Below are 115,343 nucleotides of genomic sequence, written 5' to 3' on the forward strand. Positions count from 1 at the left end.
CTCGGGAGTGTAGTTTCGTGTTTTCATTGTCGTATTCTCTCAGATTGTTGAGTCTCCGACAATACCGGGGCGGTTCAATATGATGGAGAGATCAATGCGCTTGATTTTAAAAACAACACCGCAGCCGCTCGTCAATTGATTAATGACAAGATAGCCAGACATACCAATCAGATGATTCCTGAACTGCTATCAAAAGAGAGTATTCAGCCGATTACCTCGGCGATATTGACCAATGCGGTTTATTTTAAAGCGGATTGGAGCAGTCGTTTCTGGGTAAGTGGTGATATGCCTTTTCATTATTTCGATGGTACAAGCAGTGATGTAGATATGATGTTCCAGAATACTGACTTTAGGTATAGTGAAGATGAGCAAGTACAAGTCGTTGAGCTGCCTTATAAAAGTAATGAATTATCAATGCTAGTGGTTTTACCAAAGTCTAAAGAGCCGTCAGCCATGCAGATGCTTATCAAGAACTTGTCAACGACACAAATTACCGATTGGACTAAACGTTTAAAGCAGCAAGATGTTCTTCTGAATCTACCGAAGTTTAAGATAGATGAAGGCTACCCGATGAAGGCAGTACTGACGGATATGGGCATGCCAAGCGTGTTTGGGAATCAAGCTAAGTTTAACGTGTTTGCAGATAGCTCACCCATCGCCATTGACGATATTCATCATCAAGCAGTTATCGATGTTAATGAAATAGGAACAGAGGCGGCAGCAGCGACAGGCGTCGTTGCAGTAGATATGTCTGGTCCTATGCATCCACCAGTCGCGTTTAAAGCCGATCACCCGTTTATGTTTATGATTAAGGACAATAAAACGGATGCGATATTATTTTTAGGTCAGGTGAATAAGCCTTAATCTCAGGTAATTCAATTAGGATACGGGTAGATTTATGCACCAATTAATAGTCCAATCCGACATCTTGTTTACACGTGCAAAGAATCTCAAAATCTTAGGAGCAGCATTGCTAAATCATCTCGTTTTACTCACTGCACTTTTAGCACTCCTATCATTTTCAGGTTGCGCCAATCAGAGCTTAGAGAACCCTAGAGTTTTTCCTGCAGATTACCAGTGATTATAGAAGTTAAGCAGCCGTTACAAATTGCCACTTGGTCTCCCAATAAATATAACGGTCAATTTACAGCTATAGGTTCTGGATATTTGACAGTTGTTAATAACTGTCTTGCTATATCTAGAGATAATGAGGTGACGACCAAAAATAATACTTATTTACTGGTGCTAGCGGACACTTCTTTTTCTTAGGATGCGAATACAGAGACTCTTACCTTTGAAGAAAAACCTTATAAAATTGGAGATGAGCTTTATCTTGGCGGTACTGTATTTTTTTATCCTAACGCTAATATTACCGATAAGATAAAAGTAAACTGGATAGATTGTGGTTTAGATAAAGGGTGGCTTGGTGGCTGAGCTGGATAGACCATTACTTAAACTTTAGAAGCTGATTTTCCAGATAGCTTTAATAGATAAATTATTTAAAAACGGTAATCTAAATAATAAACACGAAAACCTATGTGTAATTATTCAACATTTATATTTAATAAATGTTGAATAATTACACATTTTTAGTGACCAAAATTTGGAATACAGCTTGTATAAAATGTCTTGAATTACGCTAAATGTCATAGCTGCTTATTGATTATACCTCTTGCTATATATAGTATTGCAGGTTAATATACTTTAAGATTTCTTTAAGTAATTTAGTGGTTCTAGCCTGTCACGCCGGGGGTCGCGGGTTCGAGTCCCGTCCGCTGCGCCATATTTAAAACAAGTTTAAGCAAGTTTCGCCTCAAGTATTAGCTTACTTGGGGTTTTTTTGTGCCTGATATTTTCATCTTATTGATTTTAATGAATGTTCTTATAATCCAATTAGAGATACAGCTAAGTTGACTTATGATATTCAAGATTAAAAGCTCTTATCTTTACAACAGAAATTTTTTATCCGTTTGTTAGTGAATAGTATTTCTCATCTTAGACCTTCTTTGATACCCACTAGTCAGCGAGGTGTCACAATGAATCGAATTAGCCAGTGAGGGCGGATTGACATAGCGATATAAGTTGGTTGTAATTTCGTAGTTCTTCTAACCCTGGCAATAAATGTTATGCTGTAATTTATCAATTAAGTGTCAAACACAGTTTATTAACATAGAAAGGAGTAAGGTTATGACTCAAGATAATAATAAGAATCATCAAGAAGTTGCTGAGTCTAATGCTTCCAATAAAGTACTAGATACTAATGATGGTTGGATTGAGAAAATATGGGAATGGGCAGATGAGTTTGATATGCTTGGATATGAAATTCCTCATGATAAAGAGACATTACTGGCAATAAAAAAGCTAGAGATTCCGGAGTTTGATGTAACTGGTCGGGACGAACAGGAGTATATAGATAAATATAGAATAGACTATATACCTGATGAACTAACCTATCTCAAGAATCTCGTAGAAATTAACTTTTATGGTATTAATTCGAGTAATCTTCCACAAAGTATCGGCCGACTCGCTAATCTTACTAAGATTTTTATCAATCATTGTAAGCTTATAAACCTACCTGACAGCATTGGGCAACTCACTAACCTTACTGAGCTTTTTATCAGTCATTGTGAGCTCAGACGTCTACCTGATAGCATTGGACAACTTACTAACCTTACTGAGCTTTTTATTAGCCATTGTGAGCTAAGGGATCTGCCTGACAGCATTGGGCAACTCAGTAGCCTCACTGAACTGGATCTTATTCAGTGTGAGCTTAGAGACCTACCTGACTCTATCGGCCAACTTACTAATCTTACCAAGCTTTTTATTAGTCATTGTAAGCTGAGGAATCTTCCTGAAAGCATTGGTCAACTCACTAACCTTACTGAGCTGGATCTTATACACTGTGAACTTAAAGACCTGCCTGACAGCATTGGGAAACTCACTAACCTAAATAAGCTCTATATTAATCATTGTGAATTTAAAAATCTACCTGAAAGTATTGGGCAACTCACTAATCTAACTGAGCTTTTCATTAGTCATAGCGCGCTCAAAGACTTACCTGACAGCATTGGCCAACTTATTAACCTTACTAAACTTGATCTCATTCACTGTGATTTTAATAGCCTGCCTGACAGCATTGGGCAACTCGCTGACCTAACTGAGCTTAATCTTATTCACTGTGAGCTTAAAGATTTACCTAAGAGCATTGGGCAACTCAAGAACCTAACCAAACTTGATCTTGATCATTGCAAGCTTAAAGACCTACCTGACAGCATTGGGCAACTCACTAATCTAACTGAGCTTTTTATCAGTCATAGCGAGCTTAAAGACTTACCTGACAGCATTGGTCAACTTACCAACCTTACTAAGCTTTATATTAACCATTGCAAGCTTAGAGACCTACCTGACGGCATTGGCGAACTTACTAATCTTACTAAGCTTTATATTAACCATTGCGAGCTTAAAGACCTGCCCGATAGCATTAATCGACTCACTAGCCTAACTAAGCTTGAGCTTATTGACTGTGATCTTAGAGACCTTCCTGACTGTTTTTTGCAGCTAACCAATCTAGACTGTATTAATCTTGAAGGAAACCCACTTGATAAACTTTCACCAAAAGCGATAAAGTATTTACGTGCTATAGAGACAGTGTATGGTTGGAGGAAATAGTCACGCGGCTACTTATAATGAACCACTCACTATATCGAAGGCTGTCTTATTGAGATCAGGCGGATAGACCTGACGTGACTAAACATAAACACGATTAAAATCCCCCAAATTTAATTCTACAGTTTTGTCGGCATACCTCAACTGTTAAGAATGTCGTGGAGCAGCGATTAGGGAATGGTGGAATTTATCACCCCCCCCCCATCCCCTAATCTGCTTATCATTGTGATGGTTGAATATTTAATAACTAATCTTTAATAGTCGTCTCTAATACTTAAAGCTCACTTATTCACTGCAGCCCTTGTACCAGAGACCTAAAAAGTATCAAACCGTTTCACCATGACGCTAGTGATGAGGCGCTACGCTGGGTAATAAATCCATCTGGCGTTTGTCCATTGTCCCCTTGCCAGCGCTGGAATGCCTTACGGGTATTAGTACCGACAATACCGTCAGCGCCTTTAGTATCATAACCTGCATTGGTTAAACGGTTCTGTAAATTGCGTGCTTGAGAAGTTGATAGTGGGCGCTCATAGCGCGGCCATGATTTTTGTAGACCGCCCTGTCCAGCGATGGCTTTACCCAGTAAGCTGACGCCTAATGCATAGTTTGAAGAGTTATTATAGACCTTGATAACGTCAAAGTTTTTACTTAATAACAGTGCAGGACCTTCTTTACCAGCAGGAAGCCATAGCTCAAAAATCGTTCCAGAATCTAGGTAATTACCATTTACGCTACTAACACCCATCGAGCGCCATTGAGAGAATGACTGCTTGGTACTGACAGTAGAGTAGTCAAATGACGAGGGTAAAGTAACCTCATAAAATGGTGCTAGACCGCGCACCCAGCCAGCATTACTCAAATAGTTGGCAGTAGAGGCCAGTGCATCCGCCGTTGACCATGGGTTTTTATGTCCGTTGCCATCGCCATCCACCCCTTCTTTTAGCCAAGTAGCAGGGATAAACTGCGTCTGTCCCATTCCACCTGCCCAAGAGCCTTCCAGCTGCGACCAAGACACATCTCCACGTTGTAGCAGTGTCATTAATGATAATAATTGGCTTTCAGCAAACGCTTGGCGGCGACCCTCATAGGCAAGACTCGCCAGCGCACTCGGCAGATGACTATTACCCGTGACCGCGCCGTAAGACGACTCCATACCCCAAATAGCAGCGACAATCTCGGCGTTAACTCCATATTGTGACTCTAAACCTGATAAATACGAGCGCTGCTCTGCAAATTTGTTTTTACCAGTATTTACCCGCCCAGTCGACACGGCAGAATCTGCATAGTCCCAAGGCATCTTCGAAAACTCTGGCTGACCTGAGTCTAGAGAGATAACCTGTTGGTTCAAGTAAGCTGAGTCCAGCAAGCGTTGAACGTCATAGCTATTGTAACCTGAGGCAATCGCGCGCGTTGAGAAGTCCGACTTCCAGTCTGCAAAAGTGCTATAGCTTGGCTTCGGCGTCGGTTGAGGTTTTACCACCTTATTCGGCTGGACGATGACAGGTGCAGGCTTAATGATGGTTTGACTTTCAGTGATTTGGACATTGCCATGACGAACTGGTTTACTCGGTTGCTTTACAGTCGGCTGGCTAACACAACTGGCTAAAAACAGCACAGTGAATAGCGCAAGATATTGCTTTTTTAACATCATAAAAGTCTCGAATAACAATAATAACTAAAAAAGTAGGTCAAATTTAGAGCAAGTTGAAGAACACAGATGGAATATTTATCGCAAAGCCATTGCGCAATACCTAAAACTGACTTGAACAACAAGAAAGTTACTTTAGCAATAATCAGTAATAAAGTCGATGGTAAGTACGGCGATTATTATTTACCATGGGCAGATAGACAATAAAAACCACGCTAGCAGTAGCTGTTAGCGTGGTTTTTATCTAGAATAATCCAACTTTTTAGGCTGAGATTTTAACATGTAAAACAATAAGCTCTACAGTATATTCACCGCTTTACTTAAGGTAGTTACTAACGGATCAAGATACTTATAACGTCCCTGATGTAGCAGTGTTGAGGTTTCTAAGCTGACCTGTTTCTCACTACCAAGATAAGTAAATAATGCTTGCGCTGCTTGCTTACCAGAAGTCGCCGCCTGCTCCATCGTTGGAATTTTCCAGCGACCGGTCACTGAGACAATCTCACCTGCTACCACCACATTGTCCCACTGAGTGTTGGTCTCAATTAGCGTATCTTCGGCGTTACGCACATAGATTTGTGCCAAGTTCACCCAGCGCTTACCGTTATCTTGCAAGATTCCCATCTCAGCAGTTTCAATATCCGCATACGCCTGCCAGTCCTCGGTATATAGCAAATTAATCGGATCAACAATACCGCCTTTAGCAATAGCTTGGCGCTGCTCGCTATTAATAATACCCAGCTGATATAGAATCTCTTCTTTAGCCTCACTTGGGGTACATTTCATAAAGCGCTTGCCAAATAGGGAACCTTTATTAAATGGTGAGCTACAAGTTGCTGATAAGTTATAGTCAAAGCTATCAGGGAACTCAACATCGTGCCAAAAACCACCCCGATGCTGAATTTGAAAGACAATATTCCAAGGCGCATCAAAGCATAAATTATAAGACTTTCCTAAGAATGGTTCAAAGGCTGCGGGCATTTCTGTCAATGGATACTGAGTACCAAATGACCATTCATCATTAAATGGCTTTTTAACTTGCGGCAATAGCCCTATTTTCCATAATACTTCGTGTGGTAAAGCCATAACTGCTGCATCAAAGTGCTGTTGCAAACAATCATCGATTCGATGGTCTGTAAATCTATCGCTGCGCGCCTATCGATTGCAACGCGCTTGCCTTTTTTTACGCTCGCACCATCTTTATCAGCATCGTCTTTATTTTCATCATTAAAGCTACCGTTACCACTTTGGTAAAACTGATAATCATCAACAGGCGTTAGCATGTGCAGTAGTCCTGCACGGTCAAAGATATTAAATAGCGAGAAGTAAGTAGAACTCAGTGCACGAATAGAATGCTCCTCAAAACGCTGCTCATCTGTATTAAAGTAACCAATCATTTTGCCGCCGCAGCTATCACGTGACTCGACTATGGTGATATCAAGACTGGAATCTTCGGACAACTCAAAGGCAGCAGTAAGTCCTGAAATACCGCCACCGGCGATTAGGATTTTTTTCTTATCATGCTGACATTTAGCGTTCTGCATATTATTTTCAGAGTTAGTTTGTTTTGAAGTAAGGTCTGACATAGTGTTTCCTTATTATTTCAGAGCATACTGAAAATTCTAGTTTTCAAAAAAATTGACTAAAAAATAAGGCAAAGTTATTAAATAACTTTGCCTTATTTTTTATATTTTAATACAACCGCTCAGTATTCTTTTAAGTTTATTTGTTAATCATTAATTACTAGCTGTGACATCCAGACTCATTTTAGGGCCAAATGGTTCATAATGGACGCTATCAACGCCATGCTTTAAAGTCATCAATCCAGCAATAATACTTTCCATAAATGGCATTGAACCACACACATAGACATCTGCGGGTTTCGGTAGAGTAGCAAGATACGCCTCGTCTAGCAGCTGTCCGTCTTCGAAATAAAAGATATGTTTCTGAACATTTTCGGCAGATTCTAAAAGCTTATTAGCTTGTTCATCGAAAGCGTGATGCTCTTTATTCTGACAAGCATAAACCCAGATGATAGGTCGCTGAGGGTTAGCCGTTACTTGCGCCTCTAACATGGCTAAGATAGGCGTTATCCCAACACCGGCACTGAGAAGCACGAGTGGAATCTCATTTTGTTGTATAAGCGTTTTATCTAAAGCAAAGTCGCCCGCTGGAGCGGATAGCAAAACCATCTCGCCGACCTGTAGCTCATCATGTAAATAGTTGGATACGAGGCCACGATATTCGTCACGATTGTCTCTTTTTACGGCGAAATGAATGCCTTTCTCCGTATTTGCGGAATATAAAGAATAATGACGTAATGCTAAATGATTACTATCTTTAGGATCCGTCTTTACGGTTATGTATTGACCGGCGGTTAAGTTAAGTTTATTTAGGTCAATATCCTGCTTATCGTCTACTGGAACGACGGTGAAGGCGGCAATATCTGTCGCTGCTGCTGTTTTTTCAACCACTTTAAAAGTGGCAAAGCCTGGCCACATCTCTTTTTTATACATACCTTTTTCAATTTGAATAAAGACGGAAGCAATTTCATCATAAGCTTCTGTCCAAGCATTCATAATGTCATCATTGGCAGCTTCGCCAAGGACTTGCTTGATTGCACCAAGTAAATACTTACCGACAATAGGATAATGCTCTGGAAGGATTTGTAAGGCGCGATGCTTATGACTTATTCCAGTCACTTCCGGTAGTAAAACTTCTAAATGATCAAGATGCTTAGCCGCTGCTAAAACTGTTGTGGCTAATGCTGTCTGTTGGCGACCCAGTTTTTGGTTGGTTTCATTAAAAATATCTAGAAGTTCAGGATGAGCAGCAAACATATTTTTGTAAAATACTGTTGAGATAGTATTTCCATGTTCTTCCAGTACAGGAACAGTTGCTTGTACAATTTCTATGGTTTTAGCGGTAGCCATTGGGTTCTCTCTTATTGAGTCATTGCATTAATAAATTGAGGTACTACAGTTGGCAATAGCGACTAGACTTTTTGGACAGTGATTAAACTTTCATGAGTCAATTAATCAAAACCTTGCCATAAGATACATTATAAATGAATCTTATCATATTTCTTTCAGGATACCAATGCTGCACCGCCATTTTTATTATTTCTATTGTGACTTTTCTATCTAAAAATCTGATAACCCTCAATCTAATAGCACTGACCACAATACTAAACAAGCGCATGAATGATAGGGTTCAGTCATGTGAACGGAAAAATTATGATTGAGGTAAAATTGATTTATTCCAACCAAAAAAAGCAGCCACTATAGGGTCATAGTGACTGCTGTTATATAATTTAATATTGTGCCAGTACCCATCATTACCAATGATTATAATGAGTGGCATCGATAAGTAACATTAATAATGTGTTTTTAACGTCATAAGCTACCGTGCTAAATGGGCAGTCATATCCTCAACACCATGCAAGGTCATCGGGTACATTTGATTATCAAATAGCTTTTTAATCTCTTCGATGGTCTGAGTATATGACCAATAGTCTGGGTTTTCGGGGTTAAGCCACGCGACTTTATCGAAATGCTCAAGTACCCGCTTTAACCAAACGACACCGGATTCATTGTTCATATATTCCACGCTACCACCGACTGAGAACAGCTCATAAGGTGACATTGACGCGTCACCGACGAATATCACTCGATACTCACGGCCATATTTATTCAGTAGCTCAAAGGTAGGCATAGGAGCGCTATGCCTACGGTCATTATCTTGCCAGACATAATCGTAGAGACAGTTATGGAAATAAAAAAACTCTAACGTCTTAAATTCATTTTTGGCGGCAGAGAACAGTTTTTCTAAGGCCTCAACATGAATATCCATACTACCGCCAACATCAAACAGCATTAGCACCTTGACACGGTTACGGCGCTCAGCCTGCATATGAATATCGAGCACGCCTTTTTTAGCGGTACGTTTGACGGTCTCTTTAATATCCAGCTCATCCGCACTGCCCGTCCGTGCAAACTGGCGTAGGTTACGTAGCGCCATTTGAATTTGACGGGTTCCCAGAAAATTATCATCATCGAGATTACGATATTTACGCTGCTCCCAAACCTTTGCTGCGCTACGTTTTCGTGATTCGCCACCGACGCGCACGCCTTCAGGATGATCGCCATAAGCCCCAAATGGCGAGGTGCCACCCGTGCCCACCCATTTGCTACCGCCGTGATGCCGTTCTTTTTGCTCTTTTAAACGCTCTTCCAAGGCTTTCATTAATTCTTCAAGCGAACCGTACTTTTTGAGTAAACGCCGCTGCTCTTCAGTCAGATTTTTAGGATCTAACTTTAAATCTAACCATTCTTTAGGAATGTCAGTCAGCTTAGCCATCAGCTCATCGGTATCTAGACTATCAACCCCTTCAAAATAATCCGCCATCGCCCGATCAAATTTATCAAAGTGGCGCTCGTCTTTTACCATACACAGCCGAATAAGCCGATACATATCTTCACGACTGGCAAATAAGCGCATGTCGGCATCATCTGGATGCGGCTGCATCATTAGCCCTTGCTCTAGCGCCGCATTCAAATCCAGCAGCTCACGAGTACTGACGGGCACACCATAAGTACGTAAGGTATAAAACAGTTTAATAAACATAAAATACGTATCACTTATTAGCAAATTTAATTATGACTGATAGCGGTTTGTTAAAAACTCACTTAACGGCGCATCATATTAGCAAAACGCTGTAATAAGCTAACATCCGCTTCGTTCTTAAGTAGCGCACCATAGAGTGGCGGAATAGACTTCTCACCTCGTAAGTTTTCTTCCAACTCCGCTTGTGCCATGTCATCCGCCAATAATAACGTCAACCAATCAACCAGCTCTGAAGTCGATGGCAGCTTTTTTAGCCCTTGCACATTACGCAGTTTATAAAAAACATCTAGTGCATCATTGACCAGTTTTTCTTGAATATTAGGAAAATGGACGTCGATAATCTGACGCATGGTCTGCTCTTCTGGGAAGTCGATATAATGGAAAAAACAGCGACGCAAAAAAGCGTCGGGCAGCTCTTTTTCATTATTAGAAGTGATAATTACTACTGGACGCATCTCAGCAGTAATGGTCTCGCCAGTCTCATAGACATAAAACGACATTTTATCGAGCTCATGTAATAAGTCATTTGGGAACTCAATATCGGCTTTATCAATCTCATCAATTAATAACACACTACGCTCAGTACTGGTAAACGCATCCCATAACTTACCGGGCTTGATATAATTGCCAATCTCATAGACCTTATCATCGCCCAGTTGTGAATCGCGCAGGCGTGAGACCGCATCGTACTCATAAAGCCCTTGCTCGGCCTTGGTAGTCGACTTGATATGCCAAGTAATGAGCGGCATTCCCAAGCTGGCAGCGACCTCTTCGGCCAGTAAGGTTTTGCCTGTGCCCGGCTCACCTTTAATTAATAATGGCTTTTGCAGGGTTATCGCCGCATTGACTGCCAGTTGCAGGTCATCGGTGGCAATATAACTTTCAGTGCCAGTAAAACTCGGTTTAGTATGGTTATTAGCAGTGGTCATGGAAGAGTCTCAATTATTGTTATCAATGTGAATATAAAAAAGCTAAAAATCTAGTAAAGGTTAACTTAGATTAGCACAGCCAGCCTTGACGTCAAAATACTCATGGGTTCCCAGTTTTTAGCGTTTGTAACTTATAAATGGTAAGAATCATTAATTAAAAGAACCTCTAATTGATAGCCATAAAAAAAGACACGCTAAGGTGTCTTTTATCGTATTTAAATAGGCTGTTAAAACGTTATATATAATAAAATTCTATGCCTAGCTAATAGTCACGATTACTTCTTATCTTTAGTATCTTTGCTGTCTTTATCAACGACTACCACAGGCTCTTCGGTAACTTTTTTGCTATAAAAGCCTTCAATTTTCTTTCTCTCTACGGGAATTTTTACGTCCCTGTCTTTTTTTAGACTGATATCTTTTGGGCTAATATCTTGCTGTTTTAGATAAATGGGGCGCTTTGTTACTGGTTTATTGTTTGTTTGAATACTATCGTTTTTAGAACTACTTTTTTTAGTGGTATTTACTTTGGTAATATCTATTTTAGTAGTATTTTTTTTATTGTCATTTAGTTTAGTAGTGATTATTTTAGTGGCTTTCAGTTTAGTAGCATTTACTTTAGTGATAACTACTGGAATTTTATCTACTAAAGAATCAATTACTGGAATTCGTGCAGGGAACGGCTTATTAGTTGGCCCTATCACATCAGGCTTCTCTGCCAAATAATTGCCAGTCGCCAGTTGCATATTTGCAGTGCTGTCTTCAGTGGTGCGACGACGTGCTTTCTCCAAACTCGATTCAAAAGCGCCGCGAATCAGCTGCCAAACAAAGCCAATGAATAAGCCCGCTACTAGCATCACTAGTATCGGTAGCGCATTACTGATAGCGGCAGTAGCGTCTTTCATCATGACTGCATAAACAACGCTGATACTCGCAGGCGCAAGGAGGCTGGGATCGCCAAGGGCCGTACCAGGCGCTAATAAGACCGCGAATAATACTATCCAGCTCATACCGCCAAGGGGACGCGGCAACATACGTGCAACCAATATCCACAGCGCCAATACGACAATTACGCCACCAATATAGGCATACGTCGGGAGGTCGGCGGGCGGAACGCCTTTTACCATTTGACTCCACCAAATGACAATCTCACCGAGAATATCACTGATTTTTTCTAATGGTAAGCTTAGTAAGATACTTTTTAACCAGTCCATGCGTGTTTCATTACCTGCGTTAATAAGTCACGCGCTAAGTTAATAATCTATATTGCTTTAAGTGATTGACATTAGCTTTTGACATTCAAATAAAGCAATATAGAGAAATTAACGTGCACGCTTAATAGGCTGCTAGTTTATCACGACTTTATGCCAAAGTGCATACTAGACCCTTTTCGGCAAACTTTTTTATCTACTCATTACTCTAATCGTACCCACTGCTTTAATCATATTTTTTATCTTGAGCATCGCGGGCGCGTTGTTCTGCCTGCCTAAGCATCACGTCTTGCGGTGGCATTTGCACAAAATAACCTTGTGATTTTAGTTTAGCCAACACCTCCTCTTTATCAACACGTGCAAGCGTTGGCGTATCTCCTAAGTCTAAATGCATCACAAATTTACTGACACCCAAACTGGCACGAAAGTCTTTTGGCAAGACCCCTAGCCAGTCTTTGATATCATCAGTGTCGTCGGGATAGCATGGACGCGCAATATAAACATACATATCGTTGTGTTTGGGAAACTTATAAATATCACAATGCATAAAGATGACCTGTCTGAATATAAAATAAACGGAATACACAAAATAACCGCGTATATGAGATATATAGAATTATAAGCAAATAACAGCTCTTCATAAATATACATTAGGTCTAATTATAGCGGCTAGCTTATAATATTCTTATTCCTATCTAGATTAGCATAATTCATCTTAATATCAGTAGTGGCTTTACGTATTAGCCGCGTTATGGTCGTGTATGACTGCATTTACTCTTCAAAAGAATAGATTTTTTAAACTAAATACAAAATATAAATGCTTGAAATACAAAGGTTTCAACGAAAAATACCATGAATTAACTGCTTTTTATCAAATTAATTAACTTTAATCAGTTTGATGGCTTGTAAAAATGCTGTGAACCTTTCATAATAAAAGCGTTTCTCAGGAGAGAGTCTTATGGCAGCACGCAGCGCTTATCATGCCTCGTCTGACTATTTATACAGCCATAAGACCACCGAAGGCGCATCTACCCTGCTAATCGCTCAGGTAAAAGGACTGAAAAACACATGCCAATATTGTTTATTTGTATAGCGCTTATCTGCGTTCTACACTCTCAAACATAAGGTATAACAAATCTGGAGAGCGGTAACGACGGATGACGTCTTACCCACCGAAGGGGAGAAAATACGCTACCAAACGGTTTTAGCGGCTGCAGTTGTCTGTTATAGACCTGCTCTGTGCGCTTGGAGTGTATTGAAAATCTCAGGTCAAAGGACAGATAGGGCTTTTGCTCAAATTGACGTATAGCGTCCGTTTGGCTCACGGCTTTATTTTTTGTATTACCCTTTACCGCAATATTTGCACTGCGCAATTTTGCTCTTCGTAGCGTTACCACGCCTGTTATCTTAGTATTCATCCTTTGGATACTGATGGCGTATACATAAGGATTTGTTATGACCGATACCAACACTCAAAACACTACCACCCAAACCCCACAGCGTACTCCCCTTTACCAGTCTCACGTTGATAGTGAAGGCAAACTGGTGGATTTTTCTGGCTGGGAACTACCTATTCATTACGGCTCACAAATCGAAGAACATGAAGCGGTTCGTACCGATGCCGGTATGTTTGACGTCTCACATATGGTCATTGTCGATGTAAAAGGCGCCGACAGCAAAAGTTGGCTACAGAAATTATTAGCCAATGATGTCGACAAGCTGAAAACCGTTGGTAAAGCCTTATATTCTCCTATGCTTAACGAGCAAGGCGGCATCATCGATGACTTAATCGTCTATTTATCGAATAGCGATGAGACTGAATACCGTATCGTATCGAATGCAGGAACGCGTGATAAAGATATGCCGCACTTCGAAAAAGTCGCTAAAGATTTTGACGTTACGCTAACTGAGCGCACAGATCTTGCAATGCTTGCCATTCAAGGGCCAAAAGCGGTTGAAAAACTGGCACAGGTCAAACCAAGCTGGTCAGATACACTTTCCAGTCTTAAGCCTTTCGTCGGTGCTGACTTGACTGATATCGAAGGTCCAAACTGGTTTGTGGCCCGTACAGGCTATACGGGTGAAGATGGCATTGAAGTCATCATGCATGCCGACGATGCTCCTGCATTTTTTGAGAACTTAAAAGAGAATGGCGTTAAGCCTGCCGGTCTTGGTGCACGTGATACGCTACGTATGGAAGCCGGCATGAACCTATATGGTCACGATATGGATGAGACCATCAGTCCATACGAATCCAACATGGGTTGGACGCTTGCTCTTAAAGATGACCGTGACTTTATTGGTCGCGAAGCGCTTGTTAGTAAGCGTAAACAAGCCAAAGATGACAATACCGCGATGAAACAAGTCGGTCTATTAATGACCAGCCGTGGCGTGTTACGTGAAGGCATGGAAGTGACCATTAACCAAGGCACTGAGAATGAGAAAAAAGGTGTCATCACTAGCGGCACGTTCTCTCCTAGCCTTAAAAACTCTATCGCTATCGCCCGTGTTCCTGCTACTCTAGCAGACGATGATAGTGTGCAGATCGACCTGCGCGGTAAAGGTAAGTTTGTCGATGTCCGTGTCCTTAAGCTACCTTTTGTCCGTAATGGCAAACAGCAATTCGAAGACTAATTAATATTTGAAAGTAGGATTTACAGATGCTATTGAATATTCTCCAGAAGAAACAGTCTTTTTTCGCTTTAGCATCTGCTATTTTCATATCCACCCAAGCACTAGTAGCTATGGGCAGTGGTGCAGATTGGACGCCTTACTTTAAGTCTTGGGAAAAATCCTGTGATTTAAGTGGGCAACAAGCTTTACTTGATAACCTAATTCCTGACTACGAAATTGTATACAACCTAGATAACAGCTATTCAGGTATAGTTCCTTTTAAACCTGGCAAAATAGTCCTATCTAGTAAATATAGTTTATATGTAGACAGTGAACTTGATACAACCTTTGGCTCTTTTTGAAGAAGAGTATCTACCAACAAAGAGTTTGATGTCAGATTCAGGTTATTTTGATGCTAATTTTAAAGTTGTAGGTAAATACTATGGTATACCAATAACTAAGATTGGCTTTGTCGGTGGTATTGCTAATGGTGTTTATTCACCTTACTTTACTTTAGATATGGATATTAATCAGGTACGAAAAAACTTACGCGCAAAGAAAGTTTTTTTTACTTATGAACATTCAGAGTTTCATGATACAGATGAATATGGCAACTCTGATATTGGCATTGGTATATATCCTGATCCTAAAAATCCTAATCAGACAAATATTATTTGTGATATGTCTAATTGACATTAGGTTTTGTTAACGATCTAAATTTTATATATTATTAATTTTTTACAACCCTCAAAGGAGCTCCCCATGAGTAATGTCCCAGCAGAATTAAAATATATCGCCAGCCATGAATGGTTACGCCTTGAAGACGACGGAACCCTCACCGTTGGTGTTACTGACCACGCCCAAGAACTACTTGGTGATGTGGTTTATGCTGAGCTTCCTGAAGTTGGCGACACCATCACTGTTGATGAAGAAATTGCGGTTGTTGAATCTGTAAAAGCGGCATCTGATGTTTATGCGCCTATCACCGGCGAAATCGTTGCTGTCAACGAAGCACTTGACGATGATCCGGAAATCATCAACTCAGACCCATACGGCGAAGGCTGGCTCTATAAAATGAAAGCTGCCGATATGGCAGATTATGAAGCACTCCTGACTGCTGATGAGTACAAAAACGAGCTATAATTTTTTATTATAACTCTCCTGTTAACGGTCACACTTTATAAAATATTAACCTAAAAAATACTATGACATTGCAGATATCAACGCTCAGTTGGTATCTGCACCCACTCAAAAACTCACGTACTAAATTATTAACAACAGGTAACGGATATAAAATATAAGGTAAAAAGATAAAAAAGTAACAGGATTTACTTTGTATCTTTGACTTAATACCTTCGATATTGTGTCTTAACAATCGATGTCACCTAATTAATACCGCTTAACACTATTCGCAATTCACTGCTATTCCCTATTTTTATAATCATCATTTCGCAATCTTGTTCTGGAGTCACGTATGAAACCAGCTGCTACTCACGCCAGTCATACAGATACTAGCGATAAGCAAACCGCCAAGCAACACAGCGATATTGCTAGTAAAAATACTGCTATGGGTAAAGAAACAGTAGATAGCGTAGCGACACCTGAGCACACACCGCAACTGCAAGCGTTTTGCCAAGTGGTGGAGTCACGGCGTTCGGTACGGCGCTTTACTGATACGCCGATTCCTGATGAAGTGCTAGCGGATTGTCTCAGGCTAGCGATGCTAGCACCAAACTCGAGCAATCTGCAGCCTTGGGAATTTTATGTGATTGATAGCCCAGACAAACGTCAGCGCGCGGTCAAAAAATGCATGAACTAAAACGCTGCTAAAACAGCAGCGCGACTGATTGCAATAGTGGCTCGTACTGATAACTGGCATGAGCATGCGCAGCAAATTTTGCGTGAATATCCGGTTAAACCAGTGCCCAAAAAAGTCAAAGACTATTATACCAAGGTAGTGACCATGGACTTTTTACGGGGTCCGGCGAATATGGTATCCGCAGCAAAATGGGGAGCAACCCAAGTTATCAGAAGGATTAAAAGGCCGATTAAATCGCCTTACTATACTTTTGATGAAGTTAAAAACTGGGCGACGAACAATACGGCGCTGGCTGCCGAAAACTTGATGCTGGCACTGCGGGCCCATGGGTTCGATAGCTGTCCCATGGGCGGCTTCGATGAGCCGGCGATGAAGCGGCTGTTAAATTTGGGTGATGATCACCATATAGTCATGATGATTGGTGCTGGGGAACGTGCAGATAATGGCATTTACAACCAGCAGTTTCGCTTTGCTCAGGGTCAATTTGTATATCATGTATAGTTACATGGCGTATAAATACCTAACAAACAAACGATTACAATCATCGGTTCGAGCTGCCCTTTTGCGTGATGTGTTTTTACCTTATCTATCACCTGTCTTATAAACTCTAACAAGGATTATTATGTCTACTTCTGAAAACCCTACCCTTGATACGTTCAAAGGTTTATTTAACGAATCTGAATTCGTCTATCGCCATCTAGGTTCTAACGATACCAAACAAGCCAAGATGCTAAAAGCCATCGGTTATGATGATATGGCCAGCTTTATCAATGATACTGTGCCTGAGCCAGTACGCATGAATAAAGAATTAGACTTACCATTAGCGATGAGTGAGCACGGTGCACTAGCCAGATTGCGCGTGATGGCAGACAAAATTACGGTAAACAAAAGCTATATCGGTCAAGGCTACTCTCCTGTACGTATGCCTGCTGTTATTCAGCGTAACGTACTAGAAAATCCAGGCTGGTATACCGCTTATACGCCTTATCAAGCTGAGATTTCACAAGGTCGCTTAGAAGCATTGCTTAACTTCCAGCAAGTTTGTATCGATCTGACTGGTCTTGAGATGGCTGGTGCCTCATTACTTGACGAAGCAACCGCTGCTGCTGAAGCAATGGCCATGTCTAAGCGTATGAGCAAAAGCAAATCAGACCAGTTCTTCGTTGATGAGCGCATTTACCCACAAACGCTAGACGTTATCCGCACCCGTGCCAAGTACTTTGGTTGGGAAGTGGTCGTTGGTGATTTCGAATTGGCTAAATCTGGTGATTACTTCGGTGCGATTTTCCAGTATGTCGGTCATGAAGGCGATGTTAAAGATTTAACGGACGTCATCAGTACCGTGAAGAAAAACAAAACCTATACTTCAGTCGTTAGTGACATCATGAGCTTGGTATTGTTAAAATCACCCGCTGATATGGGTGCAGACGTAGCCCTTGGTAGCACGCAGCGTTTCGGTATCCCTATGGGCTTTGGTGGTCCACATGCTGCTTACTTTGCATTCTCAGATAAAGCCAAGCGCTCAGCTCCTGGTCGTATCATTGGGGTGTCGATCGACTCAGAAGGCAACACTGCCCTACGTATGGCGCTACAAACTCGTGAGCAGCATATTCGCCGCGAAAAAGCCAACTCGAATATCTGTACCTCACAAGTATTACTTGCCAACCTTGCCGGTATGTATGCCGTCTATCATGGCCCGACTGGTGTTACACGCATTGCTACGCGTATCCATGCGTTTGCGACTGCCTTTGCTAATGTTATCAAAAAGGCTAGCGACGATAATAAATTAAACGTCGTTCATAACCAGTTCTTTGATACCGTAGTCGTTGATTGTGGTTCAGAAAAACTAGCCACTCAAATCTTCGAAAATGCAGATAATGTTGGCTATAACTTATGGCGTCTTGGCGATAGCAAACTGAGTGTTTCCTTCAGTGAAACCAGCGACCAAGAAGACTTTAGTGTTCTAACTCAACTGTTCGTTGGTAAGTCTCATGATTTACCTAAAGATGCTCGCGTATCTTTAGATACCGAACATTTACGTACTGATGCTATCTTGAGCCATCCGGTCTTTAACTCGCATCATACCGAACATGAAATGTTACGTTATTTAAAATCGCTTGAAGATAAAGATTTGGCGATGAACCGCAGTATGATTCCCCTTGGTAGCTGTACGATGAAACTGAATGCGACCAGTGAGATGTTGCCTATCACTTGGCCTGAATTTGCTAACGTGCATCCTTTTGCACCACGTAACCAAGTCACCGGCTATATCGATATGATTGATAGCCTACAAGAGCAGCTAAAAGCCATTACCGGCTTTGATGATGTGTCTATGCAGCCAAACTCTGGCGCCTCAGGTGAATATGCCGGTCTACTGGCTATCCGTCGCTATCATGAGTCACGAGATGAAACCAATCGTGATATCTGCCTAATCCCGCAGTCTGCGCATGGTACTAACCCTGCAACGGCAATCATGATGGGCATGAAAGTGGTTGTGGTCAAAACCGATGACAATGGTAACGTTGATATCGATGACCTGAAGGCTAAATCTGAAGAGCATAGCAAAAATCTAGGTGCTTTGATGATTACCTATCCATCAACGCATGGTGTGTTCGAAGAAGGTATCCGTGTCATTTGTGACCTTATTCATGAACATGGCGGTCAAGTGTATATGGATGGTGCGAACATGAACGCACAGGTTGGCATCATGCAACCAGCTGATGTGGGCGCTGACGTGCTACACATGAACTTGCACAAAACGTTCTGTATTCCACATGGCGGCGGCGGTCCTGGCATGGGTCCTATTGGTATGCAAGCGCATCTAGCACCATTTATGGCCAACCATAGCATCAGCCCCGTACATAATGCGCAAAAAGACTTAACAGCAGTGTCAGCAGCACCTTATGGCTCAGCGAGCATCTTGCCAATCTCATGGATGTATATTGCGATGATGGGCCGTGATGGTATGTTAGAGGCGACCAATCTAGCGCTATTAAATGCCAACTATGTCGCCTCTGAGCTTAAAGATCATTACCCTGTTTTATATACGGGTAAAAATGGTCAAGTCGCGCACGAATGTATCATCGATATTCGTCCGCTAAAAGATGAAACTGGTATTACTGAAAGCGATATTGCTAAACGCTTGATGGATTATGGTTTCCATGCGCCGACTATGAGCTTTCCAGTATCAGGTACTTTGATGATTGAGCCTACTGAGTCTGAGTCTAAAGAAGAGTTGGATCGCTTTATCGATGCGCTAAAATCTATCAGAGCGGAAGCTATGAAAGCCAAGGCTGGCGAAGATGGCTGGACAATCGAAGACAATCCATTGGTGAACGCACCGCATACGGCATCTATGATTACTAATAGTGAATGGTCACATCCATACAGCCGTGATACTGCGGCGTTCCCATTGCCTTATGTGCGTGCCCATAAGTTCTGGCCAAGCGTTGCCCGTGTCGATGATGCTTACGGTGATAAGAACCTAATGTGTTCTTGCCCAGGTATCGAAAACTACATGTAGTTTTGATAACGGACTGCTCAATGAGTTGTCTTATATAAATGTAATAAAAACCTCCAAGTCAGCAGCTGACTTGGAGGTTTTTATTTTGCCTATTCTTCTCTTTATAAGTCAGTTTATTCATTAATTAACACTATCAGTGTTTTAAAGCTATAATAAAAACTTAATATAATAAAAATACTCGTCAATTTATTATGCCAAATAGCTTCTATGGAATCGCATATGCAGCAAAAGAACCGCGCTATTCTTATTCATGGCTTACATCAAACTGCATGGATCATGCGCCCACTGGCTAAGCGCTTACAAGCGCAAGGGCTTGATACGCATCAATATGGTTATCGTAGTATGCGTGATGGTATAAAAATAAATAGCCAGCGCCTAAATGCTTGGCTCGAACAACATCATCATCCTGACTGGCCGATAGACCTTGTCGGTCATAGCTTGGGTGGGCTTATTATTCGTGACTTTGTTTATTACTATCCGCAGTGGCAGATTAGGCATTGCGTGACGCTCGGCACGCCGCATATTGGTAGTATTTGTGCCGATTATATTTGGCGGTTGATGCCTGCTGTTGTCGGACAATCGTATATCGATGCCTTAGATGGTACGGTGGCACCGTTACCTGAGCATATTGCCCTTGGGGTGATTGCTGGAAACCGCCCCAAGGGTTTAGGGCAATTGTTTTTGCAGTATCATAATCGCAAACTACGTAAAGAAAATAATCCACTGCTCGATGAATGTCTTGTGCATGATGGCACAGTATATTTGAAAGAGACCAAACTTGACGCTGCTACTGACCACATAATCATGCCAGTATCCCATACAGGCATGTTAGTTGATAAAGAAGTGGCCAAGCAGACAGCACACTTTTTACAACATGGGCTGTTTCGACGTTAATATAGTCAGATTTCTATTGGAAACTGACTATATAGTATTTTAAACGTTAATCCCCATACCTTGTTGCAGCTCAGTTTTGTGTGCTTCAATCACCGGTATCAATGTTTGGGCGACCCATTCATGACGCCAGCCTTTTAGCCCTTGTGGTAATTCTGCTAGCGTCTTATTAAAGGCAATAACCTCATATAGCTGTCCTAGCCACTTTTTACGCATCAGTACACTTTCTGGCACACCGATTTGCTCAGCACGCGCGGCAACCGCTTCTTGTACGGCTTTGGACAGTACTTTATTTTTCGAACGATAAGGCGGCAGCAGACAAGGCGGATGCTCAACAGGCGCAAGCATTTTTGCATCATTAATCACCTTCATCAACTCATTTCCATACAGACGCAGCATACTTCGATGAATCGTAGTCTTATGGGCAAGCTCGCGCATATTGCTCGGCTTCTCAGTGATAATCTCACGCACCGCTTGTTTTTTAATCACAAAAGTACGGGGTTGATTAGTCGCCCGCGCCCGCTCTTCACGCCAAGTAGCAACCGCCTGTAAAATTGCCATTTGTTGCGAATCATAGCGATAATCGGCCATCGTTAAATACATCGCTTCGTCTTCAACATGTTGCGCAGCATACAGCTCAGAGGCATACAGCTGGCAATCCGCCCACACATAATCGTACAGTCCTTTCGATTTCAACGCATACTCAATACTCAAATATAATGCCGGCAAAAAACGCACATCATCAATGGCATATTGCTCTTGTTCATCTGACAATGGCCGTCTGAGCCAATCAGACTGACTTTGTTCCTTATCGATATGCATATCTAACTGATCATCAAGCGCTTGCTGATAACCCATTTGTAACTGCCCCGTTAAATAGGATAAGGCAATTTGGATATCAAAAATATTGGTCAATGGTGGACAGCCTGATAATAGATAAAAAATGCCCAAGTCTTCGCCACAAGCATGCCAAATAGCGATATCTACTTCGCTCACTGCTTGCCAAAAATGGGCTAATTGCAGCTGCGGGGCATCTAATAAATAAATGTGATCGCCAGTATTGAGCTGTACTAACGCCAAACGTGGATAATAAGTATCACGCTTGATAAACTCAGTATCTAAAGCCACGCGCCCGCAACCTTCTAAGGCGTCGATAACCTCATCTAACCGGTCCTGTTCGCGCACCCAAGTGATAGGCAGATCATCAGCGATATCTAACAGCGCATCAAGATCCGGCTCGGGCGGCAATACTGCTAAATTTGTATCGGTGCTTGCCGACTGATTATTATCGATAACATCGTGAGCAACTTCAGTATTGATGGCAGCGGCAGAAGAATTATTTTGAGAATTTATAGGTAATGAAGGGTCAGACACGGGCAGATACCTGCATAAATTAAAGAGAGAAAAATACTAAAAACAGCCATTATTATTTATAAAATAGCGGTCAGCATTTATAAAAGAGGGGTATAAAATAGATTAGTAAGGTAAGTATAGCAATTTCACTATGAAAAATGGAAAACCAGCGCGCAAAAATTTAGCATTTGCAGCCTTTATTATTATTGATATTCTAAATCTCCATACATTTAGAGAACATGGCATTCAAAGCACTTATCATTTAAAACACTTAATCATCATAAAAAAGAACGATTTTGCATGGCTTGTCCAAGGGTCATACTATCCAAATATTCCAGCTCGCCGCCCATCGGAACTCCTTGTGCCAAACGGGTTACTTTATTAACATGCCGGCCAACTGCCTCACTAATAAAGTGCGCGGTGGTCTGCCCTTCAACGGTGGTACCGGTTGCCAGTATCAACTCCTCAACCGGCTCTTGTTTAAGCCGCCAGACCAGCTGATCGACATTCAAATCATCGGCACTAATACCATCAATCGGTGACAGATGCCCACCCAATACAAAATAGCGTCCGCGATAGCCAGCAGTCTGCTCAATTGCCATTACATCGGCCGCCGTCTCGACCACGCATAATAAAGTGTCATCACGGCGCGGGTCTTGGCATAGGGGACAGATAGTATCGTCACTAAAGCTATGGCAGCGCTGGCATTCAACGATATCACGCATCGCTTCATCAAGTGCTTGCGCCAGAGCCATGCCTTGGGGACGTTTTTTGGTGAGCAAATGTAGCGCCATACGCTGGGCACTTTTTTGACCAACACCCGGTAAAATACGCAGCTGTTTGACCAGCTGATCAAATTTGGGGGTAAGCAAGGTAACTTCCATCCTTTATTTAGGGGCAGTAAAATCTAAAACATTATTCATAAAAATGGGGTCGTATCGTGTCGATAACAACCCCATTTCTAACTTCAATAAGCAGTACTTAACGCAAATTCGGGCTTAAAACATACCTTGCATACCTGGCGGTAAACCCATACCTGAGGTCGCACCAGTCATGGTTTCTTCGTATAATTCATCGGCTTGACGAACCGCGTCATTGATAGCGGCAGCGATTAAGTCTTCGATCATATCCGGCTCGTCTTCTAACAAGCTGGGATCAATAGTTAAGCGCTTAACCACATGCCGACCAGTCATCGTAACTTTTACCAGACCACTGCCCGATTCAGCATGCACTTCTTTATTAGCCAAGTCTTTTTTTGCCGTCTCAACATTGTCTTCTACTTTCTTTTGCATCGTTTGTGCTTGTTGCATTAATGCTTGAATATTCATAATTGCCTCTTATATCCATGGAGAATTTATAAAAATGGAAAATTGTTAATGGTAAAGAATCATACATTATCTTATATAAGCAGTGATTATACCGCTATCGTTACAAACTGTCTAAACCATGTGCCAAATCTTTGATAATGTCTTCCACATCCTCTAGTCCAACTGACAAACGAATCAAACTATCTTTGACTCCCGCTTCAGCGCGAGCTTCGGGACTAAGACGGAAATGAGTGGTCGTCGCAGGATGGGTAATAGTGGTTTTGGCATCGCCTAAATTATTGGTAATAGAAACCATTCGAGTCGCATCAATCACGTGCCAAGCTGCAGATTTCGGGTCAAGCTCAGCAGTTGCTTTAACTTCAAAACCCATAATCGCGCCATAGCCATCTTTCATATGGTGCTGACGTTTGGTTAATTCATGAGAAGGATGGTCGGTCAATCCTGAGAAATGCACGGTACTCACATTGGGATGGTTAACCAAGAATTGCGCGACTTGGTTGGCATTACTACAATGCGCTTGCATCCTTATTTTAAGAGTCTCAAGCCCTTTAGTAAATACCCACGCATTGAACGGGCTCATACTAATACCGCCTGAGCGTACCACAGTAAAGGCCGCTTGCATCAGCTTATCACTGCCGACCAATGCGCCGCCAAGGACTCGACCTTGACCGTCCAAATACTTAGTTGCAGAATGGATGACCACATCCGCACCTAACTCTAATGGACGTTGCAGCGCAGGAGTGGCAAAACAATTGTCCACCACTAATAAAATATCATTGGCTTTTGACAATTGACTTAGAAACCCAATATCACAAATTTGTGCGAGTGGATTACTGGGACTTTCGCAATAGATAACCTTAGTATTGGGCTGTACGGCATTGGCCCACGCTTCATTATCAAAGCAATCGACATAGCTAACTTCAACGCCAAACTTAGCCATGTAATTATCAAACAAACCAATTGATGAGCCAAATAATTGATTGGCAGCCAGTAAGTGGTCACCTGCTTTCAAATAAGCAAGACACATGGTCAAAATTGCGCCCATGCCCGAAGCGGTAGCTACAGCGCGCTCGCCATTCTCTAGAGCAGCAAGGCGGCGCTCAAAGGTACGTACGCTTGGATTGGTATGACGCGAATAGACGTTACCAGTCTTAGTGCCATCAAAGTGGGCAGCAGCATCAGCAGCTGACTTATAAACATACGAGCTGGTGGTAAAGATAGGCTCAGAGTGTTCACCCTCATCGGTACGATGCTGCCCTGCGCGTACAGCGATGGTCTGCATTCCATAATCCAGCCCTAAATCTAAAGCGTCAGAGCGCCAGTTTAGGTCTAAATTGCTGTCTTCATGCGTTTGCGGCTGACTCATAACGATTCCATCTCTATTGAGTATTAAAAATTATTAACTCTTGTGGTTATTGATTATTGATTATTGGTTGTTGATTATAGATCATTAAAGGTTGCAGTGTCTGTCGTGTCTACAAGTTAACGGTCCAAATCGACAATTATAAGGTGGATGTATTATTTGGATGATTAACTCCGATAAATAATGTCTCGCTCCCTTATGTCGGACATCTGCCAAGCATTATTTATGGATGCTATTTAAGGAAATTTAATCATAGATGCAAAATATAGGTGAAGATTTAAACCCTAAGCTTGGCTAAAAAAAGTAACGTATTTTTAATAGTCAGATATCGTCTCACCTGCTAAGCTTAGCGGCTAGTCATTTTGTATCTTTAAAAACTATTATTTTGTTCGGTTCTAATGCCAATGTATATTATAGGTTATTTAAGCATAATGAATGCTTTGAGCATATGAATGGAGGTTTTGGCATGTTAATGTTCAAGCCTTACTCGTTAATACTCAGCATCTACTATACTAAAGGCGACGCCCTCTATCTTATAAAAATACATACTTCAATACTATTGTTTTTCAGTATCATCATATGTCTTTAAGTAGCATCGTTTTTAGTACTTTTATTTAATATTATTACAAGGATTCACCATGACGGATAATCAAAATACCAATTCGGCCGCTAATTTAGCTGCTAACGCGACCTCCGGTAAGCCTACTAGCGTCAGCTTTTTGGGCTTGGGAGCAATGGGCTATCCGATGGCCAGTCATCTGGTTGGACATTTTGATAGCGTCATGGTCTGGAATCGTAGCGCAGATAAAGCACATGCACATGCTAAAGAATTTGGTAGTCATGCCGTTGACTTTGAGCAAGCGCTCAGTGCCAATATTATTATTTCATGTCTGCCGACCAGCCAACAAGTCGCTGAACTTATTGAACGCGCCAAGCTGCATTTGCGTGTAGGTAGCGTTTGGGTTGACTGTACCAGCGGCGTTCCTGACGCCGCTCATAAAGCCGCAGCGACCTTAGAAGAATTGGGCTGCTACTTTATTGACGCACCAGTCTCCGGACAAACCACGGGCGCAATCGCTGGCAGCCTAACCGTCATGGTGGGCGGTGACACCGATGCGCTAGCTTATGCTAAACCTGCCATTAACTGCTTTGCTGGATTGATTGAGCATGTGGGCAGTAGTGGCGGCGGCTTTGCGGTGAAAGCGGTGAATAACACTTTATTTGCAGTCAATAGCTGGGCACTGGGTGAAGGTCTGGGCGTGCTCAAGGCGCATGGCGTCAAACCCTCATCGGCACTAGAATGTATCAACCATTCGAGTGGTCAAAGCTTTGCTTCAAAAGTCACCTTTCCCGACCGTATCGTCAACCGCAGCTTTCCTAAAACTTTTACCTTAGACCTAATGGCAAAAGATTGTGGTATTGCCATTGATTTGCAACAGCAGGCCAAATTACCAGCGCCAGTGATGGCTGCCGTTGCCAGCTTTATGCGCGCGGCAAGCAACCAAGTACCTGCTGGCAGTGCTGACTTTTCAGAATTCATTCACTTTTTAGAAAATTGGACCAACCAGATGATTAGTGATGACCTTGATGAAAATAACGCCAGCAAGTAGCGAGAGTTAACCTGCCAGCTCACATCTTTTATATCATTTTTTAGCAAATCGTTAAGCGCATTAAGGTAAACCCGTTATGTCGATGTTCAATATAGACCCAAGCTACCTATTGCTGGGCTTGACGCTGGGCCTATCCTTGAGTCTAAGTGCGTGTCAGAGCTTACCTAAACAGCCGCATTTGCCTCAAAGCCAACAACTATCGGTAAGAGTCAATACCTTATATCAACAGGACAATAGTAAGATTGTACAACCTGATAGTACAAAAATTGGTGATAAATCTGCTGGACATAAAGCGGACGCGCAGCAGCCGGCACTTATTGATCGTCCTAATACTAATTTGGTCGCGGCTATCACTGAGCAAAATGATATTCACCCCGACTTATCGGGTTATCATCCGATTGTGACGGGTGCGAACGCTTTTGCCTCACGCAGTATCTTGACTGGGATGGCTACCCAAAGTATCGATGTACAATATTATATTTGGCATGATGACCAAGCAGGTCAACTGATGCTCAAGGACTTGTGGCAAGCAGCTGAACGCGGGGTTATCGTACGCTTATTACTGGATGATTTTAATAATAATGCCCAGCTTGATCAGCATTTATTGCGTTTTGCAAGCCATCCCAATATCGCGGTACGGCTTGTCAATCCGCTGATGCACCGCAAGTTTTCAACATTGAACTTTGTGACCGGCCTGCCCCGAATCAATCGGCGCATGCATAATAAAAGTATGACCTTTGATAAGCAAATCACTATTATTGGTGGTCGTAATATTGGCAACGAGTATTTAAGTAATGATCAAAACAGCCAATTTGCTGACTTAGATGTGCTACTTATTGGTAAAGTGGTGGCAGATATTGATAATAGCTTTATCAGCTATTGGTCAGCGCCAATATCGTTCGATATCGAAACCCTAGTGAGCCTTAATAAAGGGGCAACTGGTGACTTCCTAACCTCGTTAGACAAGCTCGATGACGATGAAAAGAATAATACGCGCAGCAGCTTAGCCGTTTATAAAGCGGCCATTGAAGACTCGTCTATTGACACCGATTTGGTGAATAAACGCGTGCCTTTTCGCTGGGCAGATATACAGTTTTTGAGTGACGATGTTGGCAAACTGACCAAAAGTGTGCCTAAAGAAACCAACCTAGTACATCAGTTGCGTACCTTGTTGGGCAGTCCCTCAAAAAAACTTACCATCATCTCTTCATACTTTGTCCCCACCAAAGATGGCGTCAATACACTGGTGCAATTGGCAGATGCCGGTATCGAGATCAAAATTTTGACCAACTCGTTTGATGCGACCGACGTGACCGCTGTACATTCAGGTTATAGTCAATGGCGACCTAAAATGCTGCGCGCCGGTATCAAAATTTATGAGCTAAAATCAACTGCTAGTGAAGAGAAGCGTGAGAATAAGCTTTGGAAAGCGCGTAGCCAATCATCAACCAGCCTGCACGCTAAAACCTTTGCCATTGATGACCATCAAGTGTTTGTCGGCTCCTATAATGTCGATCCACGTTCAGCTAATATCAATACTGAAATGGGCGTCATTATTAATGACGATGAGCTAGCGCGTCAGTTACACGAAGCATTAAGTGATGATTTGCTGAACCAAGCCTATGAAGTCAAACTGACGGATAATGGTAAGTTACAGTGGCATACGCTCGAAAAAGGCGAAAAAGTCATTTACGATTCCGAACCACGCGTCGATACGGTTGATCATATTTGGCTGACGATTATGTCATGGTTGCCTATTGACTGGTTACTCTAGCACCCTAATTTATATGATTTTAATGCCTTAATAAGCCTTTGACTTTGCAAGTAATTGCTTGTTAAGTGATTACTCGGTAAATCATCATGGTAGCGTGCTGATTTACCGCTTTTTATGTTGGATAGTTATCTCATAGTACGCTTTGATGGTGTACTTGTCATGATGACTGCCTCAGCCACCATGTTGATATTTGGATACCTGATCTATTATGCCCTCTCGCTCTCAATATGCACTCATGTCTTCGGCAGACAAAAACATGGTGCTGTTCATCTGCTTTAGTAGCGCCGTGGCATTTTTTGATTTTTTAATCTATCTGTATATGGCAGATATTGTCTCGTCTACTTTTTTCCCAGCTAACCTAGATCCGAATATCTCAAAACTGCAAGGTCTTGGGCTTTTTGCAGTCGGTTATTTGGCGCGGCCACTTGGCGGGTTAATTTTTGGGCGTTATGGTGATATTAAGGGTCGTAAGCCAATACTCTTGCTCAGTATGCTTGTCACTGCTGGTAGTATGCTGGCGATGGCCTGTCTGCCAACCTATGCCCAATGGGGACTGCTAGCACCTGCGTTATTTATTTTATTGCGGCTGATTCAGGGTATGGCATTCGGAGTATATGTGCCGCTGGCGTGGATATTTGTCGCTGAACACGTCCCGCGCCAATATTTATCGCTTGGCTGTAGCTACGTGACGGCAAGTTTTTTTGTGGGTGTACTGTTTTCCAACGCCTTTTTTATATGGCTAAACGAATCTATGACACCTGAGCAGCTCATCACTAATGGTTGGCGATTGCCGTTTATTGTGGCAGCGGTACTGAGTTTTTTACCGCTACTGGCTTGGCGCTTTATCAATGAATCGCCGTTCTTTATCGAATTGCGTGATATAAAGCCGGACAAACACACCAATCAACCTTTTACACTCTTGTTTAAGAATTGTCGGCAGTCGATATTTATTGGGTTGATGTTGACTTTGATTATCGCTAGTATCACTACGGTCATCATATTATTATTACCTGAATTGATTGAGCTGAGTTTTACTTTAAACAATGATTTATTTGATTTTTCCCATAGCCTTGGCATTGTGTTTATGATTTTTGGCTGTATATTTTATGGATTAATATCCAATTATCAGAACTTTGGTAGAATTTTGGTCATTGGTTCCGTGTTATTAATAGGCCAAATGTTCGCTTTCTATTACCATCTGGAAGCAGGTGGCGATTATATTTTAATAATGTATGCGTTGTTAGGATTTTGTGCCGGTATTGTGGGCATGGTACCTGCTATTCTTGTGCAGCTCTTTCCAACCAATGTACGATTAACGGGTGTGGCGCTTTCTTATAATGTGATGTATGGTATTGTGGGCGGTTTGGTACCTTTTGGCCTTGGTTATGCCACGATGTTTATAAGCTTCTCTCCTGCTTTATATATCGCGTTTATTGGTTTCATTGGCGTGATAATGGGACTTTATTTTTATCATCTGCCCGAATTTAGAAAAATAGATACTATTATTTAATGGTAATTATTTTGAAATAGCCATTTGAACACTAACAATCGAAAAAAGGCGGTGAACAATGAGGGTTGATATGACCGATAAGCGCCTATCAGTCGCGCCGATGATAGACTGGACGACCACCGAATATCGCTATTTTGCGCGGCTATTTAACCCGAACGTATATTTATACACTGAGATGATCAGTACGGGTGCGCTACTGCATGGCAATCGCGCACGACATTTGCGCTTTGATAAGGGCGAGCATCCTATTGTCCTGCAGCTGGGCGGAGCCGACGTTAACGAGATGACGCAGTGTGCCGAATTTGCGCAGCAGCATGATTATGACGAAGTTAATATCAATGTTGGCTGCCCATCCGACCGTGTACAGCATAATAAAATCGGTGCCTGCCTGATGGCAGAGCCTCATACCGTTGCTGACTTGGTTAGGCACATGCAAGCCGCTGTCGATATTCCGGTAACGGTTAAGCATCGCATCGGTATTGATGATTTTGACAGTTATGAATTTATGCATCAGTTTGTAGAGACCGTAGCTGCTGGAGGGTGCACACGCTTTATCGTCCATGCGCGTACCGCGTGGCTCCAAGGCCTTAGCCCCAAACAAAATCGTGAGGTTCCACCGCTACGCTACGATGATGTTTACCGATTAAAGCAAGACTTCCCTGAATTAGCTATTGAGATTAATGGCGGTATTGAAACCATAGCAGATATTCAAAACCACCTGCAACATCTTGACGGCGTAATGATTGGGCGCGCATTTTATCATAACCCCTACCTGTTAGCTGAAGCCAACACTCTATGGGATCAACCGGTTCCCAAGCGCTCAGATATTTTAGCGCAACTGTATCCGCATCTACGTCAGCAAGTAGAAAAAGGTGAACCGCTATCCACGATGGCGCGGCATTATTTAGGGTTGTTTCAGGGATTAAGTGGCGCACGAAAATGGCGGCAAGCGTTAAGTGGTAAGCCGCATCTGACAGTTGAAGATATAGAACAGGCAGCGTTTGAAGTATTGCAATTAAATCCCGATGCTTAGTATATGCATGCTAAATAATGATTTATGTCATAAGCCACTATTTAGCGCTGAAAAACTAATTTAGGAAGCTGGTTTAAAGGATTAGCCAACTTGTAATAAATACTGCCACATTGCCACGCCGTTATTGAGCATATGCAGTAGTATAGGCAACAGTAACGAGCCAGACTTGATGCGGGCATAGCAAAATATCAATGCCAATAACACAATCGTACTTATCTCATAGAAACCATATTGCAAGTGAATCGTGGCGAAGATAATACTAGTCGCGATGCTGGCAATGACAGCACCGCGCCGCTCTGACTTCTCATTTACCTGCGTACCTGAAAACTGCCCAGCAATAGCAGACCATAACAACCCTCGAAAGACCAACTCTTCATATATTGGCGCGATAATCACCAGCGCCAACATCAGCAGCCATACCGAGCTGACCGACTGATATAACGGGTCAACGAAAGCAGATGGCATTACATCTAGCCAGTAAGTCAATGCCTGACTGCCCATCATAAATAGTAATAGTATGCCTAGCAGTGCCAGACCAGTGGTTAGCGAAAACGGAGTGAGTGCCAAATATTGCCGCACATCACCGCCTTTTGAGCGAATAATGATTATGCTAAGTAGCGTCAATATGACGCAACTAATAATAATGGATACGCTCACAATTGTGCCGTCATTACTACCCAAAAACAATGTATCACCGACTGTTAGGCTATCAGCTGCTGGCAATAACAGCTTGCCAGCTAAATAAACACCCACTAGCTGACTGGCAAAAAACGCAATAACCATTCCTACAATAAGCGCTAGCGTGCCAAAATGCGAAAATACAGGCAGTTTCTTGGGCTGATTAATGGTTAAGTCATCTGAAGGTGGCGTTTGGTTTAGCATAGCATGGTGGCTCAAAATGGCGGCAAGATACGTTTAACTAATGTTTTCAAAACAACCGTGACTATTCATGATTTAATCTGACAGTTGCCGAGCAATCAAGGTTAATACTCGCGCCGATACCGATTCTGGGTGCTCAAGTGGGAACATATGACCACCGGCATGGGTCTCATAGGGAATTCCTAAACGCGCGTTGATTTGTTGCGGAAAACGTCGCTTTAAAAACACACTATCTTCACCAATGACCAAGGTTATGGGAAGCTTAGGCGCACGGTTCGGCACTAGCCAATACCAAGAAGGATTGGTACGAAACACCGCCACTTCATTCGCCTTAGGGATTGCTAAGGTCACCTTACCATCAGCGCGCTCATGTAAGCCATGCTTGATATAACCTTCAAAACTACGCTCATCAAAATGTTTAAAAAACCCTTTGTGGCGCAACTTATCATAAGCGTCAGCGCGGCTGTCCCAGACATCACGGCGATGTTTAGAGACACCAGCAGGCGACAGCTTATCCATCAAGCGATTATTCATCAGTGGCAGACGATCAGCCGTTTTTGCAAGGTGCCACAGCAAACTGGCCTTACCATAAATCCAAGGTGGATCTAGTAGTACCGCTTGGCTAAAGCGTTCAGGGTTACAATATAGCACCTGTATGGTACACATAGCACCCAATGAATGTCCGACTGCTACTACTTGCGCGACGCCATGTTCCTTGCAGATACGCTCAACACTATCAAGTATTTGCTGCGTTAAACTGCGCCAATGATTATCAACCGGATAATCAGGATTGCCGCCCAACATTGGAATAGTTTCAATGGTAAAAAACTCAGCCAAACCTTCAAAAAACGGCTCATAGACTGCACTTGGCATTCCATTAGCATGGGCAAAATGGATAACCGGTTTTTGCGTTTTTTGGGATACTGGCAGCGACGCAAAAGTCTGCGAATTAATAACACTCATGGCTTATTCTCACTGATTCTAATGGGCTCTTATTAAACCAAATAGTCGGATAGTAAAACAACAAAACTGAGCCGTTATGCATGGCTCAGTCTTTATGATAATCCTATTAAGTAGATGCTAAATTAAAAATTCTAAGATTAACGCATCTGCGCATTACCCTCATCTTTTGGTAATACATCAAGGTTGATACTTGAGCCGATACCTGCGCCCATTTTAACGGCAAAGCGGTCCATAAAGAACTGGAACGGATCCATCGGCGTATAGTTCACTACAGTTTTAAGTTTAAGTTCTCTCTCTAAACTGGCAATACTTCCGGTTTTATCCGCTAAACCTAAGGCGATTGATTGCTCGCCTGTCCAAAATAATCCTGAAAACAGCTTGTTTTCTTCTGGATTTTTTAGACGGTCGCCGCGACCTTCTTTAACCGCATTGATAAAGTGCTTATGGGTATTAGCCAGCACTTTTTCGACATGTTGCTCTTCATAATCCGTAAGCGGGCGCGACAAGCTTAAGATATCCTTATACTCGCCAGCAGTAATAGTACGGTCTTCTACGCCTACTTTATCCATTAAACCTTCGATATTATAGCTTGGCATAATGACACCAATGGAGCCAACCAAGCTTGATGGATTGACATAAATCTCGTCAGCCGCGGACGCAATATAATAAGCACCAGAGGCGCCAATATCACCAATGACAGCATAGAGCTTTTTATTAGGATATTCTTTACGCAAGTCCATCATAGTTTGCCAGATTTCATCCGACTGCACAGGAGAGCCGCCAGGTGAATTAATATCTAGTGCTACCGCTTTTGAATTGCTATTTTCAAAAGCACGCGTCAAGGCTTTACTGACGTCATAAGCATTGGCTTTATCACTATTACTGATAGTACCTTGTAGCTCAACCACTGCCAAATGCGGCTTACTGGTATCGACACTATCAAGCCCAGTCGGAGTGTTACTAGTACAACCGCGACCCAAGGCCAACACGATGAATAAAAGATAACCAAAGGTGAGCAGCTTAAAAAATATACTCCAACGCCGCGCTCGCCGCTGCTCTGCCACGCTGGCTAATAGAGTGTTTTCGATCAGTCGCCACTCTTGTCCACTTGGCTGACTTGGTGGCAGCGGTTGTATTGGTGCTGGCTGGTTTGCCGAATTTTCAGGACGTTTATTAGGGTCTGGTGGCCAGTTGGGCATATAACTTCCTAAGTTAGAAACAATCTAAAACGATAAAAGAGCGGCTATAAAAGCATAAATACAGCTTAAAACATCAAGTCTTTAACTATATTGGCACTCTATTTTAATTAGCTACTAAGTATGGTGCTATTTTGGTCACGGTTCAATAGTAGACACATGAGAAACTATAAAATGTAACGTTATTGTTGCGTTATTTGTGCCTATTCAATTGACTTGAGACTCTGTGCCAAGGGACAATGCAACTTCTAAAGGCTCATTATCATAAGTCATCACCTCGCCTACTCTTTGCGTCGTTAATATCTCAGCAGACACTGGTGAACTACTGTGACTGAGCCACGTTATCGTATGCTCAGAAGCGTTACTAATAGCAAACGGCTTAGCGGTACATAACAATGACCACAATTGCCAAATGCGTGGATGAGTAGCGGCATCAAGAATAAGGCGTGACTGAGAGCGCTTGCTTTGATTTAAATTCTGATCAGCATTCTGCTTATTTTTTACTACTGATTGCTCTAGCGCTTGGCCTAAGTTTTCTTCTAGTGGCGCAGTAGATAACGCTAATTTTTGCGCCGTCAAATTTGGGGACTGCCGTGGATTAACGCCATTATACCGGACAATATTAATGGGCATATCACTATCAATGGCTAGCGTACAATCCCAAACGCTGGCATCGTCTATTTTGTGCCAGCCGGTCATCGCTTGCAATGTTAAATCGCCATTGACCAGCTGCCATATTTTACCTTGCTCACAGCGTTGAGCACTTATCAAAGCTCTAGTTTCAGACGAGCTGTCATTCAGATAAGTTTGCAGCAGTGTTGACCAACGTTCACTACGTCCCGCTTGCCAATAGTGATTGGTTGGCAAACTTTGGATTAATTGGGCAACCGTCATCGGTAGCAGCTCAGGCGACGAAGCAATATTTTTTTCTTTAGGTTTTTTATTTGGCAATATATTGGTTAAAGGGCTGGTTAATGCTGCAACGCTTGTCTGTACCACTATACCTTCTAGATGCTTAATAGCTAAGGTACGCAGTTGCTGCTCTAATGTCTCAGACAGCTTGTCCGCATTCAGTGAGCTTGGCATAGTTCGCATATCATGTGGACGATGGTTGGCTAAAAATAGCCAGCTAACATTACCCGAAACTGACGACTTTTCAAGTTGATTATCTTCATTAAGCTTATCTTTATTAATTTTATTATTGTTAATAGGATACTGTAATACCGCAGCGGTCACATAACGGTCGCCTGTAGGCAAAATATATAACGTTGGCGCCAGGGATAATGCCTGCTGATTGCTGGATACCGTCATCATTAGCAGAGCCAGCGGCGGCAATGCCAACCAGCGACTAATAAGTCCACGCGGTAGCAGCCAAGGCAGCATAATCAACAAAGCCATCAGTAGCATGCCGGTATTAACCGGTGTATATAACCATGCGCCCTTGAGCGCGGGTAACCCCGTCAGCCACGCTATCAGTTCGTGTAAATTAGCAACGACTGTACTCACCAATGTCCAAATACTATCAGCGGCTATTGGAAATATAAGATAACACAGCCCTGCCAGTAAATTAAGCGGCACAATAACCCAGCCAAACAGACCAATAGCAAACAAGTTAATGACTAAGCCCCACAGGGACACCTTGCCAAATAGCAATAAGGTAATCGGTAATAGAGCGATAAACAACCAACATTGCAGCTTAAAAACTCGTTTAAATAGCGACCAAATTTTCGTACGCATTAAGTCCGTTCTAGAGTGCTGTCTATTAAGGTTATGTTTACGCTGATGTTGAGCGGATAATTTGGCTTGTGCCTGTCGCCCATCATCGTAATTTAAAAGCAATGCCACCGCGATAAAGGACAGCCAGTAGCCTGCCTGCCATAAGACGTAAGGGTCGAACCACGCCATCACTATTGCCAGTGCTAATAACACGCGCATCGTACTGATGGGCAACAAAGTCAATCGTACTGCCCCAACAGCCAGTAACATCCATGCCGTTCGCGCCGCCGGCACATCAAACCCTGTAAACAGCGCATAAATAAAGGCCGCGCCAATCATTACCCACCAGCGCACCTGCCAACGGGGGATAGTGCGATACAATACTGACCCTCTTTTATCAATCAATAACGTGACCAAACCAGCCAGCACAATCGCCGAAAATAGGACGTGCGTACCAGAAATGGCTAGTAAATGAGAGATACCTGCCAGCTGATATAAGTCTTTAGTCTCATGACTGATGAGACTGCGGTCGCCAGTTAATAGGCTCAGCGTCACCGCACGGGCTTGCTGCTGGGCGGTGGTTTTCTGCGGCCAATCTTGATAAAAATGCTGACGCAATTGCCAACGCCATTGATCAATGGTCACACGTAGAGAGTGCAGATAAGAGTCAGAAAACGTCAGCAGCGTCGACGAATCACCAACCGTATTAACAGGAGCACCCATTGCTATCACATTGGCCACTCCATCAATATCACGCGCCCGCAGCCAGCGATAGCTGTCAAAACCTGACGGATTATTAAGGGCTTCTTGCGACGTTTCTAGCGGCGCAAGTGCTAAAGTCATCAGCATTTGAGCGCCGGGCTGTAAACCGTTTAAGGTTGCTAGCTTGGTATCAGCCTTATTATTTTTAGGATAGGCGTTTAGTAAGATGCGATATGTTTTATATTTGGCAACTTTAATATTTTTAGTATTGTCATTATCCGAGCTATTATTTTTTATATACTCTAGAGTGTTTGCATTTAAGTCTTCATCGCTCAATTCCGCTACCAATGGCGTAAGCGCTCTTAATATTGCCACTTGCCGATAGCCATTATTAGTTTCTGGATCATAAACGCTGTCGCTAATACCTTCGATAGTCACCCACGCTTGAACGCGCATCGGCTCAGTGATTTTTGTGGTTTCTGCTTGCTGATGATGGCTTAATACTTGCCATGCACTACCAATAATTAAAATACTGGTCAATAGCGCTATTAGCAAATAATGAAAAGCGCGAAAGGATAAACGAAGGACGGAAAGCCGACTTTTTGAAAAAGAAGAATGGGTAGCCACAGGTGGTGATGCGCCACGCTGGCTGATAACGATTAAGAGAATGGCGACGATAATAAGCAACAGCGGCAAAAGCGAGAAAGCACTCATGCTGACTAGCAAATCACTGTCCGGCAACCCCATGCTACTGGCGACTGCCAACGTACCTATCATAACGGTTATTATGAAAATACCAATCAACCCGTACACCAGTGCTCCTTGTTTGCGTATCTAAAAATTAAGGTTATAAAATCTGATGCTCTAAAAGACTAAATACGATTATCTATAGCCGTGCCTTACCGTTAAAATAAGCTTTAGGTTATTTTTGGTGATGATCCTTATAATGTTAACTTCCATTACGCCCAACAATAGCATTCCTTACTAGATTGCCCTATACTGATTGAACCTCTGGCGGCATTAATATGCATTGATTTGCCCCCTGTCCCATCCTTATTATCGATACTGTTTTTCACTGATGATATTGTTTGCATACTAGCCACTCACATTATGCCGAGTGGCTAGTAGTTAATGATTAAAGGCAAGCCTGTGCCCCAAAAACGTCTTAAAGATCTGCTACCCACGCCCGAAAAAATCCTAGAAAGTCGCACTTTAAAGCTATTTGCACCACATCTGGCCGATGCGCGTTTGTGGCAATTTAATCGTCATAGTTTGAACAAAGCGGTTTATATCGGGGTACTCAGTGCATTTTTTCCGCTGCCAGGACAGATGTTACTGGCCTTAATCGGCGCGCTAATTTTTCGTGCTAATGTTCCGATGGCGCTTGGACTGACTTGGATTACCAACCCAATTACTACCCTACCTGTGTTCTATGCCGGCTACTATATTGGTGCCAAGATTATTGACGTGCCAATGATAAGCTTACGGCTGATTGGCAGGATGATTACTGACTTTAGCCTATGGGTATTGTCCGATGGTGCCAATCCATTCGTCACCTATCGCGGCACCGTATCTTTGACTGCATTTTGTTTGGGTTTGTTCATACTGGCAATTGTGACCAGTATTATCTGCGGTCTGGCATTTAAGGCGATTTGGCGTTACAAGACAATCACTAGCTGGCAAAAGCGCCAGCACAAGCCTACGGATAAACCACCTAAAGATTAAGCCATATTTGATATTTAACCATGATACTGACAAACAGATGTCATAAGTAAGATTACTCTATTTAAAGGTGTGTTCACCTCGATAGTTATCGACACTATAAGAGAGACACCTTTGCTAAATTTTTTACCTATAAACCTTTTGACTTACCCGTATATCCACTCAATAGCTTTTTTATTGATCTATATATGTACTTAATAATCTTCCCAATACCCATTACGTAGTAGTAATTGACGGTCAGCCAGCTCAGCCAAATTGCGATCATGGGTGACCATCAATAGCGCGGTTTGCATGGTGCTCTGTAGCTCTGAGAGTAGACCGAAGACACTTTGGGCATTATCATAATCCAAGTTACCCGTTGGCTCATCCGCCAAGATCAGCGATGGCTTAGTCACCAAAGCCCGTGCAATGGCAACACGCTGACGTTCCCCACCTGATAGCTCACCGGGTCGGTGCTCTAAACGATGTTCCAAGCCCACATTTTCTAAAATATCAACCGCTTGCTTGCGTGCATCAGCGGTCGAGACGTTTGGGCGCATCAATAACGGCATAGCAACGTTTTCTATTGCCGTAAACTCTGCTAAGAGGTGATGAAATTGATAAATAAAACCCAAGTACTGATTGCGCATGGCGCCGCGTTCAGTTTCATTCATATGATTTAAGCACTTACCATGTAACCAGACCTCACCGCTAGTTGGCGTATCAAGCCCCCCCAGTAAGTGCAGCAAGGTACTTTTCCCCGAGCCACTTTTACCGACAATAGCAATGCGTTCACCGGCATTGACGGTCAAATCTAGACCAGCCAACACTTGCGAGCGCACGGCACCTTCATCATATATCTTACTGATATTGCTCGCCTCTAAAATGGCAGACATAGCGTTTCCTCTATTTATACTTATATTCGTACTTAATCACAGCATGGTTACTATTGATAAGTGATAATGAACAATCAATAAAGCTAAATCAATTAACCAATGCTGATTCTAAGCTGTCATTAAACTGATTTAATAATGAGTTATTCAACCATTAGTAGTCATTTACTCGTAGCGCAACGTTTGGGCTGGCTGAATTTTAGCAGCGCGACGTGCTGGATAAATAGTCGCCAAGAAACTCAGTACAAATGATGCACCTGTAATCAGCACCACATCAACCAAGCGCAACTCTGATGGCAGATAATTGATGAAATAAGCATCAAATAAATGCAGACCAAAACTCTGGTTAATCCAGCCGAGGATATCACCGATACTCAGTGCAAATATGATACCGAGTATCGTACCAGCGATGGTGCCAATAAAGCCGATAACGACCCCTTGCACCATAAATATTTGGGTAATCAGGCGCGGAGAGGCACCAAAGGTTTTTAGGATAGCGATGTCTGCTTTTTTATCTGTAACTAGCATGACTAAGCTTGAGACAATATTAAACGCTGCTACTAAAATAATCAAAAACAGCAACAAGCCGACCATCGCCTTTTCCATTTGGATCGCACCAAATAGATTGCCGTGAGTTTGCGTCCAATCATTCGGATACAGATGGTCAGGCGCAATCGCTGCTGCTTTTTGTGCCGCTATCGGCGCAGTAAAAATGTCATTAAGCTTCAGGCGAATACCTTGTGCCCCTTCCGGCAGACGCAGCAATTTAGCAGCATCGTTCATAGGAATGAAGGCCATTAAGCTATCCACTTCCGGACTGATGCTAAATATCCCCGTCAAGGTAAAACGCTTAAAGCGTGGTATCACTCCAGCTGGAGAGGGTGACGCTTCGGGCAGCACCAAGGTGACTTTATCACCAAGGCGTAACCCTAACGATTGCACCATCTCTTCACCGAGGACAATACTAAAGTCACCACTTTGTAGCGTATCAATACTACCTTCAGTCATATGCTCATTGATAATCGAGACATTTTTTTCGTATTCAGGATCCACACCAGTGACCATGATTCCTGCAACCTGACCGTTTGATGTCAGCATACCTTGCAGCTGAATAAAGGGCGCGACTGCGGCCACCTCTGGATCTTCTTCTTTAATGCGGTCAGCCAACTGTTTCCAGTCACCGATGACCTCGGTTGCACTCACCGTTGCTTGCGGGACCATGCCCAAAATTCGGGTTTTTAGCTCGCGATCAAAACCATTCATCACTGATAATACGGTGATTAACACCGCAACTCCAAGGGTTAAACCTATCATCGAGATCAGCGATATAAAAGAGATGAAGCGGTTACTGCGCTCTGCTCGGGTATAGCGTAGGCCTATAAATAATGCTAAAGGACGAAACATATTCACACTCTTTGTCTTATTCATGTGTAGAGCTTATATATACTTAAACATAAGCGCTCAAAACTGCGCTACGCCAAGCCATCAAAGCTCATACTAATAGTGAGCTGAAACATAGATATGGTTTTAGACAGGTCAGTTATGGGTCTAACTGTAGCTGTCAAAAGGGAGCTAGTTTGACACAATTTATCTAAAATGTGCCAGTCATTAGCAAAAACTGCGCGTATTTTTTAATAAAACAGCTTGCTTTGTTATTATTTTTTGTGAGGGGCTTGCTATTAGCTGTGTCTATACCTATATATTGTATGCTAGGGACAATTGTCATTAACCCATCATTGTGGTTTGTTTACTCTTTACTAATGACGTTGCGATGTGCGATCGACCAATAACGTTTTACATATTGGCTGATAGACGAGCAACGACAGTTTAGTATTCAAACTTCATGGCTGATTTAATTTTGAGTATCTTCATGACCATCAATTATCAATATAAAAACGTACAGGCTCCTACCAAAGTCATCTTAACTGACGAGCAAACTGCCGGACATGCTGACCATTGGCGTATTTTAACCGATGATATGAGTCACGATGTACCGCAGTGGTTACAACAAATGATCGAGCAGGCAGCAATGCCTAAAGGCCTCAATAGCAATGTCAGTGCCAAAGACAGCTGCTTGCTACTTTCAGAAAATCAGCCGTGTCATATCAATCAAGTATTGGCAATGAAAGACGGCAAGCCTGAATGCTTCGTTAATGCCTACCCTTGTGTCAATAGCCCTTATGGCCTTACAGGTCGCATTGAGCGCGTGATTGTCAATGAAAAAACGCAAGATGCGGTACTGCGGCTGCGTACATCCGACGGCAGTGTCATTTATGCCTTCGATCAACTTTATACCGCCAATCGCCATTTATATCAACAAGACACCTCCTATTATGTAAATTTCAGCGGTTGGGCACACGAAATTACGCTAAGCGAGCAGGATGAAGTCATCATGGTCGAAGACGTCGAGGCCATCCGTTATCATCGCGCCTTCAACGATATTGTTGCCGCTAATGACGGACAGGTACCAGACGATATCCAAGCTCGGATTAAAGATTGGAAACCTGAAACCAAAGAGCAGATGGCCCCAGTAGAGATTAACTTGGGGCATATGTGCGCCTATCTGTTCGGTGATACCTTGGGCCAAGAAGATGAAGCATGGTGCCAAGGTCAGGTTCTGGGCAAACAAGAAACCCTATTTAATGGTAAGCCTGTCATTTTATTTGACGTGGTGATATTACGTGAGCAAAATGCCGATCCATTCGTAGTACGGATGGGTGCGATGAGTACGGCGGGCACGCAAGCCATCCAAGTTAATGATTACGTGCAAGCTAATATTTGGCTACAAGCGGCGATATATAAAGAAAATCAAGCTACAAAATCACAGTCGCAAGCCAGCTAACTGGCTAAAGTGAATTGTTTTAAATCACTGCTTTGTAACACCGCCTTATAAGACTATCAGCACCATAGTTTTTTGATAAAAAAAGCCCCTAATACATATTAGGAGCTTTTTTTGGTTATCTCATTCGCTTACATTACTGCTTTAACAGTATTAAGCCATAGTAGTATTTGAACGAATACGTTTGAACAGCTCTTTTTGCTCTGAGCTTGGGCGTGCGGTCTGTAACGCCATCAGCTGTGACATATCGCCCTCAACGCGAATCTGACCGCTCATAAATGCGCCCATAATTTCGTTCATATCAAAATTAGTGATGATAGACTGCAACACATCGCGATCAAGCAGCAAGGTAGTAGTCGCATCAGTATTCAGTCCACGATGTAATAGACCATCTGCAAAATTGGCATCGATATCTTGTTCGCCATTAGAGACTTTTAGATTAATAACCATATTGGCTAAAGCTGGTGGCAAGTTTAGCTCACCTGCCTCATTACCAAACTCTGCAACTTGCTCGAACCATTCATCCGTCAAAAAAACTGCCATATTATTATCCTAGGTGACTGTCAAACACGATACACGCCCACACGATAAATGGCTGCATCCATGCCGATATCACTACTGTTAAAAGTTATTGTTTAAAAGTGTTTGGACACTGTTTACTGGACTGAACAGTACTTACTGATGGTATTATTAAAATCCGTGAGCTCAGTAAGTAATGCAACCCATTCTTATTATGGCGCTGTTTTAGAATAAGTAAAACCTAAAACTCACGCTGTTTGCTAAATTGTTACAAACTCTCATATTTTGATGGTCTATTAAGCCGCTATTTTCTGTTTAATAAAACTTAGGAGAGCAATACCTTACATATTGTATTGATATGTTAGAATTTTTTGTTATGATACGTGCCACTAACCATCTGTTTTGTTAAGATACTATATTTATTAGTACATGACAGTATGGTTGCAAAAATGCGTCGATACTATCTCTAAGTCCTCTAAGTCGATATTATCTGATAAATTTTGTCTTAACTTCTCTACCTGATAGGCGTATCATGAGTGACATTATATTGTTATCAATGTGTTAATAAACAATGTTAATGAATTTATTCGTAGAGGCCTCACGCCTTCGAGCGATTCTAATGCGAATGTTACTTTTGAATAAGCCTTAAATCGTAATTTTAATTATAAATAGAAAGGTTTACAGCCATCTTGCTATGTTATTTGCAAAGGTTGCAGACCCAATTAGTTACCAAAGAGTTTGTATTTTGGCGCATAGTTCTGATGATATTTACTTAATATTGCGTTACAATACCTTAAACAGAGTCGATAGTTTTAACTAAAGATTACGTAAACATGTTTTTATCAGCCGTCGCTTGCATACTTCTGTGGTTAATGGGTTATTCTGCTAATCAGATGGATGTCAGTGTTTAACATCATAGGTACCTATCTTCGTTAGTATTTATATTAATAAATACCTATAAAGATAAATACTTATCCTCAATAGAGGTTTGATGCTCAAAGTCGGCGTGTTTTCTTATTCACCTTAACGATGTATTAATTATCCTATCCCCGCTTAATAGTGAGCGCCATGCATTTAGCGCCGCACACCCCTATCAGCAGCAGCTGATAATCAGCGAAAACACAAGCTGGTAGATAATAACTAAGCTGATAGTTAATAAACCGTTACGGTAATGAGTAAGTCAGATAACAGCATGTGTCGCGGACGACATCTTGTTATAACATTGCCTTGTTATAACACTGATGCCGCGGAGCGTTAGTTAATTCTGTTGATAATTCGGGCTGTAAAGGAATCATCCAATGAGTTTACAAAACACAGCAGTCGCCCCAGTTGACCGTGAGTATGAAATCACCATCATACGATTTTTTACGATCATGGCCGTAGTATGGGGCATCGTAGGCATGAGTATTGGTGTGTTCATCGCTTCACAGTTAGTATGGCCAGCACTTAACTTTGACATTCCATGGCTGTCATTTGGTCGTCTCAGACCACTGCATACTAACGCCGTTATTTTTGCGTTCGGTGGTTCTGCCCTGTTCGCAACGTCTTACTACATCGTCCAGCGTACCTGTAAGACGAGGTTATTTGCTCCTTATCTAGCCTGGTTCACCTTTTGGGGCTGGCAGGCGGTTATTGTATCGGCCGTGATTACCCTGCCTTTAGGGTTAACCTCGACCAAAGAATATGCTGAGCTTGAATGGCCCATCGATATTCTGATTGCATTGGTATGGATTTCCTATGCCATTGTTTTCTTCGGTACGCTCATCAAACGTAAAACCTCTCATATCTACGTTGCTAACTGGTTCTTTGCGGCCTTTATTATTACGATTGCACTATTGCATATCGTCAACAGTATGGCAATTCCTGTTAGTGCGTTTAAGTCTTATTCATTATTTGGCGGTGCGACCGATGCGATGGTGCAGTGGTGGTGGGGGCATAATGCGGTAGGCTTCTATCTGACGGCTGCCTTCTTAGGGATGATGTATTACTTTGTCCCGGTACAGATTGGCCGTCCTATCTATTCTTACCGTTTGTCTATCGTTCACTTTTGGGCACTGATTGCCTCTTATATGTGGGCAGGTGGTCACCATCTACATTATTCAGCGATTCCAGATTGGACGCAATCATTAGCAATGGTGTTCTCTATTATCCTATTCGCGCCATCTTGGGGCGGTATGATTAACGGTGTTCTTACTCTCTCAGGTAGCTGGGATAAGCTGCGTACTGACCCGATCATTCGCTTTATGATTGTGGCATTGTCGTTCTACGCGATGTCAACGTTCGAAGGCCCAATGATGTCAATTAAGACGGTCAACGCGCTATCTCATGACACTGATTGGACAATCGGTCACGTTCACTCAGGGGCGCTTGGCTGGGTTGGTATGATTACCATTGGTTCGCTATATGTACTGTTACCGCGTATTTATAATAAACCAAAAATGTACTCTATTAGTTTAATCACTACGCATTTTTGGTTGGCGACAGCGGGTACTATTTTCTATATCGTATCAATGTGGATCTCAGGTATTGGCCAGGGCATGATGTGGCTTGCCACTAACCCAGACGGTACCTTGGTATATAGTTTCGTTGATACTGTTGAGTTCTCACATTTTCCATATATAGGCCGTGCTTTTGGTGGTCTGCTTTATGTATCAGGTATGTTCGTTATGGCATATAACGTTTATCAAACGCTCAAGATGCCAGAAGGTAAGCCTGTAGATACTGCTGATCCAACTGATCATGAACCTAGTGTCGATCAAACCTCGACAGCTAAAGTATAAGGAGCGATCATGGCTGGTACACCGCATGAGATTATTGAAAAAAATACAGGCTTGTTGGTCATCTTTATCGTTATTGCTATTAGCTTTGCAACGCTAGTTGAGATTGTACCGCTGATATATGATCAAAGAGGCGCTGAAGAGAACGGGGTGAATGCTCCCCTACCCTCTATGGAGCCGTGGACCGCGCTTGAATTTGAAGGTCGTGATATCTATATTCGTGAAGGTTGTCACGTTTGCCACACCCAAATGATTCGTCCGCTACGGGCGGAGGTTGAGCGTTACGGACCGTACTCGCGTGCGGCTGAGTCCACGTGGGATCATCCATTCTTATGGGGATCAAAACGTACTGGTCCCGATTTAGCACGGGTTGGCGGACGTTACTCTGAAGACTGGCAAAGACAACATCTAATGGACCCACGTTCATTGGTGCCTGAGTCAGTTATGCCAGGTTTCCCTTGGCTTGCTACTAACGAAGTCGACGGCTCAAACATTCAAACCAAAATGCGTCTATTCCGCGACCGTTTCGGTGTGCCTTATACTGAAGATGATATTGAAGGGGCTCCTGACCTTGTTCTCGGTGCCACTGAACTTGATGCTTTAGTTGCCTATCTTCAACAGCTAGGTACCGCAATGGAAGGACAGCGCTAATGGGTATTGGTGAATTACAAGCGATTGCGACCGTCTCTGCCTTTATTGCCTTCGTAGGCGTTGCATGGTGGGCATATTCGCCAAAAAACAAAAAACGCTTCGAAGAAGATGCACAACTTGCGCTTGATGATGAGGATAAAGAAACCTTACCTGAAGAGCAGCGCAATAAGGATGAACGATGACATTTTTCTGGAGTACTTGGATTACCGTACTAAGTTTTATGTGTTGGTTAGGTATCCTTGGTGTCTTATTAATGGTATTAAAGTATAAGCCAGAAATAGACGAAGACGGCACCACAGGTCATAACTACGATGGTATCCAAGAATACGATAAGCCACTTCCTAAGTGGTGGCTGGTTATATTTTTCGGCTCAATCGTTTGGGCTGTTGCTTATTGGGTATTCTTTCCCGCTATGTTCCCAGCACACTGGGATGGTATCGCAACCGTAGAAGTCGATGGCGAAACAGTGCCATGGACATCTCATAATGAGTTGTTCAGTGACCTTGAGAGCAACAACAAAGTATTTACCGATAACTTTGAAAAAAATATCTTGGTAAAAGCTGATGCCACTGGCGCAGCACAGACTCTGGCAACGCTAAATGAGCTGCAAGCAACCATGCGTCGTAGTGAGGCACCACCGGCAGATCTACAAACTAAAATTGATGAGAAGATTGCAGAGCTTGCACCAGCAGTTGAGAAGCTTTCTGAAAACCCAAATGCCTTAAAAGTGGGTAGTCGCTTGTTCCTACAGAACTGCTCGGTTTGTCACGGCTCTAACGCTAAAGGTGCACCCGGCTATCCTAACTTAACCGATAATGATTGGTTGTATGGCGGCGAAGCTACCAACATCTTAACCACGTTACACAATGGTCGTGTTGGTGGTATGCCAGCATGGCGTGATCAGATCGGTGAAGGTGGCGTGCGTGCGGTAGCTGAATATGTATTATCAATATCTGGTAACCAAGAAGGCTATGACCTTGATAAAACAATGGTATCTCAGGGCGAGGTGATATTTCATGAACCTACTAACTGTGTGCTTTGCCATGGTGAAGATGCTAAAGGTATGACGTCTACTGGCTCTCCGAACTTGACTGATAACATCTGGTTATATGGCGGCGATCGTGAAACCATACGCGAAACCTTACGTTATGGTCGTGCGGGTGTTATGCCTGAATGGGAAACTAAGCTAGGTAACGAGCGTATCATGTTACTTGCCGCTTACGTTTACTCGCTATCAGATAAAACAGCCCCAACTACAACTACTAAGGCATCTATTCCTGCAAATGTAACTGCTGCCCAAGCAGTAGCACCTACAGCAGATAGTGCTAACTAAGATGACTTAAGTTGCTAGATGTTTTATAGCAAGCTTTATTATAGGTATTGTAGGACTTAAAAAAAGGAGAACTGTCATTACAGTTCTCCTTTTTTATTTAAATGCTTTTAGTGAGGTGATTTTGATTAAATGCCTTATAACTAGCCGTTCTCCAATAAGTTTTTTTAAGTAAATTTCTTGAAATTATTACTTAATATTTTTTAATAACAGGTTTGTTTTCACTTATTAAGAGACAGAATTATATATTCAGGTTTTTTGACATTTTTTTAGCGTTAATAGCAGGCCTTATATGGGCTGCTTATCATTATTTATAGTCATATAATGATTGTTTTTTCAGATTATTACCCCATTTATAATAAGAGTAATGTTAAAATTATCATTACTAAAACCAGTTATTTATAATCGCTCATTCGGTAGTTGGAAGCAAATTCGCATTTATTATGCACTAGATTTCCTTTACTTACTGACATTGATAACAGCGCAAGCTCACGCATCTTATATTCTATAATAGATGTTCGTTACTCATGCCAGCAGACTGATTCTTTTTTTAAAGAGGCAAGTTTATGTCAGCACAACCATCTAATAAAATTCCTGTCCAACAAATCGATCTCGATGCGACCAAACATCGAATTCATCCTCGATTTGTAAAGGGTTTTTATCAAAATATACGTCTTATTGTTATGTACGCGCTCTTAGCAGCATTTATACTTTTGCCGTGGCTACGTTACAACGGTAGACAGGCAATATGGTTTGATGTTTCATCGCAGCATTATTATATTTTTGGCATGACCTTTTTAACCCAAGATTTTTATTTTATCGCCGCCTTTGCGCTTATTGCAGCTTTTACCTTATTCATGGTGACCGTTTATGCCGGGCGCGTATGGTGTGGTTATGCTTGTCCACAAACGATTTGGACGCATCTATATCAACACGTTGAGAAGTGGGTTATTGGTGACCGTAATAAACGCATTAAATTTGATAAAGCCCCGATGAGCCTCAGTAAAGCTTTTAAGCGCTTTTTAGTGTATTTTATTTGGTTTGTGTTCTCGATGGTTACGGCCACTACCTTCGTCAGTTTTGTCGCTGGGACGGACTATCTATATCAAAGTTGGCAGATGATAGGATTTATTCCATTTCCTGACTGGTCAACGTGGGTATGGGTTTCGGTATTTATCTTTGCCTTTTCAACCTACGTTAACGCCGGTTATATGCGTGAGCAGATGTGTGTTCAAATCTGCCCTTATGGTCGTTTCCAGAGCGTGATGTTCGATAAAGATACCTTAGTTGTGTCTTACGATTATGATCGCGGTGAGCCTCGCGGCGCTCGCAAAAAAGGCACCAATCCTGATAATTTAGGCGACTGTATTGAATGCCTAATGTGTGTACAAGTCTGCCCTACCGGTATTGATATCCGTGATGGTCTGCAAGTAGCTTGTATTCAATGCGCCGCTTGTGTCGATGCTTGTAATGAGATTATGGATAAAGTTGGTTATCCACGTGGCCTGATTCGTTATACCACAGAGCGTCAATTGGCGGAAAAAGAGAGTACCCGAGTATTCAGTCCGCGCCTATTTGCTTATTTAGCACTGCTTGCGGTGTTGTGTGGTGGTGTCATATACGCCTTGACAGATCGCGTACCATTAGAGATTGATATCCGCCGTGACCGTAATCAGTTGTCATCAACTAATGCTCAAGGGATGATTGAAAACAGTTATATCGTTAAGCTAACTAATAAAACCCAAGAAGCGCACGCTTATAAAATTACCTTAGCGCCGCAAGACGGTCTAAGCTTACAACTGCGCTTTAACGATGTGCCACTAGATCCGGGTGAAAGCTTCGATATGTCAGTAAGTATTTACGGTGACCCCGCCATTATCGATGAAGGCCAGACCCCCGTCACCTTAAATGTGGTAAGTGAAGATGGTAAATATAAAGTTAATAAGCAAAATATCTTTACCACTCAAGGTCAGTAAACGCTTAAGAGAGATAATTGTCTTTTAGAAAAATACAACCTTCGGCCTGCTAAGTGTTGCTTTATCAGTCACTTAGCAGATGCAACACCTTGTAAACCAAGCTATACTAACGGCGATTATTAATTATCATAAAGCTGGCAGCATTTGGCAGTGGTGTTTATAAATTAATACATTAAATAGGTATTTTATGTCTACTCCAACTCAATCACCGAACTTTAAGCGCCAAGACAGTCAACCATGGTATAAAAACTACATGGTGATCATCTTTGTTATTGGTATGCCAGCTTTTGTGGTTATTGCCTGCCTTTGGCTCGTATATTACTCTTTTCAAATCCGTGATAGCGTGGTACGTGACGACTGGTATATGGATGGCAAGACGCTATATCACGATGTGGGACGCGATAAGCTGACTTACGATTTAGACTTGCACGGTAAAATGCAGTTTTCAGATAACGGCGATATTACGTTTTATTTGGATTACCCTGAGCAAAGCCTGCAGACCGGTAAACTACTCAATGGCGAGGCGCTGACCTACCCTGATAAGCTCGATTTATCTATCTCTCATGCCACTGATGTCAAAAAAGATCGAGATGTAGTACTAGAGCATCAAAGCGGTAATAAATACAGTGCACAGGTAAATATAGATCCCCTCAAAGCCAAGTATTATCTGCAAGTTAGCCATGATGGTAAAGATGATTGGCGCTTGCAGGATGTGGCAAAATTACCACGCACAGACGTGAGCTTCGATCCATTACCCGTTTTTGCTAAAAGCTAAACATTATCAAAGCGTTGCTTGATTCATTAAATATAATAAAGCCAGCTATCAAGTAGCTGGCTTTATTGATTAACCTAAAACAATAAGGGGCAGTATAAACCCTTAAATCACCGGATTGAACGTTGGGATTTTTTGTTTCTGACAACTGTTTTCATTGGCGGCTGACTGTACGTTGCTAGTAGCAAACTTCGGATTAAAGGTTTGGGGTTTTGGCGCAACCGGCAAACCAATCTCAGCTAGACTTTCGGTCTGCCCTGCTTGAATATTATCGCCCTCAAACAAGCGCTCATTATCATCACGATCTAAACTTAAGCGCTCAAAATCAAATAGCTCTCGATCTGCCAGTTGCGATGGCGCAACATTTTGCATGGCTTTAAAAATAGAAGCCAAACGTTGCGGATGTGCATCATCCCAATCACGGAGCATATCATTAATAATAGCGCGTTGCAGATTGGTCTGACTGCCACATAGGTTGCACGGGATGATCGGAAAGTCTTTTAATCTTGCATATTCAATGATGTCTTTTTCTTCGACATAAGCTAACGGACGAATTAAGATATTTTGTTTGTCATCGCTCAATAATTTGGGCGGCATGGCTTTAAGCGCGCCACCATGAAATAAATTGAGAAAAAAGGTGGCTAACATATCATCACGATGATGGCCAAGGGCAATTTTGGTAGCCCCGATTTGTTTAGCGAAGCTATATAGTGAGCCTCGACGCAAACGCGAACAGGCAGAACAGTAAGTCTTACCTTCTGGCACCACACTTTTGACAATGCTATACGTATCTTTTTCTAAAATATAATGTGCAATGCCTTGCTTATTTAAGTATTCAGGCAACACATCTTCTGGATATCCGGGCTGTTTTTGATCCAGATTGACGGCGACCACATCAAAGTTAATCGGCGCAATACGTTTTAACAGTAGCAAAATATCAAGCAAAGTATAACTGTCCTTACCGCCTGAGATACAGACCATAATCACATCGCCATCTTCAATCATATTGAAGTCGCGGATCGCCCACGAGACTTGCCTACGCAGCTTTTTTTGTAATTTACTAAAGCGGGCGGAAGCAGTGGCTCCTGTCTGAATAATAGACGGTTCGTTATCACCATCGTGCTCTATACTTTCTTCAACGCTGTTGTGTTCCTTACCCTTATAATAAGTGTTAGTAACATCAGCCTCAGATTGGGGTGTGGGCTTTGGCGTAAATAAGGTGGCGGCAGTCATAGATTACTCGATATATATAATAATGGTTTTGCAACAAAAGGCTTAGTGTGGTGCAATTATGAGGTACAACAGCACTAACAATAACTTAAAAAATAGTAGCGATTATAGCAAAAATTGCTAACAGATTGAAAAGATGCGCTCAAATTGACTTAACGCTATCAAAACGCATGGTTTTGTAATGATGGTAATTTTGCTAAAATAGCTATTTCACATCTATTAATAATAATGACAGACCTTACTATGACTAACGATACACTCACCACTATTGCTAGCTCTCCTATCACCTCTATGGATAGCCCCGCTGATAAAACCCAAAATGTCGTCGTACTGCTATCCGGTGGACTCGACTCCGTTACGTGTCTGTATTGGGCAAAGGCGCGTTATGCTGCCGTTACTGCGCTCAGCTTCAATTATGGCCAGCGCCATAATAGCGAGCTGGTAGCTGCCAAAGCGATCGCAGAAGCAGCTGGCGTCAATCACCGCATTATTGATATTGATATTGCCCAACTGGGCGGCTCATCATTGACTGACCATAATATGACCGTACCCGATGGTGATGCTGATAAATTCCCTAATAAGAAACGTGATGAGATTGATAACGACGCTATCCCTAACACCTATGTGCCGGCACGTAATACTATATTCTTATCTTATGCCTTGGCAGTCGCTGAGGTAACCGATGCCAATCATATCGTCATTGGCGTCAGCTCAGTCGACTACTCCGGCTATCCTGACTGCCGCCCTGAATACATCGCCGCCTTTGAGCACATGGCAAACCTTGCAACCAAATCCGGCGTCACCGGTCATCATTTAAGTATTCAAACACCCCTACAACAACTCTCTAAGGCACAAACTATTGAGCTAGGATTATCGCTTGGGGTCGATTATGGCCAGACTATTTCTTGCTATCGAGCAGATAGTCAGGGTCTTGCCTGCGGAGTATGTGATAGCTGTGCCCTACGCCGTCAGGGTTTTGCTCAAGCGGGTATCGCCGACCCGACTCATTATCAAAAGTACTATCACCAACCATAGTAAATGACATTTATTATTTAACTTCTGATGACTGCTTTCTGATATTTAAGCCCTCATATTCGAGTTATTACATCCAAACGATGCAGACAATAGTCAAACTTATATAGCTTGACTATACATAAGCGTAACATTTAATTGCATCAATACAGCATGTGCATAGTACTTTTTGCCAAAAATACTTGCTATGGTAGGTGCGATTATATTTATAATCCATGGTTACACTTTTATTAAACCATTTTTCACCCTTTGGTTTTTATGTTTGTCTCAATATATTTATTGACACCGCCCTTGAGAGGATATTTATGAAGCTGTTGAAAATTCTACCCTTAGCACTGATTGGTTTTATGGCCATGCCGCAAGCCAATGCACTAGACATCAAACAAAATAATATTAATAGCTGTGTCAGTGGTGCGGTAAAATACAAAGTCGCTGACAAAGCTACTGCTACCAAACTCTGTAACTGTACCATCAAAGTACGTAGCCAAATGACCATTGGTCAAATGTGGGAAATTGAAAGCTACGCGCAAAATAAAAAAGATCCATCCGCACTACCTTATGTGAAAAAAATGCAGAAAGATTTGCAGCAATGTACAGTAGGACTGAATTTAAAACAGCCACAAAAACCTGCTTAAGCAAATCATTAGCCTTCTTAATTTAACGATAGTTAGGCATAAGAAAATAAAAAAGACTGGCAATTGTCAGTCTTTTTTTGTTATTAGTGGTAGCTAATAAGTTGCCAGCAGTTGTCAACAAGCGGACAAAATGTAAAACTGAAGCCTGCATGTCATTTATCAAAAAATATAACTTACCCATTAGTTAATAGTTAAAATCACTCTAAAAACACTAAAACTAAAAAGGAGTTTATGATGGCCAAGCCAACAACCGAAGTAATTGCTTTACCTGACTTTCCAGTAACGATAGTACGTGAGTTAGACGGCCACTTTATTCATGATGACCTCAGCCTAAAAGAGCTGATTCAGCATACCGACAAAGGTCTTATCCTTTACTTTTATCCGAAAGACAATACTCCGGGCTGCACCACCCAAGCAACCGATTTTACCGCTAACATTAATGCCTTTGATGCTCTAGGTTACGATATCATCGGAGTATCACGTGATAGCGTTGAATCCCACGAGAAGTTTATTGCTAAACATGATCTACAGATTCCACTCATTAGTGATGACGATGAAAAGTTATGCCACTACTTCGATGTTATTAAAGAAAAAAACATGTACGGTAAGATATCTCTAGGCCTAGTGCGCTCAGCATTTGTATTTGATAAACACGGCAATCTGACTCATGCCCAGCGCAATCTACGCGCAGCAGGTTATACCGATCGCTTATTGAGCACCCTAGCGCCATAATAACAAACGACTCTATGGCTTACGTATTAGACTGTCAGTTATGAATATAGCCAGTTATAAATAAGGCGACGGCTATACATTTTTGCTACAGCTTGCTACTTATTTTGTGCTGTATTAGGTTTAGCAACGCTCTACTATCGAGGTCTACTATTAACAACAGCTGCTTGCTAGTATTCATCATAATCAATCGCTAAATAATCGAACATTAATAACAATAACTCACTAAATATTTGAGAATAACATGAATAAATCGTCTGATAGCACTACTGAGAATGCTACTAATAACGTAACTCGTCACGTGACGGTTGCCGTCATTGGTGCAGGTACAGCAGGGCAAAATGCCTTTCGCACAGCCAGTAAAACCACCAAAAATGTCGTTATTATTAACGATGGCTTTTGGACCACCACTTGTGCCACGGTCGGTTGTATGCCAAGCAAACTATTGGTTGCCGCCGCTAGCCGCGCCCATGACGCTCAACATTCTGACCAGTTTGGTATCCATGCCGATGTACGGATAGACGGTAAACAGGTCATGGCACGGATACAAGCTGAACGTAACTTTTTTACTCATAACGTCAAAAAGCAAGTTGATAGCTGGCCTAATGATAAAAAAATATCGGGGCGCGCCCATATTAACAAAGACGGCCTCATCGAAGTCAATGATGAGCTCATTAAGGCTGATAAAATCATTGTTGCTACGGGTAGCTCGCCCTTTATCCCAGATAACTGGACAGATAAGCTTGGCAAGACTTTACTGACTACCGATAACGTATTTGGATTATCAGATTTACCAACATCAATGGCAGTAATCGGTGCCGGTTCGGTCGGCTTGGAGATTGCACAATCCATGTCGCGCTTGGGTGTGGCGGTCACTTTATTTAACCGTGAAAACCGCGTCGGTGGGCTACAAGATGACGATATCAATAAGAAGGCAATCGAGTGCTTAGGTCATGGCCTGACCATGGAGCTGAATAGTAAGGTCGATGATGTCGGTACCTGCTCGGACGACAAGAAACCAACTGCCTTTGTTAAATATAAAGACAGTGACGGTCAGGCACAAGAATGGCAAGGTGAATATGTATTGGTCGCGACAGGGCGACGCAATAATATCGAACAGTTGGGCATTGAAAATTTAGACGTTGAGCTCGATGATAAAAATCGCCCGAAAGACTTAGATATCAATACTGGACAGATTGGTGACTTAGAGGTTTATATTGTGGGCGATGCCAATGCTCATATTCCACTTCTACATGTTGCCAGTGATGAAGGGTTCAGTGCAGGTAGTTCGGTTTGCCCTAATAATACCGATGCTGATATGCGTCCGCCATCTATCCCATTATCCATTATCTTTTGTGAGCCCCAAATTGCGAATATCGGTATGACGCTACCTGAAGTTGAAGATTCAGGACTACACTATGTCATCGGTGAGGTCAGCTTTGATACTCAAGGCCGTAGCCGAGTGATGGGAGTCAACTGCGGCCTGCTACATATCTATAGCTGCAAAGAAACCGATAAAATCCTAGGTGCAAGTATGGTTGGACCTGACGCAGAATATATCGCCCATATAATGGCGGTCGCGATTACCAACGAATTGACTATTAAAGCTCTGCTAGATACACCCATTTATCACCCTACTATCGTTGAAGGACTACGTACCGCGCTACGTGATGTCCAAGATAAGATGGCTATCCCGTATCAAGCTCAGCTAACACAGGAAGATGGCTTTTAGGCGCAAGCTCAGCTACACTTTTAAAATAAGTGTACACTCACTCCTCGCCGACAGTGCTTCCTGTAATCATTAATTTTATTTTAGCGTGCTCTAGCGATTTAGACTATCAACCACATGGATACAACAATGGCAATCGCTGGTATTACTGATTTTTTTCAAGAAATTGTTAGTGATTTATATACCAGTTTATACCTTGCTATTGGTGGCTCAGCCGAAGAAGAATCTCTCGACTGGTCTGCTCATGCGGTAGATTGGGTTAGTACTGGCATCAAAATCCTAATACTGCTTGCGGTATTGGGGTTTTTTTATTGGCTGGCATTTTATCTCATTAAGCATTATAAAGCGCGTATTCATCTTAGTGACCGCCGTGCCAGAATTGCACGCTCGGTGCTGCGCTATATTTGGATTGTAGCCAGTCTTATTGCTATTATGAGTCAAATTAATTTTGAGCCAAACACGATTAAAGCGACTGCCAAGGCCAGTATTTGGGCGGGTATCTACTATGTACTGTGGGCATCTTCCGGACAAATTATCCATAAAGTGCTCCAACATTATGGTCTTAATGCCTCTATCGAGCAGCTGCTAAAAAATATGTTATCAGTACTTATTTTAGTACTGGGACTCGCCAGCGTCATGGCACAGTTTGGCTTTGATATTGTCTCTTTAGTGGCAGGTTTAGGGATTGCCGGCTTAGCAGTAGGCTTTGCGGCGCAGTCAACGCTCGCCAACTTCATCGCTGGTATTACTATTTTAATCGAACAGTCGTTTCAGGTTGGCGACTGGATCAATATCAATGACAATGAGGGCCGGGTGGTGCTTATCTCGCTACGCACCACTCATATTTTAACCCGTGATAACATCACTGTGATTATTCCTAACTCCAACGTCGCCTCTTCTGAAGTCACCAATCTAACCTCCAAAAACTTTATCCGTTTTGATGTTCGGGTACGTATCGCTTTTGAAGATGATATTGATATTGCACGTGAGGAGATTTTGCAGGTGCTGATCGATACTGAGGTAGTGCTAAGCCGTCCTGAAACTTCAGCGACAGTAGCAGAGATTGGTGAATACGGTATCTTCTTTATCGTGCGCTTTTGGGTAAAGCCCGCCTCAGTCGCTCGCATGCCCAAAATTAAAGAAGGCTTGCAAGAAAATATCAAACGCGCCTTCGATGCCGCTAATATCTCTACCCCCTACCCGCACATGCGTCTACTAATGCCCAAAGACGTTGACTATCCTATTAAGACTAAACCCTTTGCAACCACCACTCAGCTGGTCAATCCAGACGATGCGTCCATCAAAAACGATATGCTGACTAAAGAAGATAAATAACAGCATGAGCCGTGCATTAAACCATCCTATATTGAATTATGGTAAAATAGTCGGTTAAATTTTCCTATTCATATCGTTTATACAAATTGTCCATTTATTTTACTCAGTCCACATAATAGCCCACAGGTACCCGTATGACCGAACAAAACGCGCCCGCATCTTCACCAGCATTGTCGCTCGACCTTATCATTACCTGTGCCGATGGGCTTGAGGCACCGCTACAAACTGAGCTGACCAGCTTCGGTATAACAAGTGAGATTAAAAGTACGGGTCGTCTGACCGTCACTGGCACGCTGCGTGACTTATATACCATCTGTTTGTGGTCACGGGTCGCCTCGCGAGTATTGATACTAATAAAGCGCAAAAATATCAATGCTGAATACGATGTGGCAGAACAGCTTTATGGCTTAGCAAAGTCGGTTAACTGGACGGAGCAATTTAAGTTAGAGCAGACTTTTGCAATTCGTCTGTCCGTCGATAAGCGCGTTGCCGTCAGTCAGCAGTTTGCCATGCTACGTATTAAAGATGCGGTTGCTGATACTTTTAATGAAGTCTATGACAGCCGCCCGAACGTGGATAGTAAAAATCCAGATTTTGCGATTTTTGCGACAGTCAATGATAAGCAGGCTGAGTTATATTTAGATTTATCTGGTACCAGTTTGCATCGCCGAGGTTATCGCGTGGCGATGACAGAAGCGCCATTAAAAGAAAACTTAGCGGCTGCACTGCTCTATACTGCCGGTTGGCATAAGCAGAATGAGATGGGTGATGCGCCTTACTACAATGCCCTAGTAGACCCGATGTGTGGTTCAGGTACTTTTATTATCGAAGCCTTATTAATGCATTGTGATTATGCGGTGGGTATCGATAAAGCGGCCAATCAATTCGGTTTTTATCAATGGCAACATCATGATGAAACGCTATGGCTCACAATGATTGATGATGCACAAACGCGTTTTCGTGAAGCCTTGGATATCGCCTGCGAGCAGCCAGATACGCTACCACTGATTTTAGGGTTCGATGCCGATAGTGGTGCTATTCTCGCAACAGAAAAAAACTTAATTGCCGCCGGCTTGCAAGACTTATTACCGCTCATAGACTTAGAGGCCCGCGCCCTTGACCAGCTTAGTAACATTTTGCGTCCAATGGTCAAGGATGGCAGATTAAGTAATCCACTGATTATCACTAACCCGCCTTATGGTGAGCGTTTGGGTGATGAAGAGATGATCAAACCACTGTATCAGGCAATTGGGCTTATTCTGCAAGATAGCTTTGCTGGTAGTGGTATTGATCCGATGCTCGGTATCCTCGCCGCCAATGTCGAACAAGTTGATACCTTGCCGATTAAAGACCCAAAAACTTTACGTTGCCATAATGGCGCGATTACCGTTTATTTCCGCCACGGTCATCTGATTGCTGGGCAAGTGGGACATTTAATGAGCCGCTTTGAAAAGCGCGAGATTGAGTCTGAGGAAGGACAAGACTTTATCAATCGTTTGCAAAAGAATCTGGCGCGCCTCAAAAAACAAGCCGCCAAAGAAAACGTCAGTAATTTACGGGTTTATAATGCTGATTTGCCTGACTTTAAAGTGGCTATCGATTTATATGGCGACTATGTGCATGTGCAAGAATATGCGCCGCCTAAAACTATCCCACCTGAAACTGCCAAAAAACGCTTTAACTTAGCCTTAATGGGTATCCGTGAAGTCTTCGGTATTAACCGTGAACAAATCTTTATTAAAACTCGCGCACGCCAATCTGGTAATGAGCAATATAGCAAGCAAGGCAATACTGAGAAGCGTGGTAAGTTCTACGTCGCCCGTGAAGATGGCGCGTATTTTTATGTTAATTTTACCGACTATCTTGATACCGGTCTATTTATTGACCACCGTAATATGCGCGCCCGCATTAAAGCCAACAGTCGCGGCAAAGCAGTACTAAACTTATTTGCTTATACTTGTACGGCGAGTGTGCATGCGGCCTTAGCTGGTGCGAAAAACGTGACCAGTGTGGATTTATCACAAAACTACCTAGACTGGGGCAAGCAAAACTTTGTGCTCAATGGTTTAGACGTCAGTCGCAGTAAATATGAATTTGTGGCTGCCGATATCTTTGAGTGGATTAAAGACAATACTGAGCAGTACGATATTATCTTTATTGATCCACCGACTTTCTCTAACTCTAAAAAGTTCCAAGGTACCTTTGATGTTCAGCGTGACCATGCCGCCTTAATCAATCGAGCTATGAACCGCTTAACGGCTGATGGGGTGTTATATTTTTCTAATAACTTTACCCGCTTTGAGTTAGATGAACAGCTGACCGAACGCTATGACATCATCGACATTACCCCGAAAACAATTGGCTTCGACTTTGATGTTAAAAAACCCATTCATCAAAGTTTTGAGATCCGTCATAGTCAAGGCGCTCAGTATTAGGATCAACATCAACAATGACTAAACGAGCAGTTTAGATTTGTATTAAAAACTGTAGTAGCCTAATCAGTGACCCAATCGACTTTGATTGGGTCATTTTTTGTTGTTATGATAGGGCGTTACTGAGTAATCGTTTTTAATATCACGGTTTATTTTATTCTAATAAAAAGGACAACCCTATGGCTTTATCACTCAATAAAGGTGGTAACTTATCGCTGACTAAAACTGACCCTAACCTATCCAAACTCGTTATCGGTCTGGGCTGGGATGAGCGCGCAACCTCTGGTGCCGAGTTTGACCTTGATGCCAGTATATTTTTGCTGAGCACTGCCGGTAAAGTACGCGGTGACCACGACTTCATCTTTTATAACCAACTCAAATCAGACAATGGCGCGGTTGAACACACTGGCGATAACCGTACTGGCGAAGGCGACGGCGACGACGAAGCGGTTAAAGTAAACCTAACCCAAATCCCAGCCGATGTCGATAAAATCGTCGTCACTGTCACTATTCATGATGCCATTGCTCGCAGTCAAAACTTCGGTCAAGTCGCTAACGCCTTTATCCGCGTTGTGAACGAAGACACTGGTGCTGAAGTGGTACGTTTTGACTTAGCAGAAGACTACTCTGTTGAAACTGCGATGGTATTCGGTGAAGTCTATCGCCATAACGCTGAGTGGAAGTTCCGCGCAGTGGGTCAAGGTTATTCTGGCGGCTTGCAGGCCATGTGCCAGCAATACGGCATCGACATCTAATATTGAATCGTCGTTATCCTCATTGATTGTGGTAGCGTCGAGCATAAATAGCGGCAAAAAGCGTTCTAAAGATATTGTTGCAAAATAATTGCAATTATTGATAGTAAAACGTCCAACAATGCTTTATGTTTCATTTAAATTTATGCATAAAAATTGGCTAGCAATAGCCACTTTTTTATGGTGTGTGTCTAGATTAGACTAGGCCGACCTTAGCTTTACGCAATCAGACAGGATATGTCATGAGACATTTTTATTTAGACTTTATCTTCACGGTTATCGCTTTAATGATAGCAGCATGGTGGGGGTATTCACATGGTGGTATGGGCGGAATGATATCCACGCTGTCGATTACCGCTATTCTGGCCGTCATGGAGATTTCGTTATCATTTGATAACGCGGTGGTCAACGCCTCGGTGCTCAAGCATTGGGACGAATTTTGGAAAAAGATTTTCTTAACCGTTGGTATTTTGATTGCCGTATTTGGTATGCGTCTGATATTCCCTATCGTCATTGTCGCGATTACCGCCGACTTAGGCGTGATGGAAGTGGTTAACTTAGCCTTATACGATCCTAAAGAATATTCGGTCAAACTACTGGCACACCATGCTGAGATTTCAGCCTTTGGTGGTATGTTCTTATTATTAGTATTCTTAAACTTCGTATTCGATGATAAAGAAGTGCACTGGTTCGACTGGCTTGAGAGCCGCCTAGCCAAGCTTGGAAAAGTCAATGCCATGAGCGTGTTTGTCGCTTTGGTTGTTTTGATGACGTCCCTATCATGGGTCAACGACGCGCAAGACTCTGCGGTGTTAGTGGCGGGTATCTGGGGTATCTTAGTCTACTTGGGCGTACAAGTCGTATCAGGTATGCTTGAAGGCGATCTTGAGGAAGAGCTAGAAGGCGAGGAAAATAATAATAGTAATTCTGGAGCATCGACAGGTAGTGCCATTATGAAAGGGGGTATTATCGGCTTCTTATATCTTGAAGTCCTCGATGCCTCATTCAGCTTTGATGGAGTGATTGGTGCCTTTGCAATTACCAATGACGTGATTGTCATCATGTTAGGTCTGGCGATTGGTGCGATGTTCGTACGTTCTATGACCATCTTTTTAGTGGACAAAGGTACGCTTGATGAATTCATTTATCTTGAACACGGCGCTCACTATGCCATCGGTGCGCTCGCCCTTATCATGTTGTTGTCAATGAAATTCAATGTTCCAGAGCTGGTTACGGGTCTTGTCGGTATCGCCTTTATTGGTTGGGCGTTGCTAGCTTCACTGAAACACCGTAAGCTAGAAGCCAAGCAAGTCACTTAAGATCTAGCAAAGCTTTTTAAAATAGTAGCGTGTTCGTTGCGGGTTATATCAAATATATTGGTATAACCTGTTTTTTTTACGATAGTTTTAATAAAAACACCTTATCTATCCTTGTTAAGGGTGTTGGAAAAGTATCCGTTATGCAGGGTTGTTATGCTGCTTGGTAAGCGCACAAAACTCGCCTTGCTTAGTCAGTAAACGCTTAGTATAGTAAAACATAACAATATGCAGCGTATAGCTCACAGGTAGCAGCATCAATGCCTTGCAATACTGTGCTGACTTATTTTTAGGCAAATTTTAATCAAAAATTAATCCACACAATTATCATAATAAAGGACAATTATATGGCTATTAGCTTAACGAAAGGCGGTAACGTAAACTTATCAAAAGAAGCGCCAGGTTTAACCAATATTACGGTTGGTCTCGGCTGGGATCCACGTGCCACTGACGGTCAAGATTTTGACTTAGATGCTATTGGTTTTTTGCTCAATGAAGCTGGCACAGTCCGTAACGATCTAGATTTTATCTTTTTTAATAACTTAAAATCAGATAATGGCGCGGTCGAGCATACTGGCGATAACCGTACTGGCGAAGGTGACGGCGATGATGAAAAAATCAAAGTTAACCTAGCTAACATACCAGCTGACGTCAGCAAAATTGCTATCTGCGTTATTGTTTATGAAGGCCAAAGTCGTAATCAAAACTTCGGTCAAGTTGGTGATGCTTACATCCGTGTCGTTAATGACACCGGCGCAGTTGAAATTGCCCGTTATGATCTATCAGAAGATGGCAGTACTGAAACTGCGATGATTTTTGGTGAGTTATATCGTCATAACAATGACTGGAAATTCCGTGCGGTTGGTCAAGGCTTTAGCGGTGGTTTGGGGCCATTAGCCTCTTCTTACGGCGTTAACGTTTGAGTTTAAATCTGACTAACGTATTGAAAAAACAAAAGGCGTCAACCAGAGACTGTTTGCACCATATAAGCTGTTAAGTGTGCTTTATAAGTGCATTTGATAGCTTTAAAATTAATTGACAACCGAAAAGTTATATTATAAAAATAGAAATAATTAGGCAAAATGAGTAACTGAATAAATGATTAAATAAGTAACTAGAGAGTTAATTACCAATAACCCTCTACTAAAATTTCTAAAGAACGAAAATAAGGATTTGTATCCCATGGCCGCCACATTTAGCTTAATCGGCACGATAGAACCGTTTTTACATTGCAACCTTAAAAAAGGCGATTCCATATATTGCGAAGCCAATGCGATGGTAATGATGGAATCTAACCTTGAGCTTAAAGGTAAATTGCAAGGTGGCCTTGTGCAGTCATTGATGCGGCGCTTTGCCAATGATGAATCCCTCTTTCAACAACAGATTGAAGCAGTCAATGGCGAAGGCGATTGTCTACTTGCCCCGACCCTTGATGGCGACATGCAAATAATCGATGTAGGCGCGCAGCAATATACCTTAAGTGACGGTGCTTTTGTTGCGGCGCAAACTGGGGTCGATATCAAAGCTAGAATTCAGCGTAATTTAGGCGGTGCCATCTTTGGTGATACCGGCGGCTTTATGGTTATGCAAACCCAAGGTAACGGTCAGGTGATGGTATCAGGCTTTGGCTCACTATTTGAGATTGAGGTGGCCCCAGGTAACGACGTTATTATTGATAATGGTCATGTGGTCTGTTGGGACTCAAATTTAGATTATAAACTGTCCGTCGCCACCAGTAAGAAAAAAGGCTTCATGGGCAATATTATCAACTCCGTTACTAGTGGCGAGGGTATGGTTTTAAATTTCTCTGGCACGGGTAAAGTCATTATCTGTTCACGTAACCGTGAGAGCTATCAAGGCTGGTTGCAAAGCGTCTTCGGCACTAGCTCTGGCGGCCGTGGCGGTAGCAGTGGCTTTATGAGTAATATTTTATAGAACACATTCTGAGAGTACATTTATAGCAGATTCTATAACCATTGACTTCTGTTTTGTAAACTTTATTAATGACTATTACAAGGATTATCGTATGGCAGTCAGTCTACAAAAGGGACAAAAAATATCCTTAAGCAAAGAAGCAGGTGGTACGCTTACCCAAGTTAAATTAGGCTTAGGCTGGGACGTTGCTCAAGGTCCGCAAGATAAAAAAGGTGGCTTCTTAGGCAAGCTATTTGGTGGCGGCAGTGGCGGCGATTCTATTGACCTAGATGCGTCGTGCATCATGTTTGATAGCAGTAAGCAGCCAATCGATGCCATTTGGTTCAGCCAATTGAAATCAAAAGACGGCAGCATCGTGCATACTGGTGATAATCGTACCGGTGACGGCGATGGTGACGATGAAGTCATCAATGTTGACCTGTCAAAAGTGCCAGCCAATGTGGTATCACTGATTTTTACCGTTAATAGCTTTACCGGCCAGTCTTTTGAAACTGTCGAAAATGCTTTTTGCCGTATCGTCAATGCCAATAACAACGCCGAGGTTGCCCGTTATAACTTATCGACGCAAGGCAGTCATACGGCGATGATTATGGCAAAAGTTTATCGCCATAATGATGAATGGAAAATGCACGCAATTGGCGAAACGGCCTCTGGTCGTACCTTCCATGACTTGATGCCAGCTGTCACGCCGCATGCGTAATTGAATTCAGTATTTAATAATTGATAGTCGTTATTAAAACTAACTAACACGACAAGTCTGCGAATATTCTAAAGCTATCAGCCCGTCTATCTATTACTTTATTGATAATAGGCAGACGAGCTGATTTTAATTTAAATTCTAATATACCGCTAAGAAACCTACTTTCTGCCTTTTTTCCAGCTAAACCCCCAATTAAAGGCTTTATCCATCTCTTGATGCCCTCTAAAGTATTGATTAATACGCTCAATATTAATACTGCCGTGCTGATTGACCAAACGCGCAATCGCACACATTGGTAAATTACCCGCACCCTCAGTCAAACGCGTCTCAATCGGTGGCTGATCGGGCGCATGAATGGTCACTACCCCATCCGTTTGCGCCCAATTAGGTGCACCTTCATAGATGAAGGCAAAGATAAACACCTCCTCAATATGCGACCACTGCTGGCCATTAATATCAAGCCATTCACCGCCAGAGATTTGACCGGTTCTATCATCGCCACGCAGACAAACATAAGGTGGCGACTGTAAACTACCAAAGCGATTACCCAAGGCTTGAATCAGAGTTTTTTCACCATTCTTAAGATGGATCATGGCGCCAACATCAAGGTCAATCCCGCCAGCACTATGTTGTTTAAACAAATCACCTAACAAGCCTTTTTTGGGCGCTTGCTTATTAGTGCTTGGACCTTGGTTCCAGTTTAGATTTACGGGTATTTTACCGAAATTATCCCGTTTTTTTAGATTGATGCTAGATTGGTTCTTGGTTAAAGTAATTTTGCTTAAATTGATAGATGGTTTTGTAGGGGCGCTACTGTTTACAAATACATTATTAACAGGAATCGGTGGCGGAGTGCTTACTCTCTGCGTGTCAATTGGTTTTTGGGCATTAATAGGCTGCGCTTGAGCTGGTGCTTCATCAGTAATGTCGACCCCGAAATGCTCGGATAAAGGCTTAAGACCACCGTCAAATCCTTGGGAGATAAAACGAAACTTCCAACTGCCTTGCCGACGATAACATTCTGCTAGGATAATGGCCTTTTCACTACGACCTGTCGCATTTAGCTGACAGGTCAGCACTATTTGACTGCCCTGTAAGACCTGAATATCAACATCGCCAATTTGTGCCAATCTCTGTCCACTAGAAAATGCTAAAGCAATCTTGTCGATATTCGCTGGTTGTGCGGGCAAATTAATATCAAAAAAACCATCGCTATCATGACCACGAAAGCTAACACTATCATCATCACTACGCATCTGACCATAAAAGATCATATCGCCATCACCCCGCACTTTACCTTCGGTGGTCAAGCGATACGCCGCACAGTCGATAGAATTTTGACTGAGAATACGTACGCTAATATTATCATTAGGCAATGGCGCATTCGCACCGGCAATCAAGGTTTGGCTCATCCTATATCCTCAAAATAATTGTGATTGGTTTTTATCACTATTTAGTTATTATTGTTTAGTTGTCAATATTTGAGTATCGCTATATTGCGCTTGCCTTATAGTAGCATGAATATGCTGGCTTATTAATGAGCGCCCATTTCCAAAACTAACTATTGAATCCTACAAATAATCGCTAGCCACTATCGCACAGCACTGTTTTGCTATCGTCATACGACTTACCCTTTATGGTTATTGCCTCTCACCGCCAATGCCAACCTGATATTTTTGAATTTGCCGACATAATCTATCGTGAGCCAACAGACATTATAGAAGCTAGTGATACGCAATTTTCAACTAACAGCATTATACCTCGCTGGCAATTTGTGTTAGAGCAAACTAAGAAAAATAACATCAAAATATTACTCACCGGTCGTAGTGGTATCGACTACGAGGCGCAGCGCGAGCCGTTTTAGGATCTTCAGGATCAGCTGAAGTTTCTAACAATATTAACGATAGCAGCAGTTCAGGATGCTTAATCGCGATACGCTGCGCCATAAAACCACCCATCGATAACCCTACAAAGTGACATTTATCAATATTAAGGCCGTTTAATAGCGCGATGGTATCCTCAGTTAAAGTATCCATATCATAGCCGTCTTTAGTAATCTGCGACTGTCCTTGCCCACGAAAGTCAAAGACGATACAGCGATAGTTATCTTGGAAATGCGCAACTTGCATGTCATACATCCGCGTGCTCCATAGCAATCCGTGCGCAAACACCATCACTGGCTTTTGCGTATCATCAGGCGCGCTGTCTTCATAATAAATCTTGGCATTATTAATCTGAATATGAGGCATAACCACTTCCTTGTCTAAGGTTGAGTTTATACAAACCGCTATAAACTTATCAACGAGCAAATCCATATTGTGCGTACTAGCCTTTTAGCATAAATCACAAGTCATTCATTTAATAGCGTTATTTTTGACTATCGTTTGAATAACCTCTGCACAAATAATACGGAACCTAACAGTAAAGCTTAAGTCATAAACTGAGTATATCCTTAGCGCTCATAGAACTCGTTTTTTTAAGCCATACAAACTGCTATAGTCCTTAGTAGTGAATAAACCTAATAATGAATAAACTCAAAGTCAATAAAGTAAATAAGGATAAATATGATGTCGCAAAATTCAGTAGCACAAGATTTAGTTGAATATAAGTTCGAAAACCATATCGCCACTATTACTATGAATGATCCAAAGACTTTGAATGCTTTTAGCACATCACTCAAAGGTGCCATGATGAATGCCCTGAATCAGGCGGATACTGATGAGCAAGTACGAGTGATTGTTCTACAAGGGGCTGGTAATCATTTCTCAAGTGGTGGTCACATCGGTGAGATGCTAGAGAATGGCATGGAAAGCGAAGCTTTATCCACTAAGATTAACTTCATGGTCAGTGAAGTCGCTGAAATCAGCCTAAAACTACGTAATATTCACAAACCTATTATTGCCAAATTAGAAGGCGCAGTGGCAGGGGCTGGCATGAACTTGGCGCTGACTTGTGATTTTCGTATTGCCGCCGACAATGCCAAATTTGTGCAGGCCTTTGTCAATATCGGTCTAATCCCAGATGCTGGTGGTATTTATTTACTCAATCAACTGATTGGTGCCGCAAAAACCACTGAATTAGTAATGCTTGGTGATAAGCTGACCAGCGATGATATGGCGCGCTTAAATTTAGTGAATGAAGTGGTTAGCAGCGATGAGTTGGATGCAAGTGTTTTGGCATTAGCGACTCGTCTCAGTCAGCTACCTGCAAAGGCATTGGCATCAATGAAACATATGATTAATATTCATGCTTATATGGGACTAAATGAAGCGCTTGATATGGAAGTCGATCAGCAAACCATGATGGCAGAAACGGAAGACTTTAAAGAAGGAATTACGGCGTTTATGGACAAGCGTAAACCAGTTTATCAGGGTAAGTAATAATAAACCTAAAATTACCTTACTTTTTATTACTTAGTATATTTTTGGATTGTTACTGTTAAACAAATATGTACAACAGACGCTTTGAGTGTCTGTTGTATCATTATAAATTAAGGCTTACTTTGCCGGAGGTCCCCATCGATTGGTCTCAGGTTTAGTGTCACTAGCAAAAAAGACTAGCAATATTATTGTACCTATTAAGGGGATAAGCGACATTAACAGCCACCATCCTGAACGACTGGTATCATGTAACCTACGTACTCCAACTGCAATACTAGGTAGAAATAAGCCAAGCGCTACCAACACATAAAACAACCCAGTTTCTGAATTGAAGATCACCGCATCTAAGACCATCGCAATAAACATTAGAATAAATTGAACAAGTACAAAATACCAGTACTCTTTACGACGTGCTCGACCAGAGAAATTTACATAATTTCTTAATCCTTTTTTGAACCAATCAACCATATTATAATTATTTTCAATCATATTTTTATTTTCCATAAGCCTTCCATCAGTAGCCTCTAAAGCTAAATACAAAAAAATAAAGAACTTTAGTTTGTATATAAAACATATAAACGTATTTCTTAGTAAGTCTTATACATTGTTAGATATCGTTGTTCAATAGGATTTTGCCAAAGTTTATAATTATATTTTTAATATTAATCACATAAAAACCCCGTATCACAAAGACACGGGGTTTTCTTATTTCTAAGATTAAATATCTTTTACATCAAAAACTAAGTTAACTGAGCAACGTTAATTTTATCCGCTTCTTCAGTGTACTCTTCCATACGGTCGAAGTTCATGTATTGATACACTTCATCGCCCATACTGTTCAGCATGCCAGCGTACTGCTGATACTCATCATTGGTTGGGAGTTTACCCAATACCGCAGCAACAGCAGCCAATTCAGCTGATGCTAGATACACATCTGCACCCTGACCGAGACGGTTCGGGAAGTTACGCGTGGAAGTCGAAACGGCTGTAGAATTCGGTGCGATACGTGCTTGGTTACCCATACATAATGAACAACCTGGCATTTCAGTACGAGCGCCGGCTTGTGCATAGATGTTGTAGTAACCTTCTTCCATCAACTGACGCGCATCCATTTTAGTCGGGGGCGCAATCCATAGACGAGTTTTTAGGCTACCCGCTGGAACGTCTTGGAGCAGTTTACCTGCAGCACGGAAATGACCAATATTGGTCATACAGGATCCAATGAACACTTCATCAATAGTGTCGCCAGCGACATCTGACAATGTTTTGGCATCATCTGGATCGTTCGGGCAGCATAGAATAGGCTCTTTAATCGTATTCATATCGATGACCATATCAATGGTATATTCAGCATCGTCATCAGCACGCATTAAGCTTGGATTAGCCAACCACTCTTGCATGCCCTCGATACGACGGCTGATAGTACGCGCATCGCCATAACCTTCTGAGATCATCCATTTCAGCAAAGTAACGTTCGAGTTCAGATACTCAGTGATTGAATCTTCAGATAAGGTAATCGTACAACCAGCAGCACTGCGTTCAGCTGAAGCATCAGATAATTCAAATGCTTGCTCAAGGGTCAAGTCTTCTAGACCTTCAATCTCAAGAATACGGCCGTTGAATTCGTTGATTTTACCTTTTTTATCAACCGTCAATAAGCCATCTTTAATCGCTTGATACGGAATCGCATGCACCAAATCACGTAAGGTAATACCAGCTTGACGCTCGCCGACGAAACGGACACGAACAGACTCCGGCATATCAAGTGGCATAACACCAGTCGCAGCTGCGAATGCTACTAGGCCAGAACCGGCTGGGAATGAGATACCCATTGGGAAACGAGTGTGCGAGTCACCACCAGTACCAACGGTATCTGGAAGGAGCATACGGTTCAACCATGAGTGAATAATACCATCACCTGGACGTAAGCTGACACCGCCGCGGTTCATGATAAAGTCAGGTAGCGTATGCTGAGTCTCTACGTCAACTGGCTTTGGATAAGCGGCAGTATGGCAGAAAGACTGCAATACTAAATCTGCTTGGAAACCTAAGCAAGCTAGGTCTTTTAGCTCATCCCGAGTCATCGGACCAGTCGTATCTTGGCTACCGACGGTGGTCATTTTTGGTTCGCAGTACATACCAGGACGAACGCCTTCTAAACCACAAGCTTTACCAACCATTTTTTGCGCTAGCGTAAAGCCTTTACCCGTATCAACGGGCTCTTCTGGTTTGGCAAAAATATCTGAATGCTCAAGTCCCATGTATTCACGGGCACGATTGGTCAAGCCGCGGCCAACGATTAGTGGAATACGGCCACCAGCGCGTACTTCATCAAGCAACGTTGGCGAGTTTAGCTTGAACGTTGACAATACTTCATCAGAGTCATGCTTAGTGATTTTGCCATCATACGGATAGATATCGAACACATCGCCCATCTCTAAGCCATCAACGTTGATGCCATCGATAGGGAGTGCACCTGAGTCTTCCATAGTGTTAAAGAAGATAGGAGCAATATTGTTACCAAGAACCAAACCACCCCCACGCTTGTTAGGGACGTTAGGAATGTCATCACCCATCAACCATAACACTGAGTTAGTCGCTGATTTACGACTAGAGCCAGTACCAACCACATCACCAACATAAGCAAGTTGATGGCCTTTTTCTTTTAATTCTTCAATCTGTTTCATTGGACCAATAACACCCTCTTCATCAGCGGTAATACCGTCGCGAGAGTTTTTGTGCATGGCTAATGAATGAAGTGGAATATCAGGACGGCTCCACGCATCTTGCGCTGGTGACAAGTCATCGGTGTTGGTTTCGCCACTAACTTTAAAAGTAGTGTAAGTTGATTTTTTTGGTACTTCGGCACGGTTTAGGAACCATTCAGCATCAGCCCAAGATTGAATAACTTCTTTAGCAATGTCGTTACCGGCTTCTGCTTTTTCAGTCACGTCATGGAACGCATCAAAGACCAGTAAAGTCTTTTTCAGGGCATCCGCAGCGTTTTGCGCCAATTCTTTATCATCAAGGGCGGCAACCAAAGGCTGAACGTTATAGCCGCCTTGCATCGTACCTAAGATTTCAACGGCTTTTTTCTTACTAACCAATGAAGATGTCGCTTCACCTTTGACGATAGCCGCCAAGAATGCCGCTTTTACGTAGGCGGCTTGGTCAACACCGGCAGGAATACGATTTTCTAGCAAGTCCAAAAGATAAGCATCTTCGCCCGCTGGTGGATTTTTGAATAGCTCAACTAACTCTGCTACTTGCTTCTCATTAAGTGGAAGGGGTACAGTTCCTTGCTCGGCACGTTCTGCGACATGTTTACGATAAACTTCTAACACAATAGTCATCCTCGTCGGTTAGGTGGTTAGCACATCAAGTGGGTAGTCAGTATGACTGCCTGCATCGATGCACCAATTTGGATATTTATGCGTGCCAATATAGCTTAAAACGGTCAAAATGTTAAGAAGCAAACCGTAAAGGCGACCGCATAGCCAACATTTATTATAAAAATGGGTGGTATTTTGTCCGTTATATCTGTATGGATAAACGCCGTATTATGTTTAGATATTTGATGAGAACGAGTTATTAATAGTTATTAAGGCATTAAATTAACTTTGCCGTGTTTTTTCGCCTGATTTCTGTTAGATTAGAAGGCAAGTACCAAATCAATAGGCTTTAAGGGCATCACCATCACTACCGCATCATGGACTGTGCAATTATAGTGGTTATCAAGATAGTTTTTGTGATAATAGCTTTTGTCATAATCTATATACTCAATTACATTCCATGTGTTTAGAGTTTTAAGTGTTGTCTATGTCGTTTGTCAATTTAACGGTATTTCCTGTCGTCAGTAGCTCTGACATTAATTAACCCGTGTTAATTAAGTAGTGTTATCTCTAAAAACAATCTCGTTCAAATAGCATTCTTTAGCAAATTTTGTATAAATAGCAATTTCTTGCGTGTTAATTATGTGTGCTTGATAATAGTTCTGTTGTTTAGATTGATTACAGTTCTGCTCATTAAATTCTGTTCCCCATATAGTTACTATAGCTCATTAGATAGTCACTATTGGCGGATGAAAAACCATATAAACCTTGCTATAATCGACGCATTAAATTTCACATCTCACTGTCATTGAATAATAAGTAAAGCCCTTGAAAAGATAAGGGTTTAGGATAAATCTATGAGCTCATTAGCTGTACAAACACACGTTCCTGCTGCCAGAGTCAAACCCAAAAAAGCCATTCAAGGCGAAAAGCTTCGCGGCTATGACAAAGTTGCGCGTATCCCAATTAAAATTATTCCCACGGTCGAGGCCAAGAAAAAACCAGACTGGATTAGGGTTAAGCTATCATCACCTGCTGAAGTGGCGCGTATTAAAGCCACCTTACGTGAGCAAAAGCTCTACACCGTTTGTGAAGAAGCTGCCTGCCCGAACCTAGCAGAATGCTTTGCTGATGGTACCGCCACCTTTATGATTATGGGTGATATCTGTACCCGTCGCTGTCCGTTCTGCGATGTTGGCCATGGGCGTCCGAATAATCTCGATGCCGATGAGCCACGCCATACTGCTGAGACTATTTTAGGTCTCAAGCTAAAATATGCGGTGATTACCTCAGTCGATCGTGATGATTTAAAAGACGGCGGTGCTGCTCACTTCGTTGAAGTACTTAACGAATCAAGAGCGCTTAGCCCAAACTGCTTAGTCGAAATTTTGGTTCCTGATTTCCGTGGTCGTATGGATATCGCGTTGGACTTATTAACAGAGACTGCGCCGGACGTCTTTAACCATAATATCGAAACCGTACCGCGTCTTTATAAAGCCTTCCGTCCAGGTTCCGATTATCAGCATTCGTTAGATTTGCTCAAGATTTATAAAGAACGTCGCCCTGATATCGCTACTAAATGCGGCTTTATGGTTGGCCTCGGTGAGACTGAAGAAGAGATCTATGCGCTACTTGATGATTTAAAAGCGCATGATGTCGATATGATTACGGTCGGTCAGTATCTACAGCCCAGTAAAAACCATGCGCCGGTAGATCGTTACGTGCATCCAGATGAGTTCCAGCGTTATATGGACTACGGCAAAAAAATTGGCTTCTTTAATATTTGGGCCGGCCCGATGGTTCGCTCAAGCTACTTTGCCGATCGTCAATACTATGGTGAAGATTGCCCAGCACCAATACGCAGCAAAAAAGCCTTAGAAGCGGAAGGTAAACTTGGATGTTAAGATAGCTTATAACGAGGGTGGTTGATAATAAGGCTATTAGAATAACCAGTCGCTAAAAAAAGAGGTCAACTATGACCTCTTTTTTTGTCTGTTACGCTCAAACAAAGTCTTATGCAAAATGCTACAGACAGAACTTTTATGCACACCTTATAATAACTGATACTGAACCATACAACCCATAATGAAAAAAAAGGATTCATAATATGAGTAGTGCCAGCCCCATCACCTCCTCCGATCATACTCATTATTTGCACCATACATTTTTTGAGCCAGCTGATACCCCAAAAGGCGGAGAGGTTAAAGCAACCTTGCTGATTGTGCATGGTATGGCAGAGCATAGCGGACGTTACGCTGATTTTGCGCAGTTTTTAGCGGATCATGGTATTGCAGTGGCGACTTATGATCAACTCGGGCACGGACAGACTATTAAAGCGCCTGATGAGTTGGGATTTTTCGGTGATGAGCATCCGGTACAGTCATTATTAAAGGATGTCATTATCATGGCAGATGCCTTAGAGGCGCGCCATCCTAAGGCACCACACTTTATCATGGGTCATTCGATGGGCTCATTTATTGTACGCACAGTACTTAAGCATCATGCCCAAGAATTTACCGGGGCTATTCTGATGGGTACGGCAGACGCTAATCCATTGGTTAAAATGGTGCTACCTATCAATAGAATATTGGCAAAGGCCGCTCCTAAAAAGCCTAATACCGTATTTGCCGATACGATGAATAAAGTACTAAATGCCCAGCTCGATAACCGTATCTCGTCATCTGAATTTGCATGGTTGAGTGAAGATACTGCTAATATTAAAGCTTATGAAGCGGATCCACTAACCGGCTTTACCTTTACCAATAATGGCTTTATGACTTTATTTACTCTTATGCAAGCAGGCCTACATAAAGGTTGGGCATCGACTATTACTAAAAAATTCCCAATGCTATTTGTCAGCGGTGAGAATGACCCCATTGGTAATATGGGACGCGGTGTTCGCGATATTATTAGTAACTTACATAAGCAAAAATTCAGCAAGGTCGATGCACGCTTATATCCCAACATGCGCCATGAGATCTTACATGAGCAGCATCCTAGCGTAGTTTATTACGATATTTTAAACTGGATAAAAACGTTGAGCGTTTAATAGGTTCAATGCTTAATAAGGAGCGTGGTTTGCTAAAAGTAGCTAAATTAGCGACAATACGGCAGGCGACATTTTTAGCTTAAGTATTTTAGTCTAATTAACAACTATATAACTCGCGTATTTAATATAGATAAGAAGTATTTCATCTCACTTCTTTCTCACTATGAATCATCTTTAGGATTTCTTATGTCATTACAACAGACCATCGAACAAGCCTTTGAGAATCGTAACGAATATAGCCCAAGCACCATGCCACAAGACGTACGCGACGCCATTGAACAAGTACTTGAGCAACTTGATAACGGTAGCTTACGTGTGGCTGAAAAGAAAGATGGCGAATGGGTTGTCAACCAATGGGCGAAAAAAGCGGTATTACTATCGTTCCGTCTCAATGATAACTACGTCATGCCAGCTGGCGAACACGTGCAGTTTTATGACAAAGTACCGACTAAGTTTGCTGATTGGACCGAAGCGCAATTTAAAGAAGCGGGCGTACGCGTTGTGCCACCTGCTATCGCCCGTAAAGGCTCATATATAGCACCGGGCGCCGTTCTAATGCCGTCTTATGTCAATATCGGTGCTTATGTAGATCAAGGTGCGATGGTAGATACCTGGGCAACCGTAGGATCATGCGCCCAAATCGGTAAAAATGTGCATTTATCAGGCGGTGTCGGTATCGGCGGCGTATTGGAGCCATTACAAGCCCATCCCACTATTATCGAAGACAACTGCTTCATCGGTGCGCGCTCTGAAATCGTTGAAGGTGTTATCGTTGAAAAAGGCGCAGTCATCTCTATGGGTGTCTATATCGGTCAATCAACGCGCATTTATGACCGCGAAACAGGAGAGATTCATCGTGGCCGTGTACCAGCGGGTTCAGTAGTGGTTCCAGGTTCGCTCCCTTCTGAAGATGGCACGCATAGCTTATACGCTGCGATTATCGTGAAAAAAGTTGATGCGCAAACTCGTGCTAAAACGGCGGTTAATGAGTTACTACGTTTAGACTAAGTATTGCTATTACCTTAATAACTGTATTCATTAAAATTAAGATGCTGAAGGTAAACTTCAGCGTCTTTTTTACAGCTTAATATAGTCGCTTAAGATATAATCTATCGTAATAGACCAATATCTTATCTAATACCGCAACTAACGACTATCTAAACTAATGACTACCCTATCTTGCACCTATCCTGCGCCAAGTTTTCCGGCTTGCCAGCTATCGTGTGCCTTATTTTTATCTTGTCTGATAACCGTGTTTTAACCGCTTTTCAATTTGGCATTATTCTTAATACCTCTGCTTTTGTAAAACGTTTAATCACGCTATCAACACCTTATCTTATTTGAAATTGTTATGAGTGAGCTATCGCTACGCACCTCCGCCATCCCCGTCACTGACCCTGAAGCGGGTCTACGCATGACTGAGATTTTCTATTCTTTACAAGGGGAAGCGCTGACCTCAGGCTTGCCAACGATATTTGTCCGCCTAACTGGCTGTCCGCTACGCTGTGTGTATTGCGATACTGAATACGCCTTTAGTGGTGGCGAGCGTCAGTCGCTAGAAACTATCATGGCTACGATTGGTAGCTATCCTTGCAAACGCGTTTGTATTACTGGCGGTGAGCCGTTAGCGCAGCCAAATGCGATTGAGCTCATCAAACGTCTGCTTGCGGACGACTATGAGATATCGCTTGAGACCGCAGGGGCGCTATCGGTACAAAACGTCCCGCCAGCCGTTAGCAAAGTGATGGATTTGAAAACCCCAAGCTCAGGAGAGTCGGCTAAAAACTTATGGTCAAATCTTGATTACCTCACTCAGCATGATCAACTTAAATTTGTGATTATGAATCGCGCCGATTACGACTGGGCGAAAGCCAAACTGCTTGAATATAAACTAGATAAATTAGTTGGAACCGTGTGGTTTTCTCCCATGTTTAATGTAGCAGAGGATGCCAGTTTAGATAGTTGCAGCCCTGATGTGCCGTTATTAGCGCGCGAATTGGCTGAATGGATGTTAGCCGACGCCCTACCCGTGCGTTTTCAGTTGCAACTGCACAAAATTATCTGGGCAGATGCCAAAGGTAAATAAACACAGCAAGCAGTAGATTCTGAATAGCCTGCTTCTGAATGGTTAAGTATGTATAACTAAAGAGAGTCGTCGTCAAAGCTAGAAAGTGCAAGGATGCAACCATGGTCAGACTAATTTTATTGGGCTTATTAGCGGGCGCGCTATTCAGCTCAACCTTTATCTTAAACGAATTTATGAGCTCTGCTGGCGGCCATTGGTTTTGGTCAGCAAGCCTGCGTTATATTTTTATGTGGCTGATGATTACCATGATTATCACCATGCAACACGGTTTTGGGCGCGTTAAAGAATTAGCGACTATTTTTCGTGATCACTGGGGCTTTTGGTGTATTACCGGTAGTATTGGCTTTGGGGTTTTTTATACCGGTATTTGCTATGCTGGTGACCACGTTGCTGGCTGGGTGGTCGCCGCCACGTTCATGTTTACGGTAGTTACTAGCTTATTAGTACTTCTCGCCTTTGGGCAGCGCTTTGATAAAAAATTCATCATTTATGCGCTATTAGTATTTTTGGGTGTGGTGCTGGTGAACGTCAGTGAAGGTCTACGTGCCTCCGCAGTAGTCGATGTAGCAGCTTCCACACCGATGGCAGAGATGATACTTTATGGGGCACTGCCCGCTCTGGTCGCCGCCTTTAGCTACCCGATTGGCAATCAGTTGGTTTGGCAAGTTTCCTATAATTCGCGCAAGCATACAGCAGCCCTGCGTAAAGCACGTGAAAACAGTGCTAGTCAAAGTAAGCTCAATCAAAATAGTTCTATTCAGAACAGCGCTATTAAAAACAGTACCCAACCGCTCACTACCGAAGCGCCTACTTTATCTATCGATACCAATAATAATGCTACTAATATAGCCACAACAAACGCTGCTAAAACGCCACCCAAATCTATGCTGCAAAACCTCATTGCGCGTATCCCCGCAATCGAGACTAAGCTGCTGCAAAATGCCTTTAATAAAGTATGGCTAATGACACTTGGTAGTTTGCCATTTTGGCTAATTTTAGGCATTATAGTGCGTCCTGAAGCTCCTGCTACCTCGCAAATATTTAATACCTTACTCGTGGCTTTATTGGCAGGAGTTGGCGCGACCAGCATCTTTTTATATGCTCGTGAACGCGCTGAGACTTCAAGCGAAGTCGCTGGTGTTGACTCAACGCAGGCCAGTGAAGTGATATTTGCCTTGATTGGCGGGATATTATTACTGGGTAATGCTTTGCCATCAACGATGGGCTTAGTTGGTATTGGACTCATTATGCTAGGACTAGTCCTGTTTGCTAAAGACGGCTAAAAGCGCTTTAACCATTAGTAAGTTATCAGGCAGATCTTCAATAGTTAACAAGCAGCCACGTTACTAATTAGTCTTTAAATAGTATCTAAGTGCCCTTTAAATAACACTCAGTCAGGGTGATAAGCATGTTTAATGATTTTATTTTCCCTGATGTTTTACTCTATATCCTAGACATGATTGGGATTATGGCCTGTGCTATCGCTGGTACTTTGCTGGCGCAGCATAAAAGCTTTGATGTGGCTGGCTGTATTCTAGTAGCGATGGTTAATGCGATTGGCGGCGGGACACTACGTGATATGGCCTTAGATCGGCATCCCCTATTTTGGATGACTGACCTCAATTATTTGATTGTTATTACCGTCACCTCCCTTGTTTTACAAATATTCGTTCATCTCTACGATAAAATTGATAACGCGCTAAAGCTGTTTGATGCGATTGGGCTAGCAGCCTTTAGCGTTATCGGTTTTAACGTGGCGCTTGGTCAAGATATGTTGCCAGTAATTGCCATTATGATGGGCGTATGGACGGCTATTATCGGTGGCTTACTGCGCGATATAATCTGTAATGAAATACCGCTATTGCTCCGACGTGAGATTTATATTACCGCTAGTGTCGCAGGCTCAGTGACGTATCTGCTGCTTGAGCATTGGGGTATGCCTGCACGACTAAATGAATTTATTATGCTTGGCGTCATCTTTGCGGTGCGGATGTTGGCACTGCGCTTTGATTGGCATCTTCCCTCCATTCGCCTAGTCGGCTAACAGGTGGCTAACCTCTTAGCCGCTTGCGTGAATTTTTTATGTGAACCGTTATGATCAGTATAATTAGCGTCAATGCCTATGCGTGGCTTAATGCCTGCTGTATTACTTTATTTGGCAAATCTTTTGATATATTGTTCGCTCCTACTTTAAGTGTAACAGCATCCTCTGCTGCTCCTGCGGCTGTTAACCAGGCTATTGATTCGATAGCCCAGAATCCGCTTGCCCTCACTCCTGAGTTTGTAACGCGATTTGAGCCAACCTCCTTTATGTTTTGGCTAGAGATGTTTGGCATTTTTGCCTGTAGCGTCTCAGGAACGATTTTGGCTAAATATAAAAACTTTGATGTGTTTGGTTGTATTTTGGTGGCGATGATTGCCGCCATTAGCGGCCCTACGGCGCGTGATATTATTCTTGATCGCTATCCGCTGTTTTGGATGGTGAATATGAATTATCTGCTGATTATTACTATCACCTCCGTTGGGTTTCAGATGTTTTGTAACCCAAAAGCGCGCCATGTGGGTGGCTTATTAAAGCTATTTGATGGCTTGGCGCTGGCGATTTTTACCTTAATTGGTATCCAAGTGGCGCAAGAAATGGGCGCAAATATCCCCATCTGTATCCTGCTGGGGGTATTGAATATTTTGTTTGGTACGGTTATTCGTGACATGCTATGTAACGAGATTCCATTGGTATTACAGCGCGAAATTTATGTTACCGCAGCGATTATTGGCGGGGTGCTGTATTTTGCGATGGAGGGTATGGGCATTACTCCTTGGATAAAAGAGTCGTGTACGATGATTACGATTTTTGTGATTCGTATGCTGGCGGTGCGCTATGATTGGCATTTTCCAGATGTTGGGCTGATGAAAAAACAGCCACTTTAGAAAGGTAAAAAATAAGCAGCAAAAAAAGGCGTTAACCTTAATGATTGACGCCCTTTTTATATCAAAGCTTGTTATTAATGCTGGTTATTAATACTTTTAAAACTAACACTTTTAAAACCAACGCCTTCACAATTAAATAATAACTGCCAAATCCTTGACCATAAGCTGCAAGCTTTTTTTACCATTCCACTCGTTGATATCTAGCTCAAATAACAAGTGCACCTTTTCGGCACGATAATCCCACTCACTGCTATCAAAGTTAAAATAAATCGCCTCAATCGGATATTGAACGTCTGGATAACGTAGCGATAGTTTTAAATGCTTGTCTTTTAGCACCTTAAAACTCAATACTTCAAACACCCCGTCGAATATTGGCGGTGCGAAACCGTGCCCCCAAATACTGGCATCTGCTAAATTATCGGCAAACCATAAGCTAAAGTCTTCTGCTTGTAGAGCACCATCGGTGTATTTCTGCTCAGCAAACACACTGTCATCAAGCTCATCCATTACCTCATCAAAAGCATTAACGAATCCATCAAAATTACTACGTTTAATAGTCAAGCCTGCGGCCATCGCATGACCACCAAAATGGCTGATTAAATCAGGATGCTGCTCAGCAACTTGCTCAATCGCATCGCGAATATGCACGCCTGCAATCGAACGTGCGGAGCCTTTAATCATATCTTCCGCGCCAGTATGCTCGACATTCGCAGGAGCAAAGACGATGCTAGGACGATAATGGCTTTCCTTTAGGCGACCAGCGACAATACCGATGACGCCTTGATGCCAGTTGTCTTGATAAAGAACAATACTGCGACTATCATTATTAGCATCAGCTGGCTTTTTTTCAGATTCTTTATGAATAATAATGTCATTATCATCATCGCCATTACAGTCACTGCTGCTATTTGACTCATTATCAGCGTTCAAAGCTTCCACAATACTATCGGCTTGGTTACGCATCTCGCCTTCGACTTGCCGGCGTGTACGATTAAGTTGCTCAAGCTCTTGCGCCAAACGTTGTGCAGTAGGCCAATCTTCGGTCAATAAGCACTCAATACCGATACGCATATTGTCCATACGCCCAGCCGCATTGATCCGTGGCCCTAATACAAAACCAAAGTCCTGCGCATGCAATTGCTTCGGATCACGCCCTGCTTGCTCAAGTAAAGCCAAGATACCCATACAGCAGCGACCTTGGCGAATCGCTGCCAATCCATGATGTACAAGGATACGATTATTCTTATCAAGTATGCCCACATCCGCAATCGTACCCAGCGCCACTAAATCTAAATATTGACTGACTTGCACCGTAGACTTGCCAGCCTCGCGGCGTAATTTAGCCAAGCGACCAAGAACATAAAAGGCCACGCCTACCCCAACTAATGCCTTACTACTAAAATCACATTTGAGTTGATTGGGATTAACTACTGCCTCAGCAGGTGGAACCGGTTTAGTCGTTAAATGATGATCAGTAATAATCACCGTAATACCATCGGCCTGCGCACGTGCCACACCTTCATGGCTGGAGATGCCATTATCCACCGTGACAATCATTTGCGGCTTATAAGTCTCAATGCCTAACTCGACAATCTCAGGCGTCAGGCCATAACCGTACTTAAAGCGGTCAGGCACTAAAAAATCAACGGTTGCGCCCATAACGCTCAAGGCTCGCATCATCAGCGCGGTACTGGTCGCGCCATCGCAGTCAAAGTCGCCAACGATAAGGATACGCTGACCCTCATCGATAGCCACGTTTAATAGACGCACGGCTTCAGTGACGCCGTGCAGCATCTCAGCTGGCAGTAGATCAGATAGACCAGTCTCAAGCTCATTAGGTTCAGTGATTCCGCGCCCCGCATATAAACGGGCGAGCGTGAAAGATTGGGCAGCAAGTGGTTGCAGCGCGGCGGGCAACTCGTCAATGCGAGTACCGGTATATCGGGGGGTTAAATTTAGCATGCTGGTATTCTACTGGCTTTAACAGACAGCCACAATGTTAATTTATAGCAGCGCGGTTCATTATATAGAGCTACTAATACCATGCTACCTTAGCATCATATTATTAGGCTGATTCAATCTTCTACCCTAGCTTCTGTTTACAAAAACTGTGCATAGTTACAGTAGTTTTTCTCACTTCGATACAAAGCTATGATTGAATGCCGGTGATAAATCCATAGAATGATAACTACTTGTCAAATTTACTATTTACCCAATACTGATATTTTTATAAGGATACTATTATGCACACTACCCCATCAGCCGAAAAACTTCCAAACACCATTGACCCTAATTTAAATCTCGATAAAGTCAAAAAAAAATGTAGAGCAATCGTTAAAAAGCGTGCTAAATACTCAGCCGGCGTCGCCATCGTCCCTGTGCCTTTCTTCGATGTGGCAGTAGATGCTGGCATGTTAACTCATCTGCTACCTGATATCAGTGAACGTTTTGGCCTGCTTGAAGGTCGCGAACCCGCAGTTGACTTAGAGTCACGAGCCATTCATTGGAGCGCCTTAAAAGATCGTACTGTCGATTTCGCTGGCCTCATGGCAACACGCGGTATCGTCAAAAAAACGGTTCAAGGTTTTGGTGGTCGTATCGCTGCCAAGCAAGTCACTAAGTTCATCCCGCTTGGTGGACAACTGGTCGCCGCAACGATGGGCTATATGATTTTCAAAAAAATTGCCTTTGATCATATCGATGACTGCTACAACTTAGCAAAAGACATTCAGCAAAAGCAACATGGTAAGAATGTTTAAGGTTGATATCTAAAACATTCTTACACAAAATAAAAACCAGCTAAGGATAACTTGGCTGGTTTTTTTAGTTTTTGAATAAGCTTAACGATGGTGTAAGTCAAGACTCTAAAAGTGTGTAATAATCGCAGGTCATTGCCAATACATCAAATTGGCAATGGTTATTAATTTAAAAATCTACTTTAATAAGCCTCTGACAAAAGCCATTTATAAATGCACCTTTCAGGCGATACTAAAAAACATTACAGGATCAAATCATGAAAAAACTCTTAATTTCAACCGCTATGCTGGCCACACTTGCCCTGACTGGATGCGCGACCACAGGCGCAAACAACAATGTGGGAAATACTGTCGGTACTGCGACCGATATCGGTATGAATGTATTAAAAGCCGCCATTGACAACCAATGCCGCAGTCAAATAGAAAAACAACCTGCTTGGCGCGTTGCTAGTGTTGTCATGAATGACGAACAGAAAGAGGCCATACAAAGTAAGGTTTGTGGTTGCGTGAGTGAGCAAGCACCACAACAAGTCACCATCGTTGAATTGGGTAATGCAGCCATAGATACAGAATATAGAGCAAAGCTAGTAACTAGAGTCGTCGCTAAATCTCTACAGAGTTGTTATGCGAGCTTTACGCAATAATAAGTAGCCACGTAACGAGCACATAAAAATAAAGCCAGCTAAGGTAGCTTAGCTGGCTTTGGTATTTTCAGATTTTTAACTATAGAAAATTGAAGGTACGAAACACTAAAAACTTATCTTTGTTATAAATAAAAAGGCTAAATTCACAATGAAACCCAGCCTTTTTACTGATATGAGATAAAACTTTTAAAACGAAAAATTTTAGATTTTGTTTGTGGGAAGTGGTCTTGATGTTGATGTTGATGTTGATGTTGATGGTGTTGTATCTGGCTTTGGCTTTAAAGGTAAAGGGGCTGTTGCAGGTAAGACCATATTGCGAAAGTATTTAGAGGTACCATCGAGGGTTTTGTTAACGTCTTTGACCAAATCATCGATAACATCATCATAAACGCCGTGATTCAGCTCTTTTTCAAAAGTCGTAAAAGGATGCTTACGAGCCGCTGCTCTTACGTCAGTCACACCTTGCTTAGTATAAAAAATATTGACTCGACCATCACTATTTAGTACACACTTTAGCTCACCCTCTTCAATCACCATCTCTATACTCTCAGGCATGAAAATATAGTCATCTACATCAAGTAGTTCTTTTTCCACACCACGTTTTAATAACGCTTTAATATCAAACATAGTTACATTCCTAAAATGTTAAATTTTATAAATCTGAGACATCCAAAACGATTGTCACATAAATTATGATTTGTTGACCTATACTACAAAAACTGACTAACTTTTTTAAGTGGCAAAGTGTAAAACTACGTTTGATATTGGAAAGAAAACGGTGCTGAGGTCGATATTTCTAGTAGTGGCTATCGTTGAATTGGATAATGTAGAACGTCGTATAAATATAGATGACGTAGCAATGACATCACCTACGAGTTGCAACATATCATAGTAAGCATAGTTTCTACTGAGTAATAGCTATGCCAGTTAGTTTTACGTATGATGTAGTAGGTTAATACGTCACATATTTACTTAATCTATGTTGTTTCTCGCACCCATTTAGCAACCCATCTATCTAGTGGTAACGGAGCAGTCTGCTCTGTGAGTTTTAGCCAATGGTCTCTCTCGTCTTTTGCTAAAATTTGAGCAGCCCTCAGTATTGCCAGCCTATCTTTGTTGTTGACCTCATATAAATCTTCTTTTTTACTTCTAATCCACGATATATTTTTAAGTAATATAGCAGCTTGAGACTGACTATTGATACTGGATTTCTCAAAAATAAACTTTCTCAAAAGACTAATATTAAGTAGATGTACGTTTCTAGAAATATACCATTCAAACCAAATTTTGAATAAATCTCTATCAATAAAACTAGACTCAGATAATTGAATTATTGAATCTTTCCACCTCTCAACAAAATCTTCATTACTAACTTTATCCAAATATAAAAATACATCATTTACTACTGGTAGGAAAAACTCAAAATTACTAAATATTAATTCTGCAGACTCACTAATACTATAGTTTTTCGATTTCCTTAAGAAGTATCTAGCTATTCCTAAATCTAAATACTTTCTTTCTAGAATCTTTTGAGATATCAAGTTCATTTGCTCGCCGAACCGCTCTACATCATCAGTTATACATTCTTCAAGCTCTTCAATCTCATTTGAATATGGATTATAAACCTCAAGCTTTTTAAAAATTTCAGTTTTTTCTAATTCATAATGATTATGCAATATCTCTTCAATATAAGTAGAACAGTCAGTAATTTCTGTTTTATCAGTAGCTATAGTTAAGCGATGATTTTTATATAGATATAAAGTTAAGTCTTCAAGCACAGAAACTAGTTCATCTTTATTGTCTGAAAATATTCTATAATCGTCTACATATCTAGTATGTTTTAGGCCTTTGTTGATTATGAATTCATCTATATCTATTAGTATAGCCTCTGCCATTACAACACTGGCAGCTGGCCCTACAGGAACACCTTGAGAAGTTTTACCATTTAACTTCGAAAGAAAGTTTTCCACATCATTAGCTATATTACTTAACGATGAATCTGAAAACTCTATGGCATTATTCAATCTGTGAAGATATATTTGATTATAAAAATCAGTTATATCCGTAGAAAGGACATATTCATGCGTTGAAGCCAAAAATTCTGAATTTTCAACATAATTACTAAATCCATTTCCCTCAGCAAAAAAGCTACCGTCTTTAAGGTCAATTCTATATGAACAAGCTATATTTAACTCCCTTGAAGGTCGCTTACTTTCTACGGCATCAGCTACAGTGTATGCTAGAGCTGTATAAACTAAAGTGCTTAATGGATCAAGCTGTTGGACGATTCTAAATCCACCCTTAGGTTTCATAGAAGTAGATGTGGTTGGGCTAGCTACAAATATCTTGCTGATATTAGTTGAAGAAAGCTCTTTTTTGACACTATCCCATGAGTGCCATAATGCACTGTATTCTTGAGATTTAGGGAAAAAATCTGAATCGTAATACCTCTCAATATGTTTTTTCGCAAACTCTAAAGAATCATCAGATAAAAGACTCATTATTCTTCTCCAAAATGGTAATTTTTCAAAAAATAATCATAGCATAGTTTATTTATTTGAAGCGATTTAGTATATAACCTACTTAAAGCAGTAAAACAACATAAAGAGTTTAGTTTTAATGAAACTCTCTAACCAGAATAACCTTAGACATAATAGTATTTTTGGTTTCTAGTGAAGGTTAAGTGAACACTTACTACATTTGATTATAAGAAAATTTGTATCTTAGAAAAACTTATAGCATTTGTCTGAGTTAAAAAAAAGCGGGTTACGCACCTGTTAACCCGCCCTACAATTCTTACACTCTACTCTATACTTCTAAATCAAATGCGCCTTTAATTCCAACACCTTATCGCGAGTTTTCGCCGCATCCTCAAACTTCAAGTCACGTGACATCTGCTTCATCAGCTTCTCAAGACGATTGATTTCTTTGGCTAACAAATCCGGACTGCGTAAGATGCTGATATCGACATCAGGCAGATTACTTTTGACTGGAATGGCTTGGTTGTCATTGGCATCAAGGTCTTCACCGGTATCGATTTTATCAGTGATACTACGGCGTGCGCCCCTTGGCGTGATGTTATGCTCAAGGTTAAAGGCCACTTGCTTTTCGCGGCGACGGTCCGTCTCATCTATCGCTTTTTGCATACTGTTGGTAATACGATCGGCATAAAGAATCGCCTTACCATTAATATGACGCGCAGCCCGACCAATGGTCTGAATCAGCGCACGCTCAGAGCGCAAGAAGCCCTCTTTATCCGCATCAAATATCGCCACCAATGAGACTTCGGGCATATCAAGGCCTTCACGTAGCAAGTTAATGCCGACCAGCACATCATGCACGCCCGTACGCAGCTCATGGATAATCTGCATGCGCTCAAGGGTATCAATATCAGAATGTAGATAAGCGACTTTGACATCGTATTCTTTGAGATAACTGGTCAAATCCTCCGACATACGCTTGGTCAAAGTAGTGATTAATACCCGCTCATCTTTTTCACGGCGTTTTCCAATCTCCGATAGCACATCATCGACTTGTGTCAGTACTGGACGAATTTCAATCTCGGGGTCAATCAGTCCGGTTGGACGCACCACTTGCTCGACCACTTGTTCACTATGCTCCAGCTCATACAATGCAGGGGTGGCACTGACATAAATAGTCGTGGGCTTAATACGCTCCCATTCTTCAAACTTCATCGGACGGTTATTCATCGCGCTGGGCAAACGGAAACCATAATTGACCAAGTTCTCTTTACGCGATCTATCACCTTTATACATTGCACCAATTTGCGAAACTGTCACGTGTGATTCATCAAGGAACAGCAAGGCATCCTCTGGAATATAATCAAACAGCGTCGGCGGCGCTTCCCCTGAGGGACGACCGGATAAATGCTGTGAGTAGTTCTCAATACCGTTACAGTAGCCAAGCTGCTGAATCATCTCAAGGTCATACTGAGTACGCTCTTTTAGACGCTGCGCCTCAACCAGTTTATTATTATCACGGAAATATTCTAAACGAGGCTCAAGCTCATCACGGATAGTATGGGTTGCCGCCTCTAGCTTATTGCGCGGGGTCACATAATGCGACTTTGGATAAATAGTAATACGCGGCACACTACGTACGGTTTTACCGGTTAACGGGTCAAACCAAGTTATTTTTTCTACTTCATCATCGAATAGATGCACGCGCACGGCGAGCTGCTCCGACTCTGCCGGATAGATATCTAATATCTCCCCGCGCAAGCGATAAGTACCACGGCCAAAGTCCAACTCATTGCGCATATATTGCATTTCAACCAAGCGCTTAATGATTGCCGTGCGATCAACCTTATCTCCAACCACGATATGTAGTAGCATTTTTAGATAACTTTCTGGATCACCCAAACCATAAATGCACGATACCGAGGCGATAATAATCGCATCACGGCGCTCTAGTAAGGCACGGGTGGCAGACAGGCGCATTTGGTCAATATGATCATTAATGGCACTGTCTTTTTCAATAAAAGTATCACTAGCGGCGACATAAGCTTCGGGCTGATAATAGTCATAATAGCTGACGAAATACTCGACCGCGTTGTTCGGAAAGAACGCTTTAAATTCGCCATACAGCTGCGCCGCTAGGGTTTTATTATGCGCCATAATAATGGTTGGCTTCTGACAGGCACTGATGACTTTTGCCATGGTGTAAGTCTTACCAGAGCCAGTCACTCCCAGCAATAGCTGCTCATCCATTCCCGCATTGATACCTTCTACCAACTTCTCAATCGCCTGTGGCTGATCGCCTGCCGGTTCAAACTCAGTCACCATCTCAAAGGCGCGGCTTGATATTTGCGTTCCTGACGCATTAACACCACTAATTTCAGCTTCGCCTTGGAGCTGAGTGGCCAATTGATTTAACTGACGCGAAGAGCGCGGTTCGGGCATACGCATAATGGCTTTCTTCTTCTTAAGGTTTATACCAATGTGGGGGCTAAACCCCTGTTTTTAAAGTAAGCCTTGGGTATTTATCGTTAAGATCAGCTGTTAAATTACAGTGTATAAAAGAACCTATTAAACGGACTGTTTTACTCCTATTCATTCCAAGTAACAACCATGAAAACCTTAACTAATTATATCTTTAATACTCTGCTGACTGAATAAAATTTGAGCAAAAATGGCGTCACAATCGGTCGACACTTACAAAGATTTTCACGTTTAACAAAGTCGTTACACGACCACTTAACAAAGCCTAACGCACAGGGGTTCAATCATGGGCACAAGCTGCTATTATTAATACTGAATTGATTAGCAGTATAAGCAATTACTTAGCCTATCAACTTATCACAGCTTCGCATTAAGAAACTTGATAAAAAGAAAGGTTCCTGATTGTCTTACAATAGTTTATTTAAAACAATATTTTTAAAATAAAAGTTTAAAGCAACCTTTAATTAATAATTAAATAATGGAGCAAAATATGAGAGAACGTTACGCAAGTGGTATAAACGACGACACCGCTAAGAAAATGGTAGACCTACTAAACTCTAACCTAGCCAACTTAATCGATTTGAGTATGGATAGCAAACAGTGTCATTGGAATCTACAAGGCACTGGATTTATCGGTGTGCATCAATTACTTGACGATACCTATGACCGCCTGACTGAGGCTTTTGACACTGTCGCTGAACGCATCGTTATCCTTGGCGGCAAGGCTAATGGTATCTCTAAGCGTGTCGTTGAGGACTCTATCTTAAAGACTTATCCTACTGATATAACTGAAGTGGATCAGCACGTTCGTGAGCTTACCAATCGCTATAAGACAATTGCAGCATCATTGCGTGAAGCGATCGATACCGCTGGTGACGCTGGTGATGAAGATACCGCTGATTTATTGACTGAAGTTAGCCGTACTATTGATAAAGATGCTTGGTTTATCGGTGCCAATGCGCCAAAAAAATAAGACTCTTTTAATCTAGTATAAAGTTAGAACATTAAAAGCAGTAAAAGAAAAAAGGTCACCAATTATGGTGACCTTTTTTTATGCATTAAATTTTTTACTGGGTGAAAATAAATAAAATCGAACCTACTCGCCTGCTTGTCGCGCATAATTACTCGCCTCCGTATTAAGTGGTACAAATTATCTTGGATATTATCAATCATACGATGCTCGCGTTTTTATACGATGCAGACGGTTTGAGGACTGGCTATTGATCGGACTATGCATTTTCAGGTAAGCATAAAATATCAGCATTAGGCACCGATAACGTCAGAATCGCTTCCTGAAACATTGGATTAGCACGGAATTTATTTTCTACAGTTTCAAGCTTTTGTGCGACGTTTTCTTCTTGTTGATTACCTATGAAGTCTACCGCTGCAACCATAAATATTTTCTTAGGCCCTACCCACTCTAAATGCAGATACGATACGCTATCAATATCTGGATGATCCAGCAGCTCACCTAAGATATAGCAATGCATTCTATCGGATACTCTATGTCCAACCAAAAAGTCACGGTTGCGACTGATTAAAAATATCGCGACCGCCCCTAGTAATATGCCCACAATGATAGAACCCAGCGCATCCCAAAATGGCTGACCGGTATAAGCATGCATACCCATCGCAATAGCAGCAATGACTAGACCTAACACGGCAGATGAATCCTCAAAGAACACCCCGCGCAAGGTTGGGTTGGAGGTATCAACCACATAATCTATCGCGCTCATATTAAGTGCTTCGCCATGCTGCTTACTCTGACGATAGGCTTGTAATAATGAGAATCCTTCGAGCACAAATGCCACCGCTAACACAATAAAGCCGATGGTGTAACTGGTCTCAGTCTCAGCGGCATTCCATTCTGTAATACCGGTATAGATAGAGACGATAGAGCCGGCCATAAATACGCCAAAAGCGGCAATCATCGACCAGACATACGACTCTTTGCCATAGCCTAATGGGTGGCTTTTATCCGCAGGTTTGACCGACTTTTTTTCTGCAATAAGTAAAAAAATACCGTTGCCGCTATCTGCCCATGAATGTGCAGCTTCTGCAATCATAGAGGCTGAACCAGTCATAAAAGCAGCGACAGATTTAGCGACAGCAATAAGAAGGTTGGCCCCAACTGCGATTATTACTGTGGTCAGTGAACTGGATTTTTTATCATCATCAGCGCCAGTATTATCATCATTTTTAGAGTTTAATTCACCCGCCCCGCGACCGCGAGACGTAGATGCTTTGGGCTTGGTAGTAAGATGAAGTTGCGGATTAGCGACAGATGGTTTTAAGCTCATACTGGACTCAGTAAAATGATGGTTTTACAGTAGAGTGCAAACATTATGGTAATGGTACTGTGGCAATCTAACTAAGCGTCGCGATTTTGATCAACTAGATACAGCCTACTCTTAATTTATTAATACCGTCTTATTATGCTTCCACTATATATACTGCTTATTAACGGTTATTCATCAACGCTTACTAGTTAATAGCTATTTGTTAATACTTTAAGCCGTTTAAGTTAATCGATACCACTTAACCTATCAGTAACTTTTAATGAGTCGTTGTTTGGCTTTTAAGTATTACAGATGGTTAACGATCTGTTTTTTTGGTGTTGTGGTCGTGGTTATTTGCCAGCTCGCCGACCATGTCGGCAATGTCACAACTGGGACGACTTGAAGATTCCATATGCTGACGTTTACGCTCGATAGCGGCATCAAAGCGGCACTGGCGCATCGGTGTGTTAAGTTTGAGCGGTGGAACAGGTGTTGGCTTGCCATTATCATCAATGGCAATCATAGTGAAATAGCAGCTATTGGTATGGCGAATCGTACGTGCACGCACATCTTCTGCTTCAACGCGGATGCCGATTTCCATAGACGTTCTGCCGACATAGTTGACACTGGCAGCAAAAGTGACCAGCTCACCAACATAAATAGGCTCGCGGAACATCACTTGATCGACCGATAAGGTAACGACATAACTACCGCTATAACGACTGGCGCAAGCATAAGCAACTTGGTCGAGCATCTTTAGTAGATCGCCACCATGGACGTTACCAATGAAGTTTGCCATATCGGGGGTCATTAGTACCGACATGTATAATTCGTGATTTAAAGGGGCTTTTTTGGCGGTTGAAGTAGTGTTGTATTGAGGCATGGCAGTCCTTACTATTGTATGAGTCCATTAATATAACGGCTTTGAGTGTAGCGCACATTAAGGGCTCTTTGATAGTTCTTCTTAAAGGAAAGCCTGATTATTCCTACATTTACCTTCGATTAAACAGATAAATTTTAGCTTAACCAATGGAAGCGATAAGCCAACCATGCCACGATAGCACTAACCGAACTGGTCAAAAACCCACCCCATACAAAATCTACTAAGGCAGTATCTAGCGTAAAGCCTTTATACAATGCTAAGTTAGTAAAGTCGTAAGTTCTGTAAGCTATTAGCTTGATTAGTCCACCTAAGAAAAAGATATAACCATCCGAAGAACCTGCTTTAATCTGTGGATATAAAACCAGTATGCACATCGCGGACAGGTAGAACATATAAAACACACCGGCTGCTATCATATTTGGCTCATCGGCAAGCAGATGACCAATACACTTCTCAAAAAAAACGCTTTTCATCGTCGTTTCGTCAAGCCAGACCGAATCAAGGCCTAAAATATAACAACGGCTGCAAGATAGATAAATACATAGCCTATGACAATATTTTTTATAATGGTATGCTTTATGGTTGTAGTAATATTTTGAGCATAAGCAATATTTTATTCCCAATATAATATAACTTTATAGCAATAGTTTTTATTAAATAAATATAGTTGATTCAAGCAGACTCGGCTACTTTTTTGACTACTGTAACGTCAATGCTATCAATCACGGTTTGTGACAGCACATTATAAAACGATCAAATTAAACAAAACATATCTAATTATGGAGCGCACATGGAAACAATTCCTGTATTAACAGGCGAGATGGCACAGAACATGGTGAATGCCGCCGCCTTAGAAGCTAAAAAAGATCAATTGATGGTGTCAGTAACGGTGGTTGATGCCTCTGGACAAACTTTAGCCGTTTTGAGGGGGCACCGAGCAGGTGTCCATACCATTCGTGCCAGTTATAAAAAAGCGTATACCGCTAATTCACAAAAAAGAGAAACCGCGGTCATTGCTAAAGGTATCGAGGATGGGTCGATTCCTGCCGATCTTCGATACTTGGATGAAAACATACTTATTTTAGATGGTGGTGTTCCTATTTATATTGATGGCATTGTTGTTGGCGGTATCGGAGTGGGCGGCGCGCACGGTAGTCAGGATGTGCGAATTGCTAAAGCGGGCTTGAAAGCTTTAGATTAGAGCCTGTTAAACCTTCAATATTGAGATTGTTTCTAATATAAAGATGATCTGAATGCGGTGCGTGGACTGTAATATAGCAGTTCTCGATGACTACTCTGGCGTTGTTATAGTGTCCTATATCCAGGTAGGAACGTGTAGATTCAAAGTAATAAGGTGTAAATTTCCTTGGGTTGAACCCACAAAGCAGCATACTTTCAAAATGAACCTCCAATTTATTATATCCTGTGGCTATGCCTTTAAAAAGGCTTTCACCTTACAGAGGTCGATAGCAATAACATACTCTGCTTAACTATCTAATTTGTTACCTGTAGTAAGCACTGCACTCAGCTCCCCTTACAGTCACTAATTCTACAATTTTTTGCGGCTTACTGGTGAGAAGTCTTGGCTGGTTTATTAAAAAATATTTGCTGTTCTCCTCTTCCGCCCACTCCTGAATAATACTAGTAACGCTCAACAGACTAGACCCATTAAAAAGAACCCACTACTATCGATGAAACCAATCAATAGCACTTCTAAATACTCATCTGAGCTAGATTAGCAAGTACATCTCTAACACTCAAAACCCTATACACTCCTAAATCACTTGGGCTATACTGATAGTATAACCACAACAAGGAAGGGGTATATAACGATGCCTGTACAAACAAAAATATTATCAGGAGTCTATGCCGACTCAATGACGCTAATGGCACTCTCCACAAAGGTCAATAAGCTCCCGGGTGTTCAGAAGGCCATGATCGGCATGGGCACAGCGATGAACAAAGCCGTTATCAGCGACGTCGGCTTGATGAGCTCTGAAGTCGAAGCGGCCTCAATTGGTGACATGATTTACGCCGTAGAATGCGAAACTGAAGAAATTTGCGCTGAAACATTGGCGAAGATCGACGAGCTACGGACGGCTTCGGTTACCGATCAAGACCAGAAAAACTCCTACCGATCGCTTGATAAGGCCGTCGAAGATAGTGATTCCAGTCTGGTCGTCATTTCGGTTCCTGGTGAATACGCTGCCAGTGAGGCTTGCAAGGCGCTTGAAAAAGATAAAAACGTCATGATATTTAGTGACAACGTTACCGTCGAAGATGAATTATCACTCAAACAATTTGCTCACGAAAAGGGGCTGTTGGTTATGGGGCCAGACTGCGGTACAGCTATTATCAATAACGTCGGCTTATGTTTTGCCAATGCTGTTAATGAAGGCTCAGTCGGTGTGGTTGCCGCTTCTGGTACCGGAGCTCAGGAATTCAGTGTACAAGTTGACGCTTTAGGCGGCGGTATCAGCCAACTGATCGGTGTCGGTGGTCGCGATTTGTCGGAAGACATTGGCGGCATCATGATGATTGACGGACTGAATATGCTGGCTCAGGATGATCAAACTAAAGTCATCGTGCTGATCTCAAAACCACCCGCAGAAGCAGTCGCGAACAAAGTGCTTGAAGTAGCTAAAGGCATCGATAAGCCGGTAGTGGTCTGCTTTATCGGTGATGAGTCAGCCGAAAGTAATGCCAACCTGCACTTTACCAATAATACTTTAGAAGCTGCGAAAAAAGCTGTCCAATCAGCTGGCCTATCTGTCAATACTGACACAAAAAACTATGACTTCGACTATGAAGGAATTAACTCGTCGTTCGCTGCGAACCAGAAGTTTATTCGTGGTGTATTCTGCGGCGGAACTATCTGTGATGAAGTGTTTTATGTCTTGAAGAATGCCTCCAATAACGTTGCTGGTAATATTGTCAGCAATGTTGCGAAGAACGCTAAAGATCAATTACCAATTGGTGCCACTAGCCACGACAACGCACTGATTGATATGGGCTCCGATGAATTTACCAGTGGCCGGCCACATCCAATGATTGACCCAACCGATCGTAATGCTCGACTAATCAAAGAAGCCCAAGATCCTGAAACAGCCATCTTACTGCTCGACTTCGTACTGGGTTACGGCTCAAACGAAGACCCAGTCGGAGCTGCTGCTGAGTCAATCAAGCAAGCCTATGCGGACGCTAAAAAAGACAGCCGCTCGCTACAGATTGTCGCTTACGTACTCGGCACAAACAGAGATCCACAAGGTAAGAAAAATCAAATTGACCAGTTAAAAAGCTTAGGTGTTCATGTTATCGATTCAGTTGTTGATATGGGTAGCGTAGCGTTAAAAATGTTACATAAATAATAAATCGAGGGAGAAGGATATGTCATTATTTGGTAAAAAAGCGAAGGACATGACCGTCGTAAACGTCGGCCTCAGCTCATTTGCAAGCGACATTGAGAAGCAGGGCGCGCACGCTCAGCAGGTTAATTGGACACCGCCCCGCGAGTACTCTCAAGAAGTGCGCGACGCGCTAAAGAAACTTCAGCAGCCAGAAATAGCCGCTAAGATAAAAGCCGCTAACCAAGAAGTGTTTGAGAAGATTACTAAGTCACACCAAATACTTACGGGTTACGAGCAAGCTATTGATGTGGTGCCTGGCATGACCAAAACCACTATATTACATGCAGGGCCACCCATTAAATGGGACGCTATGTGCGGCGCTATGCGCGGTGCCGTTACCGGTGCAATCGTCTTTGAAGGCCTAGTCGAAACTATTGAAGAAGCTGAAGAAGTGGCCGCCTCAGGTGGGGTTCAATTCTCACCCTGTCATGAGCACGACTGCGTCGGTTCCATGGCCGGTGTGACTTCAGCCTCCATGTACATGCATGTAGTCAAAAACAAAACCTACGGCAACGTCTCTTATACCAACCTATCTGAGCAACTGGCGAAAATTCTACGCATGGGCGCTAATGATCAATCGGTTATCGACCGCCTCAATTGGATGCGCGATGTCCATGGCCCAATGCTCTCAGCCGCTATGAAGCTGGCTGGCGAGATTGACCTTCGCTTGTTACTGTCTCAAGCAATCCACATGGGTGACGAAGATCACAACCGTAACTTTGCCGGCTCCCTACTCCTTATGCAAGAACTTGCTCCATACATCATCCAAACTGATTTTACTGATGAGCAGAAAAAAGATGTTTTCGAATTTGTAAAATCAAGTGACTACTTCTCAGGCCCAACTTGGATGGCGGTAGCCAAAAACGCTATGGACGCCGCTCATGGTGTAGAAAATAGCACCATCGTAACCACCATGTGCCGTAACGGTACCGATTTTGGTATTCGGGTGTCACATATGGAAGGATTCCAGTGGATCACCGGACCTGCCCAGCAAGTAATGGGCCCTATGTTTGCCGGCTACAAGCCAGAAGATTCTGGCCTTGATATTGGCGATAGCTCAATCACTGAGACCTTTGGTATCGGCGGCTTTGCTATGGCGGCAGCACCAGCAATTATCCCTTTGGTTGGCGGTACTGTTGAAGATGCGCTTAACTACTCGAGAGATATGATGGATATCACCACGGGTACTAACCCAAATATTACGATTCCAATCCTCAACTTCCGTGGTCTTGCAACGGGTATCGATGTCATCAAAGTCATCGAAACGGGTATGCCACCTATTATTAATACCGCTATCGCTCATAAAGACGCTGGTATCGGCATGATTGGCGCCGGTCTTGTGAATCCACCGTTTGAAGTATTTGAGAAGGCGATTGTTAAATTAGCGACCTCAATTAACTAAGCCGCTTGAGTGAATAAGCAACTTGACTAACTTTAAATTAACTAGCAGGCTTATCTATACAACATGCACCTTATCGCTATCACAGCCGACAGTACTTGGCGCACGGCGCTTCAGACTCCAAAGACCGCTAAGGTTGAGAGTGTCTTTCGCCGTGCGCTCAATCTGCGACTTAATAGTGGTGAGCTGCTGACTGTCTTTCCGGCTGGCAGCCCAAACGCGCCGGCCGGTTTAATAGGGTCACATGTGATAGGCCAGACTTTAGGCCACGTTGGCGAAACCGTTAAATTGTCCCCAACGGCGATTACTTTTAACACTGTAACTATCGCAACAAATAAATGTCGATTTGTGACAAACAGCCTTGGTGAACGACAGATGCCTATGCCAAGCCATGACTACTTAGGGCAGTTTACGCAACACGTAAAAGCTCAGGCTATACAGGGTAGTTTTTACGGTTCTATGCCAAACGATGTGTTTAACAGCGCTCAAGTTGCAAGACTTGAACGTGGTCGCGGGCAGTTAAAGCTTGCTTGGACACAGTCGTCAGTCGAAGGAATTGCAGATGCAACCAAGCAGTTGATTGGACTTGGGATTGGGCTTACCCCCTCTGGTGACGACTACTTAGTTGGGCTACTGTTAGTACTAAATCACTCAGTAGCAGCTGATAGCGCTAACTTAGCCGCTATCAAACAGGCCATCTTAGACAATCTAGGAACAACGACTAGTGTCAGCCAAGCCTACCTACGTGCTGGACTCGAGCGACGATACGGCGAACCACTTCGCGACCTTCTCATTGCTGTTACCAGCCAAGCGGATACGTTTGAGAATGCTTTACAAACGGTACTCTCACACGGTGCCACCTCAGGTCAAGACACCTGCACCGGTATGATTGATGCATGGAAATTGCTACAGGGATTTACTACAGAAAGTTGCTACAGGGAAATATTGCAAGAAGTTGGTATATGAATAAGTAACTAATACATATGTAAATAGGTGACAAGGGGAATACCATATGAATAGTAAACTAATCTATACGCTTGGTACTGCAGCCGTTACCGGCATACTCTGTGGACTCTGGGGCGGTTATGCCGGTGCAATTGGCCTAGTAGCATGGGCAGGATTTGCGAGCACGACGGCTTACTTTGCGACCGGCATGCGCTACCTATCAGGGTTTTTTATGACCATCGTCACTACGATGTTCGGCGTCGGTTTTGCGTGGTTGATGCTGCAAGGCGCAGAGATACTTGGTGGTAGCGACGCCGCCTATGCACTCGCGGTTGGAATATTCGTCATGTGTATCGTCCTGATGGGTCAGATTAAGTGGACAGGATATGTCCCCGGTATCTTCGTTGGAACCTACTCCTTATTTGCGATGCCTGATAACAACGTACCGCTACTTGTATTGTCACTGTTAGCCGGTGCAGTACTTGGCCTAGCGTGCGACTGGCTTGGTAAAGCACTATTTGTAAAATACGCGCCTAAAATAGTCTAAAAAACTATGGCGTAATCGTCGTTCCGGCTTCACCCGCCACAATAGCTTCGACTTCACTCAGCTCACCAATTACAGCATTATTACCTGAATGTTTTACGAAGCGCTGAGCCGCTTGAACCTTCGGCAGCATACTGCCAGCCTCAAACTGACCTTCAGCAATGTAGCCCGCGATATCACCGCTACTAACAATCTCTAAGGATTTCTGTTCAGACGTACCGAATCCTAGCATCACTGCCGATACGGTTGTCAATATAATAAATTGATCGGCTCCTACAAGCTCCGCTATCAATGCCGCCGATAAATCTTTGTCAATTACTGCCTCTATTCCTTGATGAGTGCCATCGTCCTGCTTGATTACTGGTATTCCTCCACCTCCTGCAACAATCAACGTTACCCCAGCGTCAGTCAGCACTTTGATTGCCTTCGTTTCCACTATTTCAACGGGTGACGGTGAAGCAACGACTCGCCGCCAACCACGACCAGAATCTTCACGAAAAATATAATTCTGTCCATCAGAAGCATTTATGGCTTCAGATTCAGATTCGTAAAACGGGCCGATTGGCTTATCTGGATTAAGAAATTTTGGATCGTTCTCATCAACAACCGTTTGAGTTATGATTGCAACGGCCTGATTACTGAGATTGTTTCTTTGAAATTCATCATTCAGCGCTTGTTGTAACCAATAGCCGATTGCCCCTTGACTCATCGCACCGCAAGTATCTAGCGGCATCGCTGGCACGGCTTCAGAGTCGATGGCGTGCTGTCCGAGTAGTATGTTACCGACCTGCGGCCCATTACCGTGGACAATAACCAGCTGATGCCCCTGACTAACCACTGCCGTTAGCTTTGCTGCCGTCTCTCGAGCTACCGCCTTCTGATCAGCAGCTGACGCATTGCCCTTGCGCTGCAATGCATTTCCACCTAGTGCTACAACGATTCTTGCCATTACTTCCTCCACTATCTTTTACTGTTAGTTATTTTTATAGGTATATCTATTGGTATGAGCTAAATTCAAAATAAATATAAAAGTAAGTTGTTGATTTCAATTAATATTGAACTATCTTCAAATATCAATACACATGAGTATATACACATCATCGACTTGTTGAGATGAATTTATGAGTTACTCGTCGGGTAAGATTATCAAGTGACCCGTAGCAACGATAATTTGTGTTTTGAAACTATCTAAATCAGCGCTTTTGATACATTTGCTACTGTACATTTGCTACTGGTAGTCTGTTACTGTTTGGATATTCAAAGAATATTAAAAGGAATAAAACATGAGTGACATGAGTAAAAAGTCGGATTATGTCGAAGATTTTCCAGAAGAGAATCCTGCAGGTGATCTAAACGAGAAACCTAAGTCTAAGTATGAATTATGTGTTGCTGCTGAAAGTGCAAAAGTACATGCACTGATAGCCAAAGCTCAAAGCGATGCTAAGGCACGTTTACTAGATGATAAATAGCGGTGTTTGAAGCCATTGCAAGCAATGTGTAAGATCTTAGTTTACCAAGTTAAGGTCTACGGTTTTCTGGGTATATATCAATAGTCACATAGCAGCCTTAATCATCAGCAACGCTCCGGTTATCACCAATAACCCATAAACCAATTGCCGGAAACGCTGCTCATTCAGACGGTGATGCAGGTATTCTCCCAATACAATGCCGATGACCAACACTGGCAGATAAAAGACAAGTCGTGGCAAACTGGGAACCAATGACCCATCAATTAGAAATAGCACTGACAAACAACCGTTTAATGTAAACCATACGACCAAAAGAGTGGCACGCATGCGGCTTTTGTCCAAATTGATGCCGCCCATTGAATAAACGAGCAGTGGGCCGCCTGATGCGAACAGGCCGTGGGTAATGCCGGCGCCAAAAGTCAGGGCTCGACTCAACATCAGAGTGTGCGGAGCGACTGGTATGCCGCGATACATACGCCAGAGCTCACGGCTGGCAAACCAGAACACCAATGCACCAAACAGCAGTTTGAGCAAGGAATCACCAAGCCAAGGTCGCAACCCATAGCCGGCCAGTGTACCCAATAACATTAGCGGCAAAATCAGTTTAAGTAGTACGGGCCAGTAGATATGTCGGCGATTATGCCAGACCAGATAGCCAGTCATTAGAACGTTGAGCGGTACCACTACCGGCATCATTTGATTTATTGGCAGCATCAACGCACCAAGGGAGAGCGCAATCACTAAGCTGCCAAAGCCAGTGATTGCTTCTACAGTGTAGGACAACAGGATGAAGACGCCGAGCCAAATCCAAGGATCGAGAATCAATTAAAGCCCCTCATCATAAATCACCGGCAAAGCGCTTTACGCACCTAATGTAAGTACATATAACCAAGCCTAATCCTGAGGCAGTACTGGTGATTAGGATGACATTCATTTTATATATACTCAGTGTCAGGGAACAACAAACATCTTACGCAAAAATAGGCCGGTGAGAGATTGATATTTAAGTGATCAGAGTTTCTGATAGTCTATCTTCACTAGCTATGTTATTTACGAACACAACTTTACGGACACTCCAATAATATAGAAAATTATCGTTATTTTGGACAAAAAATCGCGTTGTCACTGTTTGTTATGATTATCTCATTGGAATTATTTATTATAACCATCAGGCTAAATAATGAGTAGAGCGTGTTTGATCTTTAGCTTATAAATACCACACACGCTCTTCCTCTAGTCTATTTATTACTTTTGTGCAGGCAGTACTTTTTCAATGCCTTTAAGCGCGCAGCTTTCGTCTTGCATTGCGCCCCCTGCGCCGCCCGCAGCAATAGCCCCTATTACGTCATTGCCAAACTTTAAAGGTACGCCGCCACCGATAAGCAGTAGGTCATTTACCGTATTTAAGTTGTTTGAGTCTGGATTAGCACGGGCATTATTAGCCAAAATACGCGAAGGTGTTTTGGTGGATAGCGCAGTAAATGCTTTACGAACAGCAGCATCGGTATTGTGTGGGCCAACACTATCATCGCGTTGCAAGGCGATTAGATTACCAGCACGATCGACGACTGCTACAACAGCAGACTTACCTTCTGCATGACAGGCCGCCATAGTAGCCTCGATTAATTCATTGGCTAGTGCCAAAGATACATTCGGCTGTTGCAATATTAGACTAGGTTTAGCAACCCTAGGTTTGGCAGCGATAACATTGGTAGCACAGCCTAAAACAGCTAGCGCCATTAAAGCTTTTGATAAATAACTTGATATTAATCGCATAAAAACTCCTGAAGTTTAGCCCACATCTGCGAGCATTGATTTTAAATAACACCTTAAGACATTTAAGACATTTTAAAAAATTTAAGACATTACGCTAAAAATATAGAAAATAATGGCTATTAATATAGGTAGTTAATGAAGGCTTTTAATAAAAACAATTAATAAGTCAAACACGCCCTACCCTAATAAAGTATAGCCTCTTACATTAGAGCTTCTTGTATTAGGATTTCTAATCAGCCTTTTGCTGCTGACTATTAGACAGTCTTTCGCTAATTGATTACCGATACCAGAAGTCGCACCGGTGATAATAATATGAATTTCTCAGGAGAATCTGTCATCGTAAACATCTTCTTTTAGTTATTATTTTAGCGATGATAAGTTTGAAATAGATAACATTCCAAGCAATTAGGAATTATTTTTATTAAGTATTGGCTAATCAAACCGCCAGTCTTATTTACTAAATCTAAATAACCTAAACGCCAATGATTATAGTATAAGAGGCAGCAATTATTGTTGTAACTTCGCAAACAGCTCATCAATGACGGACTGTTTCATCTTACCCAACTGCCTTTTTTTAGCCATTTTAGGTTAAGAGCCTTAATCAAGATAAAATGATGAATTAGCAAGTTTAAGAAGCTTTGGGAAGCTCTTTTGCTGTATTTTTTATACTTTCTACTAAAAGCGCCTTAAGACAGTGTTATATTGACATGCTACAATGCGATAACCCAAAACTACTTAATATAGCGTATCGTCGAAGCTATTAATTTTAGAATGTTAGTTTTTAGAGCATCGCATCTTAGGTGCTATTTTTAACTGTGCACTGAACGCTGGCAAAGTGTTACGCATTGTATAAGTTACGCTTCATGCCATCGGCCTTTGTGTATCCAAAGCTCTAAGCAATTATAAGACAAGCAACTGTAAACCAAGTAACTATAAACTAAGCAACTATAAAAAGGGCCTCCCATGAACGAACTGCAATTGTCTGACCGCGTCAACAATATTAAACCTTCACCGACCCTCGCAATTACCAATAAAGCTAAAGAACTAAAAGCAGCTGGCAAAGACATTATTGGTCTAGGCGCAGGCGAGCCTGACTTCGATACTCCAGAGCATGTTAAGCAAGCCGCTATTCAAGCAATTAACGACGGCTTTACTAAATATACCGCTGTTGACGGCACCCCAGAGCTCAAAAAAGCTATCATCGATAAGTTCAAGCGTGATAATGACCTTAGCTATGAGCCTAATGAGATTTTGGTATCGGTCGGTGGTAAACAATCCTTTTTTAACCTTGCTCAAGCCTTTATTAATCCGGGTGATGAAGTCATCATTCCAGCACCGTACTGGGTCAGCTACCCTGACATGGTCATCATCGCTGAAGGCGTGCCGGTCATCGTAAAATGCCCTGCTGAACAAGATTTCAAAATCACCCCAGAACAGTTAAAAGCCGCTATTACTGATAAAACTAAATTGTTGGTACTTAATAGCCCGTCTAACCCAACTGGCATGGTTTATAGTTTAGAGGAACTCAAAGCCATTGCTGACGTGCTCAAAAAGCACCCACAAGTTTATGTGGTGTCAGACGACATGTATGAGCACATTCGCTGGACAGGTGATAAGTTCTACAACATCTTGAATGCCGCGCCAGAGCTAAAAGAGCGCGCTATCATCTTAAATGGCGTATCAAAAGCTTATGCCATGACCGGCTGGCGTATCGGCTATGCCGGCGGCCCTGCCAAACTAATTGGCGCGATGAAAAAAGTACAGTCACAATCAACCTCATGCCCAGCTTCAATCAGCCAAGTGGCAGCCGAAGCCGCTATTAGCGGTGACCAAAGTGTGCTGACACCAATGGTAAAAGCGTTTGAGAAGCGTTGTGACTTGGTGGTAGACGGCTTAAATGCGATTAAAGGCATCACTTGCTTGCGTCCAGACGGCGCGTTTTATGTCTATCCTAATATCGTGCCATTGATTAAAGCCGCTGGTCTAAAGTCTTGTACTGAGTTTTCAGAATGGTTACTGGAGAAAGTCGGCGTAGCGGTAGTACCAGGTGATGCCTTCGGTCTTGGTGGCTATATGCGCATCTCTTACGCTACCGATGAAGCGACTCTAAAAGATGCGTTATCACGTATCGAAAAAGCAGTTGCTGATTTAGACGTTGCTGAATAATTAGACGTTGTTAAATGGCGGTGCTGAATGATGTTACTAAATCATTCATTGCTAAAATAATAGTGCTATGAATAAGAGAGACGTCCACTGCGGCGTCTTTTTTTAGTTTTAAAATGGTCATTTTAGACTTTAAAGGTCTTATTTTCATAAAAAACGCAAAAAGGACTTGACGTATTTTTTATCTTTGCTAAAATACGCCCCACTTAGCGCGAACTCAGAGTTAGCGCTAAGCTCGTTGTAAGACGATAAACCTTACAGCTTATTCCTCAATAGCTCAGTTGGTAGAGCGTCGGACTGTTAATCCGTGTGTCCCTGGTTCGAGCCCAGGTTGAGGAGCCAAATTTAGCAAGACGTTGGTCAATAATATACTAGCAATTATTTTGAATCACTTTTGATTCGATTATGGCATATGCCAAAACCCTCATCAGTTTGATGAGGGTTTTTTTATGATACTTAAAATAGCATTTAAAAAACTATAAGACTTCAGATAACAAAGCCAGGCCATTAGCGATAGTCCAGTAGCGGTAAATCGTATCAATTTGATAATAGATAATATATTTTTGGGTTAGGGTTGACAGATATCGAAACGTTGGCTAGAATGTGTCCCACATAACGCGAATCGCTAAAGAGTCACTTTTTAGATAGCTTTGTTGTTATCACCAATTATTCCTCAATAGCTCAGTTGGTAGAGCGTCGGACTGTTAATCCGTGTGTCCCTGGTTCGAGCCCAGGTTGAGGAGCCATATTATAAAAAACCTTCATCGGATAATGATGAAGGTTTTTTTATGGGCGCTATTTTTAGCAGCACTAATATGTCATGTTTGAGCGCTTTGCTGTATGGTTAGCATTAGATAAAGCGCGTTTGATAGTCACAAATAGCTTCGTTCAAGTTCTTTATTCCTACTCACTAAAAGTAATGGTTTATTATGATACCTGCACGCATCAAAAATAAGTTTTCTGATCATCCACAAAAGATCATGCGCCCCATTAGTATTCGTCTCTCTGAGGAGATGATTGAGCTATTGAGTGCGACCTCATCAGAGCTAGGTTTTAAACGTATTCAAGGACTCATACGCTTATATATACGCCAAGGTCTTGACCGCGACCATCAAGACTATACGTTAGCGCATGATGAGGTGTTTATCGAGACGCTACGCAAAAGAGGCGTCAGTCAGCGTATCATCGATGAGGCTATCGTAGTCACGCATAACAACAACATCACCCATCCATTATCTGAGCTGCAAGATAATAATTAAGCTCACCTCTCTTAACCGCCATCTTGCAAAATTTAACACAATATCAAACGGTGATTGAGTACGGCCTTCCACTAAAATAGAGTATATTCAAGTTAATGGTTTATACCAAAGTTATGCTATTTATTCATGCACCCTTAAAGAGCTAGTAATTCGTAAGCCATGAACTAATCATTAGCAAACAGTCATAGTTAAGAATAGCTAAAATTTGGCAATGGCAACAAAAGCTCGGAGAGATCTTTGAGCAATTATCTGCTAACGATAGACAGCTACTCAGCCATTATATGCTACGGATGAAGCTCAGCGATGCTTACGAGTCAGAAGCGAATATGCGCACCACTATCAAGCAAGCCTTCATACAGCAGCGTGAATATGAGCGTTTGCATCCTAATAATCCTACTGGTAAAAGAAGCCCTATTGTCGCAAGCCTGCAAATTGGCGCTGTCAATGCTCAGATTCATCCTATTGCCCTACTACCTATTACCAGTCAAAATCAGCGATTGTGACAGCTTAGCTTAAATCAAGTTAAGCTCCAGTTCATGCTATCTGAACATGGCACAGTACCTATTAAGAGCTTTAAATAAGAATTTTAAAGGCTCGCTGCTGATGAAAGACGATAATCTGACTGAAGGTAAGCGCTTTAATGTGCCGCTCACACAATCCATACCGCCTATCACGCCTGAACAATCCGGTAAAGTAATCATCGAAAGTAGTATCAAGGATATCAACGTTATACGCACCATTAGAAATGCGCGAGATGTGACCATAGAAATTAATAAAGACACACTCACGTTTACTGACGGTCAAAAGATTGAGTTTTCGGATAAATTGGCTAAGTAATTTTTAATATAATGTTCAGCAATAAAAAAGCCCCAATCATAAGTGATTGGGGCTTTTTTACAATACTTTATCGTACTTAAATTTGGCGGAGACGGAGAGATTCGAACTCTCGAAGGGCTATGAACCCTTGTCGGTTTTCAAGACCGGTGCATTCAACCGCTCTGCCACGTCTCCATTTGTGCATCATTATAGCGATATGAAATGAGAATGCAAGCGCTAATGCAAAAAAACGTAAATTATTGTCATATTGCTTACTTTCCTTTTGCTGATATTTTACTAATAGTGGCTATTTATTGACAAAGTCGACAGACTGCTTACTTGACGCTAGATGCAAGCACATATCAAGGAGACGATTGGCATAGCCCCATTCATTATCATACCAAGCAAAGACCTTATACTGATTGCCCACTTGCATCAACTGCTGACCGTCAATGATAAGCGATTCAGGCTGATGAATAAAGTCACTTGAGACTAGTGGCTCATCAGTGTAGTCCATAATATTGGCCAAATAGGTTTGGCTAGCCGATTTTAACACGTCTCTCATCGCCTCGACACTGACATCCGGCGTACTAAACACAAAGGTCACATCAATAGCAGCAACGTCAATGGTCGGCACCCGAATAGAGTGACCATTAATTTTACCAACCATCTTTGGTAGCACACGTTCAGTGGCCGCGATACTACTCGAGGTAGTCGGAATAATATTATACCCCGAGGCGCGTGCCCGTCTGGGATCGCGGTGAGCTTGATCGAGCACGGTTTGATCAGCAGTAACCGCATGGATTTCGGTCATCATCGCGGACTTCACCCCAAACGCCTTATCAAGGGTATCAATCAGCGGCACCAACGCCTGCGTGGTACAAGAAACGCTAGAGATAATCGGTAGCTCACAAGTCAGCTCATCGCTATTGACGCCCATGACAATACAAGCATCAACATCATCGAAAGGCGCCGCCCCAATGATAACTTGCTGAGCACCCGCATCGATATGCATATGCGCTTGTTCATAAGAGCGAAAGTGTCCGGTACATTCTAGTACCACGTCGATACCTAAAGTCTCCCAAGGCAACTGCTGCGGATCGGCCTCTGAAAGCATACGAATACAGTACGTATGGTTCTTTTTGGTTAGACACAGCTGAGTTTCGTCATTAGCGCCACTGTTATTGCCTTCAACATTATTAATGACCAGCTCAGCACTAACCCCCAATCGGCTCAAACGCCCATGGGTGCTGTCAAATTTTAACAAGTGTAATAAAATATCAGCCGGAGCCAAATCATTAATCGCCACCACATGAATTGCACGTCCCAGTACCTCAAAGCGCTCTAGCAGCGCCCGCAATACATTACGACCTATGCGCCCAAAGCCATTAATTGCTACTCTGAGTGGCTGAGTGTGCTCGCTAGTAGCATGGAACGCTGCTGCGACGGCAGGATCAGAGGTCAAACGGTAGGTGGCGCTAGAAAAATCAGGCATAAATATTAATCACTATAAATGTGGGAACAAAAATATTCAGGCGGCATATAGAAAATGACGGCATAGGAATAGGCGTACTGATGAAGTCATGCACGCCTCTAAGGTTATAACGATGCGGGGCTACTGTGGAAATATGGAAACCTATGGGGTAATAAATATGAGTGCCAAACGAATGGTATTGTAATCAATACTTTGTTTTAAATGCTCATATATAGGCTTAATCTTGATAGTACCATTATCATTAAAATCATTGGGATTATTGGCAACTTTAATGATGACATAAGCGTTACCAACAGCAGTCATCACCGCATCATCAGGGCGCAAGTGGTCACAAGCAAGACTGGGGTCTTTACGTTTAAGATCACTAATATGGCGCATAATGGTCGATTGTGCAAGTCCTCGTGTATGGGCAATATCAGCAATACTGAGGCTTTCATCTAATAACAGGCGAGTCGCAAGCAAGGTACTCTCTGACTTATCAGCGATTTGACTGCCAAGCTTTTGTTTTTTATCTTGTTGTGCTTGCTGTTGTTCACGGCGCCTTTTTTGTAAGTTGGCATACGCATCAATTACCGACTTACTTAACGTACCGCCCGATTTTAGAATGAACTTCTCATGCGACTGCGTCATACTTTTTTCATCAAGCATCGCATAGTTGGCATCGGCTTCATCTGATAATATTAGAAAACGCTTGTCCGCGCCGCGTGCTAGCGGGTCTAGCTGCAAGCTCAACTCGTTCATACCCAGCAGCTGTAAGCCGGCAAGCGACTTGAGCCGTGATAGTGCCACATAACCTTGTCCCAGCTCAAAGGTACGCGATAAATCAATCTCAGCCGCATCCAGAGTCATCCCTTGCGATTTATGAATGGTGATTGCCCAAGCCAAACATAACGGCACTTGCTCATAGCTTGCCAGCACCTCGCCCGTCTCATCTTCAATCATCCATTCTTCCGGCTCAGCCACCACTTCACGTCCTGAATTAAGCCTAACCACTGGCATTTTTTGCGGTGCCGGTTTTTTGGTTTTAGTTTTAGCTTTTTCTTTAGTAGTAACACTAGTGTCAGCATCAACATCAGAATTATCGTCAGCACTTTTCTTATCGTTATCGATATCCTTTAGTGCATCGCTCTTTGCTTTCTCTTTATCATCAACTTTTACTGCGGCAAAGCCAATCAACTCGCCCATCGTGCCGTTGGAGACCCCAAGCTCACTATTATTTTTGATAAACATCACCTTTGCGCCTACTTTGAGAGTCAGCTCATCTTGAGTACGCACGGTCTTTTTTAGGGTTTCGACCAGCTTAGTATCGCCTGTCAAAGTCGCATCAAAACGCATGGTTTCGCCAGTTAAGTCAGCAAGCTCTTTGTCATTGATTTTATTAACGTTGAGATTATGGGTATATAGCCGCGTACGTTGGATATCGATGTTCTGATCAAAGGTATTCTCAAGCGCTGCAATCGCCTCAAAGGTCACATGCTGACGACGAATCTGGTTGAGGATATCGTCTAAATCAAGACCACCATTAGCCTCTTCACTGACTTGCCGATGCTGCTCACTAAGGTAACAAACATGAAACTTAGCATCGAGCCAAGCCTCAGACATAAAGGCAAATTTATCCCGATTGCTCTCACCTCTGTTACCAATCGGTGGCAGCTGAAAAAAGTCCCCTGCGACCACCACTTGAATACCGCCAAAAGGTGCTGCACTCTTACGCACATACTTAAGCACTTCATTAACGGCATTCAGCTGCTTGGCATGCAGCATGGATATCTCATCAATAATAAGTACTTGTGTGTCTTTCAGTCTATCGGCTAAGAATTGCTTGCGAGATAAATTAGTTAAATCACGCTCACTCAGCTCATCCTTGATACCGATACCTGACCAGCTATGAATAGTGGTGCCATTCATATGAGTAGCAGCAATACCAGTGCTAGCGGTCACGGCAACAGGCACACGGCGGGCACGCAGATAATTGATATATTGATTGAGAGTATAGGTCTTACCGGAACCTGCTGAGCCGGTCAAAAAAACGTTTTGACCTGTTTTTAAAATATTAAGAGCAGAAGATTGACGCATATATCCAAACCAACCAATAGTATAAGAAAAAGGAATAATGAGAAAAAAGAGAGCTGCCGCTGCCATATACTCTTTCTAAGAGCCGCTATTAGAACCAGATTAAACGACAGCAGCCTAAAATATTTGGCAACAATTATAACAGCTACATCACCTTTGCGAACCATATTAACGTCATACTGCTATATATAACTAAAATTTATATATAGCTGAATACTATATTATGAAAATTAATTATAAGTGTGGACAGAAGCTCAGTATGCTAGAGAGGTTACGAATGGTCGTGGTGCTAGCTTTTCATTAGAGATACCAGAAGGCAAACGCTTTATTGTGCGCTCCGAGGTTTGTACGGTTGTGGATTAAATAACTGATAGATAATTAGCTAGCTTTACCTGAATAGCAACTAACTAATATTCACCACCCCACGACATTTAGGAAATTGGCTACAGCCAAAAAATGCCTGACCTTGCCGCGCTCCTTTTTTGGCAACGCGTTGAATCATTTCACCATTACATTTTGGACAAGTGGGAATAGCACTGGAAATAAGAGCTTCGTTAACTTGCTTGGTTATAACAGGCTCATTGCTGCTAGCTTTATTGACCTCAGGTTTATTAATCTCAGGCTCAAATCCTACAATACCAAACGGTGTAATAAAAACAGCGTTTTTACTGGTGAACGCCATAATCGATGAGTCAGCTTGTTCGACTTGACCAGACCATTGCGAATATACTTTAACTACAGAATTACTTTGAATTTTTGGTTTAGCGCTTTGAATAGAATTGTGACTAGTATTTGATTCAGTATTAGACTTAATACTGGAAACCGTGCTTTGCTTGTTACCTGCATCGGTATGCTTGTCTTTTAAATACGTTTTGTGTTGCCTATTGGTTCGCCAAGATTTGGCAAAGCGATTGGTTTCAATCTGCCCAACTATCGATTGAACCTCTGCTTCGGTTAATATCTTATCCTGCTTTTTCTTAATATACGATACTGCCCCGCCCTTTAAGACATGCTCGGGTAACTCATCACGAGTCTTAAGCTCACATTCGCCGATGAAGGCAATCATAGAGTGAAAGTAGCTCATATCCAGCTCGAGTAATTCAGCCAACGTCTTAATATGTAGATAGTTCTGCCGTAATGGATTTTGGAATTTGTATTTTCGTCCCATTATCGTTTGCGTCCACTGGGCTTGCTTTTCCTTGCCAAATATCCAGCCTTTATAATTCTTAGTTTCGATAATAAAGATGCCATACACAGAAACGATAACGTGGTCAATTTGGGTACTGCCGCCATTAGATAATGGCAAGGCAATATTGTTTAGGCGATGATAGGCGGCTTTATCAAGTTTGAGCCACGTAGCAATGTTGATAGCAGTTTCGCCTAATATACCTTTGAAGCTGGACATAAGGGACATTATTTTTGTCTCGATATATTTTATCTTGATATAAAGGTACGGTAGAAACAGCTTTATCACGTTTTACTTGCCGATTCAATTCTTGCAGTGATATCATAAACAATTATTTCTATGAATGTAACAATAATTTAATAACTATTAACAGTATGTTGATGCTAAGCATTTTTGCAACATATAACTCTAATAGTACACGCTAACCAAATAGGTGTAGTACGCTATCGAATCGTTATCTTTAATATTGCCCTTTGGATCATAAGTATGAATACACCTGCTACCTCTTTACTTAAAATAACGCTGAGTACCTGTTTACTAATCTCATTACCGATGATGGGTTTTGCCGCTATCGATACTCCGCAAAAATGGAAATTGGATGTGCCGAAAACCAACGTAGACTTTCAGGTAACATATTTAGGAAGTGGGACTGTCAAAGGTCAGTTTAATAAAATGAATGGCTCCATTAATTATGACGTGAAAAATCCAACGGGTACAACTATAAACTTCACCGTGCATACCAATAGTGTAGATGCAGGAGGGAGTCTAAGGAATGCCTTTTTGCGCCGAAAAGAGCTGCTTAATGCTGCGCAGTATCCTACTATGACCTTCGTATCAAAAAAAGTTAACATGATTAATGCTAAAGAAGCGAATGTAACGGGTGATTTTACTGTTTTGGGCAAAACCAAACCTTTAACGGTCAAAGTGACACTAGCAAATGTTGAAAATGACCCCGTCACTCTAGAACCTATTTTAAAATTTCGAGCGACTGGCATAATTGATAGATATACTTATGGTGTAACCGCTTTTCCAAGCATAGTCGGCAATATGATACCGCTTGAAATATCGGGTAACCTTGTTGCAGCTAGTTAATTATAAAAAAACTGGCTTAATCTGTCTCTGCTTAAACACTCTCAATTATCGAAGCCCAAATACGTTAACATAAAAATCTTCCTCACTATCTGTTTGTTCAACAGTATAAGTAATGGGAATCTCTGTTGAATTACCATTGGTATTAGCATGGATTTCTAACTGTGCAGCACATTCAAAAGCCCCAGTCTTGTCATTCTCATCAGTTGTTCTAATGCTATTAATAGCATATGTAAACACTTCTGCAGTTTCATTACCCAGTTGAACACCCATTTCTTCATTTGCTATTTCTTTTACAGTATCTATGACTTCAGGAGCACTGCATTTGGGAATAACAGATGATGAGCAACCGCTGATTAAAGCTGTAAGAGTTATAACTAGTAACGATTTATACATATAAGTAATTCCTTATTAAAACCTAAGCTGTTAATCATATTGACTGTAATATATTAGCTATTTTATTTTTAGGATAAGATAATATAGTTGTTTATTATAACTGACTTCAATACTATATTGCTTTTAAGGCGGTCTGTTATAAATATTTGAACGGCTTTTGAAACTCTTACTATAAGCGCGGACTCAGACCTAAACTCAAAGGATTAAAAAAGCCCCAAGTTAATTAAATAAAATTGGGGCTCTGGTGTTACGTACCTCTATAAAGACTAACTACACCAAACTATTCACCGCATCAATCACAGCTTCAGTGGTAATACCGAACTCTTTATATAAGTCGCTAGCAGGGGCTGACTCGCCATAAGTAGTCATGCCGATGACTTTGCCATCTAAGCCGACGAACTTATACCAATAGTCAATATGCGCAGCTTCCACCGCCACACGGGCGCGGATGTTAGCAGGTAATACGGCTTCGCGGTAGCTGGCATCTTGCTCGCTAAAGATTTCGGCACAGGGCATAGAAACCACACGTACGCCAACGCCATTTTTACTCAAAGTCTCGTAGGCTTGCATAGCAAGACCCACTTCTGAGCCTGTTGAGATAATGATAGCTTGCAACTCGCCCTGCTCTTTAGCCAACACATAACCACCTTTGGTAATATTGGCAACTTGCTCGGCATCACGTTGTTGATGTGGCAAGCTTTGACGGCTAAAGATGAGCGCTGATGGATTATGAGTAGACTTAATGGCTTCGACCCAAGCGCTGGCAGATTCTGTCGCATCACACGGACGCCATGTACGTAGATTAGGCGTGGTACGTAGGCTGGTCAATTGTTCAACGGGCTGATGCGTTGGACCATCTTCCCCAAGACCGATAGAGTCATGAGTGTAGACATGAATGATACGCTGCTTCATCAATGCGCCCATACGTACGGCGTTACGCGCGTACTCCATAAACATCAAGAAGGTTGCCACATAAGGAATAAAACCGCCATGGAGCGCGATACCATTGGCAATCGCGGTCATACCAAATTCACGCACACCATAATAGATATAGTTACCAGCAGCGTTCTCTTGAATACCTTTAGCATCTTTAAATAGCGTTAAGTTCGAGCCCGCAAGATCCGCTGAACCGCCCATCAGTTCCGGCAATAATGGCTGCAAAGTATTAATTGCATTTTGACTGGCTTTACGACTGGCAACGTCACCGCCTTGCTCTTGAGTTTGTTGGATATAGTCTTGTGCTTGTTGGTCAAAGTCTACAGGTAAATCGCCATCTAAACGGCGAACCAATTCAGTAGCTAGCTCTGGATAGGCCTTTTTATAAGACTCAAAGTCAGCGTCCCAATTCTTTTGTAACGCTGTGCCTTTCGTTTTACCGTCCCATGCTTCATAAATCTCATCGTCTAATTCAAACGGAGCACTTTTCCATGATAATGCATCACGGGTTAAGGCGATTTCATCATCACCAAGCGGTGCACCATGGCTAGAAGCTAAACCTTGTTTGTTTGGACTGCCTGCACCAATAGTCGTTTTGCAAATAACTAGGCTTGGCTTAGTGTTCTCTTTAATAGCCGCTTCTGTCGCAGCGGTAATGGCATCGGCATCATGACCATCGACCTTGATAACTTGCCAGCCGTAAGCTTCAAAGCGTGCTTGCGTATCGTCAGTGAACCAGCCATCAACATCACCATCGATTGAGATCCCATTATCGTCATAGAAGAAGACTAACTTGCCCAGCCCTAGCGTACCAGCAAGCGAGCAAACCTCATGGCTGATACCTTCCATCAAGCAGCCATCACCTAAGAACGCATAAGTATGATGGTCAACGATATTATGACCGTCACGATTAAACTGCGCGGCTAGCGTTTTTTCTGCAATAGCAAAACCAACTGCATTGGCGATACCTTGGCCTAATGGACCAGTAGTGGTTTCAATACCTGGGGTATAGCCAAGCTCAGGATGACCGGGCGTTTTTGAATGCAGTTGGCGGAAACCTTTTAGGTCTTCAACACTAACATCATAGCCCGACAAATGTAGCAATGAGTAGATAAGCATTGAACCATGACCGTTTGATAACACAAAGCGGTCGCGATTATACCAGTTAGGGTCAGCAGGATTATGCTTTAAAAACTTGCGCCATAACACTTCAGCAATATCGGCCATACCCATCGGCGCGCCAGGGTGTCCAGAATTGGCTTTTTGAACCGCATCAAACGACAGTACGCGGATGGCATTGGCTAATTTACGTTCGCTAATTAGAGCAGGCATAGAGTGTCCTAGTATGGAGGATAAGAGGAGAGTTTACTCGAGGGTAAGCAAATAAGGACGCGAAATGCGCCCTTAAATAATAGGCTGTAAAATCAAAGCGTAATCTTAACATGTTTGGCATAGGCCACGTTAAGAATTGGCGTGACAAGACCGTTCGTATTTAATAATGATTCGCATCAGTTTTATCAAACTGCTCACATTAGTTAGCTGCGAAACATGAGGGCAAAATGCTTGTTTAAGCTGGAATAGTCTCAGCACCGCCCATAAAGGAACGCAATACTTCTGGAATGGTAATGCTACCATCAGCATTTTGGTGGTTTTCCATTACCGCAAGCAAGGTTCGTCCAACGGCTAGACCCGAACCATTTAAGGTATGCGCAAGGCTAGTTTGCTTACCGTCTTTAACGCGTGTGCTCATACGCCGTGCTTGAAAGTCGCCACAGTTTGAACAGCTGGATATTTCACGATACATATCTTGGCTCGGTAACCATACTTCGATATCATAAGTTTTTTGCGCGGCAAAGCCCATATCACCGGTACATAGCTTGACAACACGATACGGCAAATTTAGCTGCTGTAAAATATATTCAGCTTGTCCAGTCATCGCTTCTAACAAATCATCAGATTGCTCAGCGGCAGCAATATTGACCATCTCGACCTTTTCAAACTGATGCTGACGAATCAGACCTCGGGTATCACGGCCATGTGAGCCGGCCTCACTACGGAAGCATGGGGTATGGGCAGTGAACTTTAATGGCAGCTCATTTATATCCAAACGCTCACCACGTACCAAGTTGGTCATCGGCACTTCAGCGGTTGGGATGAGATAAAAATCCATTTCATCATTATTAGTGTGATTGGTTAATTTAAACAAATCATCTTCAAATTTGGGCAGTTGACCGGTACCTTTTAAGCTGTCTGAATTAACTATATAAGGGACATAAGTTTCAGTATACCCATACTTCATCGTATGAGTATTAAGCATAAATTGAATCAACGCCCGATGCATTTGGGCAAGTTGCCCTGTTAATACATTAAAACGACTACCTGTAAGCTTAGTAGCGGCTTCAAAGTCCAGCATTCCCAAAGTTTCGCCAATATGAGTATGGTCTTGTATTTCAAAATCAAATTCGCGCGGCGTGCCCCACTTGCGAACCTCTACATTGTCATCTTCTGAGCTGCCGACCGGTACATCTGCTGCAGGAATATTTGGTATTTGTAGGGCTGCTTTGGAGATGCGCTCTTGTAAGATACGTAGCGCGTCTTCGGCCGCTTTAATTTCGCCGCTGACACTTTGCATCTCAGCTAACAATTCACTAGCATCTTCACCGGATTTCTTCAGCGCACCGACTTGTTTGGCCCCTACATTACGACGCGACTGCAACTCTTCGGTCTGTACCTGTAATGATTTACGCTCATTTTCGATCGTTTGCCAGAATTCCATATCAAGCGTATAACCACGAGTGGCCAATTGCTGCTGTAATTCGTCTAGGTCGCCGCGTAAGAGTTTGGGGTCAATCATAATATCTGCCTGTCATATTGAAAGTGAATAAGGGGTTCAAAATAGGAAAACGAATAAAAGTTATAAATAAATAGTAAGGGTATAAACAGTAGGAAGGATAAAGTAAAAATTACAATTATAAAATTGCTCTACCGTTATGTTTGCCCGCCACGCTTTAATGACACATGCCAGCCACTATGATACCAATACCCAGCAGATTTGACCACGTTTTCGAGCGCGATGCTAATCGTAAGCTTAGCAGTCAGCGAGTAATAGTGTTTCTTTTAGAGGCGCTTTTCGGTAAGATAAGCATATAGCTTTAATCCACTTGCAGCCAAGTTAAGCGTAACTGCTTACAATCAGCACTTTTAAACCATTGCTTTTAATCCAACGCTTTTAATATAAGTATTTGAGAACCCTTTATGGCCCTGTACCCCTACACCTTACAACCTGTTGCCTTAAACCTCACTGAGGCCGAATTTCAGCAAGCGCAATATGAGCTATTTACCAATGCTAGCCCGAATTTTGGTTTATCCAGCCTGAAGACTAAAGAGTGGATCATTATAGCGATAGGAATCATATTGGCAGTGGCAGGGCTGGTTTTTGTATCAGGCTATTCAACCATTATTTTTTGGCTGATGCTAGTTGCAGTCGTGATTTATCTATTGGTTCGTACGATTGGTTTTAAATGGTATGTCAAAAAAGAATTTGAGAAACAGGTCGCGGCTCAAGAGATGCCAGATGAGATGCGCCAAATGAAATTGGGCGTACAAAAACACGGCTTAGTCATGGCTATGCCATCCAATCAGCCAGACCTTATGAAAAGCTCACAGATGCGTGGCATGCAAATGCGGGCAGGCGCAACACAACAGGCAGTTATTCCGTGGACAGCTATAAAAAGCTGGGATGAAACTGACGACTATATCTTTATGATGTTTGAGATGAAGGGTCAGCAAGGTAGCCAGATTGTACCCAAACGCCTCAAGGCACAGAAATTCCCTATCGATACCGTACGTCAGCATCTACAAGAAGTCGTGCCTATTCGCGGTCTGCAACCTGAGAATCTACAACCACCCGCCTAAGCTATTATAGCTACTTACTTATTGGAGTGATTGTTAGTTATTTAGATTAATAGATAGCTTACTGATACTGATTCATTAGGGGCTTTAAGCGTTTGCATAGGTTTTATAAAACATATCATAGGTTTTGATTTGTTTAACTTAACTTATCATTAATAGCTTGTTATCATAGTAAGCATCAAAGGTAAGACGATTAATACGTTAATTTTTATACCACTATTTTTATAACAATAACCTTTCTACTCACACTAAAAGGACAATATCATGAGTAATGCTACCAATAATACCACTACTACTGACAGCACTAACCAAATCGGTCTCGAAAAAGCAGATATGAGCCATGTGATTGCCAAACTTAATGGCTTATTATCAAGCTACCATATGTTTTATATCAACGTTCGCGGTTATCATTGGAACGTTAAAGGTGAGCATTTTTTCTCACTACACCCTAAGTTCGAAGAGCTATATACCGCCCTACAAATACAAATTGATGAAATCGCTGAGCGTATTTTAACCCTAGGTGGCACACCGTTCCATGCTTATAGCG

Annotated in this window: 97 protein-coding genes, 3 tRNA genes, 1 pseudogene and 2 riboswitches (1 of these 103 running past the window's edge); of the genes and pseudogenes, 60 read left to right on the forward strand and 41 right to left on the reverse strand. The window is 42.3% G+C overall.

Annotated features, from left to right (window positions below; translation table 11 throughout):
• The first annotated feature begins 90 nt into the window (after positions 1 to 90).
• Both JMY06_RS02365 and JMY06_RS02370 read left to right on the forward strand, forming a co-directional pair.
• Positions 91 to 864 (forward strand): serpin family protein, encoded by a 774-nt coding sequence (locus JMY06_RS02365; protein ID WP_227672135.1) that lies wholly within the window; start codon positions 91 to 93, stop codon positions 862 to 864.
• A 1,323-nt stretch (positions 865 to 2,187) separates the two neighbouring features.
• Positions 2,188 to 3,669 (forward strand): leucine-rich repeat domain-containing protein, encoded by a 1,482-nt coding sequence (locus JMY06_RS02370; protein ID WP_201615909.1) that lies wholly within the window; start codon positions 2,188 to 2,190, stop codon positions 3,667 to 3,669.
• Between the two features lie 331 nt (positions 3,670 to 4,000).
• Here the strand turns inward: JMY06_RS02370 and JMY06_RS02375 are convergent, their stop codons facing one another.
• From JMY06_RS02375 to JMY06_RS02410, 8 genes are all read right to left on the reverse strand, one after another.
• Entirely contained in the window at positions 4,001 to 5,317 is a 1,317-nt protein-coding gene (locus tag JMY06_RS02375) for a lytic murein transglycosylase (RefSeq protein WP_201615911.1), read from the reverse strand.
• A 294-nt stretch (positions 5,318 to 5,611) separates the two neighbouring features.
• Positions 5,612 to 6,400, reverse strand: a complete 789-nt coding sequence (locus JMY06_RS02380; protein WP_201615913.1) for a hypothetical protein — start codon at positions 6,398 to 6,400, stop codon at positions 5,612 to 5,614.
• Entirely contained in the window at positions 6,367 to 6,900 is a 534-nt protein-coding gene (locus JMY06_RS02385; protein WP_201615915.1) for an NAD(P)-binding protein, read from the reverse strand. The genes JMY06_RS02380 and JMY06_RS02385 overlap by 34 nt, the downstream gene beginning before the upstream one ends.
• Before the next feature lie 150 nt (positions 6,901 to 7,050).
• Entirely contained in the window at positions 7,051 to 8,247 is a 1,197-nt protein-coding gene (locus JMY06_RS02390) for a globin domain-containing protein (protein WP_201527505.1), read from the reverse strand.
• A gap of 469 nt (positions 8,248 to 8,716) precedes the next feature.
• Positions 8,717 to 9,940 (reverse strand): vWA domain-containing protein, encoded by a 1,224-nt coding sequence (locus tag JMY06_RS02395; protein ID WP_201615917.1) that lies wholly within the window; start codon positions 9,938 to 9,940, stop codon positions 8,717 to 8,719.
• Positions 9,941 to 10,002: 62 nt separating this feature from the next.
• A complete protein-coding gene (locus JMY06_RS02400) occupies positions 10,003 to 10,869 on the reverse strand; it encodes an AAA family ATPase (RefSeq protein WP_201527509.1) in 867 nt (288 codons plus the stop codon).
• 275 nt (positions 10,870 to 11,144) lie between these two features.
• Positions 11,145 to 12,080, reverse strand: a complete 936-nt coding sequence (locus JMY06_RS11745) for a hypothetical protein (protein ID WP_227672116.1) — start codon at positions 12,078 to 12,080, stop codon at positions 11,145 to 11,147.
• 223 nt (positions 12,081 to 12,303) lie between these two features.
• A complete protein-coding gene (locus tag JMY06_RS02410; RefSeq protein WP_201615919.1) occupies positions 12,304 to 12,624 on the reverse strand; it encodes a YcgL domain-containing protein in 321 nt (106 codons plus the stop codon).
• Positions 12,625 to 13,011: 387 nt separating this feature from the next.
• Positions 13,012 to 13,147, forward strand: a riboswitch (glycine riboswitch).
• A 57-nt stretch (positions 13,148 to 13,204) separates the two neighbouring features.
• Positions 13,205 to 13,367, forward strand: a riboswitch (glycine riboswitch).
• A 165-nt stretch (positions 13,368 to 13,532) separates the two neighbouring features.
• On the opposite strand from JMY06_RS02410, the gene gcvT reads away from it, so the two are divergent.
• From gcvT to JMY06_RS02445, 7 genes and pseudogenes are all read left to right on the forward strand, one after another.
• Positions 13,533 to 14,711: a glycine cleavage system aminomethyltransferase GcvT gene (gene gcvT, locus JMY06_RS02415; RefSeq protein ID WP_201615921.1), complete on the forward strand. Its 1,179-nt coding sequence runs from the start codon at positions 13,533 to 13,535 to the stop codon at positions 14,709 to 14,711.
• A gap of 26 nt (positions 14,712 to 14,737) precedes the next feature.
• Positions 14,738 to 15,052: a hypothetical protein gene (locus tag JMY06_RS02420; RefSeq protein ID WP_201615923.1), complete on the forward strand. Its 315-nt coding sequence runs from the start codon at positions 14,738 to 14,740 to the stop codon at positions 15,050 to 15,052.
• 28 nt (positions 15,053 to 15,080) lie between these two features.
• Entirely contained in the window at positions 15,081 to 15,383 is a 303-nt protein-coding gene (locus tag JMY06_RS02425) for a hypothetical protein (RefSeq protein WP_201615925.1), read from the forward strand.
• Positions 15,384 to 15,452: 69 nt separating this feature from the next.
• The gene (gene gcvH / locus JMY06_RS02430) at positions 15,453 to 15,833 is read left to right on the forward strand and encodes a glycine cleavage system protein GcvH (RefSeq protein WP_201527519.1); all 381 of its coding nucleotides are present in this window, start codon (positions 15,453 to 15,455) and stop codon (positions 15,831 to 15,833) included.
• 424 nt (positions 15,834 to 16,257) lie between these two features.
• A pseudogene (locus tag JMY06_RS02435) lies at positions 16,258 to 17,010 on the forward strand (nitroreductase family protein).
• 121 nt (positions 17,011 to 17,131) lie between these two features.
• Positions 17,132 to 20,032, forward strand: coding sequence for an aminomethyl-transferring glycine dehydrogenase (gcvP, locus tag JMY06_RS02440; protein WP_201615927.1), 2,901 nt, complete (start codon positions 17,132 to 17,134; stop codon positions 20,030 to 20,032).
• 219 nt (positions 20,033 to 20,251) lie between these two features.
• Positions 20,252 to 20,926, forward strand: coding sequence for an esterase/lipase family protein (locus JMY06_RS02445; protein WP_201615929.1), 675 nt, complete (start codon positions 20,252 to 20,254; stop codon positions 20,924 to 20,926).
• Between the two features lie 39 nt (positions 20,927 to 20,965).
• Here JMY06_RS02445 and JMY06_RS02450 read toward each other — a convergent pair whose 3' ends face one another.
• The 4 genes from JMY06_RS02450 to JMY06_RS02465 form a co-directional block, all read right to left on the reverse strand.
• Positions 20,966 to 22,297 (reverse strand): ribonuclease D, encoded by a 1,332-nt coding sequence (locus tag JMY06_RS02450; protein ID WP_227672117.1) that lies wholly within the window; start codon positions 22,295 to 22,297, stop codon positions 20,966 to 20,968.
• A 257-nt stretch (positions 22,298 to 22,554) separates the two neighbouring features.
• Positions 22,555 to 23,148 (reverse strand): recombination mediator RecR, encoded by a 594-nt coding sequence (gene recR, locus JMY06_RS02455; RefSeq protein WP_201615931.1) that lies wholly within the window; start codon positions 23,146 to 23,148, stop codon positions 22,555 to 22,557.
• A 126-nt stretch (positions 23,149 to 23,274) separates the two neighbouring features.
• Entirely contained in the window at positions 23,275 to 23,604 is a 330-nt protein-coding gene (locus JMY06_RS02460; RefSeq protein ID WP_201615933.1) for a YbaB/EbfC family nucleoid-associated protein, read from the reverse strand.
• A 100-nt stretch (positions 23,605 to 23,704) separates the two neighbouring features.
• Entirely contained in the window at positions 23,705 to 24,970 is a 1,266-nt protein-coding gene (locus JMY06_RS02465; RefSeq protein ID WP_201615935.1) for an O-succinylhomoserine sulfhydrylase, read from the reverse strand.
• Between the two features lie 635 nt (positions 24,971 to 25,605).
• On the opposite strand from JMY06_RS02465, the gene JMY06_RS02470 reads away from it, so the two are divergent.
• From JMY06_RS02470 to dusA, 4 genes are all read left to right on the forward strand, one after another.
• A complete protein-coding gene (locus tag JMY06_RS02470; RefSeq protein ID WP_201615937.1) occupies positions 25,606 to 26,577 on the forward strand; it encodes an NAD(P)-dependent oxidoreductase in 972 nt (323 codons plus the stop codon).
• Positions 26,578 to 26,653: 76 nt separating this feature from the next.
• Positions 26,654 to 28,351 carry a phospholipase D family protein gene (locus JMY06_RS02475; protein ID WP_201615939.1) on the forward strand — a complete coding sequence of 566 codons (1,698 nt, stop codon included), beginning with the start codon at positions 26,654 to 26,656 and terminating at the stop codon, positions 28,349 to 28,351.
• Between the two features lie 208 nt (positions 28,352 to 28,559).
• The gene (locus tag JMY06_RS02480; protein WP_201615941.1) at positions 28,560 to 29,861 is read left to right on the forward strand and encodes an MFS transporter; all 1,302 of its coding nucleotides are present in this window, start codon (positions 28,560 to 28,562) and stop codon (positions 29,859 to 29,861) included.
• A 70-nt stretch (positions 29,862 to 29,931) separates the two neighbouring features.
• The gene (dusA, locus tag JMY06_RS02485; protein ID WP_227672118.1) at positions 29,932 to 30,894 is read left to right on the forward strand and encodes a tRNA dihydrouridine(20/20a) synthase DusA; all 963 of its coding nucleotides are present in this window, start codon (positions 29,932 to 29,934) and stop codon (positions 30,892 to 30,894) included.
• Between the two features lie 81 nt (positions 30,895 to 30,975).
• Here the strand turns inward: dusA and JMY06_RS02490 are convergent, their stop codons facing one another.
• From JMY06_RS02490 to JMY06_RS02505, 4 genes are all read right to left on the reverse strand, one after another.
• The gene (locus tag JMY06_RS02490; RefSeq protein ID WP_201527532.1) at positions 30,976 to 31,776 is read right to left on the reverse strand and encodes a CPBP family intramembrane glutamic endopeptidase; all 801 of its coding nucleotides are present in this window, start codon (positions 31,774 to 31,776) and stop codon (positions 30,976 to 30,978) included.
• A gap of 72 nt (positions 31,777 to 31,848) precedes the next feature.
• Positions 31,849 to 32,736, reverse strand: a complete 888-nt coding sequence (locus JMY06_RS02495; RefSeq protein WP_201615945.1) for an alpha/beta fold hydrolase — start codon at positions 32,734 to 32,736, stop codon at positions 31,849 to 31,851.
• A 137-nt stretch (positions 32,737 to 32,873) separates the two neighbouring features.
• The gene (gene sppA, locus JMY06_RS02500; RefSeq protein ID WP_201527534.1) at positions 32,874 to 33,935 is read right to left on the reverse strand and encodes a signal peptide peptidase SppA; all 1,062 of its coding nucleotides are present in this window, start codon (positions 33,933 to 33,935) and stop codon (positions 32,874 to 32,876) included.
• Between the two features lie 204 nt (positions 33,936 to 34,139).
• On the reverse strand, positions 34,140 to 37,163 hold the full coding sequence (locus JMY06_RS02505) for a ComEC/Rec2 family competence protein (protein WP_227672119.1): 3,024 nt from the start codon (positions 37,161 to 37,163) through the stop codon (positions 34,140 to 34,142).
• 336 nt (positions 37,164 to 37,499) lie between these two features.
• Between JMY06_RS02505 and JMY06_RS02510 the strand changes: the two genes are divergently transcribed.
• Positions 37,500 to 38,075, forward strand: coding sequence for a DUF2062 domain-containing protein (locus JMY06_RS02510; protein ID WP_227672120.1), 576 nt, complete (start codon positions 37,500 to 37,502; stop codon positions 38,073 to 38,075).
• Between the two features lie 191 nt (positions 38,076 to 38,266).
• On the opposite strand, the gene lolD is transcribed toward JMY06_RS02510, so the two are convergent.
• A complete protein-coding gene (gene lolD / locus JMY06_RS02515) occupies positions 38,267 to 38,947 on the reverse strand; it encodes a lipoprotein-releasing ABC transporter ATP-binding protein LolD (protein ID WP_201615947.1) in 681 nt (226 codons plus the stop codon).
• 162 nt (positions 38,948 to 39,109) lie between these two features.
• Positions 39,110 to 40,348, reverse strand: a complete 1,239-nt coding sequence (locus JMY06_RS02520) for a lipoprotein-releasing ABC transporter permease subunit (RefSeq protein WP_201527538.1) — start codon at positions 40,346 to 40,348, stop codon at positions 39,110 to 39,112.
• A 466-nt stretch (positions 40,349 to 40,814) separates the two neighbouring features.
• Here JMY06_RS02520 and JMY06_RS02525 point away from each other — a divergent pair, with 466 nt between their 5' ends.
• Positions 40,815 to 41,786 carry a hypothetical protein gene (locus tag JMY06_RS02525; RefSeq protein WP_201527540.1) on the forward strand — a complete coding sequence of 324 codons (972 nt, stop codon included), beginning with the start codon at positions 40,815 to 40,817 and terminating at the stop codon, positions 41,784 to 41,786.
• Positions 41,787 to 41,936: 150 nt separating this feature from the next.
• Here the strand turns inward: JMY06_RS02525 and JMY06_RS02530 are convergent, their stop codons facing one another.
• Entirely contained in the window at positions 41,937 to 42,326 is a 390-nt protein-coding gene (locus JMY06_RS02530) for an SCP2 sterol-binding domain-containing protein (RefSeq protein ID WP_201527542.1), read from the reverse strand.
• Between the two features lie 1,274 nt (positions 42,327 to 43,600).
• On the opposite strand from JMY06_RS02530, the gene ccoN reads away from it, so the two are divergent.
• From ccoN to JMY06_RS02560, 6 genes are all read left to right on the forward strand, one after another.
• The gene (gene ccoN / locus JMY06_RS02535) at positions 43,601 to 45,082 is read left to right on the forward strand and encodes a cytochrome-c oxidase, cbb3-type subunit I (RefSeq protein ID WP_201527544.1); all 1,482 of its coding nucleotides are present in this window, start codon (positions 43,601 to 43,603) and stop codon (positions 45,080 to 45,082) included.
• 9 nt (positions 45,083 to 45,091) lie between these two features.
• The gene (gene ccoO / locus JMY06_RS02540; protein WP_201527545.1) at positions 45,092 to 45,730 is read left to right on the forward strand and encodes a cytochrome-c oxidase, cbb3-type subunit II; all 639 of its coding nucleotides are present in this window, start codon (positions 45,092 to 45,094) and stop codon (positions 45,728 to 45,730) included.
• On the forward strand, positions 45,730 to 45,912 hold the full coding sequence (locus JMY06_RS02545; protein ID WP_201527546.1) for a cbb3-type cytochrome oxidase subunit 3: 183 nt from the start codon (positions 45,730 to 45,732) through the stop codon (positions 45,910 to 45,912). Before ccoO ends, JMY06_RS02545 begins: the two co-directional genes overlap by 1 nt.
• Positions 45,909 to 47,063, forward strand: a complete 1,155-nt coding sequence (gene ccoP / locus JMY06_RS02550) for a cytochrome-c oxidase, cbb3-type subunit III (protein WP_201615949.1) — start codon at positions 45,909 to 45,911, stop codon at positions 47,061 to 47,063. The genes JMY06_RS02545 and ccoP overlap by 4 nt, the downstream gene beginning before the upstream one ends.
• Before the next feature lie 563 nt (positions 47,064 to 47,626).
• A complete protein-coding gene (ccoG, locus tag JMY06_RS02555; protein ID WP_201615951.1) occupies positions 47,627 to 49,036 on the forward strand; it encodes a cytochrome c oxidase accessory protein CcoG in 1,410 nt (469 codons plus the stop codon).
• A 187-nt stretch (positions 49,037 to 49,223) separates the two neighbouring features.
• Entirely contained in the window at positions 49,224 to 49,811 is a 588-nt protein-coding gene (locus JMY06_RS02560; protein ID WP_201527549.1) for a FixH family protein, read from the forward strand.
• A gap of 102 nt (positions 49,812 to 49,913) precedes the next feature.
• Here JMY06_RS02560 and ttcA read toward each other — a convergent pair whose 3' ends face one another.
• Positions 49,914 to 51,041: a tRNA 2-thiocytidine(32) synthetase TtcA gene (ttcA, locus tag JMY06_RS02565; protein ID WP_201527550.1), complete on the reverse strand. Its 1,128-nt coding sequence runs from the start codon at positions 51,039 to 51,041 to the stop codon at positions 49,914 to 49,916.
• Positions 51,042 to 51,329: 288 nt separating this feature from the next.
• On the opposite strand from ttcA, the gene queC reads away from it, so the two are divergent.
• From queC to JMY06_RS02620, 11 genes are all read left to right on the forward strand, one after another.
• Positions 51,330 to 52,073, forward strand: coding sequence for a 7-cyano-7-deazaguanine synthase QueC (queC, locus tag JMY06_RS02570; protein WP_265087861.1), 744 nt, complete (start codon positions 51,330 to 51,332; stop codon positions 52,071 to 52,073).
• 302 nt (positions 52,074 to 52,375) lie between these two features.
• Positions 52,376 to 52,705: a hypothetical protein gene (locus JMY06_RS02575; RefSeq protein ID WP_201615962.1), complete on the forward strand. Its 330-nt coding sequence runs from the start codon at positions 52,376 to 52,378 to the stop codon at positions 52,703 to 52,705.
• Positions 52,706 to 52,936: 231 nt separating this feature from the next.
• The gene (locus JMY06_RS02580; RefSeq protein ID WP_413786879.1) at positions 52,937 to 53,437 is read left to right on the forward strand and encodes a peroxiredoxin; all 501 of its coding nucleotides are present in this window, start codon (positions 52,937 to 52,939) and stop codon (positions 53,435 to 53,437) included.
• 241 nt (positions 53,438 to 53,678) lie between these two features.
• On the forward strand, positions 53,679 to 55,166 hold the full coding sequence (locus JMY06_RS02585) for a dihydrolipoyl dehydrogenase (protein WP_201615966.1): 1,488 nt from the start codon (positions 53,679 to 53,681) through the stop codon (positions 55,164 to 55,166).
• 126 nt (positions 55,167 to 55,292) lie between these two features.
• Positions 55,293 to 56,498, forward strand: a complete 1,206-nt coding sequence (locus tag JMY06_RS02590) for a mechanosensitive ion channel family protein (protein ID WP_227672121.1) — start codon at positions 55,293 to 55,295, stop codon at positions 56,496 to 56,498.
• 134 nt (positions 56,499 to 56,632) lie between these two features.
• Positions 56,633 to 58,933 carry a bifunctional 23S rRNA (guanine(2069)-N(7))-methyltransferase RlmK/23S rRNA (guanine(2445)-N(2))-methyltransferase RlmL gene (gene rlmKL / locus JMY06_RS02595; RefSeq protein WP_201615975.1) on the forward strand — a complete coding sequence of 767 codons (2,301 nt, stop codon included), beginning with the start codon at positions 56,633 to 56,635 and terminating at the stop codon, positions 58,931 to 58,933.
• A gap of 176 nt (positions 58,934 to 59,109) precedes the next feature.
• On the forward strand, positions 59,110 to 59,685 hold the full coding sequence (locus JMY06_RS02600) for a TerD family protein (RefSeq protein WP_201615977.1): 576 nt from the start codon (positions 59,110 to 59,112) through the stop codon (positions 59,683 to 59,685).
• Between the two features lie 239 nt (positions 59,686 to 59,924).
• Entirely contained in the window at positions 59,925 to 61,001 is a 1,077-nt protein-coding gene (locus JMY06_RS02605) for a DUF475 domain-containing protein (RefSeq protein WP_201615979.1), read from the forward strand.
• Between the two features lie 344 nt (positions 61,002 to 61,345).
• Complete coding sequence (locus tag JMY06_RS02610; RefSeq protein WP_201615981.1) at positions 61,346 to 61,921, forward strand: TerD family protein; 576 nt, start codon at positions 61,346 to 61,348, stop codon at positions 61,919 to 61,921.
• A 259-nt stretch (positions 61,922 to 62,180) separates the two neighbouring features.
• The gene (locus JMY06_RS02615; RefSeq protein WP_201615983.1) at positions 62,181 to 62,933 is read left to right on the forward strand and encodes a TIGR00266 family protein; all 753 of its coding nucleotides are present in this window, start codon (positions 62,181 to 62,183) and stop codon (positions 62,931 to 62,933) included.
• A 91-nt stretch (positions 62,934 to 63,024) separates the two neighbouring features.
• Positions 63,025 to 63,633, forward strand: a complete 609-nt coding sequence (locus JMY06_RS02620) for a TerD family protein (protein ID WP_201615985.1) — start codon at positions 63,025 to 63,027, stop codon at positions 63,631 to 63,633.
• Between the two features lie 158 nt (positions 63,634 to 63,791).
• On the opposite strand, the gene JMY06_RS02625 is transcribed toward JMY06_RS02620, so the two are convergent.
• A complete protein-coding gene (locus JMY06_RS02625) occupies positions 63,792 to 65,045 on the reverse strand; it encodes a TerD family protein (RefSeq protein ID WP_201615987.1) in 1,254 nt (417 codons plus the stop codon).
• Positions 65,046 to 65,269: 224 nt separating this feature from the next.
• Between JMY06_RS02625 and JMY06_RS02630 the strand changes: the two genes are divergently transcribed.
• The gene (locus JMY06_RS02630; protein WP_201615989.1) at positions 65,270 to 65,497 is read left to right on the forward strand and encodes a hypothetical protein; all 228 of its coding nucleotides are present in this window, start codon (positions 65,270 to 65,272) and stop codon (positions 65,495 to 65,497) included.
• On the opposite strand, the gene JMY06_RS02635 is transcribed toward JMY06_RS02630, so the two are convergent.
• A complete protein-coding gene (locus JMY06_RS02635; RefSeq protein WP_201615991.1) occupies positions 65,448 to 65,882 on the reverse strand; it encodes an alpha/beta fold hydrolase in 435 nt (144 codons plus the stop codon). The two genes, JMY06_RS02630 and JMY06_RS02635, sit on opposite strands and share 50 nt — an antisense overlap.
• 315 nt (positions 65,883 to 66,197) lie before the next feature.
• Here JMY06_RS02635 and JMY06_RS02640 point away from each other — a divergent pair, with 315 nt between their 5' ends.
• Positions 66,198 to 67,013 carry an enoyl-CoA hydratase/isomerase family protein gene (locus JMY06_RS02640; protein WP_413786880.1) on the forward strand — a complete coding sequence of 272 codons (816 nt, stop codon included), beginning with the start codon at positions 66,198 to 66,200 and terminating at the stop codon, positions 67,011 to 67,013.
• A gap of 117 nt (positions 67,014 to 67,130) precedes the next feature.
• On the opposite strand, the gene JMY06_RS02645 is transcribed toward JMY06_RS02640, so the two are convergent.
• Both JMY06_RS02645 and acnB read right to left on the reverse strand, forming a co-directional pair.
• Positions 67,131 to 67,517: a DUF805 domain-containing protein gene (locus tag JMY06_RS02645; RefSeq protein ID WP_201615993.1), complete on the reverse strand. Its 387-nt coding sequence runs from the start codon at positions 67,515 to 67,517 to the stop codon at positions 67,131 to 67,133.
• 236 nt (positions 67,518 to 67,753) lie between these two features.
• Positions 67,754 to 70,357 carry a bifunctional aconitate hydratase 2/2-methylisocitrate dehydratase gene (gene acnB / locus JMY06_RS02650; protein WP_201615995.1) on the reverse strand — a complete coding sequence of 868 codons (2,604 nt, stop codon included), beginning with the start codon at positions 70,355 to 70,357 and terminating at the stop codon, positions 67,754 to 67,756.
• Between the two features lie 845 nt (positions 70,358 to 71,202).
• Here acnB and lipA point away from each other — a divergent pair.
• The 7 genes from lipA to JMY06_RS02685 all read left to right on the forward strand — a co-directional run bounded on the left by lipA (position 71,203) and on the right by JMY06_RS02685 (position 78,408).
• The gene (gene lipA / locus JMY06_RS02655) at positions 71,203 to 72,249 is read left to right on the forward strand and encodes a lipoyl synthase (protein WP_201527589.1); all 1,047 of its coding nucleotides are present in this window, start codon (positions 71,203 to 71,205) and stop codon (positions 72,247 to 72,249) included.
• Between the two features lie 203 nt (positions 72,250 to 72,452).
• The gene (locus JMY06_RS02660) at positions 72,453 to 73,394 is read left to right on the forward strand and encodes an alpha/beta fold hydrolase (RefSeq protein WP_201615997.1); all 942 of its coding nucleotides are present in this window, start codon (positions 72,453 to 72,455) and stop codon (positions 73,392 to 73,394) included.
• A 186-nt stretch (positions 73,395 to 73,580) separates the two neighbouring features.
• Positions 73,581 to 74,402: a 2,3,4,5-tetrahydropyridine-2,6-dicarboxylate N-succinyltransferase gene (gene dapD, locus JMY06_RS02665; protein WP_201615999.1), complete on the forward strand. Its 822-nt coding sequence runs from the start codon at positions 73,581 to 73,583 to the stop codon at positions 74,400 to 74,402.
• A gap of 343 nt (positions 74,403 to 74,745) precedes the next feature.
• Entirely contained in the window at positions 74,746 to 75,480 is a 735-nt protein-coding gene (gene queE, locus JMY06_RS02670; protein WP_201616001.1) for a 7-carboxy-7-deazaguanine synthase QueE, read from the forward strand.
• 101 nt (positions 75,481 to 75,581) lie between these two features.
• Positions 75,582 to 76,763 (forward strand): multidrug resistance efflux transporter family protein, encoded by a 1,182-nt coding sequence (locus tag JMY06_RS02675; protein ID WP_201616003.1) that lies wholly within the window; start codon positions 75,582 to 75,584, stop codon positions 76,761 to 76,763.
• A 125-nt stretch (positions 76,764 to 76,888) separates the two neighbouring features.
• A complete protein-coding gene (locus JMY06_RS02680; RefSeq protein ID WP_201616005.1) occupies positions 76,889 to 77,524 on the forward strand; it encodes a trimeric intracellular cation channel family protein in 636 nt (211 codons plus the stop codon).
• Positions 77,525 to 77,574: 50 nt separating this feature from the next.
• Complete coding sequence (locus JMY06_RS02685) at positions 77,575 to 78,408, forward strand: trimeric intracellular cation channel family protein (protein WP_227672122.1); 834 nt, start codon at positions 77,575 to 77,577, stop codon at positions 78,406 to 78,408.
• A gap of 132 nt (positions 78,409 to 78,540) precedes the next feature.
• Here JMY06_RS02685 and recJ read toward each other — a convergent pair whose 3' ends face one another.
• The gene (recJ, locus tag JMY06_RS02690) at positions 78,541 to 80,370 is read right to left on the reverse strand and encodes a single-stranded-DNA-specific exonuclease RecJ (RefSeq protein WP_201616007.1); all 1,830 of its coding nucleotides are present in this window, start codon (positions 80,368 to 80,370) and stop codon (positions 78,541 to 78,543) included.
• Positions 80,371 to 80,651: 281 nt separating this feature from the next.
• Here recJ and JMY06_RS02695 point away from each other — a divergent pair, with 281 nt between their 5' ends.
• Together JMY06_RS02695 and JMY06_RS02700 are read left to right on the forward strand one after the other, a co-directional pair.
• On the forward strand, positions 80,652 to 81,167 hold the full coding sequence (locus tag JMY06_RS02695; protein WP_201527601.1) for a hypothetical protein: 516 nt from the start codon (positions 80,652 to 80,654) through the stop codon (positions 81,165 to 81,167).
• A 254-nt stretch (positions 81,168 to 81,421) separates the two neighbouring features.
• Complete coding sequence (locus JMY06_RS02700; RefSeq protein WP_201616009.1) at positions 81,422 to 81,808, forward strand: hypothetical protein; 387 nt, start codon at positions 81,422 to 81,424, stop codon at positions 81,806 to 81,808.
• A gap of 201 nt (positions 81,809 to 82,009) precedes the next feature.
• Here the strand turns inward: JMY06_RS02700 and JMY06_RS02705 are convergent, their stop codons facing one another.
• From JMY06_RS02705 to uvrB, 3 genes are all read right to left on the reverse strand, one after another.
• Positions 82,010 to 82,435 carry a hypothetical protein gene (locus JMY06_RS02705; protein WP_227672123.1) on the reverse strand — a complete coding sequence of 142 codons (426 nt, stop codon included), beginning with the start codon at positions 82,433 to 82,435 and terminating at the stop codon, positions 82,010 to 82,012.
• 350 nt (positions 82,436 to 82,785) lie between these two features.
• The gene (locus JMY06_RS02710; protein ID WP_201616011.1) at positions 82,786 to 84,309 is read right to left on the reverse strand and encodes an RNA-directed DNA polymerase; all 1,524 of its coding nucleotides are present in this window, start codon (positions 84,307 to 84,309) and stop codon (positions 82,786 to 82,788) included.
• Between the two features lie 315 nt (positions 84,310 to 84,624).
• Positions 84,625 to 86,736, reverse strand: coding sequence for an excinuclease ABC subunit UvrB (gene uvrB / locus JMY06_RS02715; protein ID WP_201616013.1), 2,112 nt, complete (start codon positions 86,734 to 86,736; stop codon positions 84,625 to 84,627).
• 523 nt (positions 86,737 to 87,259) lie between these two features.
• Here uvrB and dps point away from each other — a divergent pair.
• Complete coding sequence (dps, locus tag JMY06_RS02720) at positions 87,260 to 87,742, forward strand: DNA starvation/stationary phase protection protein Dps (RefSeq protein ID WP_201529767.1); 483 nt, start codon at positions 87,260 to 87,262, stop codon at positions 87,740 to 87,742.
• 256 nt (positions 87,743 to 87,998) lie between these two features.
• Here the strand turns inward: dps and JMY06_RS02725 are convergent, their stop codons facing one another.
• From JMY06_RS02725 to JMY06_RS02735, 3 genes are all read right to left on the reverse strand, one after another.
• The gene (locus tag JMY06_RS02725) at positions 87,999 to 89,069 is read right to left on the reverse strand and encodes a cation diffusion facilitator family transporter (RefSeq protein WP_201616015.1); all 1,071 of its coding nucleotides are present in this window, start codon (positions 89,067 to 89,069) and stop codon (positions 87,999 to 88,001) included.
• A 295-nt stretch (positions 89,070 to 89,364) separates the two neighbouring features.
• Positions 89,365 to 89,931, reverse strand: a complete 567-nt coding sequence (locus JMY06_RS02730; protein ID WP_201616017.1) for an acyl-CoA thioesterase — start codon at positions 89,929 to 89,931, stop codon at positions 89,365 to 89,367.
• Positions 89,932 to 90,065: 134 nt separating this feature from the next.
• Positions 90,066 to 90,404 carry a DUF2177 family protein gene (locus JMY06_RS02735; protein ID WP_265087858.1) on the reverse strand — a complete coding sequence of 113 codons (339 nt, stop codon included), beginning with the start codon at positions 90,402 to 90,404 and terminating at the stop codon, positions 90,066 to 90,068.
• A 317-nt stretch (positions 90,405 to 90,721) separates the two neighbouring features.
• Between JMY06_RS02735 and JMY06_RS02740 the strand changes: the two genes are divergently transcribed.
• The 5 genes from JMY06_RS02740 to JMY06_RS02760 all read left to right on the forward strand — a co-directional run bounded on the left by JMY06_RS02740 (position 90,722) and on the right by JMY06_RS02760 (position 96,229).
• Complete coding sequence (locus JMY06_RS02740) at positions 90,722 to 91,132, forward strand: GlcG/HbpS family heme-binding protein (protein WP_201529773.1); 411 nt, start codon at positions 90,722 to 90,724, stop codon at positions 91,130 to 91,132.
• 631 nt (positions 91,133 to 91,763) lie between these two features.
• Complete coding sequence (fdrA, locus tag JMY06_RS02745) at positions 91,764 to 93,299, forward strand: acyl-CoA synthetase FdrA (RefSeq protein WP_201616018.1); 1,536 nt, start codon at positions 91,764 to 91,766, stop codon at positions 93,297 to 93,299.
• A gap of 19 nt (positions 93,300 to 93,318) precedes the next feature.
• On the forward strand, positions 93,319 to 94,740 hold the full coding sequence (locus tag JMY06_RS02750; RefSeq protein WP_201616020.1) for a DUF1116 domain-containing protein: 1,422 nt from the start codon (positions 93,319 to 93,321) through the stop codon (positions 94,738 to 94,740).
• A gap of 63 nt (positions 94,741 to 94,803) precedes the next feature.
• A complete protein-coding gene (locus tag JMY06_RS02755; protein WP_201616022.1) occupies positions 94,804 to 95,703 on the forward strand; it encodes a DUF2877 domain-containing protein in 900 nt (299 codons plus the stop codon).
• A 46-nt stretch (positions 95,704 to 95,749) separates the two neighbouring features.
• Positions 95,750 to 96,229, forward strand: coding sequence for a DUF1097 domain-containing protein (locus JMY06_RS02760; RefSeq protein ID WP_201616024.1), 480 nt, complete (start codon positions 95,750 to 95,752; stop codon positions 96,227 to 96,229).
• Between the two features lie 4 nt (positions 96,230 to 96,233).
• Here JMY06_RS02760 and arcC read toward each other — a convergent pair whose 3' ends face one another.
• Positions 96,234 to 97,175: a carbamate kinase gene (arcC, locus tag JMY06_RS02765; protein WP_201616026.1), complete on the reverse strand. Its 942-nt coding sequence runs from the start codon at positions 97,173 to 97,175 to the stop codon at positions 96,234 to 96,236.
• A 334-nt stretch (positions 97,176 to 97,509) separates the two neighbouring features.
• Here arcC and JMY06_RS02770 point away from each other — a divergent pair, with 334 nt between their 5' ends.
• Entirely contained in the window at positions 97,510 to 97,695 is a 186-nt protein-coding gene (locus JMY06_RS02770; RefSeq protein WP_201529785.1) for a hypothetical protein, read from the forward strand.
• An 84-nt stretch (positions 97,696 to 97,779) separates the two neighbouring features.
• On the opposite strand, the gene JMY06_RS02775 is transcribed toward JMY06_RS02770, so the two are convergent.
• Positions 97,780 to 98,478, reverse strand: a complete 699-nt coding sequence (locus JMY06_RS02775; protein ID WP_265087859.1) for a sulfite exporter TauE/SafE family protein — start codon at positions 98,476 to 98,478, stop codon at positions 97,780 to 97,782.
• Positions 98,479 to 98,940: 462 nt separating this feature from the next.
• Positions 98,941 to 99,471, reverse strand: a complete 531-nt coding sequence (locus JMY06_RS02780; protein ID WP_201616028.1) for a GlcG/HbpS family heme-binding protein — start codon at positions 99,469 to 99,471, stop codon at positions 98,941 to 98,943.
• Between the two features lie 963 nt (positions 99,472 to 100,434).
• On the opposite strand from JMY06_RS02780, the gene JMY06_RS02785 reads away from it, so the two are divergent.
• The 6 genes from JMY06_RS02785 to JMY06_RS02810 all read left to right on the forward strand — a co-directional run bounded on the left by JMY06_RS02785 (position 100,435) and on the right by JMY06_RS02810 (position 103,730).
• On the forward strand, positions 100,435 to 101,637 hold the full coding sequence (locus JMY06_RS02785) for a pyridoxal phosphate-dependent aminotransferase (protein WP_201616030.1): 1,203 nt from the start codon (positions 100,435 to 100,437) through the stop codon (positions 101,635 to 101,637).
• 263 nt (positions 101,638 to 101,900) lie between these two features.
• A tRNA-Asn gene (locus tag JMY06_RS02790) sits at positions 101,901 to 101,976 on the forward strand.
• 328 nt (positions 101,977 to 102,304) lie between these two features.
• Positions 102,305 to 102,380, forward strand: a tRNA-Asn gene (locus JMY06_RS02795).
• Positions 102,381 to 102,563: 183 nt separating this feature from the next.
• On the forward strand, positions 102,564 to 102,893 hold the full coding sequence (locus JMY06_RS02800) for a CopG family transcriptional regulator (RefSeq protein ID WP_201616032.1): 330 nt from the start codon (positions 102,564 to 102,566) through the stop codon (positions 102,891 to 102,893).
• 281 nt (positions 102,894 to 103,174) lie between these two features.
• Positions 103,175 to 103,396 carry a hypothetical protein gene (locus JMY06_RS02805; protein ID WP_201616033.1) on the forward strand — a complete coding sequence of 74 codons (222 nt, stop codon included), beginning with the start codon at positions 103,175 to 103,177 and terminating at the stop codon, positions 103,394 to 103,396.
• Positions 103,397 to 103,496: 100 nt separating this feature from the next.
• Positions 103,497 to 103,730: a hypothetical protein gene (locus tag JMY06_RS02810; protein WP_201616035.1), complete on the forward strand. Its 234-nt coding sequence runs from the start codon at positions 103,497 to 103,499 to the stop codon at positions 103,728 to 103,730.
• A gap of 83 nt (positions 103,731 to 103,813) precedes the next feature.
• Here the strand turns inward: JMY06_RS02810 and JMY06_RS02815 are convergent.
• From JMY06_RS02815 to JMY06_RS02825, 3 genes are all read right to left on the reverse strand, one after another.
• Positions 103,814 to 103,904: transfer RNA gene (locus JMY06_RS02815), tRNA-Ser, on the reverse strand.
• 112 nt (positions 103,905 to 104,016) lie between these two features.
• Positions 104,017 to 105,204 carry a type I glyceraldehyde-3-phosphate dehydrogenase gene (locus JMY06_RS02820; protein WP_201616037.1) on the reverse strand — a complete coding sequence of 396 codons (1,188 nt, stop codon included), beginning with the start codon at positions 105,202 to 105,204 and terminating at the stop codon, positions 104,017 to 104,019.
• 141 nt (positions 105,205 to 105,345) lie between these two features.
• Complete coding sequence (locus JMY06_RS02825) at positions 105,346 to 107,280, reverse strand: AAA family ATPase (protein WP_201616039.1); 1,935 nt, start codon at positions 107,278 to 107,280, stop codon at positions 105,346 to 105,348.
• 237 nt (positions 107,281 to 107,517) lie between these two features.
• Between JMY06_RS02825 and JMY06_RS02830 the strand changes: the two genes are divergently transcribed.
• On the forward strand, positions 107,518 to 107,640 hold the full coding sequence (locus JMY06_RS02830) for a DUF779 domain-containing protein (protein ID WP_227672125.1): 123 nt from the start codon (positions 107,518 to 107,520) through the stop codon (positions 107,638 to 107,640).
• A 40-nt stretch (positions 107,641 to 107,680) separates the two neighbouring features.
• Here the strand turns inward: JMY06_RS02830 and JMY06_RS02835 are convergent, their stop codons facing one another.
• Positions 107,681 to 108,691, reverse strand: a complete 1,011-nt coding sequence (locus JMY06_RS02835; protein WP_201616041.1) for an NERD domain-containing protein — start codon at positions 108,689 to 108,691, stop codon at positions 107,681 to 107,683.
• 258 nt (positions 108,692 to 108,949) lie between these two features.
• On the opposite strand from JMY06_RS02835, the gene JMY06_RS02840 reads away from it, so the two are divergent.
• Positions 108,950 to 109,555 (forward strand): YceI family protein, encoded by a 606-nt coding sequence (locus tag JMY06_RS02840; RefSeq protein WP_201616043.1) that lies wholly within the window; start codon positions 108,950 to 108,952, stop codon positions 109,553 to 109,555.
• Positions 109,556 to 109,600: 45 nt separating this feature from the next.
• Here JMY06_RS02840 and JMY06_RS02845 read toward each other — a convergent pair whose 3' ends face one another.
• The 3 genes from JMY06_RS02845 to serS form a co-directional block, all read right to left on the reverse strand.
• Entirely contained in the window at positions 109,601 to 109,948 is a 348-nt protein-coding gene (locus JMY06_RS02845) for a hypothetical protein (RefSeq protein WP_201616045.1), read from the reverse strand.
• A gap of 270 nt (positions 109,949 to 110,218) precedes the next feature.
• The gene (gene tkt / locus JMY06_RS02850) at positions 110,219 to 112,216 is read right to left on the reverse strand and encodes a transketolase (RefSeq protein WP_201616047.1); all 1,998 of its coding nucleotides are present in this window, start codon (positions 112,214 to 112,216) and stop codon (positions 110,219 to 110,221) included.
• 235 nt (positions 112,217 to 112,451) lie between these two features.
• Positions 112,452 to 113,738, reverse strand: a complete 1,287-nt coding sequence (gene serS / locus JMY06_RS02855) for a serine--tRNA ligase (RefSeq protein WP_201616049.1) — start codon at positions 113,736 to 113,738, stop codon at positions 112,452 to 112,454.
• Between the two features lie 401 nt (positions 113,739 to 114,139).
• Between serS and JMY06_RS02860 the strand changes: the two genes are divergently transcribed.
• The gene (locus JMY06_RS02860; RefSeq protein WP_201616051.1) at positions 114,140 to 114,799 is read left to right on the forward strand and encodes a YcxB family protein; all 660 of its coding nucleotides are present in this window, start codon (positions 114,140 to 114,142) and stop codon (positions 114,797 to 114,799) included.
• 261 nt (positions 114,800 to 115,060) lie between these two features.
• Positions 115,061 to 115,343, forward strand: the 5' portion of a protein-coding gene (locus JMY06_RS02865; protein WP_201616053.1) for a Dps family protein. 221 nt of this gene lie beyond the right edge of the window; 283 of the gene's 504 nt are visible here — the first part of the coding sequence; its start codon is at positions 115,061 to 115,063; its stop codon lies beyond the right edge, outside the window.

Origin of the sequence: Psychrobacter urativorans, assembly GCF_904846675.1 — a bacterium.
Classification (GTDB): domain Bacteria; phylum Pseudomonadota; class Gammaproteobacteria; order Pseudomonadales; family Moraxellaceae; genus Psychrobacter; species Psychrobacter urativorans_B.

What these genes read in the sequence shown, in the direction of transcription:
- JMY06_RS02810 (WP_201616035.1), top strand. Translation starts at nt 103,497, where the DNA reads ATGAAAGACGATAATCTGACTGAAGGTAAGCGCTTTAATGTGCCGCTC.
- JMY06_RS02380 (WP_201615913.1), bottom strand. Translation starts at nt 6,400, where the DNA reads ATGGCTTTACCACACGAAGTATTATGGAAAATAGGGCTATTGCCGCAA.
- JMY06_RS11745 (WP_227672116.1), bottom strand. Translation starts at nt 12,080, where the DNA reads ATGGACTGGTTAAAAAGTATCTTACTAAGCTTACCATTAGAAAAAATC.
- JMY06_RS02675 (WP_201616003.1), top strand. Translation starts at nt 75,582, where the DNA reads ATGGTCAGACTAATTTTATTGGGCTTATTAGCGGGCGCGCTATTCAGC.
- JMY06_RS02735 (WP_265087858.1), bottom strand. Translation starts at nt 90,404, where the DNA reads ATGAAAAGCGTTTTTTTTGAGAAGTGTATTGGTCATCTGCTTGCCGAT.
- JMY06_RS02610 (WP_201615981.1), top strand. Translation starts at nt 61,346, where the DNA reads ATGGCTATTAGCTTAACGAAAGGCGGTAACGTAAACTTATCAAAAGAA.
- JMY06_RS02425 (WP_201615925.1), top strand. Translation starts at nt 15,081, where the DNA reads ATGTCAGATTCAGGTTATTTTGATGCTAATTTTAAAGTTGTAGGTAAA.
- dapD (WP_201615999.1), top strand. Translation starts at nt 73,581, where the DNA reads ATGTCATTACAACAGACCATCGAACAAGCCTTTGAGAATCGTAACGAA.
- JMY06_RS02420 (WP_201615923.1), top strand. Translation starts at nt 14,738, where the DNA reads ATGCTATTGAATATTCTCCAGAAGAAACAGTCTTTTTTCGCTTTAGCA.
- JMY06_RS02785 (WP_201616030.1), top strand. Translation starts at nt 100,435, where the DNA reads ATGAACGAACTGCAATTGTCTGACCGCGTCAACAATATTAAACCTTCA.
- lolD (WP_201615947.1), bottom strand. Translation starts at nt 38,947, where the DNA reads ATGTCTGCCATTTTAGAGGCGAGCAATATCAGTAAGATATATGATGAA.
- JMY06_RS02460 (WP_201615933.1), bottom strand. Translation starts at nt 23,604, where the DNA reads ATGAATATTCAAGCATTAATGCAACAAGCACAAACGATGCAAAAGAAA.
- JMY06_RS02605 (WP_201615979.1), top strand. Translation starts at nt 59,925, where the DNA reads ATGAGACATTTTTATTTAGACTTTATCTTCACGGTTATCGCTTTAATG.
- JMY06_RS02685 (WP_227672122.1), top strand. Translation starts at nt 77,575, where the DNA reads ATGATCAGTATAATTAGCGTCAATGCCTATGCGTGGCTTAATGCCTGC.
- JMY06_RS02805 (WP_201616033.1), top strand. Translation starts at nt 103,175, where the DNA reads ATGCTACGGATGAAGCTCAGCGATGCTTACGAGTCAGAAGCGAATATG.
- JMY06_RS02370 (WP_201615909.1), top strand. Translation starts at nt 2,188, where the DNA reads ATGACTCAAGATAATAATAAGAATCATCAAGAAGTTGCTGAGTCTAAT.
- JMY06_RS02495 (WP_201615945.1), bottom strand. Translation starts at nt 32,736, where the DNA reads ATGAGTGTTATTAATTCGCAGACTTTTGCGTCGCTGCCAGTATCCCAA.
- queE (WP_201616001.1), top strand. Translation starts at nt 74,746, where the DNA reads ATGAGTGAGCTATCGCTACGCACCTCCGCCATCCCCGTCACTGACCCT.
- JMY06_RS02390 (WP_201527505.1), bottom strand. Translation starts at nt 8,247, where the DNA reads ATGGCTACCGCTAAAACCATAGAAATTGTACAAGCAACTGTTCCTGTA.
- fdrA (WP_201616018.1), top strand. Translation starts at nt 91,764, where the DNA reads ATGCCTGTACAAACAAAAATATTATCAGGAGTCTATGCCGACTCAATG.
- sppA (WP_201527534.1), bottom strand. Translation starts at nt 33,935, where the DNA reads ATGCCCAACTGGCCACCAGACCCTAATAAACGTCCTGAAAATTCGGCA.
- ccoG (WP_201615951.1), top strand. Translation starts at nt 47,627, where the DNA reads ATGTCAGCACAACCATCTAATAAAATTCCTGTCCAACAAATCGATCTC.
- JMY06_RS02470 (WP_201615937.1), top strand. Translation starts at nt 25,606, where the DNA reads ATGACGGATAATCAAAATACCAATTCGGCCGCTAATTTAGCTGCTAAC.
- dusA (WP_227672118.1), top strand. Translation starts at nt 29,932, where the DNA reads ATGACCGATAAGCGCCTATCAGTCGCGCCGATGATAGACTGGACGACC.
- JMY06_RS02730 (WP_201616017.1), bottom strand. Translation starts at nt 89,931, where the DNA reads ATGCCTCAATACAACACTACTTCAACCGCCAAAAAAGCCCCTTTAAAT.
- ttcA (WP_201527550.1), bottom strand. Translation starts at nt 51,041, where the DNA reads ATGACTGCCGCCACCTTATTTACGCCAAAGCCCACACCCCAATCTGAG.
- JMY06_RS02750 (WP_201616020.1), top strand. Translation starts at nt 93,319, where the DNA reads ATGTCATTATTTGGTAAAAAAGCGAAGGACATGACCGTCGTAAACGTC.
- serS (WP_201616049.1), bottom strand. Translation starts at nt 113,738, where the DNA reads ATGATTGACCCCAAACTCTTACGCGGCGACCTAGACGAATTACAGCAG.
- JMY06_RS02780 (WP_201616028.1), bottom strand. Translation starts at nt 99,471, where the DNA reads ATGCGATTAATATCAAGTTATTTATCAAAAGCTTTAATGGCGCTAGCT.
- JMY06_RS02525 (WP_201527540.1), top strand. Translation starts at nt 40,815, where the DNA reads ATGACCATCAATTATCAATATAAAAACGTACAGGCTCCTACCAAAGTC.
- ccoP (WP_201615949.1), top strand. Translation starts at nt 45,909, where the DNA reads ATGACATTTTTCTGGAGTACTTGGATTACCGTACTAAGTTTTATGTGT.
- JMY06_RS02585 (WP_201615966.1), top strand. Translation starts at nt 53,679, where the DNA reads ATGAATAAATCGTCTGATAGCACTACTGAGAATGCTACTAATAACGTA.
- arcC (WP_201616026.1), bottom strand. Translation starts at nt 97,175, where the DNA reads ATGGCAAGAATCGTTGTAGCACTAGGTGGAAATGCATTGCAGCGCAAG.
- JMY06_RS02600 (WP_201615977.1), top strand. Translation starts at nt 59,110, where the DNA reads ATGGCTTTATCACTCAATAAAGGTGGTAACTTATCGCTGACTAAAACT.
- JMY06_RS02445 (WP_201615929.1), top strand. Translation starts at nt 20,252, where the DNA reads ATGCAGCAAAAGAACCGCGCTATTCTTATTCATGGCTTACATCAAACT.
- lipA (WP_201527589.1), top strand. Translation starts at nt 71,203, where the DNA reads ATGAGCTCATTAGCTGTACAAACACACGTTCCTGCTGCCAGAGTCAAA.
- JMY06_RS02770 (WP_201529785.1), top strand. Translation starts at nt 97,510, where the DNA reads ATGAGTGACATGAGTAAAAAGTCGGATTATGTCGAAGATTTTCCAGAA.
- JMY06_RS02615 (WP_201615983.1), top strand. Translation starts at nt 62,181, where the DNA reads ATGGCCGCCACATTTAGCTTAATCGGCACGATAGAACCGTTTTTACAT.
- JMY06_RS02705 (WP_227672123.1), bottom strand. Translation starts at nt 82,435, where the DNA reads ATGTTTGATATTAAAGCGTTATTAAAACGTGGTGTGGAAAAAGAACTA.
- JMY06_RS02630 (WP_201615989.1), top strand. Translation starts at nt 65,270, where the DNA reads ATGGTTATTGCCTCTCACCGCCAATGCCAACCTGATATTTTTGAATTT.
- JMY06_RS02755 (WP_201616022.1), top strand. Translation starts at nt 94,804, where the DNA reads ATGCACCTTATCGCTATCACAGCCGACAGTACTTGGCGCACGGCGCTT.
- JMY06_RS02625 (WP_201615987.1), bottom strand. Translation starts at nt 65,045, where the DNA reads ATGAGCCAAACCTTGATTGCCGGTGCGAATGCGCCATTGCCTAATGAT.
- ccoN (WP_201527544.1), top strand. Translation starts at nt 43,601, where the DNA reads ATGAGTTTACAAAACACAGCAGTCGCCCCAGTTGACCGTGAGTATGAA.
- JMY06_RS02560 (WP_201527549.1), top strand. Translation starts at nt 49,224, where the DNA reads ATGTCTACTCCAACTCAATCACCGAACTTTAAGCGCCAAGACAGTCAA.
- JMY06_RS02800 (WP_201616032.1), top strand. Translation starts at nt 102,564, where the DNA reads ATGATACCTGCACGCATCAAAAATAAGTTTTCTGATCATCCACAAAAG.
- JMY06_RS02710 (WP_201616011.1), bottom strand. Translation starts at nt 84,309, where the DNA reads ATGAGTCTTTTATCTGATGATTCTTTAGAGTTTGCGAAAAAACATATT.
- JMY06_RS02840 (WP_201616043.1), top strand. Translation starts at nt 108,950, where the DNA reads ATGAATACACCTGCTACCTCTTTACTTAAAATAACGCTGAGTACCTGT.
- rlmKL (WP_201615975.1), top strand. Translation starts at nt 56,633, where the DNA reads ATGACCGAACAAAACGCGCCCGCATCTTCACCAGCATTGTCGCTCGAC.
- JMY06_RS02635 (WP_201615991.1), bottom strand. Translation starts at nt 65,882, where the DNA reads ATGCCTCATATTCAGATTAATAATGCCAAGATTTATTATGAAGACAGC.
- JMY06_RS02825 (WP_201616039.1), bottom strand. Translation starts at nt 107,280, where the DNA reads ATGCGTCAATCTTCTGCTCTTAATATTTTAAAAACAGGTCAAAACGTT.
- queC (WP_265087861.1), top strand. Translation starts at nt 51,330, where the DNA reads ATGGATAGCCCCGCTGATAAAACCCAAAATGTCGTCGTACTGCTATCC.
- JMY06_RS02575 (WP_201615962.1), top strand. Translation starts at nt 52,376, where the DNA reads ATGAAGCTGTTGAAAATTCTACCCTTAGCACTGATTGGTTTTATGGCC.
- JMY06_RS02660 (WP_201615997.1), top strand. Translation starts at nt 72,453, where the DNA reads ATGAGTAGTGCCAGCCCCATCACCTCCTCCGATCATACTCATTATTTG.
- JMY06_RS02645 (WP_201615993.1), bottom strand. Translation starts at nt 67,517, where the DNA reads ATGGAAAATAAAAATATGATTGAAAATAATTATAATATGGTTGATTGG.
- ccoO (WP_201527545.1), top strand. Translation starts at nt 45,092, where the DNA reads ATGGCTGGTACACCGCATGAGATTATTGAAAAAAATACAGGCTTGTTG.
- gcvT (WP_201615921.1), top strand. Translation starts at nt 13,533, where the DNA reads ATGACCGATACCAACACTCAAAACACTACCACCCAAACCCCACAGCGT.
- gcvP (WP_201615927.1), top strand. Translation starts at nt 17,132, where the DNA reads ATGTCTACTTCTGAAAACCCTACCCTTGATACGTTCAAAGGTTTATTT.
- tkt (WP_201616047.1), bottom strand. Translation starts at nt 112,216, where the DNA reads ATGCCTGCTCTAATTAGCGAACGTAAATTAGCCAATGCCATCCGCGTA.
- JMY06_RS02475 (WP_201615939.1), top strand. Translation starts at nt 26,654, where the DNA reads ATGTCGATGTTCAATATAGACCCAAGCTACCTATTGCTGGGCTTGACG.
- JMY06_RS02580 (WP_413786879.1), top strand. Translation starts at nt 52,937, where the DNA reads ATGATGGCCAAGCCAACAACCGAAGTAATTGCTTTACCTGACTTTCCA.
- JMY06_RS02860 (WP_201616051.1), top strand. Translation starts at nt 114,140, where the DNA reads ATGGCCCTGTACCCCTACACCTTACAACCTGTTGCCTTAAACCTCACT.
- JMY06_RS02520 (WP_201527538.1), bottom strand. Translation starts at nt 40,348, where the DNA reads ATGTTTCGTCCTTTAGCATTATTTATAGGCCTACGCTATACCCGAGCA.
- JMY06_RS02740 (WP_201529773.1), top strand. Translation starts at nt 90,722, where the DNA reads ATGGAAACAATTCCTGTATTAACAGGCGAGATGGCACAGAACATGGTG.
- JMY06_RS02410 (WP_201615919.1), bottom strand. Translation starts at nt 12,624, where the DNA reads ATGCATTGTGATATTTATAAGTTTCCCAAACACAACGATATGTATGTT.
- JMY06_RS02480 (WP_201615941.1), top strand. Translation starts at nt 28,560, where the DNA reads ATGCCCTCTCGCTCTCAATATGCACTCATGTCTTCGGCAGACAAAAAC.
- JMY06_RS02700 (WP_201616009.1), top strand. Translation starts at nt 81,422, where the DNA reads ATGAAAAAACTCTTAATTTCAACCGCTATGCTGGCCACACTTGCCCTG.
- JMY06_RS02530 (WP_201527542.1), bottom strand. Translation starts at nt 42,326, where the DNA reads ATGGCAGTTTTTTTGACGGATGAATGGTTCGAGCAAGTTGCAGAGTTT.
- dps (WP_201529767.1), top strand. Translation starts at nt 87,260, where the DNA reads ATGAGAGAACGTTACGCAAGTGGTATAAACGACGACACCGCTAAGAAA.
- JMY06_RS02835 (WP_201616041.1), bottom strand. Translation starts at nt 108,691, where the DNA reads ATGTCCCTTATGTCCAGCTTCAAAGGTATATTAGGCGAAACTGCTATC.
- JMY06_RS02760 (WP_201616024.1), top strand. Translation starts at nt 95,750, where the DNA reads ATGAATAGTAAACTAATCTATACGCTTGGTACTGCAGCCGTTACCGGC.
- JMY06_RS02375 (WP_201615911.1), bottom strand. Translation starts at nt 5,317, where the DNA reads ATGATGTTAAAAAAGCAATATCTTGCGCTATTCACTGTGCTGTTTTTA.
- JMY06_RS02620 (WP_201615985.1), top strand. Translation starts at nt 63,025, where the DNA reads ATGGCAGTCAGTCTACAAAAGGGACAAAAAATATCCTTAAGCAAAGAA.
- JMY06_RS02590 (WP_227672121.1), top strand. Translation starts at nt 55,293, where the DNA reads ATGGCAATCGCTGGTATTACTGATTTTTTTCAAGAAATTGTTAGTGAT.
- recJ (WP_201616007.1), bottom strand. Translation starts at nt 80,370, where the DNA reads ATGCTAAATTTAACCCCCCGATATACCGGTACTCGCATTGACGAGTTG.
- JMY06_RS02465 (WP_201615935.1), bottom strand. Translation starts at nt 24,970, where the DNA reads ATGAGTCAGCCGCAAACGCATGAAGACAGCAATTTAGACCTAAACTGG.
- gcvH (WP_201527519.1), top strand. Translation starts at nt 15,453, where the DNA reads ATGAGTAATGTCCCAGCAGAATTAAAATATATCGCCAGCCATGAATGG.
- JMY06_RS02845 (WP_201616045.1), bottom strand. Translation starts at nt 109,948, where the DNA reads ATGTATAAATCGTTACTAGTTATAACTCTTACAGCTTTAATCAGCGGT.
- JMY06_RS02680 (WP_201616005.1), top strand. Translation starts at nt 76,889, where the DNA reads ATGTTTAATGATTTTATTTTCCCTGATGTTTTACTCTATATCCTAGAC.
- JMY06_RS02545 (WP_201527546.1), top strand. Translation starts at nt 45,730, where the DNA reads ATGGGTATTGGTGAATTACAAGCGATTGCGACCGTCTCTGCCTTTATT.
- JMY06_RS02385 (WP_201615915.1), bottom strand. Translation starts at nt 6,900, where the DNA reads ATGTCAGACCTTACTTCAAAACAAACTAACTCTGAAAATAATATGCAG.
- uvrB (WP_201616013.1), bottom strand. Translation starts at nt 86,736, where the DNA reads ATGCGTATGCCCGAACCGCGCTCTTCGCGTCAGTTAAATCAATTGGCC.
- JMY06_RS02400 (WP_201527509.1), bottom strand. Translation starts at nt 10,869, where the DNA reads ATGACCACTGCTAATAACCATACTAAACCGAGTTTTACTGGCACTGAA.
- JMY06_RS02820 (WP_201616037.1), bottom strand. Translation starts at nt 105,204, where the DNA reads ATGCCTGATTTTTCTAGCGCCACCTACCGTTTGACCTCTGATCCTGCC.
- JMY06_RS02695 (WP_201527601.1), top strand. Translation starts at nt 80,652, where the DNA reads ATGCACACTACCCCATCAGCCGAAAAACTTCCAAACACCATTGACCCT.
- JMY06_RS02640 (WP_413786880.1), top strand. Translation starts at nt 66,198, where the DNA reads ATGATGTCGCAAAATTCAGTAGCACAAGATTTAGTTGAATATAAGTTC.
- JMY06_RS02395 (WP_201615917.1), bottom strand. Translation starts at nt 9,940, where the DNA reads ATGTTTATTAAACTGTTTTATACCTTACGTACTTATGGTGTGCCCGTC.
- JMY06_RS02725 (WP_201616015.1), bottom strand. Translation starts at nt 89,069, where the DNA reads ATGAGCTTAAAACCATCTGTCGCTAATCCGCAACTTCATCTTACTACC.
- JMY06_RS02490 (WP_201527532.1), bottom strand. Translation starts at nt 31,776, where the DNA reads ATGCTAAACCAAACGCCACCTTCAGATGACTTAACCATTAATCAGCCC.